This window comes from Methylophilus methylotrophus DSM 46235 = ATCC 53528 (assembly GCF_000378225.1).
Classification (GTDB): Bacteria; Pseudomonadota; Gammaproteobacteria; order Burkholderiales; family Methylophilaceae; genus Methylophilus; species Methylophilus methylotrophus.
The window spans coordinates 506997-622339 of the sequence record NZ_KB905141.1 but is presented as its reverse complement, the minus strand read 5'-3'; the positions used below and the strand labels follow the sequence as shown (position 1 = coordinate 622339).

Here is a 115343-nt window from a genome sequence, read left to right as displayed (position 1 = left end):
GCCGAACGCCGTCGATAAAATCCAGATGCTATCAGAAGCCATCCAGCAATTGATGCAGGCGGGTTATGTGTACATCGGGATGGATCACTTTGCCTTGCCGACTGATGCGCTGGCGATTGCCAAGCAGCAGGGCAGGTTGCACCGCAATTTCCAGGGCTACAGCACCATGGCCGACCAGGATATCCTGGCACTGGGTGTCTCTGCTATCGGCAAAATGGGCGCCACCTACAGCCAGAATGCCAAAACGCTGGAAGAGTATTACGACTTTCTTGATCAAGGGCAGTTGCCCATCGTACGCGGGCTGGCATTGAGCAGGGATGACCTGATCCGCCGTGCCGTGATCATGGCAATTATGTGCCATGGTGAACTCAGCTATGAATCTATTGATCTTTCCTATATGGTGAACTTCAGAGATTACTTTAAGTCAGAAATGCAACAACTTGTTGAAAAAGAAAAACATGGTCTGGTAATTCTGGAAGAAGACGGTCTCAAGGTCACCGAAATGGGTTGGTATTTTGTACGTGCGATAGCCATGGTGTTTGACCGCTATTTGCAGCACGATGCCAATCGTGCAAGGTTCTCCAAAATCCTTTAAACTGCCGGCATGTTAGCCAGCTTACTCCTGACGGCCTTCGTCATGGGGCTGGCAGGCGGCCCGCATTGTATTGCCATGTGTGGCGCCGCTTGCGGCGCCATGCAGTCCTCCTCTCAAACGACCAGCCAGTTTCGTTCCATCCCATTGCGAGTGGTTAAAACCATCCCCTGGAGCTTTTACCTGGGGCGGATGCTCGGTTACGGCCTGTTGGGCGCGTTGGCAGCAGAAACCCTGCGCGGCCTGGCCTGGCTTTCTAACCAGAGTCATGTTTTTCAACCTTTATGGACCTTTTCCCATACCCTGATTTTTGCCTGGGGTGTGTTGTTGCTCATTACCGGGCAACAGCCGCAATGGGCGGTGCAGCGCGCGCAACAGGTCTGGGCATGGATCAGGCAACGTACCGAGCATGCCAGGCTGGGATATTTGCTGACAGGCATGGTCTGGGCCTTGCTCCCTTGTGGCTTGCTGTATTCAGCAGTCATGCTGGCCTCCTTGCAGTCGCAATGGTTGCAGGGTGCCCTGGTGATGATGGCATTTGCCTGTGGCTCAGCACTGATTCTCGCCATCGCTCCCCTTATCTGGCGTGCAAGCCAGCAATCCTTGCCAGCCTGGTTTAAAGAGTCCACCGGTATGCGCTTAAGTGGCGTGGTATTGATTGGGCTCAGTCTGGTCGCATTGTGGATGGATGTCATGCATCACGACAAGTTGTGGTGCCAGTTAATTTAGGGGTTGCGCGCTTTTCAGCATCCTTGCCTTTATTGCCAGCATTCTGTAACTTACGATTGTTAATTTATTTTAATAATTGGAGTTGTGATGCCACGGCTAATCGGTCATTTCCTGCTTCTATGTTGTTTTTTATGGGCTGTGCACGCTGATGCAAAAGTGCCTGCCATTTTGCTGGCGCAGATTTATCACGAGGATATCCCGGTACAAGATTACCTGGTTAGCGAAAAACTGGATGGTATCAGGGCAATTTGGGATGGGCAGCAACTGATCAGCCGGCAGGGACATCCCATCCATGCCCCGGCATGGTTTACCAAAGACTTTCCACCGCGAGTGCTAGATGGCGAACTGTGGATTGCACGCGGCCATTTTGAACAGCTTTCTTCTGCAGTCCGGCAGTCGAATCCCGATGATGCGGCCTGGCGGCAAGTTGCCTATTATGTCTTTGAATTGCCAGAGGCCGAAGGGGATTTCTCCCAGCGCGTGCAGCAGATTGCGGAGATCGCCCGGCATGTGCATAGCCCCTATCTCAAACCTCTGCCACAGTTCCGCGTAAGCGACAGGGCAACACTTAAGCGTACGCTAGACAGCATTGTCGCCAAGCGAGGCGAGGGCCTGATGCTGCACCGAGCCGATGCGCCATACCTCACCGGGCGCAGCCATGTGTTAATCAAGCTCAAACCACAACTGGATGCAGAAGCCAAAGTCATTGCCTATGTCCCCGGCAAAGGCAAATATCAAGGTAAAATGGGTGCATTACTGGTGGAAACGCTAGATGGGATACAGTTCAAGCTAGGCACTGGTTTCACAGATGCCGAACGTGCCCATCCGCCGCCGATAGGCAGCCTGGTCACGTATACTTACCGGGATGTGACTAAAAACGGCAAACCCAAATTTGCAAGTTTTTTGCGGGTACGCCCGCCCGAATAATCAATGACTAAAGGAAGATAAATGAAGTGGTTGGCAGGGTTGTTATTTAGTTTGATGACAGTGAACGCGTATGCACTCGATTTGAGTGGTGTGTATGCCTGTAGCGGTGATGATGCGCATGAAGGCAAATACACAGGCACCGTGACCATGAAGTTGCGCCCAGAGCATAGCAAAGGGGCAGATGCCAGCTATGACTTTCAGCTGGAAGTACCTGACTATGGTGTTTATAAAGGCCACGCTGCGGTACATGGCATGCATGCGGCCATGCACTTTACCTTACCGATGGAAAATGGTGAGTATGGTGGTAAAACACATGATTATGGAACAGGGATTGCTGAGTTCAAGAAAAATGCCAAAGGGCAGTTGAGTTTCAGAAAGTTTTATTTTGAACCAGCGTTTAAGGGTGGGAATACTGGTGTGGAGGAGTGTGTTAGAAAGTAGTTGTTTTGTTTTAAGGCTAAAGTATTTTCTTTAGCGTTGGTTTCGCCTCTAGGCGAGTTACTTTCTGTTGCTTGCCCCACAGAAAGTAACCAAAGAAGAGGGCACCCAGCCATCACGGCCTACGGCTCCCTTGCGTTGCTCAACAAAGTAAGCGGTCACGAAACTCAACCTGGCAGCTCACGTATTTTGTGAGTTGCCAGGTTGAGTTTCGTGACCGCTTACTTTGTTGAGCAACGCAGGGAACAAGCGGAAGCTAGGGTGTCTTGTTCTTTGCCTTCTTTCTTATGGACAAGCATAAGAAAGAATGGTCGCCTAAAGGCGAAAGAAATCAGTCATCCCTCTGCTTCGCTCTCGAAAGACAAAACGAAATATACAAGCAAAAAAGCTGAATGAATTTCTATATCCGTTTCAATCTTAAGTCACATGTAAGCCGCCGTACTGCATGCCATCACACATGCCATGTTAAAATCCCATCCCTATGACTGCCGTCTCTCCCACACAACTCATCACCCAATTAGAAAAACAACTCCCCCAGTGCATGCTGGCCGACCGCTTCCCGTTAAAGCGTCGTTTGAACCAGTTGCGCGATGCGTTAAAACAAAACAAACCTGTCGATAAATCCCTGGTCGATATTGCCCACAAAGTCCAGGCATCGCAGCAGCGTTTGCAGGCCCGATTAAGTGCTTTACCCAAGCCAGAATACCCCCCTGAGTTGCCAGTCAGTGGCAAAAAAGACGAGATCGCCTCAGCCATCCAAAAGCACCAGGTGGTGATTGTCTGCGGTGAAACCGGCTCCGGTAAAACCACGCAGTTGCCCAAGATTTGCCTGGAGCTGGGTCGTGGCGTCAGCGGCCTGATCGGGCATACGCAGCCGCGCAGGATCGCTGCGCGCTCGGTGGCATCCCGTATTGCGCAGGAGCTTAAATCCCCCCTGGGCGAGGCGGTGGGTTACAAGGTGCGGTTTAACGACAAGCTGTCCGAGAGCAGCTATGTCAAGCTCATGACTGACGGCATTTTGCTAGCCGAGACGCAGAGCGATAAATTCCTGAATGGCTATGACACCATCATCATTGATGAGGCGCACGAGCGCAGCCTGAATATTGATTTCCTGCTTGGTTATCTCAAGCAGTTACTACCCAAACGGCCAGATTTGAAAATCATCGTCACCTCAGCGACGATTGATGCCGATCGATTTTCCAACCATTTTGATGGCGCGCCGGTGATTGAGGTTAGTGGCCGGACGTATCCTGTCGAAATCCGTTACCGTCCGTTGGGTAATAAAACCACTATGGTCGCGGTCGAAGTGCCGATTGATGATGGGCTGGACGATATAGACCGTTTTGCGCAGGACCTGATGGGTATCAAGCGCAAGCCACCGCGTACCGAAACGCGCTGGCTGGAAGAAGATGACGAAGAAGAGGTGATGGAAGATGCCATCCTCGATACGGCTGAGGATTTATTGCGGCTAGGGGACGGCGATATCCTGGTGTTTTTACCAGGCGAGCGTGAAATTCGCGATACCGCTGACCATTTGCGTAAATATCAGGGCCGCTCGCCCAAGCTCAAATCGATTGAGATTTTGCCGCTGTTTGCGCGCCTGAGCATAGAAGACCAGCAGAAGATTTTCCGCCCGGGTGGACAGCGCCGTATTGTGCTTGCCACCAATGTCGCCGAGACCTCGCTAACGGTGCCAGGCATCAAGTATGTCATTGATGCCGGCCTGGCACGCGTAAACCGCTATAGTCCGCGGGCCAAGGTTGAGCAGTTGCAGATTGAAAAAATCTCACAGGCCGCGGCCAAGCAGCGGGCAGGGCGTTGCGGCCGGGTATCGAACGGTCTCTGCGTACGCCTGTATTCAGAAGAAGATTTTAACCTGCGTCCAGCCTTTACTGATCCTGAAATCCTGCGCAGCTCATTGGCCAGCGTGATTTTGCGCATGGCCGATTTGCGCCTGGGCGATGTCGCTGAATTCCCGTTTATCGAGGCACCTTCCTCACGCTTGATCAGCGATGGGTACCAGTTGCTGCAAGAGCTGGGCGCCGTGACTGAGCGCCGCGAAATTACCGAGCTGGGCCGCCAGATGGCGCGTTTGCCGTTGGATCCACGCGTGGCGCGCATGATTATTGCCGCCAAAAAAGAAGGCTGTTTACGCGAGATTTTGATTATTGCCAGCGTGCTGAGTATCCAGGATCCGCGTGAGCGGCCTATGGACAAGCGCGAAGCGGCAGATAGCGCACATGCCAAGTTTAAGGCTGATGACTCCGACTTTATGAGTTATCTGAAGCTTTGGGACTGGTATGAACAGGCGCTCAAGACCAAAAAATCCAACCGTGACCTGCTGAACCAGTGCCACCAGAACTTCCTTTCTTTCTTGCGTCTGAAAGAGTGGCGCGAGCTGCATCAGCAATTGCTGGAGATGGTTGAGGAAATGGACTTCAAGCGTAGCGACAAGGAAGCCAGTTACGAGCAGGTGCACCGTGCCTTGCTGTCTGGTCTGCTAGGCAATATCGGCTTCAAGGATGGAGATAGCGAGACTTATGCCGGTGCACGGGGCATCCGCTTTACCATAGCCCCGGGCTCTGCCCTTAAGAAGAACCGTCCCAAATGGGTGATGGCAGCCGAGCTGGTGGATACCACCAAGCTGTACGCGCGCGTGGTCGCGAAAATTGACCCGGACTGGATAGAGCCGATTGCCAATGAAGGCGGCAGCCGTGACCTCACGCAAAGTCATTATAGTGACCCGCGCTGGGATCGTAAAACCGCGCAAGTGGTGGCCTGGGAGCGCGTGAGCCTGTACGGCCTGACCATTGTGCCAAAGCGGCGTGTGCATTATGGGCCGATCAACCCGGCTGAAGCGCGTGAAATTTTTATCCGCGAAGCACTGGCCAATATGGAATTTGACACGCGGGCGCCATTCTTTGAAGCCAACCGCCGCCTGATTACCGAAGTGGAAGCGCTGGAACACAAGGCGCGCCGCCAGGACGTGCTGGTCGATGAGTATCAGTTGTTCGCGTTTTACGACAAAGTGGTGCCGCCGATTGCCGAGCCTGGTCAGCCACAGGCGTATCGCATTTATAACGGTGCCGCCTTTGAAAAATGGCGCCAGGATGCGGAAAAAGCCAATCCAAAAGTGTTGTACCTGACACGTGAATCGCTCATGCGGCACGGCGCCAGTGCTATTACCGAGGTGCAGTTTCCCGAACAGATGACCATAGATGGTGAAACTGTGCCGCTCAAATACCGTTTTGAGCCTGGTCATGTGCTGGATGGCGTCTCGGCGACGATTCCGTTGGCATTACTCAACCAGCTGGATGCGACTGTCACAGAATGGCTGGTGCCCGGCATGATACGTGACAAAGTCACCGCCCTGATCAAGGCCTTGCCCAAGACGTTGCGACGCGTGTGCGTGCCGGTGCCTGACTTTGTGACCGGTTTTTTAGAGGCCAAAAACCTGCAAGAGCCATTATTGCCAGCCCTGGCCGAGTTTATCCAGCACAAAACCGGACTCAAGCTCAAGCCGGAAGAATTTGACTTGGCCGGACTGGAAGCCCACCACCTGATGAATTTTAGTGTGGTGGATGAAAAGGGCCGCGAACTGGGCATGGGCCGTGACTGGAATTTGCTCAAGAAACAGTTAGGTTCTGCCGCGCAGCTGACCTTCAGGACAGGTTCGCCTGGCATTGAAAAGTCTGGCCTTAAGCAATGGGATTTCGGCGATTTGCCGCAAACACTGACTTTTAGCAAGGATGGCCGCCAGCTGACTGGTTATCCCGGCCTCGAAGACAATAATGACAGTGTTGCCATTAAACTGTTTGATACGCCGGAAGCCGCTGCCATTTCACATCGCAAAGGCGTGTGCCGATTGATGCGTTTTGAACTCAAAGAGCAGATGAAACAACTGGAAAAAGGCTTGCCTGGTTTTAACCAGTATGCCTTGTTATTGCGTGCGATCATGAATCCTGACCAGTTGCGCGAAGATATGCTACAAGCCATTGCCGACCGGGCCTTTATTGCCGAGGATGAGTTGCCGCGCACCAATGCCGAGTTTATGCAGCTCAAAACCCGTTCGCGTACACGCTTGCCCGCGGTGACTGAGGCCTTGACCCGTCAGGCACAATTGATTGCGAATGAATACCAGGTACTCACGGCGCAATTGCAAAAGATGACGCCAGTGACGCAGAAAATCAAACGTGAGTGTGAGCAGCAATTGCAAGGCTTGCTTTACTCTGGTTTTTTCAGCCGCACCCCGTGGGAGCAGTTGCCGCATCTGCCGCGCTACCTCAAGGCCATTAAAATGCGCATCGATAAATATCCGACCAGCATAGAGCGTGATAGCCGCCATGCACAAGCCTTAGCTCAGATTGAGCAGCGCTGGCAGCAGAAAGTCGAGCAATTGCGAAAAGCGCACTTGCCTGTAACAACCCAGTTACAAGAGTTTGCGTGGCAGTTGCAGGAGTTACGTGTATCATTATTTGCGCAGGAATTAAGAACCCCTTATCCTGTCTCAATCAAACGTCTTGAAAAACTCTGGCAAGAAATGCAATAGTCATGCGCGACACCCGCTAACATGTGATTAATCCCGTACATGCAGCCATCTCCTTTTGAACCCTTTAGCACGCCTAATTGGCTGAAGCCCAAGCAACGCGACCGTGTATTGCGTATCCCGGCTCGCCTGATGTGGGCACTATTGCTGTCGCTAATTTTTCACGCGATTATATTCTGGGGATTTTTGCTGGATTTGCTTAAGCCAACAGAAGAGCCGACACAGGCGCCACTAAATATTGTGCTGGATTTAGGCTTGCCGGTACCACCGACGCCCAAGGTGACACCGCCACCGCCACAAGAAATGCCCGAGCCGGAGCCTGTCCCGCAGCCTAAACCCAAACCACCGCCAAAAGCGGAGCCCAAGCTACCGAAAAAAATCATTCAGTCGCAACGGCCGGATAGTCCCTTCAAAGTGCCTGAGCCTAAGCCACAACCAAGGCCTGAGCAGCCGCAGCCGATGCCTGCGCCACCGGCTGAAGATTTTTCAAGCTTTATCAAGCGCAAGCAGACAGACCGCAATGCAGATGAAATGGCGGCCAAGCAGATTAATGATGCGGCAGCAGCGGCTGAGCGCGGTCCCTCGGAAGATGAGCGCCGCATGAAAAACATCATGAACAACCTCAAGTTTGGCACCAACGGCTTGTTCCAGATCCGCCGCATGGACCCATACAATGCCACCTTCAGTTTCAAGGGCTGGGTCAATGATTACACCTCAGCCAATACGCAGTATTACGAGGTGGAGGCGCGTAGCGGTGAAGATATCCGCCTGGTGATGATACGCCGCATGATTGCCATTGTTCGCGAGCACTATGATGGCGATTTTGACTGGATATCCAATCGCCTGGGCCGCACGGTCACCTTGTCAGCCCGGCCCGCAGACAACGCGGCGCTTGAAGATTTCCTCATGAAGGAATTCTTTGGCAATAATTACAAAAATCTGGATGTATACGGGCGTTAGCAAACGCAGCCTGAAGGGATGCGTTGGTCTGCAATCTCAATCAATAACTGCTCAGGTTTTTTGCCCGTCCGCTGCATGCTCTTCATGCATGAGTTCGTAAACCTGCTTTACTTGTTTTTGTTCATCTTGGTCTAATACACTATTATTGTTGGCATCTATAATGCTCAAGCATTTTTTCTGATGGCCAGGATCGCCTTGCAAATACTCATTTAGTGTAATCACATGATCGAATTATCATCCAGCTAACTGATGCAGAAGCTCGACGAAAGTTATGGCAGCCTCGCATGTTGTCTTGTTCACTCGTTCTGGTAAACCAAAGGAATGAAAAAACAATCATCGGCAAGGTAGAAAATTTCATCACGCAAAACTCAAAACAATTGTATATATGATTGTTGCGATAGCTAATCGGCTTCCTTCATGGAATTTGAATTTTACTATGTTCAGCATGGCAATTTAAAACGGATGGTGTATTTGCATATGAATGTGAATTTGATTTTGGCAGACACATACTCACTCTTGTAAGTGCAGATTGACTTTAATCTGGCGCTTTTAATAAATGGTTTTCCATAATGTGCTGACATGCTCGAGAGTTTGTTTTCTGCGTGATTTGCCATATAGGTAGGTCACCAAGTATGTATATGGGTTTAATCTGAGACAAGATCACTGATCGCTCCTGCCATTGATGACCAATGATCCATATTTGCCCAACAGCTTGCGTACATATGGCACGATCCAGGTGTTGTGGAAGAATCAGAATGTCACTGGTTGGGAATTGTGCAAATTGACCCGCTTCATGTAATTCCCGGCGCCAGTTGTCATAACGGTCAACATTATTCGCATCCCATGCGTCGACCACTCCAACAGGATTATGCAAGCCAAGTGATGAGCGTAAGTCATACTGGTATTTATCCAGAAGAATTACCTTGTCTTCCGGATTGACCTGCTGTTTCAAATAGTTGGACAGAAGGGCACCTGATTTCTGTGTATCATGAATTTGCGTTATTTTGATTGCACAGAGGCACAATACTGCTGCCAGCAATAACAGTATGTTGAGCACTTTAAAAAGCCTCTCCCCGGGTAATTTTTGCACGATGATCATGGCGATGAGTGCTGCAAATGCAGGTAGTACTGGCAAGATATAACCGGGTGGCTTTGAAAGAGGCCATGAGAAAAACAACAAAATGATGCTGACCCAGGTGATCATGAGTGTCATGATGTCTTTTTGCTTGTCAGACATGCTGCTCATGATAGAGCGACCACTCTTTAATAAGCATAAGCTCCATGGTATTGAAAGGAGCGGAAGCAATACAAAGAAAAACCAGAAGGGTTGTTTGTTGTTGAAGTTAACCTGAGTATATCGTTCAAAGTGATGATGGATGACAAAATACTTGGTAAAGCCTGGATAGTGGAATTCGACCCATAGAACCCACGGCACGGCAATCAATAACAGTCCCGCAAATCCACGCCAGGAAAACAAGGTAACTATTTGTTTGGCTCTGTTTGTTAACAGCATCCAGCTCACAATCACTAATCCGGGAAGTATGATGGCTATCAGCCCTTTGGAAAGGATACCGAGTGCGGCCGAGATATAGGCAAGGATTAGCATTTTCTGGTGAGGTCTATCAGACTCTTTTAGATAAATGGCGTGTGCAGTGGCCAGGATTGTCAAAGTGGTGAATGTAGACACCAACATATCTGGGTTGGAAAACTGTGCCGCGAAATAGAAAAAGGGCAGGGTCACTAAAACCAGAATGGTGACGTAGGCAAGGGTGGTCGAGAAATATCTTCTGATGAAAAAAAACAAGACCAGGCATGTCGCAAAAGCAGCACTAACCGGTACCAAACGGAGACAGAAGGCATTGATGCCGCAGCCGTAAAGGCTTAACTCCGTCAACCAGTAATACAGAGGTGGTTTATGGAAAAAAGGCATACCATTGATAGTTGGTAACCACCACTGGCCAATATTAAGCATTTCCCAAGCCACGCTGACATATCTGGCCTCATCAGGACTTTTAAGTGGTCTCCAGCCGATAGATAATATCAGCCATAACAAAACCGTTGACCACCATAAAAATGTGATAAGCGATCCACTTGCCTGACTGATGAGCGGGAAGGGTAACTTTATTTTTTTGATGAATTTTTCCATGAAATGAACTGAAATTATGCACGCACCAAACGTGCTTCTTTTTTAATCAATACTTTTAAAAGCAAAACTTCATTGTCGATGTCGCTGGTATACCTCGAACGTGATCTGTTTCTATGCTAACCGGCTTAACTGCCAGCACTGGAGGGTCATCCCAAATCAGCTCATAAATAATGGTGAGTGCGCAATAAATGATCACAAGCACATAAATCGAATAGAGCAAATCACGCATTCATTTACCTTTTAATGTAGTAGCCAATGCGCATCAGAAATCAGACACATTCCACCATAGCGCTTGAGAATTGGCCTTAGAGTTTCAATCACACTTTTAAGCTGATTCTCCGCACAAGCGATCACAAACGTGATGTTTTCAAACTTTTCACCAAAGGCACTCCCATCCCTGAGTCCACGTTCACCACTGCCGCCAACATGATGATAAATGGTGTAGCTTCTGATATTGATGCGTTCCAGTTGTTGAATGACTTCATTTTTTTCTATCGATTCCACGACCAGTTCAATTCGTTTTACGCCGATCATTTCTTTATCTTCCATAACTTTTTATTCACAATTGTTGAGCAAAATACAAATAAATAGGAATCCCCAACACCACATTAAAAGGAAAGGTGATACCCAGTGATAATGTGAGGTAGAGCGATGGATTGGCTTCTGGGATAGCGATACGCATGGCAGGTGGTACGGCAATATAAGAGGCACTGGCCGCGAGTACCCCTACAAGAACTGATCCACCGATTGAATAGCCTAATAATTCTCGTCCCAATGTCACCCCGATGGCGCCCAACAATAGTGGTACCAGGATGCCAAAACTGATCAGGAACAAGCCTGTTTTTTTAAAATCAGATAATTTTTTGCCAGCCTCAATACCCATGGCCAATAAAAAGAGTGACAACACACCCATGAACATTTGCTGAAAAAATGGCAGCACGGACTGCAGGTTTTTTTCGGGGACTACATCTCCGATCAGCATGCTCCCTAACAGCAATACAATGCTGCCATTGGTCAGGGACTCATGTAGCATAGACCAGCGTTGTGAGACACTTCCTTTTGTTTCGGCATTGATACTGTTCCTGACATTGTTTGCCAGATAAAGGCCAATCAGAATGGCAGGCGACTCCATCACTGCCAGCATCATCACCGGGTATTTTTCGTAATCAATATTGAGAGACTCAAGAAAAGCAATAGCGGTGAGAAAGGTTCCGGCACTGACGGAACCATAATGTGCCGCAATTGCCACGGCATTCAGCTTATCCAGCTGGCTTAGGCGCCAGATTAATTGATAAGCAATAACAGGAACGATCACACCTAAACCCAATGCCACCATTAATGCAGGCACAGCTTCACCAAAAGAGGCATGAGAGAGCTGTTGGCCACCGTGAATGCCAATGCCGATCAGCAAATAAACAGTCAATGATTTAACCAGCTCTGGCGGCATTTTCAAGTCAGAGCGAACTAATTGTGCCAGCATGCCGAGCAGAAAAAATAATACTGACGGCATAAGTAAGCTTTGCAACTGCATAACGTTTTTCCAAGTTGATATAACGTTATTATGCGTACTTGTAAGTGTTCTGAATAATATAAAAATTAGACAAAAAAATTCTTTTTAATAGAACTATTTGTAAGTTAAATAAAAAAAAACACCCCGCATCGCGGGGTGTGCAGAGCATACATATATCAAAAAGATTCCCACTCCTGATTATCTGTTCCTGTACGCATCGAGCGACTTACAGCACTAGAAACCGGCGAAATGCTACTCTCTGCTCGGCTGGCAGGATAATTCTTTCTTGAGCCTCCAGTGCCAGCTAATCGATAATGGCTCACTTTTTCATTTAGCTGTGCAGCCTGATCCACCAGCGACATGGCTGCAGCTGCGGCTTCCTCAACCAATGCAGCGTTTTGCTGGGTGACTTCATCCAGCTGAGTGACAGCCGTATTCACTTGGTCAATGCCAGTGCTTTGCTCTTGTGATGCGGTCGTGATTTCGCCGATTAAATCCGAAATCTGCTGAATCGCAATGATGATTTCATCCATTGTGCCATTGGCCTGGTCAACATATTGAGAACCATTGGCAACTTTTTCGGAAGAGTCCACAATCAGTTGCTTGATTTCCTTGGCCGCACTGGCTGAGCGTTGCGCCAAGTTACGTACTTCACTGGCCACCACCGCAAAACCACGGCCTTGTTCACCGGCACGGGCAGCTTCTACCGCCGCATTCAGCGCCAGGATATTGGTCTGGAAGGCAATGCTGTCAATCACCGTAATGATTTCTTCAATGCGTGAGGAGCTTTCAGTAATTTCAGACATCGTCGTCACTACCTTGCCAAACACCTCACCGCCACGGGCAGCAATTTCGCTGGCCTTAAAGGTCATGGTATTCGCCTGTTTGGCATTAGACGCATTCTGTTTCACGGTAGAGGAAATTTCCTCCATGCTGGCCGCGGTTTCTTCCAGTGAGCTCGCTTGTTCTTCCGTGCGTTGTGACAGGTTATTGTTGCCCACTGAAATCTCGTTGGCCGCAGTGTTAATCGTTTCGCCAGCCACTTTGATAGAAGCGAGGATATCTGTCATGGTGTCTATAATGCTGTTGACACCTTCACACAGCTCCTTGATCTCACCTTGTTTGTCATTTGTCGTAATGCGCTGGGTTAAGTCGCCATTTTGCACTAATGCCACCACGTCACCGGTTTCATGCACGGCGTTTTTCATGGCATTGGCTTCATTCACTTTAGCCGTAATATCTGTGGCATATTTCACCACCTTAAAGGCATTACCTTCTGCATCCAGAATAGGGTTGTAACTGGCTTGCAACCAGACGACCTTGCCACCTTTACCTACGCGTTGGTACTGGCCATTATCAGGTTCGCCTCGTGCCAATTTCTCCCAGAACTGTTTGTATTCCTGGCTGTTTTTATAGCCCGAATCGACAAACATGCTATGGTGATTGCCGATGATTTCGTGCTGGGTATAACCCGTCACCGCAGCAAAGTTAGGATTAACGTTGGTGATGTTACCTTTGAGGTCAAACTCAATCACACCCATGACTTTGCTAATGGCAGCAATTTGCCCGGCAAAATCTGCGTTCTTTAGTTTCTCGGCGGTGATATCGGTGGCATATTTCACCACTTTGAATGGTTTGCCTGAGGCATCAAAAATAGGGTTGTAGCTAGCCTGCAACCAGATTTCCTTGCCGCCTTTACCAATGCGTTTGTATTGACCGTTATCCGCTTCACCCCGTGCCAGTTTCTCCCAGAACTGTCTGTATTCAGCGCTGTTTTTATAAGTGGCTTCGACAAACATGCTGTGATGATTGCCAATGATTTCCTGTCGGCTATAGCCGGTTACTGCCGCAAAGTTGGGGTTGACGTCAGTAATGTTACCTTTCAAGTCAAATTCAATCACGCCCATGACTTTACCGATGGCATCAATCTGCCCGGAAAAATCTGCATTCTTGAGTTTATCGGCAGTGATGTCGGTGGCATATTTCACCACTTTAAATGGCTTGCCCGAGGCGTCAAAAATAGGGTTGTAACTGGCCTGCAACCAGATTTCCTTACCACCTTTGCCCATGCGTTTATATTGGCCGTTATCGGCTTCACCTCGCGCCAGTTTTTCCCAGAACTGTTTGTATTCTGCGCTGTTCTTGTAAGCGGCTTCAACAAACATACTATGGTGCTGGCCGATGATTTCCTGCTGGCTATAGCCCGTCACCGCAGCAAAATTAGGATTGACGTCGGTAATGTTACCTTTCAGGTCAAATTCAATCACGCCCATCACTTTGCTGATGGCCGCCATCTGCCCGGAAAAGTCTGCACTTTTCAGTTTATCTGCCGTGATGTCAGTGGCATATTTCACCACTTTAAATGGCTTGCCATTAGCGTCCAGAATCGGGTTGTAACTGGCTTGTAGCCAGATATCTTTGCCACCTTTGCCTTTACGCAAATACTGGCCTTCATCAGCCTCACCGCGCGCTAGTTTCTCCCAAAAGGTCTTATATTCTGCACTGGCTTTATAAGCAGCATCAACAAACATGCTATGGTGCTGACCAACAATCTCCTGCTTGCTGTAACCCGTTACAGCGGCAAAATTGTCGTTGACCGCAGTAATATTTCCCTTTAAGTCAAACTCAATCACGCCCATCACTTTATCAATGGCGCGGATTTGCCCATCTTGATCTAGCTGTGTATGTAGTTGTTCTAATGAAGGCTGCTTGACTAATTTTCCCAATATATTTAGACCCATCTGACCACTCCATTTATATAAATTAATTTAAGAATTATTATCGTGACATCATTTCCTCTATTAAACCCCTAAAACTTATAAGGGTATATGTGGATAAAGCATGGATTAATAGTGCAATTAGCGAAATAAGCGGGGAAAAATTCCTTAGTCCTGGCGTTTATTTCAGCAGTGATCTGTGGTGATGAGCCATATGCAATAGGGCACAAAAAAGCCCGCCAAAAGGCGGGCTTTGAAGATATTAGCTGGCTTTAGTGATCGGCACCGTGTCCGGCAATTTTGTCCATCCAGGCAAACAACACGCCGGTGATAATAAAAGTCAGGTGGATGCCGACCAGCCAGGCCATTTGCTCAGTGGTGAAGCTGGCGGTGCCAGAGCTTTGGTGCACAAAGGCTTTCAGCAGGTCGATGGCAGAAATGGCGACGATGGAACCGATCAGCTTGATTTTCAGGCCGGAATAATCCACTTTACCCATCCACTCAGGGCGGTCCTCGCTATCAGCGGTATCAATGCGGGAGACAAAGTTTTCATAGCCGCTAAAAATCACCATAATCAGCAAGTTACCCACCAGTGTGATATCCACCAGCGCCAGCAGCGAGAGAACCGTTTCCTGCTCTGTGAGCGAACCCAGGTGCCCGGCAATATGCGCAAACTCCTGGCCAAACTTCACCAGCAAAATGACCAGCCCGCCAACCAGGCCGAGATACATCGGTGCCATCAGCCAACGGCTGCTAAAAATCAACTGCTCTAAAATTCTTTCCAATAACTTCGCCATGAAAACTCCATTTTTTACTGTTACTACTTATAAGATATCTCGAATAAATATTCGAGCGGGATGAAGTGCAAGGCACCCGGAGCACAGAAACCGCAGTGTACATGCAGTACATGAGGATTTCGAAAACGCAGTTTCAGTGAAGACTTACCTCTAGATTAGTCGAAACTAAAAAACGGCGTAACACCGCAATTCGCCCGCGCAGTTATTTATTCTTAAAACTGAGTGAGCATATCGCGCACAGCGTTTTCATCAATTCCCTTGCCGATAATCACAATACGGCTAATTGGCTCATCCTCATCCCAGCCTTCCAGCAGCGTAGGCGGGTAGGGCGTAAAGTGCACCGCGTGTATCGCCAGTGGGGCAGGCGCATCTTCTACGTGCAAAATGCCTTTCATGCGCAATAGTTTTTCACCATGCGTTTGGCAGAGTTTTAAAATCACACTTTTAAAGTTAGACCACGCCATTGGTTTTGGCAGGTAGACGGTAAACGTATTCACATCATCATGCGCAGGCGCCTTGGGCAAGGTGCTTTTTTTTGCCGCACTAAAGCCACTGGCAGGCGCCCGCAACCAGCGCTGAGGGTTGGCCTGCTTGCTGGCAAAGTCAAACAAGCCTACATCAATAATCTGCATCGGGTCTATCTCGCCATGCAACACAAACTGCTGCGTCGCATTCGGGTTGATCTCGCTCAGCTTGGCCTGCAAGGCTTCAATCTGTTCTGGCGTTGCCGTATCACGCTTGGTAATCAGCAACACATCCGCCACCGCAGCTTGTTTAAGCGCTTCTTTCTGCTCTGTAATCTGCTGCAAACCATAAGCGGCATCAATCGTCACCACCACCGCGTCTAATCGGTAAACCGACTCAATCACCGGCTCATTCATCAGGTTAGCCAAAATCGGGCCAGGGTCAGCCATGCCTGTGGTTTCAATCACCAGGCGGTTAAACTCCGGCACCGCCTGCAAACTGCGTTTGAAGAACAAATCGCGCATGGTGTCCGCCAGCTCGTTCTTAAGTGAGCAGCACAAACAGCCAGAACTCAACAACACCGTGTTATCGGCAATATGTTCGCTCTCAATGGTTTGCGAAATCTGGCTATTGGCAAAAATCTGGTCCAAACCTGCTTCGCCGAGCTCATTGATGATGACTGCGGTGTCTTTCATCGCCGGGTTATGCAGCAGCTTGTTGAGCAGAGTGGTTTTGCCGCTGCCTAAAAAGCCTGTGAGCAGCGTAACGGGGATACGTTTATCCATAACAATTCTAATAAAACGAGTGTGGCAGTATTTTAACGCGGATGATTGTTGTGGTTGCTAAGTGTTTCGACTTATATGGTGGTGTCGAGCCTAAACACAATAGATACTGCAATAAAAAGCCTCAAAAAGTTGAGGCTTTCAAATAATCTACTGCAAGGATTCAATTAGTGGCGATTCACCTTTCAATTGTTTCCCAAAATAATCCTAATTTATGAATGAGTATCATGCCGATGGTCACCTTAAAACATTCGACAAGGTTGATGGATGCGGCGATGGTTCTGATAGCATCAAAATAAATAAAGAAAAGCTTTATTTCTTAAAGCTTTTCTCAAGGTTTTGGACTTCTTAGGCATAGGTTTTATTTACGCATACTAATACCCAATCTATTCAGCGCATTCATAGTAATACTCGCAAACGTCAAGTCTGAGATTTCTTGATCAGTGAAATGCGCTTTTAACGCGTTGAAAACATCATCTGGTGTGCCTGAGGTGATGATGTTGGTCACGGCATCTGTCCCAGGCTAGGGCTGCGCGTTCTTTCTCGGTATATTGGTCACTCACTTGCCAGCCGCCTGATTGATCAATACGCGAGTTGCTTTCGCCAGCAGCGCGCAGTGATTTGGCGTGAATGCCCAAGCAATAAGCACGGCCATTGATATGTGTTTATTCGTTGATCCGTATTAAAAAGAACATGTTGGAGAATTTTCTCGGCATTTATTGTCGTAGCAATATGCAGACAAAACCATTCAAACTAAACCCTAAAAAACTGTTACATTCAAAGTGGACAGCTGTGAAGCCTGTGAATAAAGAAAAACATTTTATGGTGACCAAGCTGATCTTTCGAGACGAGGAAACGCAAGTGATAGAGGCAGTGGAGATTGAGGCCGTGATGACCTGGCGCGTGCAGGTGATTGACTGGCATGCGTTGCAAGACCGCGCAGTGTGGAAGCAGGGGTGGGTGGCGTGAAGAATATTGCGGTAATTGGTGCAGGTATGGCTGGCTTGGCTTGCAGCCAGGCGTTGCAGCAGGCGGGTTTTCTGGTGACGGTGTTTGAGAAGAGCCGTGGGCCCTCTGGACGTGTGTCTACCCGCCAGGGCGAGGGATGGCAGTGTGACCATGGTGCGCAGTATTTTACGGTAAGCCAGCCAGCGTTTGAGGCGCAGGTGCAAAAGTGGTTGCAGCTGGGTTTGGTGGCCGAGTGGCAAGGCCGCTTGTATGAGGCGGATCATTCTGGTATCAACCCCAAGCAATCAGATAAAAAACGCTATGTGGGCGTGCCACGTAATACTTGCCCTGCGCGGCAGATGGCGCAGTCTTTAACCGTAGAGCTGGAGCAGACGGTTCAGGAGATCACTTTTGCCGAAGGTAAATGGCGTGTGAAGACTAAAGAGCACGGCGTGTATCCGCAAGTGTTCGATAAGGTGGTGCTGGCGATTCCGGCACCGCAGGCACAGGCGCTGCTAGGTTTTAATTTGGAGATGCAAACACTGGCAGCCAGTGTGAAAATGCGCGGCTGCTGGGCTTTGATGGGGCGTTATGCGCACACACTGGACTTGCCTTTTGATGGCTTGTTTGTGAACATTGGGCCGCTGAGCTGGGTGGCGAGGGATAGCAGCAAGCCGGGTCGCCTGCATGAGGGCAGTGTGGTTAAAGAGGTCTGGGTGTTGCATGCAAGCGCTGAATGGTCTGAGGCGAATATTGAAGGTGCGCCAGAAGATGTCGCGTTAGAGCTGTTAGCAGCATTTAAGGCCTTGGGCGGTGAGGTGCCCATGGAACATAGCGTGCACCGCTGGCGCTATGCGGATTGCGCCCAATACCTGCATCAAGGCTATGCCTGGGATGCCGCTCAGCAACTGGGGTTGTGTGGTGACTGGCTCAACGGTGGCAAGGTGGAAAGCGCCTGGATGAGTGGTTATCAGTTAGCGCGGGAAATGATACAGGCATGCGAGCCTTGTTATTAATTTGCCATTAGGTGTATTAGGCGGTAACAGCTTAAATCGGGAGCAAACCTCAACTACATGGAGTACATGTTTTTGATAAATGCTTCAAACGCATCCGCAGGCAATGGCTTTGAGAATAAATAGCCTTGTACTTCATCACAGCCTGATTCACGCAAATGCTTGAGCATGGCTTCGTCTTCCACGCCCTCGGCAATTACTTCCAGATTCAGGGTGTGTGCCATTTGCACAATGGCGCGGACAATGGCGGCATCGTTGGGGTCAGTGTTGATGTCTCGCACAAAAGACTGGTCGATTTTAAGTCGGTCGATATTGAATTTTTTGAGGTAGGCCAGGCTGAAGTAGCCTGTACCGAAGTCGTCGATGGCGAGTTTGACCCCCAGTTTTTTGAGTCCATCGAGCTGGGCGAGCAGGTGGTCTATGTCTTCAAGCAAAATGGATTCGGTGAGTTCCAGCTCTAGCAGTTGTGGGTTGAGGCCGGTTTTTTCCAGGGCTTTGATAATCACTTTATCCAGGTTGCCACGGCGGAATTGTACCGCGGAGACGTTGACGGCAACACTTAGCGGTGGCAGGCCATTCTTTTGCCATTGCATGCCCTGGCGGCAGGCTTCTTCGATAATCCATCCCCCCATTTCTACAATGAGGCCGGTTTGTTCGGCAATGCTGATAAATTGTGCCGGTGGCTGCATGCCATTTTGCGGATGGTGCCAGCGGATAAGTGCTTCTGCGCCAATAACCTGTGCATCCTTGAGGCTGATCTGCGGTTGGTAATGCAGCTCAAACTGGTGATGGGCAAGCGCTTCACGCAGGCCATAGGCAATATTGAGGTAGTGCAAGCTATCGGTATTCAGTTTTTCGGTAAAGAAGCGGGCGGTGTTACGGCCTTCTTCCTTGGCTTGAGACATGGCTTTGCATGCGCGGCCAAACAGTTTTTCAAAGTCATGACCATCGGTGGGGTAAACGGCAACGCCTATAGAACATGAGGTGGAAATGTTTCTGCCCGCAAAAGCAAATGGCGAGGACACTTCAGTCAGCAGCATATCCACCATATAGTTGATGGAATCATCATCGTGGATATTGTTGAGCAAGATAATAAACACATCCCCGCCGTGGCGGCTCATGGCGTCTGTTTCGTGCAAACAGCCTTTGAGCCGCTCGGCAAATAGCTTGAGTAGTTTGTCGCCTGAGGCATAGCCCAGTGAGTCATTGAGGAATTTGAAGTTATCAAGGTTGAGTGCCAGCAGGCCGATTTTTGCTATTGCTTGGTGTGGCTATATGGAGATTGCGGTTTCCAGTCTGTCCTTGAATAGCGCAATGTCGGGCAGGCCAGTCAGGGCATCATGCGAGGACAGATACTGGATTTCTTTTTGCGCCGACTTGAGGTCACTGATATCGCTGAAGGTGCCCACGTAGTGGGTAATATCGTCTAGCTCGTTTCTGACCTCGCTGACGGACAACCATTCGGGAAATATTTCGCCATTTTTGCGACGGTTCCAGACTTCGCCGCGCCAATGACCGAAATGCGTGATGCTTTCCCACATGGTGCGGTAAAAATGCTGGTCATGCAGGCCTGAAGAAAGCATTTGGGTGTTTTGCCTTTGACATCGTCAATGCTGTAGCCGAGCATCTTGGTAAAGGCAGGGTTCACCGAAAGAATTTTAAGGTCGGTATCGGTCACTATAATGCCTTGTTCGCTGCCTTCAAAGACTTTTTCAAATTGGCGTAGCGACTCCTGGTAGTGGTTGCGGTTGAGCGCTATCCCAATAATCGAGGAGCCGATTTCCAGCAGCATGCGGTGAAACAGGCTGGGTTCTCGATGTTCAAAACTGGAGAGGGCAAACGTGCCGATGACTTTGTTTTCGGCAGAAAAAATAGGGATGGACCAAGAGGCCCTGATATCAAACTCATGTGCCAGGTGACGGATGTCTTCCCAGCGTTCATCGGTAAAGGTATTGCTGACATATTGTACCGTCTTCTGGTAGATGACATTGCCGCAGGTACCCCCACCTCGGGGCGCAAGCCGTTGATTTCTGGATTTGTTCTGGGGTGAGGCTGGGTGCCACATAGACATTGAGGTGCTGGTAATGGTCGTCCATGAGCATGACTGAGCTGAATGAATTGGCCAGCAGGCTTTCTGCCAGCAGGCAGGTTTGCTTGATGACCTCCAGATGCTCTGCGCCCTGGGCAATTGACTTGAGGATGGCGCGCTGCAAGTTGAGCAGCTGTGTTTGCTCTTCGATAGACAGTGCGCCGCTGTGCGAAACGCTCTGATGTGATACCGATGACGCTGTCGTATGTTGGGCGCTCAAAAGAGTATCCAGTCTTGTAGGAGAGTGGTGTGTTAATCAGTGTTATCCTTTTGTACATTGATGCCAATAGTCCTGGCTGGGTGTGCCAGATGAGGGAGTACCCATTTACGGAACATCAGCGGGGTGATCAAGGTCGTGACTACACCCATCAGTACCAGCACGGAAAACAGGTCCTGGCCGATAAAGCCACGTTCATAAGCAATGCTGGCGATGACCAGTTCCATGACGCCGCGGCCATTGAGGATAAAACCGATCCCCAGCGCATCACTTTTAGAGAGGCCGATCAAGCGTCCGCCCAGCCAGCCTGCCAGGATTTTGGTGGCAATAGACACGGCCAGTACCACAGCCACAAACCAGAACGAGTCTATGATCTGTACCTTGAATTCAAGGCCAAGGTAGGCAAAAAATACGGGGGCCAAAAAACCGCCTGTAATTGAGCTTAAAGTCAGCTCAAGTTCTTTGTAGCGCGAAGGCAGGAAAAACGTACGGTCTATGAGCAGCGCACCAAAAAAAGCGCCGATCACAAAATGGAAACCAAGGGCTGAACTGACGGAGCCAAATACCAGCACCAGCAGCAGTAATAGGCCAAACAAGGCTTCATTGCCAATGAAATGGACCAGTTTTTCTGACAGCAGGTCGATATGGATGCCTTTTTCTATCGCCTTTTTGATCAGCAGGCTGACCGCCAGGATCAATGCCATGAGCAAGATCAGCTTCCAGCTGGCATGGAAAATGGCACTGCCCACTGCCTGGTAAGATTTTTGTTCCGGCAGGTTAAGAATCACCCCCAGGACCAGCAATGCGGCGATATCGTTAAAAATCGCAGTGGCTATTGAGAAACGCGCAATCGTGGAATCCAGCAGCTTGAAGCTTTGCAGGATGCTAATGGTGACCGGCAGTGCCGTGATGGAAACACACAAGCCCAGAAAGATGGTACGGCTGACATCCAGGCCAAAACCAACCCCCACCAGGATGCCGCCTGAAAGTGGTAGCAAAAAACCCAGGAGCGCGATCACGGCGCCTTTGCCGCGCATGGAGTCGATGACTTCCTTGAAGTTCATTTCCAGGCCGGCAGACAGCACGATCAGAAACACTGCAAATTCAGAAATGCCGGACAGTGCTGGTGTAGGCGAAATCAGGTTGAACAGGCTGGGGCCAAGAATCACACCTGCCAGCATTTCGCCTATGATGGCAGGCTGGTTAATGCGGCTGAATAATTGACCCAGCAGGCGCGCGGTGACAATGAGGATAAGCAGGGTAGTCAGAAAAGGCATGCTGTTCTCTTTGTTTTCTTACAAGACACCCTGCCGTGATGGATGGTTCTGCAGGGTGTGTGCGGGTGTTTGAAATACAGCTTCGATCATGCGACTTTGAGTGTAAATCATTTATGCAGGCAGTGGCATGCCTGACTTATAAAATAGCTGCTGATTGAAGAAAGTTGTCAGTCAGGTTTAGTTGGCCAATACCTGCATCATTTCCTTGCGGTTTTTGCGCGTGCGCTTGTTGGCATACATGCGCTTGTCTGCAATACGCATGAGCTCTTCCGTACTATCGGCTTCATGGCTAAACACCACGCCTACACTGGCACCTACACCAATAAAGCCTTCTTTTGCTATTTCCAGGTGCGTGTATTCAAGTTGATGCTGGCACCATTCGATGTCATCTTCATGGCAGATCACAGCAAACTCGTCTCCTCCCAGCCTATACAGCTGGCCACTCGTATCCAGTTTTTTTAACAGGATCTGGGCAAAGCTTTTAAGCAGGTGATCACCCGCTTCATGACCAAAATGATCATTGACGTGTTTGAGGTTATCAATGTCAAGGAACATGAGGCAGCCATGCTCAGGGAATTGCAGCATCTGGTTTTCAAGGGCATGGCGGTTGGGCACGCCTGTCAGCCGGTCTGTCATGGCCAAAGAACGTGTACTCTGTAACTCACCCAGCATATGCTCTTTTTCGTGATGCAGGCGGTTGATCTGGTAGGCCACCACCAGCGAAAGCATGATGGCTTCCACGGCAACTGCGACCAGCCCTAGCTGTTCTATCGTCCACGCATCTGAGCTGAGTCGTTGTGCGGTGATTGAAAGCCCCCCCAGCACACCAAAGACAGCGACAGCAATCAGGTAGAGTTGGGCAACACGGTGTTTTTGCAAACTGAGGCTTAAGCCGCAGATGAGACCAAACACCAGGAAAATCGCCACGCCATACCGGTCCATTTCCAGCATCCAGTTGGGGGAGATCATGGCAATCACAATTAATGCGACCAGTGCAAGACGTACTAACAGCGACAGGTGGTAAAGCTTGGGATGATGGAACTGGTTGATGCCCAGCAAATGGCAGACAAAGCTGATATAAGCAAGGTTGGAAAACAGGATAGGCAAACTGGTCAGGTAAAACCAGTGCCATTCAAATAATTGCTTGAAAACGCCTAGCGCCGCACTTTGAAAAATCAGGTTACCGAGGATAAACAAGGCATACATGCGCTCGGTCGGATGGCCTGGGGTGGCGCCAATGGCAAAATAATAGGTGAATATGCCCAATAAAACGCCTAGCAATAACAGGCTGACCGCCGTGGTGAAGTTGGTTTGTTGCTGGTAGGAAGCCAGGTCGGTCACAAAGAGTTCAGGTTGCGCCAGATAATAAGGGGATTGCAACCAGGTGACCAGGCGGTAAGTACCTGGTACCAGGTGAACAATGTGGCCATGCCTGAGCAGGAAAGAATCTTTTGCCTGGCTACTTAAGCCGCCCTGAATGATTTTGGTCTGCTGATTGCTATCAGTAATTTCGTGCTGATAATGGGCAATGGTTGAAGTGTTTTTGAAATCAATCACATACTGATTGGCTTGCGTGATGGTGAGCACACTCTGGCAGACAAATTTACCGCCTTGCAAGGGAATGCTGGCGATGACAACCCCCTTGCTGTTCATGCAAGTAGTGCCCAGCAGCGTTGGGTCAGCTGAGGCCTGAGGCATCAGCACAACCCATGAGGCCATCAGCATCCAGAAGAGAAAACGTTGCAAGCCTATTGTCCGAAAAGAGTCAATTCACGACGGAGTGTACATGAAAAGTTCCTGCGAGACGGCAGGGCCAAAGTATTAAAAAACGCAAAGAATTACTAACTAACGTGTGATTGTTAGGGGGGGAGAGTAACTGCTATTAGCGTATCAGTTGATTTCTCAGCCGCGGGTTTTAGCATGGTTATGGAGAGGGTTGCCATTGCCTGGCAATCTGGTCACACAGCAAGTCCAGGTTATGCCCCAGGGCGCGCACCAGGGCAGGATAGCCATCCTCAGCCAGCGGGGTCGTGAACCTGAATGATTGGGGCGGCAAGGATGAGCCTCCTGATTGCCATTGTCCACTGAGCACAGCATAGCCCTGCATATGACCGTGGAACTGGTCAATGGTGATATTCAGGCTGTTGGAAGAAGCCGTCAGGCCCGGCTGTGGGTCGACCACGGTGACATGGCCCAGCCGACTGGCCAGGCGTGTACGTAGCCCACGGCGTAATTCCTGCGACAGGTTGTCTATCCACAAGTGATCACGTGCTGGGCGCATGGTAATGTCATCGAGCTGTATCACGATGCGGTCAGTATCCAGGTAGTCGGCCAGCTGGATACGGTTTAATAGCAACGTGTGGGTCGTTGTGCTTACCGAAGGGCTGGCTTGTTGTGGAGCGCTGACTTCCGGCAGGCTGTAGCGCTCGGTTTTAACCGGCGGGTTGGATTGAAAGCACGCGCTGAGACTGAGGGTCAGCATCAGCAGCATGCCAAACCGGAAATGTTTTGTTGAGGTCATTGTAGAGATTGTCATAAGCCATCAATTCCTTACGGTTTGGCAGGGGCCAATGGCACAGGGTCATTGCCGGGTTTACGGTCAAACAGGATGGCATTGGGCTGCTCGTTCAAGGTTCGTGCCAATGGCTGGATATCGCGCAAAGCCTTATCCAGGCGCTGCAAGGTGGTAGTGAGCTCCTGGTAGGCAGTAGACTCAGGCGAAAGGCCTTGCAAGGTGCCGCGTAACTCTTGCATGGTGGCGCGCATATCCTGCATGGTCTGGTTGATATTGGACGGCATTTGTTGCACGTCAGGCTGGTTCAGCAACTGGTTGACCTGTTGGCTCAGGGTGCGGATTTCCTGCATGGTTTTTTCAGATTGCTGCAGGTTTTTATCCAGGCCGGAAAGGACTGGCTCCACATTGAGCCGGTTCAGTTTATCCAGCAGGTCAGACAGTTTCTGCTCAATTTGCGCCAGGTTGGTAGCCGTGGTGGGCATCACTGGGAGACCTTCAAAGCGTTGGGTGCGGTAGGTTTTGTGGACATGCTGGTCCATATTCAGGTCAACAAAGACCGAGCCGGTAATCAGGTTGCCGGATTTAAGGGTGGCATGCAGGCCACGCTGCAACATATGATGCATCCTGTCTTTCCATTCCTGGAGGTCAGCCTTGCCATTCTCTGCCAGACGGCCAGGCTCCAAATGGATGAGGACCGGAATCGCATAACGGAAATCCTTTTTGCGCTCAGGCGAATTGAATTTCCAAGGTACGCTGATAACGGTGCCTATACGCAAGCCCCTGAACTCCACGGGGGCACCTTTGGATAATCCGCGCACGGTATCATTTACCAACAAGACATACTCTATGAACTGGTCGTAGGTTTGCTGGCGTGCAGCGTCTTCATTGGTATACAGCTCAAATGTGGTTTCGGAGACGACTGGTTTGCCCATAGGGCGGTCATCAGCATGACCAAAACTGACCCCGCCTGCGATCAGTGATTCAACCGTAGGAATATTGGCCTTGAAGCCTTCGGAATCCAGTTTGACATCAATACCTACCGTGGTCCAAAAACGTGAGTTTTCGGTGACCAAGACATCATAAGGATGTTCGATAAACACTTCGTGCTTCATCTGGCGCTGCTTGGGGTCGAATACCGCGCTGACGACGCGCCCCACGCGCAAGCCCTGGTAAGTGACCGGGTCGCCCACACGCAACGCATTGCCGACTTTGCCGATAAGGTTGACATGCACGCCCTTGGCGCCGTTAAGTGAAATGGGTGGCTGGTCCAGCACATTAAACTGGTCTGTCTCTTCTTCGCTTTTGCCAGGTTGCAATTCAATATATGCGCCAGAGATGACGGTATTAAGACCACTGATGCCTTCCAGCCCGATACGCGGTTTGACCACCCAGAGCTGGGTATCCTTGACTAGCATGGGTTCAGCTTTTGGCGTAATGCGCGCGATGACTTCTATATGTCCCAGATCTTCTGATAAGGTGACTTGTTCCACCTGTCCGATGTCCACGCTGTGTACCTTGATTTTTGTCTTGCCGGCCTCTATGCCCTCGGCATTGGTCATGGATAAGGTAATTTGCTTGCCGGCCTTGGTGTAGTTGTCATAAATCAGCCACAGCCCGATCAGCAGGGCCACAATAGGCACAATCCAGATCGGTGAAATTCTTGCTTGTTTGCTGACGTTAGCCAGCATATGGTTATTCTCTGTCATGCGTATTTTCCTGGGTATCCCATAGCAGGCGTGGATCAAATGTCATGGCTGCCAGCATGGTGGTGATCACCACCGCGCAAAAGGCAAGGGCAGCCGGGCCTGGAAAAACCGACATCAGGTTGCCCGATTGTATCAAGGCCACCATGATGGCGACGACAAACACATCGACCATGGACCAGCGGCCTATCAATTCGGTCAGGCGGTAAAGCCCGGTTTTCTGCTTTGCGTTCAAGGGGCCGGGGTGTCGTGCCAGCCATGACAATAGTACCAATATCAGTACTTTGAAAATCGGCACCAGCACGCTGGCCACAAAAATGACCACGGCAATCGGTTCTGAGCCATGTTGCCATAATTCCAGCATGCCGCCAATAATCGTTGAGGCATGTGTTTGGCCCAGCGAAGTGGTAATCATCATCGGGTAGGCATTGGCCGGGACATATAAAATGACCGCCGTCAGCAATAAGGCCCAGGTGTATTCCAGGCTATTGGGTTTGCGCATATGCAGGTTGCTGCCGCAGCGGCTGCAAGTATGGCCTCTGTCAGATGCGGTGGCCGGGAGCATGTTAACCAGGCCACAAGTGGTGCAACCGATGGCATGCTGTTCGGCAGCACTCGTGCCGCAACGCAGTCGCGTATCGGGAGGCGGCTCCCCGGCCAGCCTGAACCATAACCAGTCGATATCCACAGAGCGAGTGGTCATCAGTAATAAAAACGCAAACACGCAGTAGGCCCAGAATGAAACGCCCAGTTGAACCTCACCAATCTCGGTGAGTTTCACCAGGCTGACCAGCGCGGCGATCATGAATACATCGGCCATCATCCACGGATGCAGGCGCGAAAAAAGGCGGGCAATCACGTCGCTATAGGCGCGCGGTACGCGCCGTAACCCATTGGCCTGCATGAGAATCACCCCTATCAGGTACAAAGCGGGCAAGAAAATGGCGGTACAACTCACAATCAGCGCAACAATCGGTTGATGCACGTTGACCAGGGTCAGGGCTGTCTGCGGTAGCTCAATCTGCGTATCCAGGCCATTGGTATCCATGCTGATAAACGGGAACGCAATGGCAATCAACAAACTGAGTAATGCACTGATGGCGAGCGCAATGCTGCGTTGCACGGGATGCAAGTGCCGTCTGGCCAACACATGACCACAGCGCGGACAGCAGGCATGTTCGCCGGGGCGCAGAAGGGGGATGGCACTGACCAGGTCGCAGGCGCTACAAGCCCGCAAACGCCGCCATTTTGTTTTTTTCTCGGTCGTCATTCGGATAGGGGTCGGTGGTGAAGTTACCTGCCTTTTCACTGGCATGGTAAATGGGTTGGATTTGAATAAGCAAGAAAAATTCCTTGGGTATTCTTAGCCCGAAAAAATTGCAAGCGGATCTCTTTTGACCTTGTAAAGCAAATCTGACAAAAAGATCAGTTAATCCAGCCTATTGATCTTAATGACTTAAAGGCAAGATTTGCGCTCTACCACATTATTTTAACTACGACGTTAGGAGAGTAGCATGAGAACAGAAGCAAACATAAAGTCCAGCAAACCAGCCACTGGCAAAGAAGCGATCGGCAACAAACAGTCAAGCCCCAAGAATTCAAATTCCGTCAAACACGACGCCATTGTCCTGCTCAAGCAAGATCATGCCGAAGTGAAAAAGATGTTCAAACAGTTTGATAAGTTAGCCGAAAAACAAGACATAGAAGGCAAAACACAGATTGCCAACAAAATCTGTGCGGAGCTGATTGCGCATACGATAGCCGAAGAGGAAATCTTTTATCCAGCTACCCGTGAAGCCATTGACGATGACGACATGCTGAATGAGGCCAAAGTAGAGCATGACAGCGCCAAAGAATTGATTGCACAAATAGTGAGCATGAGTCCTGAGGATCCCATGTACGATGCCAAAGTCACCGTACTGGGCGAATACATTACACATCATGTGGAAGAAGAAGAGACAGAAATGTTTCCTATGGTGCGCGAATCTAAAAAGGTAGACCTTAAGGAAATGGGAGCAATGATCACTTCCCGCAAAGCGGAAATCATGGAAGAGTTCTGTGACGTGGAGGGTGAGATTGATCCGCAGCAATTACAGGTTAAGATCGACATGAGCGCTAAACATTAAGTGTGTTCAGCCACAAAAAAGGAGCGTGAAGCTCCTTTTTTTGCGGACTGGTTTGGAAATGCCTATGTTTGATTGCGTCAGGCTGCAGTCAGACTGTTTTTAATGGGCAGGTTGCGTATGCGCTTGCCGGTCGCGGCAAAAATCGCATTCGTGAGCGCAGGCGCAATGGCCGCGGTGCCTGGTTCACCAATTCCTCCTGGCGCTTCGCTGCTTTGTACAAGGTGTACTTCAATGACAGGAGATTCACGCATACGCATGACGCGGTAGTTGTCATAATTACTTTGTTCCACCTTGCCATTATTGACGGTGATTTCACCCCATAAGGCACCGGAAATACCGAAATTGATGCCGCCTTCCATCTGCGCTTTGACATGGTCAGGGTTCACCACCATGCCGCAGTCCACCACACAGACCACGCGTTTGATGTGTACCTCATCCTCTTTGACCTCCAGCTCTGCCACCTGCGCCACATAGGTGCCGAAAGCATACTGTACTGACAATCCTCGTCCTGAGCCTTTGGATAAAGGTTGGCCCCATCCGGCTTCTTTGGCCGCCACTTCAAGCACATGTTTGGCACGCGGGGAGTTTTTCATGTTGGCCAGGCGATACTGCAAAGGATCCTTGCCAACTTTGTGTGCCAGCTCATCAATAAAGCTTTCCACCATAAACGTATTATGCGTGGCGCCTACGCCCCGCCACCAGCCGGTGAGCATGCCTGGCGGTTCTTGCCGGATATATTCCACAAAAATATTGGCCGGGGCATACAAGGGTTCCCTGGCGACTTCTACGGCATCGGAATCCAGCCCGTTTTTGACAAATTGCGGAATCCAGCGTGACATGATGGAAGAACCCGTGACCTGGTGTTTCCAGGCCGTGATATTGCCGTCTTTATCCAGTCCGGCAGAGAGACGGTCGTAATAATAAGGGCGGTAAATCCCGTGCTGCATGTCTTCCTCGCGCGTCCACATCAGTTTGACCGGGTAATCCACGGTCTTGGCAATCGCCACGGCCTGGTTGATGAAATCCACATCCAGACGGCGGCCAAAGCCGCCACCGATATGGTGGTTATGGATAAAGACTTTTTCCGGTGGCAGTTTGGTAATGCCGACCGCACCTGCCTGTGCCATGGCCGGGACCTGGGTGCCCACCCACACATCGCAACGGTCTTTTTGCACATGTACGGTGGCATTCATGGGTTCAATGGCGGCATGAGACAGGAAAGGCAATTGATACACCGCTTCAAACTTTACATCGGCCTTGGCAAAGGCTGCTTTAAAATCGCCTTCTGACGTGGCAACGGCTCCAGGAGCGGCCCGACCTTTGTCGCTAGAAGCTTGGTCAAGCTGCCCGATAATATCCTTCATCATCAGCGTTTCATTACGGCCGCCATCCCATTTGATGTCGAGCGCGGCCAACCCTTGCTTGGCTGCCCACATATGGTCGGCAATCACGGCGACGGCATCGTCCAGTTTCACGATCTTGCGCACGCCTTTGATATTGCGCGCTTTTGAGTCATCGACGGAGACGACTTTTCCTCCTAATACCGGACTCATGGCCACGGTAGCGATTTTCATGTTGGGCTGCCTCACATCAATGCCATACACGGCTTGACCATTTACTTTCTGTGGGGAATCCAGCCGTTTGATGGGCTTGCCTATGAGGGTGAACTCTTTGGCTTCTTTAAGGGTGACTTCTTGCGGCACGGGGAGGGTTGCCGCTTTTTCAACCAACTCGCCATAGCCTATTTTTTTTTCTGAGCCGCTGTGCAACACATACCCGTTTTCTACACGGCATTCTTTGGCATCTACATTCCAGTCCTGGCAGGCTGCACTGACCAGCATGGTCCTTGCGACGGCACCGGCCTTACGCATCGGTTCCCAGGCGCCACGGATAGAAGTTGACCCGCCAGTGACCTGTCCGCCCAATAGTGGATCAGCGTATTTCTTTTCATCTGCAGGGGCTTGTGCCAACTTGACCTGTGCCGGGTCTACACCCAGCTCTTCGGCAATCAGCATGGTAATGGAGGTAAACGTCCCTTGCCCCATCTCTACCTTGGACATGACGAGGGTGACCAGGCCTTCTTTATCAATGCGGATAAAGGCATTCGGGCTAAATGCCTCCCTGGCCGCCTTCTCACTGTTTGCCGGGGTGGAGTGGCCGCCTTTGTCTTCAAACATTTTGGGTAGCGCAAACCCTATGAGCAGGCCGCCGCCTGCAGCAGCGCCGGCAATGATGAAATTACGACGTTTCATGCCATGCTCAGAAAGGGTTTCAGACTTTGCTGGTGTTTTGTCGGGGGTGCTCATGCGATTTTATCCTTTCTCGGCCTCAGGCCTTGGCGGCATTTTTGATGGCAGCCTTGATCCGCGGATAGGTGCCGCAGCGGCAAATATTACCTGACATCGCATTATCAATATCTTCATCAGAGGGATTGGGTGTTTGCGCCAACAGGGCCGATGCACTCATGATCTGACCAGACTGGCAGTAGCCGCATTGCACCACATCGAGCGCCAGCCAGGCGTCTTGTACACGTTTGCCGACTTCAGTCTCGCCTATGGATTCTATAGTGGTGATTTTCTTGCCACTCGCCAATGAAACCGGCGTGATACAGGAACGCGTAGCCTGGCCATCCAGATGGATAGTACAGGCACCGCACAACGCCTTGCCGCAGCCAAACTTGGTGCCCGTCAGCCCGATGACATCACGCAATGCCCACAATATGGGTGTGTCGTCCGTGACATCAAGTGCGTGCTCTTTTCCATTCACATTCAGCGTGATCATTTCTCAACTCCCTTCCAATTATTTTCAGGTATTTTCTTAATGAAAGGCTTTGCCAAGTCGGCAATTTAACTGTTAAACCCTGCTGCCTTCATTAATAGTTTCATGAGCAGACTCATGGCGGCCAGCGTAGCAATGCTGGCCAACCAGATCAGGATCATCCATCCTAGCCGTTTAGCCAGACTGCTTTTGGTTGTGTCGCGTTTAGGGGCTTGCTGCATTAATGGTAGGCCTCACCTGGTTTGACCTTGCCGCGGAACACATAATAACCCCAGGCGGTATAGATCAGGATAATCGGGATAATGATGACAGCACCTACCAGCGCGAAGGCTTGGCTTTGTGGCGGTGCGGCGGCGGCCTGTATGGTCATTTCTGGCGGGATAATATTGGGCCAGATGCTGATACCTAAACCTGCATACCCAAGCAGAACCAGACACAGCGTATAGATGAATGGGCTGGTTTCGGCCTTGGCCTTGAGGGCGGCTTGTAGCTTGTAAAAAACCAATGCGACCAGCAAGGGCACAGGTGACAGCCAGAGTAGGTTGGGCAGCGTGAACCAGCGCTCCGCAATGCGGCTGTCCATCAGGGGGGTCCAGATGCTAATAATGATGATAATGGCGAACAGCACTATGGAAATACGTTGCGAGAGTTTGTAGCACGTGGCTTGCAGTTCGCCAGTGGTTTTAAAAATCAGCCAGGTACTGCCTAACAGCGCGTAAGTCACCAGCAGGCCTAAGCCGGTAAACAGCGAAAAGGGCGAAATCCAGTCCAGCGGCCCGCCAGCATAGGCCTGATTCGCCATTTTAATGCCTTGCAGGTAAGCACCCAGCGTTATGCCCTGGAAAAAGGTAGCTGCAATCGAGCCGCCCAGAAAAGCCTTGTCCCAGAAGTGCCGCTCCGTATCCGTGGCGCGGAACCTGAACTCAAAGGCCACCCCGCGGAAAATGAGCGCCATGAGCATAAACAGTAAAGGCAGCGAAAGGGCACTTAAAATCACCGAATAAGCCAGCGGAAACGCCGCCAGCAGGCCTGCGCCACCAAGCACCAGCCAGGTTTCGTTACCGTCCCAGATCGGGGCCACAGTATTCATCATTAAGTCCCTGTCATCTTTTTCCTGGAAAAAGGGGTACAGGATGCCGATGCCGAGATCAAAGCCATCCATGATGATGTACATCATGATGCCAAACAATATAATGATTGCCCATACCAGTGATAAGTCCATTTATTGATCCTTTCCGGCAGAAGGTGTCTTGGCATCGGGGTGAAACTCAGGTGCCAGGGCAAACTCATCCACATCACTGGGATTAATGGAGATGGCATCCCCTTGCAAGGCTTCGCCGGTTTTGGGACCGGTATTGATTAACCTTAGCACATACATGGTCCCCATGCCGAATACCGCCAGGTAAATCAAGACAAAAAGTGTTAATGTCACAGCCACTTCACTGGTCGTGTGCGGCGTCACGGCATCGGCGGTGCGCAATACACCATACACCACCCAGGGCTGGCGGCCGATTTCAGTGGTGAACCAGCCTGCCAGGATGGCAATGACGCCCGCCGGTCCCATGGCGACTGCAAACCGCAGGAAGGCTTTATGCTGGTACAACTGATTTTTATAGCGTAACCAGAGTGAAGTCACGGCCAGCAGGATCATGAGCAAGCCCAGGCCTACCATGATACGGAAGGTCCAGAACACAATGGTTGCATTCGGCCTTTCATCGGCAGGAAACTCCTTGAGCGCAGGAATCTGCTCGGTCAACGAGTGACGCAGGATCAGGCTGCCCAGCACGGGGATTTCCAGCGCGAAATGGTTTTTTTCCCGGGCCATGTCTGGCCAGGCCATCAGGATCAAGGGGGTAGGTTCATTGGCCCGGTTTTCCCAGTGTCCTTCTATGGCTGCAATTTTAGCAGGCTGGTGTTGAAGGGTATTGAGCCCGTGCATGTCGCCTATCACCACTTGCAGTGGGGCTATCAATAAAATGAGCCACAAGCCCATGGACATCATTTTGCGTACGGCTGCATTATCTTTTCCCCGCAAGAGTTGCCAGGCAGCTGCCGCAGAAACAAAGAGCGCTGTCGCCAGATAGGCGGCAATCACCATATGCAACAGGCGATAAGGGAAGGAGGGATTGAAGATGATTTTTAACCAATCGACGGGGATGACTTTGCCATTGACCAGCTCAAAGCCTTGCGGCGTTTGCATCCAGCTGTTGGATGCAAGTATCCAGGTGGCCGACACCAGCGTGCCTATAGCTACCATCAACGTGGCAGTAAAGTGCAATCCGGGCCCAACCTTGTTCCAGCCAAACAGCATGACGCCCAGAAACCCGGCTTCGAGGAAAAAAGCTGTCAACACTTCATAAGCCAGCAATGGGCCGGTCACGCTACCTGCGACATTGGAAAAGCCTGACCAGTTGGTGCCAAATTGATAAGCCATGACCAGCCCCGAAACCACGCCCATGCCAAAACACAATGAAAATAATTTGACCCAGAAATGGTATAAATCGAGATAAACCGTTTGTCTGGTTTTTAACCAGCTGGCTTCTAACACCGCAAGATAGCTTGCCAAACCGATGGTGATTGCCGGAAACACGATGTGAAACGAGATGGTGAACCCAAACTGGATTCTTGATAACGTCAATGCCAATTCAGACATGTTTGTCCTTTACATCACTTGCGACCCATTGCGTGCTTCAGCCGGATGGAGGCGACTTCCGCGCAAATACTATCAGCATTGACCATGATTGGTCACATTAAGTTTGCCTGAGATGCCTGCCTGTGTGAATTTGGGCGTTTAATGTCTGGGGGCAGCGGAAACGTCTATGCCTGGCGTCAGGACCACTTTGCGGCAATCTTCCTCTTTATTATTGAAAATTTCATAGCCTTTTGCAGCATCTTCGAGTGACATGCGGTGAGTGATAATATCCGCAGGACGCAATTTATCCTCCTCAATATAGCGCAGTAATTCTGAGAGATAACCATGCACATGAGTTTGCCCCATTTTGAAAGTGAGGCCCTTGTCAAAGGCATCACCTAGCAGGAAAGCATGGATAAAACCGGCATAAACGCCTGGAATGCTGATAATTCCGCCGCGACGGGTGGCGGCAATACACTGGCGCAGGGTCTCGCCACTGCTGGTTTCGAGTTTCAAGGTGGTGAGCGCCGTTTCAACCATGCTCCCCTTGGCTTCAAAACCGACAGCATCAATGCTGGCATCCACGCCGCGATGCTGGGTGTGCTGGAGAATGAACTCCGCCGGGTCTTCCACCTCGTCAAAATTAATGCCGATAGTGTCGTATACCTGTGAGGCATAATCCAGGCGGTATTGATGGTGATCTATCATGAAAATGGTTTCGGCACCCAGCATGCGGGCACAGGCGGCTGCCATCAGGCCTACCGGCCCGGCGCCAAAAATCGCAATGGTGGAGCCTGGCACGACGTCAGCATTTAAAACGGCCTGGTAACCGGTAGGCAAGATATCTGTCAGGAACAATACCTGTTCATCCGCTAGCGATCCTGGCACTTTAAATGGCCCGGCATTGCCACGTGGCACGCGTACCAGCTCAGCCTGTCCCCCTGGCACGCCGCCATATAAATGGCTGTAACCAAACAAGGCCGCTGGCGGTTTGACGGATTTTTTGTTGAGGCTGGCACCACGGCCAGGATTGGTGTTCTCGCAGGCGGCGTACAGGCTTTTTTCGCAAAAAAAGCAGTGTCCACAGGCAATCACAAACGGGATAATGACACGGTCTCCTTTTTGGACTTGATCCACAGCAGAACCGACTTCTTCGATAACACCCATAAATTCATGGCCAAGAATATCGCCATCCTTGACCATTGGAATTTTGCCACGATACAGATGCAGGTCTGAGCCACAGATGGCCGTTGCCGTTACCCTGAGAATCACATCGTCGGCATATTGGATCACTGGGTCAGGCACAGTCTCGACCCGGACATCTTTACTACCATGATAGGTAAGTGCGCGCATAATTTCCCTTCTCAGGACCGATGAGCAAGCGGGATCTCTCGCCAGATCATTGGTATAAATATAAAATTGTATTGTATGCAGGCGGGCAGGCGGCAATAAGGGGGATGGCTCCGATAGATATGTAGGAGGTTGTGGTGTACTACTGAACATTTATGACTGAGCGCGTCTAATCAATCATACGATGGGTTTGATGGAGAAGAGGGATGGTCCGTTTATGGTGGTGCATGTGCCTGATAGGGCTGAGCCTGTTTTCCTCTGTGGCCGAGTGCCACACCAGGTTGATCTCTTCCAACCCTGCGCGTGACCAGGTCTTGGGACATTCTCCCGGTCATCTTACCCTCACATTTTCTGCGCCTGTTGAGTCTGAGTTTAGCAGGATAGAGTTAGTCAAAGAAAAGGACCAGGCTTGGCAGGTTTTGAAAGTCAGGGTGGATGGCAAGACCGTGCATGGTGACTTACCCAAACTGTTGCCAGGCACGTATGTTGTCCGTTGGCGGGTGCTTGCACGCGATGGGCACGCACAGCGCGGTCAATTCCGGTTCGAGTTGCGCTGAGGATGTTGCCGCTTTCTTCACATTTGCTTGATGGCATGCTAGGCCGTGCCTTTGCGCTGGTGGCGGTGGCCATGCTTAGTGGTATTTATCTATGGCGCTATTATTTCCGCTTGAAGATGCCCAAATTGCACAGGATGATAGGCAGTCTGGTGTTGATTGGCCTGGCGGGTGTGGCATTGAGCCTCAATAGCACGTTTTTCCAGTTGGCGGACGCGGATGGCGAAGCCTTGTCGCTTGCCTGGCAAGATATTGTGCCTTTGCTGCTGCAAACCAGTTACGGCCGCTACTGGCTGGTATTTAGCTTATTATTAATACTTGCCATACGTACTATCCATCATGGCCGCTGGATGCTGTTGAATATCCTCGGAATGGTGACCTGCCTCACGATGAATAGCCATGCTGCAGATGCAGGGAATATGGTGACCTGGGTACTGCATATGGTGCATATAAGTTGTGTGCTGCTGTGGTGGGGTGGCCTAGTGATGATTATGCTGGGCAGATTTGCCCACCCAGGCTTGGTTGAACAGCCCACCTTGCAGGCATTCTCTACCTTGATTCTGCCCGTTTTTTTGCTTGGACTGGCAACCGGAGGATTGCGCTTGGCGAGTGCCTTTTTTGAGAATGCTGGCTTAAGCCTGGTTTACGGGGCGCTGGTAGCAGTGAAAGGTGGCCTGCTCCTGGCGGTCATGCTGTGCGCCTGGCGATTGCGGCAATTACTGCCACAAATACAGTTTGACGGTAAACGCTACGATGATGGCTTGAGTCTGGAGTTCTTTTTTGCGGTGCTGCTATTGCTGGCTGCGGCCATGCTTACTCAGCTCCCACCACTTTAAGATGATCTTTTTCCACTAGCACCTGTTCGCCGCCATGTTGTTCCAGTACTTTCTTCACCTCGTCGGCTTCAGGGGCAGGTTGCAGATGCACCAGCACCAGGGCCGCATCTCCCCGGTTTAGCGCACGCTGCATCTGTGGCCGGGTATCCCCAGGTTTTAGCCAGCCATATAATGCGCCAAGTGCAGCACCGATCAGGATGCCAAGGTCTGGCCCCAATAACTGGATGATCGCCATGGGTTTTGATGCCTCATACCCGGCGAACAGCAAAATCACCAATGCCATGGCAGAAGAGATTAACAAACCGGCCAGCGCGCCGCGTCCGGTCCAGGAAAACCAGCCATCACGGTTGGGGCCTGCGGCGCCACCGTAAAATTTCGAAGAGGCTTTACTGGAGACCGCAACATCAATCAGGTCGCGCGGAATACCGCGATGCAGGCACGCCATGATGGCGTGGTTAATCGCTTGCTCGGTAATGAAAAAAGCAGACACGGTAAATGATTCGGTACGAGGTGCAACTGGCGATTGGGCGTTCATGGATAAGCCACCTCGAGTTCATCTGCCTGCCAGGGCTGGGTGCGGCTGGCGGTTTGCTCGCGCACTTTTTGCACGTCTTGCAGCTGGATTTCACTTGCCTGGTTATTGCCCAGTTTGTTGCGGATATGATTAATCACTGCCACCAGCTCCTGGTCACTCATCTGGTCCTCCCAGGCAGGCATGGTGCCATTGAAAGATTGACCTTCCACTTCGAGCGGCCCGGTCAATCCCTTGAGCACAATACTGATCAGCCGCTCAGGATTTCCCAGCACAAATTCCGACTCAGCCAGCGGCGGAAAAGCCCCAGGCAAGCCCTTGCCATCCGCCTGATGGCAACTGGCACATTTGCTGGTAAACAGGGAGGCCCCGGAGGCAGGGGATTGTGCAGCAGTGACTGCCGAGGTGTCCGCCGGTTTGTTTTTTTCAAAAAAACCAATATGGATGCTGGCATCCAACTTGCCCATATGGCGGCCCAGGTAAAATGACCCAATGGCCAGGCTGATTACCATAAATAAATAAAACCATTTTGGGCCAGTGGTTGGGGCTTCATAGGGCTCAGCAATCTCACGCATCTCTTTGTCATGCAAAGCCAGCTCTGATATCTCGTTTTGCACCGGTTGCTGATGGCTATTTTTGAGGTGGGCATCACTCATCTGCGGCCTCCTTTTGAATATTAGGCATGGCATAGTCATGCTTGAGTGCAAGCAGGTAAGCCACGAGCGCTTTGGCATCTTCTGTGGCGATAATAGCGCCAGCCTCTGCCTGTCCGGTTTCAATCACCACATCGTCCGGTGCAGGGGTGTCCTTATGCTCGAATAAAAAAGGAAAAGCAGGCATGATGGACCACGGCACCAGTGATCTGGGTTGGTATAAATGCAATAAATGCCATTTTTTGTCTGGCAATCTGCTACCTACGTTGAATAAATCCGGCCCGGTACGCATGGTGCCTAGCAAATGCGGCTGGTCATACACATAATCTGCCGGGACAGACGGTCGGTTACCCATGCCTTTGGCAACATCCTGCGTGAAATTGGTGTCCCTGACCTGTTGGGTATGACAATAAATGCAGCCGTTTTCGATATACACCTGCCTGCCTCTCAACTCCTGGGCTGTCAGGGGTTTGAGTTCCGCGGGGGGCTGCACCCCTGACAACATGCTTTTAGGCAAAATCACCAGTACCATCAATGCAAAAATCACTGTGGCAAGCGCTCCCATGAGCAGGATATAGACCCGTGTCATGCCTTATCTCCCCGGCACTTTCGTAGGTGATTTCACCAGGATAGGCCGTACATAAAAGAAAGGGGATTGCTCAGGCCCGGTTTTATCCCGCAGTAACCATAACCAGGCGATATGCACCGCAAACAGTACATGCCCTAGTGTAATAATGATGGCTGAAACGCTGCGCATCAGTAGCCAGGGTTTGGTTGCATTGACCGAAGCTTCAAACGAACTGTTGGCATCCAGCAAGTGCAGGCCTTGCAGTACTCCGCCGATGCCCAATGCAACCACGTACAACACCATGCCAAAGCCCACCAGTAAGATATGCGCGCGAATCAGGTTGCGGCTAGGCCATTCCCTGCCCAATAACCGCGGCAAAATGTAATAAATGCCGCCAAACAATGACAGCGTGACAAACATATACAGGCCTAGATGTGAGTGGGCAATGGTCCAATGAGTAAAGTGCGTGATGCGGTTGACACTGACCAGGGCCGTTAAAATCCCCTGCAAAGACACCGCGGTATACGACATGGCTGCCAGCACCAGCAAGGTCAGGGCAGGAGAGTAACGCATGGCGCCAAACCGGCCAACAATTGTCATATGCTGGTTAATCCCCACCGCGACGACCGGGATAATCATCATGATGCTGGCGGTAATGGAGGTGGCAATCATCCACGATGGAATAGGGCCGCCGATTAAATGATGCATGCCGTTCAGCGCATAAAACAGCGCCAGCCCCCAAAAGCCTATGAGGGATAACCAATATGAATACACCGGCCGCCCAATGATCTTGGGCATCAGGTAATAAATTAGTCCCAGGTTGATGGTAGTGAGCCAAAGCCCCAGGGCATTGTGGGCAAAAAACCAGTTCACCGCGGCCGACTCAACACCCTGATACACCGGCAAATTGCCAGCCGTAAAAATAATCAAAAACCAGGGGTAAGAAGAAGCGACATACCAGATGGACACATACAAGTGGCTCACCTGACGGTTAAGCAGTGTTTTCCACACCGAAGCACCCACCAAGGCTGCACCCGCGGCCATGAGCGGGTCTGCCGAACGATGATCAAATTCCAGCCATTCCAATCCATCGCTCACCCCGTCAAGCAAAAGCCAGACACCCACAGCCACGCCTATGGTCCACAACACAATACCCGCCATCGCCACCGCAGGTATTTTGAGCTGTACACGGCACAACCGAGGCATTAGCCATAACGACACGCCAAACATGGCCGTTGAAGCCCAGCCATAGACCATGACATTCAAATGCGCAGGTCTGAGCCTGCCAAAAGTGAAATAGGGTTGTGAGGTAAGCAGGTCAGGGCGGTCAAACTTAAAACTGCTGATATCGCCAAACACGGTACCCACCAGCAACCAGATAATCGACAGGAAAAAACACAAAAGCACAGGCCCGCGTGAAGAGCGGTCAATCGCAGCAGTTTCAGCCACGCTCAGACCGATTCGGCTATGGTCAATTGCGCTGCTGGCCTGGGCCTCTTTGGTAATGGCATGCTCCGCCTGCCTGGGATTTACAGCCATCTTGCCCACTCCCGTCTCGGCGCCAGTGCCGCCCCATGTTGCCGCACACGTTCAAAGCGTTGCGCATCAGATTCCCACGGCCGCAAATACCGCAAGTCCTCCTCATCAAAAGGCATATGTGCAGCTTGATCCAGCTGATCAAAATGACCAGCGCGGATACTCATAAACAGCAATAGCAGAGTAGGTAGGCCGACTAGCAGCCCTAGCAGAATAACAATGTATGAATTAGCGAACATGGTGTTTTTTTGCTTGAGCGCGTAGTGGGAGAGGTATTGAATTGCTACCTTAGCCTATCCCTTTTGGGATGCTTATCAGCAGATACTGAAAGCCTTGTAGGAATTCAAACGCTAGTATCAAATCAAGGAGGAAAATGATGATTTGATGTTATTTATCCTACAACCATATCAGCGCCATCGCACTCGTCGCCGCTTACGCCCTTTCATATACTGAAACTTCTTACATAAGAAACAATTTTTGGAGATGAATATGGCTACAGTAACGGGTTTATTTAGAGATCAAGACAGTGCAGAGCGCGCCTATCTGGCCGCTACCCAAGCGGGTTACAGCGCGAATGATATTAACGTGATCATGTCCGAAGAGACGCGTGAGCGTTATTACGGTAAAAATGCCACATTGGAAACAGAGGTGGGCAATAAAGCGGCCGAAGGCGCGGCTGTGGGTGGCGCGATTGGCGCCACGGCAGGAGCGATTGCAGCGGCCATCGCAGCTGCAGGTACCGTGCTTGCTTTGCCAGGGCTAGGATTGGTTATTGCTGGCCCATTAGCAGCTGGTGTTGCCGGTGCCGGGGCAGGCGGGGTAACCGCTGGCTTGGTGGGTGCCTTGATTGGCTGGGGTATCCCGGAGGATACTTTGAAGGAATACGAAGCGGAGGTGAAAGACGGAGGTATTCTCATTGGCCTTAATCCTAAGAATGATGAGGATGCCCGTCGATTTCAAAATGAATGGAATACGCCAGTGATTGCTGGTGCCTGAGATCGATAGGTTTAAAAATCACTGAATAGGATTTGCAACTGCGTAAAAGCAAAAAGCCTTGCATTTCTGCAAGGCTTTTTTTATTTGGCTCTCCAATTCAGATAAAACTCATAACTGGATGATTAAGACTTTGATATCACATGTACTGTAGGTGTTTGTTTTCAGGAGGCTGTCCTTAATTTTGTGTAAACGGCTGTTCAATACTGCCAATAGTTTGGACTTTTGTCTGGGATATCAACTGATCTTAATTTGAGCCTTTGTCTACACTTAGGGAAATAACGACATCCCCAGAATTCGCGATTAGCACTTTTTCTACGTTGCATTTTCACGCCACAACTTGGACATGTTGGAGTTTTATAATCACCGTGAGCTATTTTGCTATAGAGCTTGTTTTGTGTTTCTTGATTTAGTTTTTGTATCATTTTAAGGATCTTATGACCATTTGCTAGCCTGATTCCATTTTGGTTTGCCACGTATTCTGCTTCAGGTGTGAAGTCACTGGTCGTTAAATAAAAGCCGTGAGATACTCCTTCGTGCTTCATTACACCCAAGAACTCTCTTATAGGCTTCACGCCAACTTTTTGGCTCCACGATTTGCACTGAACAATTGCCAATGGCGTATTTGACACACCCTTAAAGAGCTTTATATCGATTCCACCATCCCCACCTAGAGGCGTAGCTTCAGCTTTAAATCCATTCTCTTTGTAGAGGCTTACACAAAGCTCTTCAAAAAGCTTCCATTCCAACTCTTGAATTAATTTCAGGCTCCATTCTCGATTCTCTCTAAATGAAGAAATCTTCGGATTGAATATGGTCTCCAGAGCGGGCTCTAGATTAATTTCTTTTGAAAGATTTGTCCTTGATTCTTGTCTTAAGTTATTTGATACATAGTTTAGGTTTGACTTTTTAGCTAGTAAAAGTAATGCAATAACTTTGATGACTGATATGCCTAGAAACATAACACCAAGCAGATACCCAAGCTTTTGCAGCAACAAAGCTGTTATGGATAAAACTGTCCCTTGAAACAATAAGGGAATTGAACCTGCTATGATAAATATTAGGCCGCTAGCTACTAATGAAAATTTCCAGTCTTCATTAAGAGCTGTATCTAGAAGAGATCCAGTATGTTTCGATTTTCTTCTGCGTGGCATTTATTACCTACTTTTTAAATGCTTAGTGGTTTAAATCATTATCCCGTTTATGTAACACGGGGGGCTTAAAATACATTCACATACTAATCTATAAAAAAATCTAACACATCAATATTGACTTTCTTTTTTCCTGGGATTAAATTTGTAACTAAATTTAGTTACATGGAGAGTCCCAAATGAGCAATCAGTACGATATTGATGATAATGAATTGCCAACTAAAGCAGAGCATCTAGCATCGGTTATTGAAGGTAGAGGTTTCAGTTCCTATATTGGAGCCTCAATTCAACGAAGCCATCGCTTCCCTTTTCAGCAATTCATTATCATTGAAAACATGTCCAAACTTGCCGACTGTAGTGTGTCAGCAATGATTAATGAAGTTATTCAGGTTGGTATTGAAGCTATGTATAAAGAGCTTTCACCTGAAACGATTAAAAAAATAAATTTTATTTCCGATGAGCAGCTATCAAGAGCTTCGTTAAATCTCAACCAATCCGTTGGTAAAGAGAAGTAATTTTAAATGGCTTTCAAGTTCCTTCTATCCTGCTTCGACACAATTGAGTGTGCCTATTACTTGATCCCGCTCGATCAGGCCAGACTTGATTTTGTGGACTTAGCATCCCAGAAAGAGGCATTAATCAAGGCTAAGATTAACAAGCCCAAGCCAATTAAACTCGGTTGTGAAGATTTCTTGCTTGCCTCACATGGCACATCAAGCGGTTATCCCTTCCTGATTGAAAATGATGTGTTCATCATTCAGTTTGGCGAATTTAACCGTCCTAATTTTTTCGTTAAATTCCGCAGTATTGCTTTATGGCATAACAGCTTGCTCGATTTGCATCAACGTTTCTTGAACTGGGCTGCATCTGTGGGGTTAATGCAAGCCCAGCCAGAGCGATTGTCGCGTGTTGACTATGCTTTGGACTACCATCTGCCAGTGGTCGATTTTGACGAGGACAGTTTTGTATCCCGATCAACCAAGGACAGCCAATTTCGCAAGGATGGCAAAGTCCAGACTTTTAAATTCGGCACTGAAAACGTGGTGCTCAGGGTTTATAACAAAGTCGATGAAATCAATGAGCAAAGTCAAAAAAGCTGGCTTTTCAAACTGTGGGGTATGGATCAGGATGTCTGGCGTATTGAATGGCAAGTCAGAAAAGACCAACTCCGGAAAATAGGCATTTCATCCATGCAATCATTGGATGAACGTCAAGCAGACCTTTTGCGATTGCTTTCAACCAATCACACCACCTTAAGAGTTAAAGCAGATGACAGCAACCGATCACGGTGGGATATGCATCCGCTATGGTTGGATCTGCTAACGCAAATAAACCAGCTTCAAGGTTTAGGTGTCAAGCGTGAGCATAAACCGCTTGATATGTACGATGAGCGATTAACACGTATTGCAATGAGTGTTTATGGTTACGTCAAAAGAGTGGCGGCAATAGACGTTTTATATTCAGGCAATCAAAAGTCATACATGGATGAAGCGTTTCAGCATTTGTTCAATATCGTTTCTGAAATACATGACCCACTGACATGGCAGCAGGAAGTTGACCGCAGAGCCAATGAAATGAGGTTAGGTGAATGGTAGCGGTCATTCATCATAATTTTGTATCTGAAAGTTTGAAAGAAATTGAGATTCAGTTGATTAGCACGTTTTTTCCAGAAATCTTAGCTGAGTTGTTACAACGTATAGAAGAAGATGAGTAGTAAGAGTTTTATATTAGATTGAGGGGTATTTATGAGTTTTTTTATTGTCTTTGCAATCGTATTAATAGTTTTTATTTTATTGCTTAAGTTGAAGAAAAAAGACCAGCCATTAGAGGATCAGCAATTAAATGATAATGATCAGGTATGGCCTTATTATGTAAAAAAACCACTATCGCAGCCTGAGCAAATACTCTATTTTCGACTAATTGAAGCACTTCCTGACAAGATCGTTTTGGCACAAGTGCAGTTGTCACGCTTTTTAGGAGTTAAGAAGGGCTTCGATTATCAGTCTTGGATAAATCGCGTAAATAGAATGAGTGCTGATTTTGTAATTTGTAATAAGGATTCTTCTGTTTTGGCGGTAATTGAACTTGATGATTCAACTCATGAAAGCTCTTCGAGGCAATTGCAAGATCAAAAGAAAAATCAGGTATTAGCTTCTGCAAATATCAAATTAATCAGGTGGCATGTCAAATCAATACCAGACGTTGAGAACATCAAAACAGAATTGATCACACCACCAATAAAACCTGAAAATGAAGTTTGGGCTGCTGAAAGATGAACAGATCGTTGTGGTATCTCTTAAATTCTGTACAGGTAAGACTATTGAATTAAGACTGACTTTTTAAGGAAGGGCGGTAAATAAAATGGCGGTTGCACTTTATGCGAGAGTTTCCACAGTCAGACAAGCTGAAAAGGATTTATCTATCCCTGATCAGATTAATCAAATGCGTGACTGGTGTCAGGCAAATGGCTATGTTGTCGCGATGGAATATATCGAGCCAGGTGCATCCGCTACCGATGACAGGCGTCCAGTCTTTCAACAAATGATTGCAGACGCTACAAGCGATAGCGAACCTTATGAGGCCATCATTGTGCACAGTCGGTCACGCTTTTTTCGCGATATGTTTGAGTTTTTGAACTATGAACGCAGATTGAAGCGGGCGCATTGTAAGCTGGTTTCAATTACTCAGATTACAAGTGACGATCCAGCCGGTGAAATGGCGAGCAAGATTTTCAGCTTGTTTGATGAGTACCAAAGCAAAGAGAACGGCAAGCACACCATCCGCGCCATGAAAGAAAATGCCAAACGCGGATTTATGAACGGATCACGCGCACCATTTGGCTATCGGGCGATTGAAATCGAGATCATGGGCGCCAAGGGCAAAAAGAAAAAGAAAATTGACATTGATCCCGTGGAATCTGAAATCGTCAAAAAGATTTTTCATTTGTACCTGTTTGGCAATGAATACGGTCACATGGGCGCAAAAGAGATTGCTACCTATCTAAATGATAAAAATATCCGCTTACGCACCCAAAAATGGAACCGCGGCCGTGTGCATGAGGTGCTTAGCAATAAAGCCTACATTGGCGAGTATTACTTTAACAAACGGAACAACAAGACAGGCGAGCTTAAACCATCTGAGGAATGGATCAAGGTCGAGATACCTGCCATCATCGAGGCGAGCACGTTTGAGGACGCACGCATCCGCAGAGCGGAGCGCGCGCCCGCAAAAGTGCCGCCGAGGTTGGTCAATTCCCCGACACTGCTCACAGGCATATTGAAATGCGGCATCTGTGGTGCTGGCATGACACTGGCAACGGGTAAAGGAGGGCGCTATCGGTACTATAAATGCAATACACGCATCGGGAAGGGCAATCATTTATGCACCATGCCTGCTGTTCCAATGGAAAAACTGGACAATCTCATACTGACCACCCTTGCAGACAAGGTTTTCACGCCGGAGCGAGTTTCCACAATGATGCAAGAGATGCGGAAACGGGTTGTCCAGCGCAACAAAGAGCAAACCAATCACGCTCAACCGCTACAAAAGGAACTGGAAGAACTAAACCAGCGCAATGAGCGATTGTTTGAAGCGGTGGAAAAGGGCTTTTTGCCGATGGATGAAACCTTGCAAGCCAGATCAAGAAGCATCCAGACCAGACGACAGGATATTTTGCTTGAGATCGCAGCCATGAAGCGGCAGCAGGATATGCCAGTCGATGCACTGAATCAAAAGAACATCAAAGTATTTGCGCAAGTTCTGAAAGAAAAGCTCGCAGACCGAAAATCTAATTTCGGCAAACAATACTTAAAAGGGCTGATCCAGCAAATAATGCTTAAAGATGGAGAGGCGACCATATTAGGAAGTTATGACGCCATGGCAAGTGCGATTGTTGAGACGAAAAAAATGGGCACTGATTTAACAGTGCCCACTTTTGCATCAAGTTGGCTCCTCAACCTGGGCTCGAACCAGGGACCTACGGATTAACAGTCCGGCGCTCTACCGACTGAGCTATTGAGGAATCGGTACGTCGTTTGAAGGCGCTATATTACTGATGCCTCGGCCCTTGGTCAACTACTTTTTGCGAAAAATTTTATATTTTTTTCTGGGTGCGAATGGTCGAAACAAAATGCCTCATTAACAGTCAGTTTGAGGAAAATATTTGTAATTTTGGATGCAATTATTCTTGACATGCGCGGCTTTAGCAGGGTGCTGACTTATAATGCAGGGCAGGAGAAGGATATGAGAACCATGATAGGAACAGTAGCGAGTATAGAAGGTCAAGTGGAGGTGGTTGATGGCCGTGGCCAGCATCGCATGCTCGCCGTTGGCGATCTGTTGCGTGAAGGTGACCAGGTGGTGACAACTGCCGGAAGTGTATTATCGCTGGCAACCATTACAGGTGACGCGATGCAGTTCAGCGGGCAACAAGCCATTACCATGACGACGCAACTGACCAGCCAGTATGCCGCCGATGCCAGTGACGATGCCATACACCCATGGTTGTTGCAGCAGGTGCTGGCTTCAGTGCAGTCTGGTCAGGATGTGCTGGATTTATCTGCCTTGCTCAGTGAAATGCCTGAAGAAAACACCTTTTCTGCTTTTTCGGCAACGGTCTTGCTGGAAGCCGAACAGGGTTCCAGCCTGAACATTGAGGATTTAATCCAGGATCATGCTACGGCTCAGGTACTAGCGACAGAAGTGAGTGGCATGGCCGACCTGATGGCAAGTACTGGCCTGCCGAGTGAAGTGGCTTTGCAGCAAAGCTTGCTGAATGACCTGATTAAAGATTCCTAACCGCAACGAATCCAATAAAAAAGCGCCATACGGCGCTTTTTTATTGGGATGGCACTTTATTTAATCAGCTGTTTAATCAGCTCAGTGCTTTTTCAATGCGGTCCAGCGCTTCGCGCAGGTTTTCCATGCTGGTAGCAAACGAGATGCGGAAGTAACCTTCAGCACCAAACGCAGAGCCAGGCACCACGGCGACATTGTGTTCTTCAAGCAGGTATTCTGCCAGGGCCATATCTGTCATCTCCTTGATTTTGCCCGCTTGATGCAGATTGGTAATGGCTTGGCGTGCATCCGGAAATGCATAAAATGCGCCACCTGCCATTAGGCAACTTAAGCCAGGAATGGCATTAAAGCGGTCAACCACATATTTGTGGCGCTCGCGGAAGGCCGCCACCATAGGCTTGATACAGTCTTGCGAGCCGCTCAAGGCGGCTTCTGCTGCATATTGTGAAATAGAAGCCGGATTACTGGTTGACTGGCTTTGCAGGATTTCCATGGCCTTGATGATATAAGCAGGACCTGCCGCGTAACCAATGCGCCAGCCTGTCATTGAGTAGGCTTTGGAAACGCCATTCAAAACTATGCAGCGGTCTTTAAGGCCCGGGGCAGCATTGAGGATGTTATGGAATTTTTCGCCAGTGAGGTTGACGTGCTCGTACATGTCGTCTGTTGCGACCAGTACGTGCGGGTGTTTTAGCAATACCTCACCTAGCGCTTTTAATTCGTCCAAGGTATATACGGCGCCGGTGGGGTTGGAAGGGGAGTTAAACATCACCAGTTTGGTCTTCGCAGTGATGGCGGATTCCAGCTGGGCTGGCAACAGTTTGAAGCCTTGCTCAATACCGCACTCGATAATCACTGGTTTGGCCTCGGCCACCATGGCGATATCGGCATAGCTGACCCAGTAAGGGGCGGGCACAATCACTTCGTCGCCAGGATTCAACACGGCCAGACAAAGGTTGAAAATGGTCTGCTTGCCGCCGACGCCGACAATCACTTCGTTCACGGCATAGTCAAAACCGTTTTCGTTCTTGAATTTGTTGACGATGGCTTTTTTCAGGGCAGGGATGCCGCTGACCGGTGTGTATTTGGTATAGCCTGCATCAATCGCTGCTTTGGCGGCATCTTTAATATGCTGGGGCGTATCAAAGTCAGGCTCGCCGGCGGCCAAGCCAATAATCGGGCGGCCTTCTGACTTGTATTTAGCCGCTTTGGCAGTAATGGCCAGAGTGGGGGATTCTTTAATCGATAACACGCGCGCAGACAGCACGCTGGCGGCAGCTTGGCTCAAGATTGCTTCCTTGTAGAGGTCGTATTTTGCTCGGGCAGGCGATGCATGAATGCAGCCTGCAAAAAAATGAAAAACGCGATATTCTACGCAAAAACACCCGGCTGTGGAAGCTGCAAAGAGTGTTTTTCAAGACCAACAGTGAAAGCGTTATTTTTAGCAGTCTGGTCCACAACCAAGATACGCCTGGTAAGCCGTGACCAGTAAGGGATCAATTTGTTGCAGCCGCGTTTCTACCGTGTGTACGGTTTGCACGTCGCCCAGCAGTTGTGCCACTTCACCACGCCTGAACCAGGCTTCTACAAATTGGTTGTCTAGTGCAACTGCTTTATCAAAAGAGATGGCGGCGGCTTCAAAGTGTTTTAACGATTGTTGTGACAAGCCCAGGCTAAACCACGCGTCTGCACTGCTGACTTCTTGCTGTGTCCACAGCGTGCTTATTTTTTCCAGCGTTACCCAATCCTGGCGCGATTCGGGTACTGCTGCCCGCATATAAAAAGGTTTCTTGTCCTCATCTTCTTCCCACAGGGCTTTGCCGGTGATAGGAAAATCGCTACTTGCCGGCATTTTTTCCAAGGTTTCCAGCCATTCAACCGGCAGGGCGAAGTGTATGCTGCCACCGCGACCAGCGGTTTTAAAGGTATTAATCCCAACCAGTCTGCCTTGCATGTCGAACAAGCCGCTACCGCTGGCGCCCATCAGGAACTTTGCGCTACTACGTATCATATTGCCGGAAGGGGTGGAATATAGGCCCTGTATTTCCCCTCTGGAAGTGAGTGGGGCGGGAGCACCATTGGAGTGACCAATCGCTGTAATTTCCTGTCCCCGTGTCAGTGACAGACTGTTGCCGCGAGGCACTGGCTTGAATGGCAAATTGTGGGTGGTGACTAGGCAGAGATCATGCCAGGCATCTGCGCGTACTGCAGTAATGGAATAACTGTCTTCACCACGTGAAACCCAGGGTTGTTTGGTGGCACGCATGACATGGCAGTTAGTCACCACGGCATTTTCTGCCACAACGACGCCAGAGCCATAGGCCATGCCACCATCCTGATTGTACCCACGTATCATGACAACGCCAGAGTAAGACTCCATCAATGCCTGTTGGTCGAAAGCGTGTGCAGTAGACGCGGCCACTGCCAGCAATGCTAGTAGAAAATGTCTCACGTGATCCCTTGGGTCGTTTTATTATTGATGAACTGACTGGTTCTTGTGGTAAAAGTTCATGCGCAAATCAAGTAGCAAGAATGTAAATCATACGCCTGAGATGGCAAAAACAGTTAAAATAGAGCTCATACTATTCTTGTTTCCAGATTGTTTTCGTGATCGTCACTTTCCCTGGCAGTAAATATGAATTGCACCAGCCTTTTCCGCCTGCTGGTGACCAGCCGCAAGCGATTGAAAAATTGACGCAGGGCATTCATGACGGCTTGAAGTTTCAGACCCTGCTGGGAGTCACTGGCTCCGGCAAAACCTACACCATGGCTAACGTGATTGCCCGTACAGGTAAACCAGCGATTGTCATGGCACCCAACAAGACACTGGCCGCACAGCTTTACAGCGAGTTCAGGGAGTTTTTCCCCAATAATGCGGTCGAGTATTTTGTGAGCTACTATGACTACTACCAGCCCGAAGCCTATGTGCCTTCGCGCGACCTGTTTATCGAAAAAGATTCCAGCATTAACGACCATATTGAGCAGATGCGTTTGTCTGCGACCAAAGCCTTGCTGGAACGTGAAGATGCCGTGATCGTGGCAACGGTGTCGGCGATTTATGGTATTGGTGACCCTGGGGAATACCATGGCATGGTCCTGCATATCCATCAGGGTAAAAAGATCTCGCAAAAAGACATTGTGGCGCACCTGATTGCCATGCAATACGACCGCAATGATTTTGACTTTGGCCGCGGTTGCTTCCGCGTGCGTGGCGATATTATTGATGTGTTTCCTTCAGAAAACAGTGAAACCGCCGTGCGTATCAGCCTGTTTGATGATGAAATCGACACGATACAGCTGTTTGATCCGCTCACGGGCCAGGTGTTTAACAAGATTCACAACTTCCGTATTTTTCCTTCCAGCCATTATGTGACTGCGCGAGAAGCCACTGTGCGTGCGATGGAGACGATTAAGGAAGAACTGCGCCAACGCGTGAGTTTTTTCCTGAGTGAAAATAAACTGGTAGAAGCGCAGCGCATAGAGCAGCGTACCCGGTTTGACCTCGAAATGCTCAATGAAATCGGCTTTTGCAAGGGCATTGAAAACTATAGCCGTCATCTGACCGGTCGCAACCCGGGTGATCCACCGCCGACGCTGATTGATTACCTGCCAGAACAGGCGCTGATGATCATTGACGAGAGCCATGTCACAGTCCCGCAAATTGGGGGCATGTATCTGGGTGACCGTTCACGCAAGGCAAACCTGGTGGATTATGGCTGGCGCCTGCCGTCGGCCATGGATAACCGGCCACTTAAGTTTGAAGAGTTTGAGCGCATCATGCGGCAATGCGTTTTTGTCTCTGCCACCCCCGCTAATTATGAAAAAGAGCATCAGCAGCAAGTGGTGGAGATGATTGCGCGCCCCACCGGATTGGTGGATCCTGAAATCACCGTGAAACCGGCTGATACCCAGGTAGATGACTTGCTTGGCGAGATCAAGTTGCGTGTAGAAGTCGGCGAACGCGTGCTGGCGACTACGCTCACCAAGCGTATGGCTGAAGACCTGACGGATTACCTAAGCGAACATGGTGTGAAGGTGCGTTACTTACACAGTGATATCGATACGGTAGAACGCGTTGAAATTATCCGTGATTTGCGCTTGGGCGAATTTGATGTGCTAGTGGGGATTAACCTGCTGCGTGAGGGCCTGGATATCCCAGAAGTCTCGCTGGTGGCTGTGCTGGATGCGGATAAAGAAGGTTTTCTCCGCTCCGAGCGCTCATTGATCCAGACAGCAGGGCGGGCGGCTCGTAACTTGAACGGCAAGGTGATTTTTTATGCCAATAGCATCACGCGCAGCATGAAGCTGGCCATGGATGAAGCGGATCGCAGACGTAAAATTCAGCTGGCGTTTAACGCCGAGCATGGCATCACCCCTAAAGGTGTGACCAAGCGCATCAAGGATATTATTGAAGGCGTTTATGATAAAGACGAAGCACAGCGTGAGCGTAAGGCCGCGCAAGAGCAAGCGACCTATGAAAGCATGAGCGAGAAGGCGCTGACCAAAGAACTCAAGCGCATCGAAAAAGCCATGCACGATGCGGCCAAGAACCTGGAGTTCGAGAAGGCAGCCCAATATCGCGACCAGTTGAAAAAACTTAAGTTACAGGCATTTGGTGCCGAAGTAGAAGATTTGAAATGAGTGTGTTGAATACCTGTATTGGCTCAGTGGCAGCCGTTTGCACAACGCTTGCATTCGTGCCACAAGTAATCCAGTCTTGGCGTACCCGGGATTTAAGCGGAATTTCCTTGCCCATGTACCTCATTTTTACCACAGGTGTGGTGCTTTGGTTTATCTACGGCATTTTGATCCAGGATTGGCCAGTGATTATTGCAAATGCAATCACGGCGATTCTCGCCAGCACAGTTCTTTTATTAAAATTGAAATCTATATTTATAATTTAAGTCAGATGACTATCGAATGATATTTTAGTTATATGACTGCCCGCATATTTTTTATAATTACTTTTAATTTTTAGGATACGACCATGAAAAAAATTACAAAAGCAGTCTTCCCTGTAGCTGGACTTGGTACGCGTTTTTTACCGGCGACCAAAGCCAGTCCCAAGGAAATGCTGCCTGTCGTGGATAAACCGCTGATTCAATACGCCGCTGAAGAAGCCATTGCCGCTGGCGCGACTGAGCTGATTTTTATCACTGGACGTAATAAACGCTCGATTGCCGACCATTTTGATAAGGCCTATGAACTGGAAGCCGAGCTCGAAGCGGCAGGCAAACAAAAGCTGCTGGACATCGTGCACAGCATTTTGCCTAAAGGTGTGAGCTGCGTGTTTATCCGCCAGTCGCAAGCCCTGGGTTTGGGGCATGCGGTGTTATGTGCCAAACCAGTGGTGGGTGATGAGCCCTTTGCCGTGTTGCTGGCGGATGACCTGTTGTGTGGTGATGTCTCCATCACCAAGCAAATGGTTGATGTGTATGATCAACATCAGTGCTCCATTCTGGGGATTGAAACAGTGGCTCCTGAAGAAACGAGCAGCTATGGGGTAGTGGATGCAATTGCAGAAACGGATGACCTGCTTGAAGTTAAGGGCATGGTGGAAAAACCAAAACCGGAAGAGGCGCCTTCTAACCTGGCAGTGGTAGGCCGGTATGTGCTGAGTCCACGTATTTTTGATTGCCTGGAACATGTTAAACCAGGCAAGGGCGGCGAGATTCAACTCACTGACGGTATTTCCGCCCTTATGCAATATGAAAAGGTAAAAGCCTATCGTTACAAAGGTAAGCGTTATGATTGCGGCAGCAAGCTGGGCTTTATGCAGGCAAACGTTGAGCTGGCACTGAAACATCCGGAAATTGCAGATAGCTTTAGAGCTTACCTGAAAACACTCAACGTCTAATCCTTATGTCCGCACCCCAGAACCAGGCGCCATCATTCTGGATGGCGCATTCTGATGTCGTGTTTACAGCATCGGAAGTCAATGCCGCCATCAACCGCATGGCTATCCAATTGCAACAGAACGTGAATGCAGAATCTGTTGTGCTGCTATGCGTCATGCGTGGCGGGCTATATCTGGCTGGGCAGCTGATGAGCCGCTTGTCGTTACCAGCCCGGCTTGATTATTTGCAAGCCAACCGTTACCAGGGAACAGCGGGTCATGAAATTGTCTGGAGCAAACAGCCTGAGCTGGACCTTGCCGGGCAAACAGTGATTGTGCTTGATGATATTCTCGACGAAGGGGTCACATTGGCGGCTGTCGTGCAGTATTGCCGTGAAGCGGGTGCCCTCCAAGTTGTGACGGCTGTACTCACAGAAAAAGATAATGGCCTGCAAAAACCCTTACAGGCGGATGTGGTGGGCCTGATAGTGCCAAACCGCTACGTATTTGGTTGTGGCATGGACGTGTATGGCTGGTGGCGGAACTTGCCAGAAATCCGCGCACTCACCTAGCGCTTCTTACTTTATCAACTGCCATGACTGCTCACAGTGGGGTATCTTAGTCATCATGAGCAGCTATTGCTATGTCTGTCTAAATTTAAGTCTTGCGCGACGGAAAAATACTTTTTTCAATATTGCTGCCCGTGTCCCCGATAGCCAGCTATTTCGGGTAATGCCAAAATCAACTCCATCGACATCTGTAAAACGGCAGCATTCCTACTCAATTCCTGTGTGCTATCAAATAGCGCCTTACAACTAGATGGAATGTTCAGTAGATTTATTACAATTGCTTTGCGCAAAACTGCTACTATCCTAAAACATCAAAAAAACTAAAGGCTGCCAATGAAATTTGTTTTGTACACAAGTGTTCTGAACCAGGAGCATTACGACGTGATGGCTGTCCCCGCTATTGTCAGAACGGCCAGAACAGAGAACAGTATTCATGGCATTACAGGGGTATTGTTATTTGATGGGCTCAATTTCACCCAATACTTTGAAGGGGAGGAAGAAACTGTTGATGTGCTATGGCATAACATTCAGCGCGATAAACGCCACAAAAACATCATTGTGGTACTGACGGGTCATCAGGAAGGCAGGTTATATGATGAATGGGGAATGGGCTACATTGATATAAGTGACAATGAAATTGATATTGAAAGCTGCATCTCCGCCGCTGATTTTTCAGTCGATACCTTTAAGCAAACGATCAGCCGACTGGATGTTGAGTAATTGACTACTCTCCATGTACATTGTGTTTAAACAGAAGCTTAATCCAAGATTTAACTACTTTTTGATGTCTGGCGGAGAAGGGGGGATTCGAACCCCCGATACGCTCTCACGTATGCCTGATTTCGAGTCAGGTACATTCAACCAGCTCTGCCACTTCTCCTGATGCTGTCTTGCGCCGGTAAACACAAGCTTCGGCAAGGGCGCTAGTCTACACTGTGGCCCCTATGCCATTCAACAAAAATCTATCTCGATTGGCGTGATTACAGTGGTAGCCTGATTTCAACCACCAGGCCTGTAGCGGGCAGTGGCTTGTTGCTTAATGATAGCTTGCCGCCATGCTTTTCAACAATCATCCGCGCAATTGAAAGACCCAGCCCGGTGCCGCCTGTCTGACGCGAGCGCGAGTCTTCTACCCTGCGGAACGGTTCCAGTACGTTGCTAAGTTCCTGCTCAGGGATGCCAGGGCCATCGTCGGAAATGATGCAAATGACTTGTTTGTCCTCAGCGTAGAGAGAGAGAGCTTTGGTGTTTTCGCATACGCGGTGGCGTTATTCAGTAAATTGGTCAGGCAACGAGTGAGCAAGTGTGCAGAACCCCATATCGTGATTGATTGCGTGGATAATTGGCTCTCGATAGTAACCCCAGCTTCTTCAAAATCATCACATACAGCCGTGGCCAGCGCTGTCAGGTCAATTTTGCTTTTATGGATGTTCTCGCCACATAACCTGGCAAAGTCCAGGCCCTCACGGACCATTTCCTGTGTGGCAGTCAGGTCTTTGATCAGGCCTTGCTTGAGTTCCTGGTCTTTGACTTTTTCCAGCCTTAGCCGTAAACGGGTGAGGGGGGGTTGCAGGTCGTGCGCAATCGCACCGAGAATAAAACCTCGCTCCTGGATATGCTTGAGGATGCTGCGTTGCATTTCGTTAAAGGCTTTAGCAGCATGGCGTACTTCGGTTGAGCCTTCGTTTTCTGCTAAAGGCGGATGCTCAATGTTATGTGCCAGTTGCAGCGCCGCATTTGCCAGTTTGCGCAAGGGCTGGGTCGCAACATAAGCCACCGCCCAGATAATGCTGATCAGCCCAAGCAATGCGAGCAAGATAGCCATTGGGTTGCGTTCGTGTGGCGGTCCGCCTGGCGGACGATGGCTGCCATAATGCACTTCAATCAATATGGGCGTGCTGTCTTCTAAATGCGTATAGATTGCCAGGCACTGACCGTGCGGGCGTGGAGGCGGCGGGCTGCCAAACGCAGAAGGGGGTGGCGGTGGCGGACCTCTGCGTGGTGCGCAATGGCTGGGTTTCGACAGGCTGATCAAATCTGCGACTTCTGGCACCAACAGGTTGTTGAGGTTGGCGAGTTCCGCTGGCAGCACAGGCGCATTTTGTGGTGGTTGTACGCCGATGGTGACATGACTGCCCATGCGCTTGAATACGTCTTGTATCTCGGCACGTTTTTCGGGGACGGTCGCTTCCAGGATGCGGATCATGCTTTCAATTCGGTCAAAGGCAAACTGGTCGCGCATGCGTGTCTCGTTTTCGCGGAAGTCGCGTTGTCCCAACATGCTGACCACGGTAGCTGTCAGCAGGATACCGATGATAGCAATGAGGAAGATGCGGACCGACATTGCGCCCAATAATTTTTTAATCATGGATTGCTCTTATTTAAGGTAGCGGACATCAGCGGTGAGTAAATAACCTTCATTACGCAATGTTTTGATCATGGATGGATTCTTACTATCCACTTCAAGTTTCTGTCTTAACCTACTGATCTGTAAGTCTATTGATCTGTCAAATGGTCCGGCTTCACGTCCATGCATTTCTTCCATAAGTTGATCACGGCTCAAGGTGCGGTTGGCATGTAACAACATGTAGCGCAGGAATTTAAACTCGGCATTGGAGAGCGGAATGCTGGTATTGCTCTGGTCTATCAAGGTGCGGTTTTGGATATCCAGTTTCCACTCGTTAAACTCAATGACACGCAGAATGCCACTGTCAACCGCGTCATCACTGGCTTTTTTGCCGGCGTGATAGTCTGATTGCATGCGAGAGCGGCGAATCACACTACGGATGCGGGACAAGAGTTCCAGGGGCTCAAAAGGTTTGGCTACGTAGTCATCAGCCCCGGTTTCCAGGCCCATGATGGTATCCAGGGAGCTGGTGCGTGCTGTCAACATGATAATGGGCAGCAGGCGATACTTGGGAGATTCACGCAGCTCTCGGCACAGTTCTATGCCGTTGCGTTGCGGCATATTGATATCGAGAATGATCACGTCTGGTGTTTGTTGCTGCAAGGCCAGCCACATTTGTGCATGATTGGCTGCCTGATGGGTGTTCAGCTGATTGTCCTGCAGAAAATCACACAACAGGTCACGAATCGCATCATCGTCGTCTACTACCAGTACATGTGTCTCGGAATGGCCGTCATTCATAAAAATCTCTGGCTTTAAATTGAGTATTTGAGCACAAAAACCGGCCGTTGTGGCCGGTTGTATTTATCAAACCAACGTGGTTTATTCGTGATGTGGTTTGTCATGACGGGGATGCTGGGGAAATGCATTTTCATCAAAGGCTTTTTTCTGTGCATCGTTCAATTGCGCATAGAAAGTACGAATCGCTTTGGCTCGCTCAGCTTGACGCAAATCACGCTCTTTATCCCAAGCTTCCATTTTGTCCAGGCGTTGTAGGGTATTGAGTTTATTCAGCTCTGCGACGTCAGGATGTTCAGCTTTATCCTGAGGTTTGATTTGTGCCTGATAAGTCTTCCAGGCAGCTTCCTGTGCGTTACTTAATTGCAAAATCGTGTGCAATTTGTCCTGGTGTTTTTCAAAATGCTCTAGGCGGTGTTCCTGCCATTTTGCATGATCAAATTTGCCTTTACCGCAACCCGGGCCATGCTCAGCAAAAGCGGTGCCACACACCAATACCAGAAGTCCTGCCAATGCCAGTTTTTTCAGTTTCATGATGTTTCCTTTCAATCATCATTGCAACATTGCAATGGTGACATCAAAACACCCGAATGTATCGGGTGTTTGTCTGATCATACTGGCTGTGTAACGGAATGTATCGCTGATTAGTGAGATTATGCGATGCCTTGGCTGGCGAGGTAGTCCTCGTAATTACCTGTAAAGTCGACAATGCCATCGGCCTTGATTTCAATAATACGCGTGGCGATCGAGCTGACGAATTCACGGTCGTGGCTGACAAAGAACAAGGTCCCTTTGTATTTATCCAACGCGGTGTTTAGCGCTTCGATAGACTCCATATCCATGTGGTTAGTTGGTTCATCCATCAACAATACATTGGTTTTGGCCAACATCAGCTTGCCATACAGCATACGGCCTTTTTCACCACCGGAGAGGACTTTGACGGACTTCTTGGTCGCTTCAGTCGGGAACAGCAAACGGCCCAACATGCTGCGCACAGTGTTGTCATCATCCCCTTGCTGGCGCTGCGCGGTCATCCACTCGAACAGGTCTTCACCTTTTTCAAACTCGTATTCATGGTCTTGCGCAAAATAGCCAAGCTTGGCTTTTTCTGCCCATTTCACTTCGCCATGCTTAGGTTGCAAATCACCAGCTAAGCAGCGCAGGAAGGTTGTTTTACCGATGCCGTTTTCACCAATAATGGCGACTTTTTCCCCGGCTTCGAAAATCATTTCGACATTGTTGAATAGTGGTTTATCAAAACCGTGACCCAGTTTTTTGAGTTCTACGGCATTACGGTGCAGCTTTTCCCTGTCGTCAAATTCAAAGCGGATAAATGGATACTGACGGCTGGAAGGCTTGAATTCTTCAACCTTGATTTTTTCGATCTGCTTGGCACGGCTGGTGGCCTGTTTTGCTTTAGACGCGTTGGCAGAGAAACGGCGTACAAAGTCCTGCAAGTCGGCAATCTGTTGCTTGGCCTTGGCGTTATCCTTGGCTTGCTGGTTACGGGCTGCAATGCTCGCTTCCATATAGTCGTCATAGTTGCCAGGGTAGGAAGTAATTTTGCCGTAATCCATGTCGCAGGTATGCGTACAGACCTGATTCAGGAAGTGGCGGTCATGCGAAATGATGACCATGGTGCAGTCACGATTATTGACTACGTCTTCCAGCCAGCGGATGGTATTGATGTCGAGGTTGTTGGTTGGTTCATCCAGCAATAACACGTCTGGATTGGCAAATAAGGCCTGCACCAGCAATACGCGCAGCTTCCAGCCAGGCGCTACAGCGCTCATGAGACCGTTATGCTGCTCAATAGGAATGCCGACGCCCAGTAACAGCTCGCCTGCACGCGCTTCAGCTGTATAGCCGTCATACTCGGCAAACACGCCTTCAAGCTCTGCTGCACGCATGTAGTCATCTTCAGTGGCTTCGAGGTTGGCATAAATAGCGTCACGCTCTTTCATCGCATTCCACATTTGCTCGTGACCCATCATTACCACATCCAGCACACGCTGGTCTTCGTAAGCAAACTGGTCCTGTTTCAGGAAGGCCATACGCTCGTTAGGGTCCAGGCTGACGTTGCCGCTAGTAGGCTCGAGTACGCCTGCCAGTATCTTCATAAATGTGGATTTGCCACAGCCGTTGGCACCAATCAAGCCATAACGATTACCGTCACCAAACTTGACAGACACGTTTTCAAACAGGGGCTTAGAGCCAAACTGCATGGTGATATTGTTTGCAATTAACATGAACAACCTTCTTAAAAGTTTTGCTGCGCATTAACGCAGGGAAAATATTTCTTAGTAAGCCTGCAAAAGGCCATCATTCATAAGCGGCGATGATTAAAATGTGTTGTAAATCACGACTTCATTCATGGGTAACTGGCCACCGCGAGGTTTGGCTTCTTCCAGGGCTTTGCCCACTACCACAAACATCACTGGTACATGGTCTGCAGGCAGGTTGATGAGTTTTGCCACTGCATCAAAATCAAAACCATCCATAGGGCAAGTGTCGTAGCCCATTTCCTTGGCAGCCAGCATAAGGGCCATAGCCGCCATACCGCATGAACGCATACCCTCGTCGCGCTCAGCTTGTGGGTGATCGGTATAGTAGTCATGTATCGCCTTGACCAGGTAGTCACTTACCTGTTGCGGGGCATTGACCCAATAACGCGCCGGATCTTTTTCCCATGCTTTTAAGTCTGCTGTCAGGATAATCAACAGCGAAGCATCTGTGACTTGTGCCTGGTTCCAGCTGACTGCACGAATCTGGTGACGTAACACCGGATCAGTCACGACCACAAAACGCCAGTGCTGAATGTTGAAAGCGGTGGGTGATAGCATCGCCAATGACAACAGTTGCTGTATTTCAGCTTCTGTCATGCGATGACTGGGATCGTACGCTTTGATCGAACGGCGTTCCTGTATGGCTTGTGATACGTTCATGATGCCTTTAATTCAATATTCAATGGTTAAAATGTCCAGCTGCATTGCCCCAGCCGGTCGTTGCCATAGTGTGCTGTCGCCAACTTTACGGCCTAGCAATGCTTTAGCCAGTGGGGAGACATAACTGACTTTATGTTGCGCGATGTCGGCTTCATCTTCCCCGACAATTTTGAACGACTGTTGTTCGCCTTCTTCGTCCTCGACAGTGACTGTCGCGCCAAAGAGCACGGTATGACGCGGTTGCTGCGAGGGGTCCACCAACTGGGCCGACTCCAGCCTGGCAATCAGGTAACGCAAGTCGCGGTCTATCTCAGCCAGCTTTTGCTGCGCGTTAGGGTCTTCCTTGCGCGCGGTAAATTCGTGACGCTGCGTTTCCAGTGTCTTGACAGATTGTTGTAATTGTTGCAAGCCGTCAGGCGTCACATAGTTTGCATGCGGGCTGATTGGGCGTTCAGGCAGGTCTGTTCCTGCCAGCTCCAGATCATCCTCTTTTACAAATCCGCGACTCATGTTGTGTTTAATTTCGCCTAAAAATAGGTCAGGCCCAAGGCTGCGCGGACCTCACTCATGGTTTGTGCAGCGACTTCGCGGGCTTGCTCTGTACCTTCACGCAGCAATTGCAGGATATAGCCTTTGTCATCAGCCAGTTCGGCTCTACGTGTGCGGATAGGTTCCAGCATTTCCTGCAATACCGCTTCCAGGCGTTTTTTGACAATGCTGTCTGCCAGACCACCGCGGGTGTAGTGTGCTTTCAGTTCGGCCACAGCGTCTTTATCCGTATCAAATGCGTCCAGGTAGGTAAATGCGATATTGCCTTCGACATGGCCAGGATCCTCAATCTTGAGGTGCAACGGGTCGGTATAGACGCGTTTTACCGCCTTGGTCACTTCATCCGCTGTCGCACCGAGATTTATCACGTTACCCAGAGACTTACTCATTTTGGCTTTGCCATCAATGCCTGGCAGACGGCCTAATTCTGGCACCAGGGCCTTGGTTTCGACCAGGATCTCCTGTTTGGTGCTCGCATTTTTATAGGTGCGATTGAAGCGGCGTACAATCTCGTTGGTTTGCTCAATCATCGGAATCTGGTCTTCGCCAACCGGCACCAGTGTCGCTTTAAACGCAGTAATGTCCGCCGCCTGGCTCACAGGATAAGTGAGGAAACCAGCGGGAATATCGCGCTCAAAATCACGCAGGCGGATTTCTTCCTTGACGGTCGGGTTGCGTTCCAGGCGCGCCACGGTCACCAGGTTCAGGTAGTAAAACGCCAGTTCAGTCAGCTCAGGTACTTGTGACTGGATGAAAATTGTCGACAGTTTAGGGTCTATGCCCACCGCCAGGTAATCCAGCGCCACTTCCACCACGTTCCGGTGCACTTTATCAATATCATCCATGTTATCGGTCAGTGCTTGTGCATCGGCCAGCATCACATATTGCTTGTATTCATGCTGGTATTTGACACGGTTGCGCAAACTGCCGACAAAATGCCCAAGATGTAACGGGCCAGTTGGGCGATCGCCGGTGAGGATAATGGATTTTGTGCTCATCGTCTTGTTCTCTTAATTAAATGAGATTGCTAAATGAATTAAAGTTATTCCCACTCAATGGTAGCCGGAGGTTTGCCGGAAATGTCATACACAACCCGGTTGATGCCGCGTACTTCGTTAATAATGCGGTTGGAGACTTTGCCCAGCAGGCTGTAAGGTAATTCTGCCCAGTGAGCGGTCATAAAATCGCTGGTCACGACCGCGCGCAACGCAACCACATAGTCATAGGTACGGCCATCGCCCATCACGCCCACTGATTTCACTGGCAGGAATACGGTAAAAGCCTGACTGGTCAGGTCATACCAGGTTTTACCGGTGGCTGCGTCTACCGTATTACGTAACTCTTCAATAAAGATGGCATCGGCGCGTTGCAGCAATAAGGCATATTCGCGTTTGACTTCGCCGAGGATGCGCACGCCCAGGCCTGGACCGGGGAAGGGGTGACGGTAAACCATCTCGCGCGGCAAACCTAACGCGACGCCAAGCTCGCGTACTTCGTCCTTGAACAGGTCACGCAGCGGCTCGAGCAGCTTCAGACCTAACTGCTCAGGCAGGCCGCCAACGTTGTGGTGGCTCTTGATGGTGACGGCTTTTTTAGACTTGGCACCGCCGGATTCAATCACATCAGGATAAATGGTACCTTGGGCGAGGAAAGTAGCGCCTTTGTGACCTGCGCCACTGGCTTTGAGTTTAGCGGCTTCGGCTTTAAATACTTCAACAAATTCGGCACCGATAATCTTGCGTTTGGCTTCCGGGTCGCTCACTCCCGCCAGTTTACCCATAAACTGTTCTGTGGCATCCACACGGATCACGTTGGCATGTAAGCGGCCGGCGAACATGTCCATGACCATGTCGCCTTCATTGAGGCGCAACAGGCCGTGGTCAACAAACACACAGGTGAGCTGGTCACCAATGGCACGGTGAATCAAAGCGGCAGCCACAGATGAATCCACACCACCAGACAAGCCCAAAATCACTTCTTCGTCGCCAACTTGAGCCTTGATCTTTGCCACGGCTTCGGTGATATAGTCACCCATGATCCAGTCCGCTTTTGCGCCGCAAATTTCCAGTACAAAGCGTTCCAACATGGCCTGGCCTTGTTTAGTATGTGTCACTTCCGGGTGGAACTGTACAGCATAAAAACGGCGATCTTCATCAGCCATTGCCGCAATAGGCGTAGTCTCATTGCTGGCAATCACTTTAAAACCTTGTGGCAACTCGGTGACTTTATCGCCGTGACTCATCCATACATCAATCAGGCCGTGACCTTCAGCATTAGTCGCATCTTGGATATCTCGGAACAGGGCAGAGTGGCCCCGTGCGCGTACCTGGGCATAGCCGAATTCACGTTTGTGACCAGCTTCCACCTTGCCGCCCAGTTGCTGCGCCATGGTTTGCATGCCATAGCAGATGCCTAAGACCGGTACACCAAGTTCAAATACTGCTTGTGGTGCTTTGTCTGTTTCTTCTTCATAAACGCTGGCATGACTGCCGCTTAATACGATGCCATCGGCACCAAAGTTACGTACAAATTCATCTGAAACATCACAAGGATGAATTTCGCAATACACATGCGCTTCGCGCACACGGCGTGCAATCAGTTGGGTGACCTGGGAGCCGAAATCTAGAATCAGGATTTTTGAATGAGACATTTGTTTAGCCACAGAGTGCACAGAGGACACAGAGTCTTAGAGAAGGCTTTTCTCTGTGATCTCGGTGTCCTCTGTGGCTTGGATTAAAATAGATTAAGTTGCGTTTTTCAATACGTGTTAATCAATACGGTAATTCGGTGCTTCTTTGGTAATCTGCACATCATGCACATGAGACTCACGCATGCCAGCACTGGTGATCTGTACAAATTCAGCCTTGTTACGCATCTCTTCAATGGTAGAGCAGCCAACATAACCCATAGAGGCACGCAGGCCACCCATTAACTGGTGAATCACAGCCACGACACTGCCTTTGTAAGGCACGCGGCCTTCAATGCCTTCTGGCACCAGTTTGTCAGCATTGGCGGTATTGTCCTGGAAGTACCGGTCAGAAGAGCCTTTTTGCATGGCGCCAATCGAGCCCATGCCGCGGTAAGACTTATAAGAGCGGCCCTGATACAGTTCAACCTCGCCAGGCGCTTCTTCGGTCCCGGCAAACATGCCGCCAAGCATCACATTATAGGCGCCGGCAGCAATGGCTTTGGAAATGTCGCCTGAGAAGCGGATGCCACCGTCGGCGATAAAGGGTATGCCAGATTTTTCCAGCGCTTTTGCCACATTGCTGATGGCAGTAATTTGCGGTACGCCAACGCCAGCCACAATCCGGGTAGTACAGATAGAGCCAGGGCCAATACCCACCTTAACGCAGTCAGCCCCATGGTCAACCAGCGCGAGTGCAGCTTCAGCCGTAGCGATATTGCCACCAATCACCTGCAGTTTAGGATAACGGGTTTTAGCCCATTTAACGCGGTCAAGCACGCCTTGGGAGTGTCCGTGTGCGGTGTCAACGACAATTGCATCCACGCCCGCTTCAACCAGGGCGGCAATGCGTTCATCGGTACCATCACCCACACCCACGGCAGCACCTACGCGCAAGCGGCCTTTTTCATCTTTACAGGCCAAAGGGTGGTCTGATGATTTCTGTATATCTTTAACGGTAATCAGGCCTTTGAGTTCGTAGTTTTCGCCAACCACCAGCAAACGTTCCAAACGGTGTTTATGCAGCAAGCCCATGATTTCTTCGCGGCTGGCACCTTCGCGCACGGTGACCAAGCGGTCTTGCGGCGTCATCACATTGCTAACTGCTTGATCCAGGTTGGTTTCAAAGCGCAGGTCACGGTTAGTGACGATGCCAACGACTTTGCCATCTTGCAAAACAGGCAGGCCAGAGATTTTTTGTTGTTTGGTGATGTCCATCACTTCACGCACGCTCATGGCAGGGTGGATAGTGACAGGGTCAATGACGACGCCAGACTCAAAACGTTTTACGCGCGAAACGCGGGATGCCTGCATCTCTACCGACATGTTTTTATGAATAATGCCCATGCCGCCCAATTGCGCCAGTGCAATGGCCATGCGTGCTTCGGTGACGGTGTCCATCGCCGCAGATAACAGTGGAATATTTAAAGTGATGCTTTTTGTCAGCTTGGTACTGAGGTTGACCTCACGAGGCATCACATTCGAATGGGCGGGAACGAGTAAAACGTCATCAAAGGTAAGAGCTTGTTGCAACAAACGCATGTGAATTCCTTATCTCCAAAATATAATTATACCGATTTCACTTTGCCTTGACAAAGCGTTTTGCATTTTTTGCTAGGGATGTGAAGATGTTTGGCATGGTTTATGCATGGATGTTTTCGTAAGTGCGGATGGAAAAGATTGATGAAAATGACTTTAAAGCTGCTGTTGGCGTTGGCACTGTGTTGCATTCAGTCAGCAGGGGCTGAAATTTATAAATGGCGTGATGAAAAAGGCGTCATGAATTATTCGGATGTGCCCCCCAAAAACACGGGGACAGGTACGCAAAAAATCAAGGCAGCCACTGTGCCCAATGATATTCCGTTGACACGCTCCGATGCATATCAGCATGAGGACACCGTACCCGCCAACAAGAAGCCTGTGGAAAATCGTGAAGCAGTCACTCCCTCCCCGGAAGCCGAGGCTTTGAAAGCGATGCAGGAACGCCAGAAAGCCCAAAATTGTGCTGCTGCGCGTAGTAATTACCGCAATTATGCGGTAGGTGGCCGTATGCAAAATGTCAATGAAGAAGGGCAGAGGGAATTTTTAACTGATGACCAGATCAGGGAGGGGTTGGCGCGGGCGCAGCAGGAGATTGACGAAAATTGTCCACCTGAGTAACCCAAACGCGTCAATCACTTTAATTGTTTTGTTTTAAGTTTCCCATTTTTGGCAGCAATGCGCTGCCGTCTGGCTTCCTTGGGATTTGCTCGCAGTGGCCGATAAATCTCCACACGATCCATTGCCTGCAAAAGCCTATCGGCTGAGACTTTCGTGCCAAAGATTCCCAAAGTGATTGTTGCTAAGGAAATTTCCTGATGTTTTTCCAGAATCCCTGATTGCAAGATCGCTTGCAGGGCGGTCGTCCCTTGCGCGACCTGCAATGTGATAAGGCTTTGCACATGGGGTAGGGCGTAGGCAACTTCCACTGTGATGGTGTCAGGCTTGACTGGCTGCATGTGCTTATTTCAAGAGCAGTTTGTCGGCCTGCTTCACAAAGCTATCGACAAAGGTGTTGGCGATATGGCTGAATACCGGCGAAATGATGCGTTCTACCAGGCTGTTGGCAAACACATATTCCAGTTTGAACTCAATTTTGCAGGCGTCCTCCCGCAAAGCGGTGAAGTGCCAGTGACCGGTCAGTTGCTTGAAAGGCCCATCTACCAGCGTAATGTCCATACGGTTGGGAAACTGTTTGTGATTGCGCGTCGTAAAATGTTGTTGCAACCCGTGGTAGCGTATGTGGATGGTGGCCTGTGTGATTTCCTCCGTGCGTTCAATCAGCTCACTGCCGCCGCACCACGGCAAAAAACTTGGGTAATCTTCCACCGCGTCTACCAGTTGAAACATGGTTGCGCAGGAATGCATCACTAAAACGGTTTTTTCTACTTGTGCCATGGAGAATCAATCGTACCGGAATGAAGCGGGGTTTTGGGTTAAAATGCTATTTTAAGTGATTTAAGCTTGCACACCAGCGTTATGACCATCGCGCAAAATAAAAAAGCGTTTTTTGACTACTTTATCGAAGAAAAATACGAGGCCGGTATTGTGCTCGAGGGATGGGAAGTCAAAGCCATTCGCGACAACCGCATTAACTTGAAAGAGGCCTATGTGGTCATCATGCGCGGCGAAATTTACCTGATAGGCTGTCACATCACGCCACTAGGTTCGGCGTCTACCCATGTCCGCCCTGATGCGATTCGTACGCGTAAATTGTTGCTGCACAATGAAGAAATTGCCAAGCTGATTGGTAAAGTTGAGCGCTCCGGCTATACAATCGTGCCGCTAGATATGCATTTTACGCGTGGCCGTATCAAGGTGCAGATTGGCCTGGCCAAAGGCAAAAAACAGCATGATAAGCGTGATGTTGAGCGCGAAAAAGACTGGAAGCGCGAGCAAAGCCAGTTGCTCAAAAACAAGGCGCGCGAGCGATAAAAGGCCTTTTAGGCCATCAACTGCGCTAGCACTGCCGGGATATATTCCGGAATATCCTCCGCAATCAGTCCAATCCCGAACATTCTCGCTGCTTCACTATGTATCCAACAGCCAGTTGCGGCGGCCTCCAGCGCTGGCATGCCTTGCGCCAGCAGGCCGGTAATGATGCCGGCCAATACATCTCCTGCCCCAGCAGTTGCCAATGTGGCAGGCGCGTGTTCATTGACAATCACACGGCCATTGGGCGAGGCAATTACCGTTTGTGCGCCTTTTAGTAACACGACTGCGCCCGTTTGTGCTGCTGCCCATAAGGTATGCTGAATACGCTCATGGAGTTGGCTGCCAGGGGAGGTGCCAAACATGCGTTCAAATTCGCCGTCGTGCGGCGTCAGGATGCAGGGCGCTACTATTGAAGTCTTCAGAAGCGTGGCCTGTTTTGCAAATACGGTCAACGCATCTGCATCAATCACGACAGGATTTTCTGTGCGTAACATCGCGATTGTGCTGTGCTGAGTTTCTTCGGTTACACCTGCACCCGGACCAATTAAAAAAGCGCCCACCCTTTTATCAGTGATCAGCGCGTCTAATTGCGCTGCTGTTGAATATGGCTTGGCCATGATGCTCAGTAGATGGCTGGCATAAATCGCTAAGGCGATCTCGGGGACGGCAATCGCAGTCATGCCTGCCCCGGTCCTCGCGGCTGCAAATGCAGCTAGTCTTGCTGCGCCTGTTGTTGGGTAGCCGCCGTATATCAATACGTAACCGCGGCTATACTTATGGCTGGTTGCGTCGGGTTTTGGTAGCAGTGATTGCCATAGTGAAGGGGCATTGGATTCATAAGTAATCATGCCTGAATTGTATGCTTGGCAGGCTGGATTGGCGAGTCTTCCACAGAAATTCTCCATTGCGTTCATTGTGGGCGAGGGGGCTTTACGGTAAAATGTTCTCCCGTCTGTAACAATCTCAAAGTACCTTATCCATGACCAAATATGTATTCGTAACCGGCGGTGTTGTTTCTTCTCTTGGAAAAGGTATCGCAGCCGCCAGTCTTGGCGCTATTCTCGAATCGCGTGGTATTAAAGTGACCATGCTTAAGCTAGACCCTTATATCAACGTTGACCCCGGTACCATGTCCCCGTTTCAGCACGGTGAAGTGTTTGTGACTGATGATGGCGCAGAAACTGATCTGGATCTTGGCCATTATGAGCGTTTTATCAGTAGCAAGATGTCGAAGCGCAATAACTTCACGACCGGTCAGATTTATGAAACCGTGATCAAGAAAGAGCGTCGTGGCGAATATTTGGGTAAAACCGTACAGGTGATTCCACATATTACCGATGAGATTAAAGCACACGTGAAACGTGGTGCCGAAGGCGCCGATGTGGCAATTGTAGAAGTTGGCGGCACAGTGGGCGACATTGAGTCCTTACCGTTCCTTGAAGCCATCCGCCAGATGGGGATTGAAGAAGGCAGAAATAATGCCTGCTATATTCACTTGACCTTGCTGCCCTGGATTCCAACAGCAGGGGAGCTTAAAACCAAGCCCACCCAGCACTCGGTGAAAGAGTTGCGTGAAATTGGTATCCAGCCAGATATCCTGATGTGCCGTGCAGAGCGCGAAATTCCAGAAGATGAAAAGCGCAAGATTGCCTTGTTTACCAATGTGGCTTACGAGGCTGTGATTACCGCAATCGACAGTGATTCCATTTATAAAATCCCCGGTCTGTTGCACGCACAAATGCTGGATGAGATTGTTTGTCATAAGTTGAATATCTTGGCTAAAGCGGCCGATTTGTCTGCCTGGCAAAAAATCACTCATGCCCAGGCTAATCCTAAAGAGATCGTCGATATTGCTTTTGTCGGTAAGTATGTAGACCTGACCGAGTCTTATAAATCACTGACTGAAGCCTTGATCCATGCCGGTATTCATACTGAGTCCAAGGTGAAGATTCACTACATAGACAGTGAAGATATCGAGAAAAAGGGCACAGATGCACTCAAGGACATGGATGCGATCCTGATCCCCGGCGGGTTTGGTGTGCGCGGAACCGAGGGCAAAATTGAAGCGATTCGCTTTGCACGTGAACACAAGGTGCCTTACCTCGGCATCTGCTTAGGCATGCAATTGGCCGTGATTGAGTATGCACGCAATGTGGCGGGCCTCAAGGATGCCAATAGTACCGAATTCAACCCTAAAGCCGAGCATAAATTGATTGGTCTGATTGATGAATGGCAAGATGCTTCTGGCAAGATCGAAAAGCGTGACGAGAACTCGGATCTTGGCGGCACCATGCGCTTGGGCGCACAAAGCTGTCCGATTGTGCCGAACACCTTGGCCGCCAGCATTTACGGCAGCGAAGTGAACGAGCGCCACCGTCACCGCTATGAAGTCAATAACCATTACGTAGACCAGCTGAAAGCGGCTGGCCTGGTGATTTCTGCGCGCACGCCTCGTGAAGAGCTGTGTGAGATGATTGAATTGCCTCAATCCGTGCATCCCTGGTTCGTGGCCTGCCAGTTCCACCCGGAATTCACCTCAAATCCACGTAGTGGCCACCCTTTATTTAAAGCCTATGTGCAAGCAGCACTGGCACAAAAAGCGTCTAAAAATAGCGCCTAATAAATTAAGGAATATTCATGAAATTATGTGGTTTTGACGTAGGTCTGGAGCATCCGTTGTTTTTAATTGCGGGTCCTTGCGTCATTGAGTCCAAACAGATGGCCATTGATACGGCTGGTCAGTTGAAAGAAATGGCGGCACATGTTGGCGTACCGTTTATTTATAAGTCTTCATACGACAAAGCCAACCGTAGCTCGACTAAAACCTTCCGTGGCTTTGGCATGGAAGAGGGTCTGAAAATTCTGGACGAAGTACGTGCGCAAATTGGCGTCCCTATCCTGACCGATGTACACACCGAAGAGCAAGTGCCGCACGTGGCGGCCGTGGTGGATGTGTTACAAACGCCGGCTTTCCTGTGCCGCCAGACTGACTTTATTGTTGCCTGTGCACAATCCGGCAAGCCTGTGAATATCAAAAAGGGCCAATTTTTGGCTCCCGGAGACATGAAGCAGGTGGTCAACAAGGCCAAAGAAGCCAACGGGGGGGCTGACAATATCATGGTGTGCGAGCGTGGTGCTTCTTTTGGTTACAACACGCTGGTCTCTGATATGCGCGGCCTGGCCATTATGCGCGAAACCAACTGCCCGGTGGTGTTTGATGCCACTCACTCGGTACAGCAACCAGGCGGGCAGGGCGAGAAAAGTGGTGGCCAACGTGAGTTCGTACCAGTGTTGGCGCGCGCAGCCGTCGCCAGCGGTATCGCAGGCGTCTTTATGGAAACGCATCCGGATCCAAGCAAAGCCTTGTCGGACGGTCCTAACGCCTGGCCATTAGGCAAAATGGAAGATTTACTGCATCTGCTGGTCGACCTCGACAAACTGGTTAAGCGTGCCGGTTTTGCAGAACAAACATTGTAAAAAACTAAATTCTTTCCACCGCCGTTATACACAGATAAATGCAGACTGTATAAAAACAATTGCGTTGATCGGCGGCTAAAAAACGTTTTTGAATTTGACTTAAAAAGGAAAATAAATGAGCGCTATTGTAGATATTATCGCCCGCGAAATTATGGATTCACGCGGCAACCCGACGGTTGAAGTGGACGTATTGCTGGAAAGCGGTGTGATTGGTCGTGCGGCTGTGCCTTCTGGCGCTTCCACAGGCACTAAAGAAGCGGTTGAACTGCGTGACGGCGATAAAAGCCGTTATTTAGGTAAGGGTGTATTGAATGCGGTTGAAAACGTCAATACTGAAATCACTGAAGCGATCATTGGCCTAGATGCTGAAGAGCAAAGTTTTATTGATAAAACGCTGATTGAGCTGGACGGCACAGAAAACAAGGACCGCCTGGGCGCGAATGCAATACTTGGCGTGTCCATGGCTTGTGCCCGTGCCGCAGCTGAAGAGAGTGGCCTGCCGTTGTATCGCTATCTGGGCGGTTCCGCGTTCATGCAGTTGCCTACGCCGATGATGAACATCATCAACGGTGGTGCACATGCGGACAACTCCGTAGATATTCAAGAGTTCATGATTGTGCCAGCTGGTTTGCCAACTTTTCGTGAGGCCCTGCGCGCAGGTGCAGAAGTGTTCCATGCCTTGAAGAAAACCCTGCATGCCAAGGGCTTGGCTACTACCGTAGGTGATGAAGGCGGTTTTGCGCCTAACCTGCCATCCAATGAATCTGCCCTGCAATTGATCATGGAATCGATTGAAGCTGCGGGTTATGAGCCAGGCAAAGACATCTACCTGGGCCTGGATTGCGCCAGTACCGAGTTTTACAAGGATGGTAAATACCATCTGGAGTCAGAGGGTGCATCGCTGACTTCACAACAGTTTTCAGATTACCTGGCGACATTGGCTGACAAATACCCCATCATTACTATTGAAGACGGGATGAGTGAGTTTGACTGGGAGGGCTGGGATATCCTGACCAAACGCCTGGGTAAAACCACGCAGCTGGTGGGTGACGACCTGTTTGTGACTAACCCTAAAATCCTGCGTGAAGGCATCCAGAAGGGCGCTGCCAACTCAGTGCTGATCAAGGTGAACCAGATTGGTACCTTGACCGAAACCTTCCAGACTATCGAAATGGCTAAACGTGCAAACTACACCGCTGTCGTTTCACATCGTTCTGGTGAGACTGAAGATACAACGATTGCTGATATCTCTGTCGCCACCAACGCGTTGCAGATCAAGACCGGTTCATTGTGCCGTTCCGAGCGCGTAGCCAAGTACAACCAGTTGCTGCGTATTGAAGAAGAACTGGGCGATGCAACCAGCTATGCTGGCTTGTCTGCTTTCTACCAGTTATTCAAGTAAGTCTGGTGCATTGAATTGGCATAGGCGAATGTGCGTAAACTGACGGTCGTATTTGTAGTCCTGATTGCCCTGCTGCAATATCCATTGTGGCTGGGCAAGGGTGGTTGGTTGCGGGTCTGGCAATATTCCCAGCAGATCGAAACGCACGAAAAACGCAATGAGTACTACCGGCAACGCAATGAAACACTACGAGCCGAGGTGCGTGACCTGAAACAGGGGCAATCGGCGATTGAAGAGCGTGCCCGTAGCGAGCTCGGGCTGGTGAAACAGGATGAAGTGTTTTACCAGGTGATACAGAATAAACAGCCAGTCACTAATAAGCCTACTTCACCACTGGAAGCCAAGCCTACAGTCGAAAAACAGCTTGAGGGCAAACCGCTTGATCGCCAACAGATGGATCCAAAATTAGCAACCGGAAAACCGCTGGAGTCAAACCTTGCTGCACCGGTTCCCACTCTGCATGCACAATAAAAAAGGCGCTTCAAGCGCCTTTTTTATTGTGCGCTATTTTTATGGTAAGGCATAAGGTAATTCTTTGAATAGTAATGGCTGGCCTTGCCAGGTAATCGCGCCAGCTTCTTTCGCTTCGAGACGGCATTCAGCCAGTACCCAGTAGCCCTGGTCTGTTGCAGGAGCGACGCGCACCAGTTGTCCGGCTTCCTGTTGGTTGGCATCGTGCATCACGTCACCGGCTTGCGGAGCCTGATCGCCTGCTACGACTTGCGCCAGCAGGGTACGGCGTTTGACTTTGCCTAGGTAATGCGTGCGTGCCACGATTTCCTGGCCGGTGTAGCAGCCTTTTTTAAAGTTGATGCCGTTCAATGCATCCAGGTTGATCATTTGCGGGACAAACTGCTCTTTGGTTGCCGGGTACACTTGTGGAATACCTGCCTGGATATCCAATACTTCCCATGTGCTGCTACTTGCCGGACTGAATGATGCACTCAGTGTTTTCCAGGCCTGTTCTGCTTGCTCTGCAGGCACGATAAGTTGGGCCCTTTGTTTGCCATGGCTATCTGTTAACCGGATCACTGTCCCTAGTGCTGTTTGACTGGTTTCATGCGGATGTAATGGTAAATGCTGGATAGGCGCGGCTGACTCGGTACTTGCCAGACCAAGAATGACGAATTGCTCACTGACGTCTTCCACCACCACTTTGCTGCGCAAGACAAACATACGCAAACGTTTGACCAGGTCTGGAATTAATGTCCTGGGACATTGCAGGTAGATCACATCGTTCATGCTGAATGCATAAAACAATGCCAACAAGCGACCTTTTGCCGTACAGTAGCCTGTGAACTGCGCTGCTTGGCCGACTTGCTTGATATCATTAGTGAATTGGCCTTGCAGAAAGGTGAGGGCGTCTGCGCCACTGATTGCAATCATCCCAAGCGTAGACAGATCAAACAACTGTGCCGGTGCCGGAATATCAGGCGCTGCAAACGAGGCTTCTGCCTGCGCATTAAACTGCGCTCCCTGGGAGATTAAAAATTGTTGCCATGCGATGCTAGACATAAATGCGATTCCTTGAGGATGGCGCATGGCTGAATACTGAGTATGTACTCATCGATGCACAATGAAAAAACCTATTTTACCAACTGAAATTGAAATTTCCTTTCACCCTTCCAATTTTTTATGGGGTTGGTGTGTGGTATTTTCAATGCTTGTGCTGAGTTCAGTTTGGTATTGCTTGCCCTGGCAGTGGAGTGTAGCGCTGACAGCGATCTATCTGCTGGCTTGTCTTTGGAGTTTTAGCCGGCAATTAGCAACAGGCTGGCGATTAAGTGTCCAATCGCTCAGGGTAGATGTTTATGGCGAGATGACGTTGGTAAATACCCTGGGGCAAGTCTGGAAAGTGAACGTGTTACCAGATACAGTGGTACATCCATGGTGTATGGTTTTGCATGTACAGTTCCAGTCACCATTGAATGTAGAGGAGACTGATGTCATCCATTGGCATCGCTGGCTATTGCCATGTCGATTATTGATCTTGCCTGATCATGCGGGCAAACAATCACTCAGCGCTTTGCGTGTATGGTTACGCTGGGGGCTCAAGTTTGAGACTTAGATTCAAGAGCAGTACCGTGGATGAGGATGCTTGAGTGAGTGACACATCAGTCAGGAAAAGTGATTGTCATGCGCTACCGATTCACTGCGCGCAAAAAATCTGGTTCTGACATCATTACGATAAAGTTTGAACCTGTGTCTGAGGTGACGGAGTGAGTCGCGGCTGATGCCTGTGCCCAGAATGCATAGTCCAGCTACAGTAGCGAGTAGCCAGTCTATAGAGTAGGCAACAATTTCGTGTCGAGGGGATTCGCGGCTTTGTATGGTTTTGAGCACGGTATGTGGGTCATCTCCATCCAGGTATTGTGCGCCAATCTCCTCTGACAGTTTTTGCAGGTAGCCTGAGGCACGCTTGGAAATGAAGCGGTCATATTCCGAGACAGCTACGCTGTCATCGCGACCACTGCTTTTGCTGGCCGTTACTTGTGCAATATTTGGTTGAACGGCAAAGCTTTCATTCGACCAGTAACCGATCATCTGGTTATCCTCCGTCAGCTTGGGAATGCCCACGCCTTGATCGCTCCCTATCCCCACAAAAAACCAGCCTTCACCGCCCTGAAAGTCTTTGAGGTTGCGTGTATTGAAGGCGTGTAGCAGGGGCGCTTCATCACCATCGGTAAAATACACGGCTTTGGTTGCTTCAGGCATCTGGCGTAACAGTTTGGCAGTGATCACCAGACTTTCGCGCAACTGGCTATTACCGGTCCAGGCCATGCGCCAGTCCAGGTGCTCTATGGTTTCATGAATGGCAGAAAAATGCTGGCAGACTTGCATTGGGGTATACAGGGCCGCCACTGCATCACCGGCAAAGATGCCGATGCTTATGCGGGTGTGGCAGGGCAGTTGGGCGACAATGTCGTGTATCATGCGTTTGGTATAGTCCAGCCGGCTGACGGTATGGTTGTTGAGGGCCATATCCTTGGCATTCATGCTCTGTGTCACGTCTGCAATGAGGAAGTAGGTGTGAATGTTGCGCTTGACTGGAATACTGGGTCTCAGGACTGCGCCTAGAAGGAAAATTAACGCCAGGACCAATAACAGGGTGTCGCGATGGTGCAGCCAGTACCTAAGCCATTGTTTTTTCATGGTCAACTCTCTTATGGCCCCATCACTGGCCTAGGATGACAGAGGGTGGGCGTTTTTGTTTACTGAAAATGATTGTCGTGTGCGACAGCCTCGTTTTTAGTGAATAGTCTGGACTTGATTTCCTGACGGTAAATCTTGAGATTTTGTTTTATTTGACGCATTGGATGCCTGCTGGCATACATGCCAAGCACGCACAGCCCAGCCAGGGTGGCGAATATCCAGCTTAGTGGTAATGGCGCAATATCACGCCTTGCCGGAGGCTGTGATTTCATGGCCTGTAATACATGGTAGGTGCTGTCGCCTTTAACGTATTTAGCACCAATCTCTTGAGTCAGGCTTTCCATATACTCAGAAGCGAGTTTGGAAATATAGCGGTCATGTTCGCCGGTGGCGACGTTATCATCACGCACCCCCAATGTGCTTTCTGAAATCTGCGCAATGCCCGGCTGCATGGCAAAACTCTCATTTGACCAGTAGCCAATCACCTGGTTATCTTCACTCAGTTTGGGAATAGCCACGCCTTCTTCAGTACCGATGCCGACAAATATCCAGTCGTTACCGCCCTGAAACTCTTCCAGGCTTTTCGTGTTGAAGGCGTGCAGTTTAGGGGCTTCTTCACCATCGGTAAAATACACGACTTGGGCAGGTTCAGACATGCCACGGACCACTTTTGCCGTCACGAACAGGCTTTCACGCAAACGGCTGTTGCCTGACCAGGCCATGCGCCAGTCCAGGTGTTCAATCGTGTCCTGAATCGCCGCAAAGTTCTTGCAGACTTCGATGGGGGCATACATCGCTGCGACAGAGTTACCGGCAAACAGGCCAATGCTGACTTTGGTATCACAGGGGAGCGAAGCCACAATCTCATGCATCATGTTCTGCATGTATTCCAGCCGCGTGACTTTTTTACCGCGTAAAGTCATGTCCGACGCATTCATACTTTGCGAGATATCTGCTACCAGCAGGTAGGTATAAATGTTGTGTTTGAACGGAATGCTCGGACGCAGAATCGCCGCCAGCAAAAAGACCAATGCCAGTGCCAGCAAGGCAGAGTCTCTATGTTTGATAAACCGTCTGAGCCAGATATTCATAAGTGCAAGTTAATGATGTGAATGGACGTTCTAATAAACTTCTGATTAAGGCAGACCGTTTGGAATGTTGCCCATGATCAGGCCTGGGTTCTCTGATTCACCTACGCCTGGTGTGGGTTTCTCCGGTAACAGGCTCATGACACGATCGTAGTTACGACGTGTGCCCCAATGACTATTATCTGCCTTGAGGGCGTTTTTATAAGAGCTGGCAGCCTGTGTCAGCAGGTATTCCACCTCATCGCGTGTGCTGTTGTCATTGCCACCGGTGACCTGAATGGCTTTCAGGAAAAAAATGTTTCCAATATTGTGCAGAATGGCTGCGCGTTGAGTAGGCGTTGAGCCGTCGATCAGCTTGGCGAACAGCAATGTGGCCTCCTTGTAACGTTCATGTTTGGCTAGCCAGTAAGCAACTGCATATTTTGCTTCAAAGCTTTGCAGGTCAGTCTGGGGTGTTTTTGCCGATAGAATGGCCTGGTTAAAAGCGTCTGCCTGCTCAATGCGTTGCCATGTGTAGAGGATAGCGGCGGTAGCAGCCACCGCTATTACTATCAGGCCGATGACCAGTTTTTTTACGCTGAGCGCCATGTGTTGATCTCCAGATATTTAACAGCCAGCAGAATGGCAATCATGATGATTGCAATCCAGTAACACACGTTGGTGTAATCATGGCCGGGGATTTTTTCCATATATTGAATCGGTTTTTTTTCTTTACTGTTAATGTCGGCAATCGCGGCTTCAAGGGACTTCGGGTCAGAGGCCTCATAGGCGTTGAATGGCGTGCGTAATGTCTGGAAGTATTGATAGAGGATGACTTCAGTCGGCATGTTACCGTCATAACCGCTTTCGGTATATTTCGGGTCAAAAATCGTGATGCCGCCCGGCTGGCGCAAGACAATCCAGTACAGGCCGATGTTATAACGCTGCAACCAGTCACGTAATTTCTGTTGCACCATGTCACTGACACGGCCAGCACCATCCGAAATCAGGATAATGGCGCGTGAACCTGAGTCTGGGACATTCTTGAACAGTTCCACCGCACTGGTCAGACCGCCACCAATATTGGTCTGGAACAGCGAATTACCTGCCGTAGCCTGCACAGCAGACAGGACAGCTTCTTTATTCTCGGTAAGTGGTAATACATACATGGCAGAGTTACTGAAGGTAATGACCCCCATCATGTCGTTTTTACGACTTTGAATAAAGTTGGTGATGATACGCGCTGCGGCCACCGACTTGGTTTCACCGATATGGCCATCCTTGTCGCCGACAAACTGGTCATCCATACTGGCGCTGCGGTCCAGTACCAGGCCGATCTGTGCGCCAATCCCGGTCCGCTGCACCTGTTGTTCCAGTGTATGTGGACCTGCCAGGCCAAGAATGACGAACAGAATACTCAGCGCAGCCAGTATTTTTAACAGCAGGCCGATCAGGCTGGAAAGCGGGTCAGGTGGTAGCAGGCCTATCCATGAGTAATGTTTGCTATGTGAGCGCTCCAGCAGCAGTGGCAATAACGCCAGCGGAATGGCCCAGAGTAACCAGGGGTGATTGAATGCCATGATGCTATTTCACCTCTGGTATCAGACCACGTTCGCAATCACGCATGTGGCGGCAGAAGGTGCGCAACCACTGTTTTGCTGGCATTCCCAGTTCTAATGGGGTTTTGGTATCAAAAAAGACCTGGCGTGACAAGCTAAAGAAACGCTCGATTTCTGGCTTGGCAGGCTGGTAGGCAGGTTTTTCCTGTAAAAATTGGTCTATGTTATTGCTGAATACACTGTGTCCGGCCACTTGGTGGATCGCCTGATGTATCACGTTGATAGATTGCTGCAACCCTTCAGCATTCTCTGGCAAATGCCCTACCTTGCGGTAAGCCTTGGCAAATGCACCTCCCATGCGTGGCAGCCAGGTATGGGCTCCCAGGATATACAGCAACCCGAGCAGGCTCAGCACAAGTACACCGGCTGCCACTTTGATGATCTGATACTCTCTGACAGTGCTGATGGTGAACGGTGGAATGAATGGACTCATTTCGTTTTTCAGGTTCACTTCACCGTAAACGGATAAAGGCGATGTTCTGAAATTGAATGATGGAAAGCGCACTTGCCGAATTTCGGTTTTGCCATTATGGCGCAGTTTCACAATCTCGCCCCGCAAGATGGCAGGCTTCGCCACACGGCCAGACTTGAATACCTGATAAGTCAGATGAATTTTATGCACACTGCGATCAGAAAAGCTTTCCTCCTCAGTGCTGATATTGGCCAGTTCTATGCCTGACACCTGTCCACGGTAACGGTGCTCGTAGCCCACAATGGGCAGGGACTCCTCAATCAGCTCATAAGGCTTTTTCACTGTCAGGATAATCGTGCGCTCCAGCTTGTCGCCCACCACATAGCCGGCGTCACGGGTAGGGTTGATTTCCCGGATGGAAACGTATTTGCTGTCTACGCTTGGCAATACCACATCTGCGGTGACTGGCAAGGTGGTAAAGGCCAATGTGATTGCCAACAGGCAAGAGAACAGGGATTTAGGCGCTTTCATCAATCGCTTTCCTCACACAGTCACATATTGATGGAAATAGTCGGACAGTAAATCGGCGTCAAACGTGTCTTCCACAAAAAAGGGCTGCATATCAAATTTCATAAAAATATCTTCAATAGCCTGGCGGCGCGCGGCAAAGGTATCCAGGATACGTTGACGATAGGCGGCGCGCAGGAACAAGGTACGACGTTCCCCGGTTTCCGGGTCATTGATACTGGTGACTCCAAATTCCGGCAGGTCTTTGTATTCGGAACTGTTCCAGAGCACGACGGGCACAATGTGATGGCGCAACATCAGCAACAACGCTTCTTCCAGTTGCTCAAGAGGCATATGAAAATCAGACACCATAAAAATCAATGCACGTTCGCGCGGTAGCAAGCTGGCACTATGGATCAGTGCACCAGCCCCGACTTCATTCGGCAAATGATTTTCCAGCCGAGCTGCCAGATCCAGCATATTATGTGGCCTGGCTGAGAGGGTACTCAGCCATTCGTCACGTAACTCATCATCAAAACCGACAAACGCCACCGGGTCGCCGTTACGCGTGGCTGACTGTGCGACTGAGCGCGTGATCTCCGCTGCGGTGGTCAGTTTGGTATGAGGGACCCCGTATTGCATGGAACCAGAAAGATCGCAAAGCACAAAGACTGGCGTTGCACTTTTCTGGTTGAAAATGCGCACATACACCTGTTCCATGGGGTCGCGTATGGTCTGGCGTATATCAATCCGGCGTGGGTCAGGATAGGACAATAAGGTCGTATGCCCCCGAAACTCCATGCCCATGCCGCGCTGGTTGCTTTTGTGGCGACCAGGGCGGCGTGAGCGTGAACGCCAGCTGATGTGGTAGCTGAATTCCTTGATGTAATCCATAGGGAAACAGTCGATTTACTTAAGGGGCTGCAACAGCATTGACGATGCCAGACAGCATTTCACGTGCGATTTCTGTACGGCGCATTTCGTAGACCGGACTGAATACCAGGCGGTGAGCAATCGTCTCATGGAATACAGCGTGGATATCCTCAGGGACGACGGCATCGCGCTCGTTCAGCCAGGCGTTGACACGCGCAGCGCGTAACAGCATACCCATACCACGCGGGCTGGCACCTGATAATACCAGGCGCTTCATATCGACATTGGAAACCTTGATGCCATAAGCCAGTGGATCTTTGGTTGCCAGCCACAGGTTCAGGGCATATTTGCGCAGGGCAGGGCTGGCGGTAATGTTTTCCTGGATCACTTTGGCAAAGCTGTTGAGCTGATCAAATTTCAGGATGTCTTGTTCTACATTGGTAATCAACTGATCAACATCATGGAAACGGGTATCAAAAATCAATGACTCCATAATATCGTGCGCTGGCGGCACGACAATCGGGATTTCCATCATGAAGCGGTCACGCGCCGCAGATGGAATATCAAAGGTTTCTTCTCTTTCCACCTGGTTGCGGTCAGCAAATACCAGCATGTGCGGGAAATAGTGTTCTTTGTTAAACGCCGTCAGGGTGCGTTCTGCCATCACACGCAACATCAGGGAGTGCACTTGTGGACGCGCGCGGTTAATCTCGTTGAAAAAGAAGATAGACAGGTCCTGGCCGGACATTAACAATGGACCAGGGCTGACATGGGGTTTACCATCTTCGCCCAAATAGGTGTGGTAGACCAGGTCATTTGGCATCAGGTCAATGGTGCCTTCAATACGTTGATAGCCACCACCGATGCCGCGGGTGAAGGCACGCAACAAGGTGGTCTTGCCCACGCCCACATCGCCTTCCAGTAACACATGGCCCCGTGCAAATACGGCAATCGTGATCAGGCGGACAGGATTCTGCTGACCTACCACGACTTTATTCACTTCTGACTCAAGTTTTAGTGCTTGTGCACGCCAATCGGCTAATTGTTGATCATGCATTCCTGATTTCCTGACGTAGTATCATTATTGAAGGTAAGTTGTAACTAAATTGTAATTGCGCAATTGCAAAGTTGTCACAGATTATCATTGAAACCTTGCTTCTGCGATATTTTTCAATATGTAAAATTCCGTAACAATTTGAGGAATTTTACCTATGTTTCCATTAAATGTATACAGGTCAGTATAGTGTTTTCATGACAAAAAGCTTTCACTAAACGTAATTTCCGGCGAAAATATTGTTTTATACTAAAAATCTAAAAATACATGACTAGTAAAAGTAGTTTCAGTAAAGAGGAGTTGTTGGCTTGCGGCCGCGGCGAGATGTTTGGCGAAGGTAACGCGCAATTGCCACTGCCACCGATGCTGATGTTTGATCGTATTGTTAAAATTTCAGACGAAGGTGGTAAATACGGCCAGGGCGAAATTATTGCAGAACTCGATATTCGTCCGGATTTATGGTTTTTTGAATGTCATTTTACCGGTGACCCTGTCATGCCCGGCTGCCTGGGACTGGATGCCATGTGGCAACTTGTTGGTTTCTTTTTGGGCTGGAAGGGTGGTCCCGGACGCGGCCGTGCCTTGGGCTCTGGTGAAGTTAAGTTTACAGGGCAGGTGCTGCCAACGGCCAAGCTTGTGCGCTACCACATTGATTTGAAACGTGTGATTATGCGCAAATTGGTGATGGGTATCGCGGATGCACGTATGGAAGTGGATGGCCGTGAGATTTATAATGCCAGTGATTTACGTGTTGGGTTATTTACCACCACGGACAATTTCTAGTAAGGAGGCGCAATGCGTCGCGTAGTGATTACAGGATTTGGTATCGTATCAAGTCTTGGTAATAACAAACAGGAAGTACTGGACAGCCTCAAGGCAGGCCGCTCCGGTATTACCTATCAACCGGAATATGCCGAGCGCGGTTTGCGTTCGCATGTGGCCGGGTCAATTAAAAATCTAGATGTTGAGGCTCTGATAGATCGCAAACTGTTGCGTTTTATGGCTAAAGGCCATGCTTATGCCTGGCTGGCCATGCAGGAAGCCATTGCTGATGCAGGTCTGCCAGAGGAACTCGTATCCAACGTGCGTACCGGCCTGATTGTCGGTGCAGGTGGAACTTCTACCGAAAGCATGCTCGAAGGTACCAATACGCTGGCAGAAAAAGGGATCCGCCGTGTCGGACCTTATATGGTGACCAAAACCATGAGTAGTGGCATTGCCGCTTGCCTGGCCACTGGCGCCAAGATCAAAGGCGTCAATTACGGAATCAGTTCTGCCTGTTCAACCAGTGCGCATTGCATAGGCGCTGGCGTAGAACAAATCCAACTAAACAAGCAGGACATTGTATTTGCTGGCGGTGGTGAAGAAGAACACTGGACCATGAGCTACTTGTTTGATGCCATGGGAGCATTGTCCAGCAAATATAACGACACGCCAGAAAAGGCTTCACGTACCTACGATGCGGATCGTGATGGTTTTGTCATTTCCGGCGGCGGCGGCATTGTCGTACTTGAAGAGTATGAGCATGCCAAGGCACGTGGTGCCCATATCTATGCTGAAGTAGTGGGCTATGGTGCGACTTCGGATGGCTATGACATGGTGGCTCCGAGCGGGGAGGGGGCTGTTCGCTGTATGCAGCAGGCCTTGCAAGGCATAAACCCGGAAGAAATTGATTATATCAACACACATGGCACCAGTACGCCAGTGGGTGATACCAAGGAGCTCGAAGCGATTCGGACCGTATTCGGCAGCAATAGCAGAACAGCCATTGCTTCCACCAAGTCGTTGTCAGGACATGCTTTGGGCGCGGCTGGCGTGAACGAGGCGATTTATACCTTGCTCATGATGCAACATGGCTTTATTGCAGCCTCTGCCAATATTGATAACCTGGATCCGGCTGCTGAAGGCTTGAATATTGTGCGTACGCCAATCACCTCAACCAAACTGCAAACGGCGCTCTCCAACAGTTTTGGTTTTGGCGGTACCAATGCGACTTTGACCTTGTCGACCAGGCATCTGTAGGCGCCGCATTTTTGGTGCTTTGAAATGAGCAGGCCATGTGTTTACAAGCACATGGCCTTTGTTTTGCCTGGCTAGCTAACAGCCGCTATCATCAATGCTGACGGTCAGGCCTGACGTGCTGGTGGAGATGGTGTATTCGAGTTTGCAACGGCTGGCATCCCTCGCGCCCTGCAGGTAGTAGATGGCGCGGTTGTTATCGGACAGTGAAGGTTGCACAGAAAAATTGCCGACTTCTAGCAGCTGCTGCAAAGTCCCTGTGCCATCTTGATTGCCCCGCCAGCCCATCGGATAGCCGTGACTGAAGTAAATGGTATTGCCTTCAATGGCGGCTGAAGAGGTGGGTTGATTGCCGGCACATTGTGGGTCAGACATGCAGACGCCTTTGGCCATGGTGGCGACAGAAACCACAGTTGCTTTAAATGACTGTAGAGACGCTTGTCTTGCCTGAACGTCAATATGGGCAATACGCGCATAGGCAGTGATTGCCAGCGCTGATAAAATCAATATCACAACGACCATTTCGACCAGGGTAAAGCCGGATTGTGCGTAGGGTTTATTTTTCATTTTTTTGATCTTATCGTAGACGGCACTTGTCATGTCAATTTTTGTCGAACGTTGCAAGTGTTAACCAAGGCTTACAAATGCGTCTTTTAAAAAATTATTTATTGCTGGTTTTGCTGGCTGCATTGCTAGCGCATTGTGCGAGCATGGGTGAACGCAGGCTAAGCATGAATACTGCAGAGTTGCAGCAAAAATTAAACAGCAAACTGGCCAAGCCATTCACGTTCATGAAAGTGTTTCATATTCAGTTATCCAATGCCCTAGTGTCCATAGACCCTGCTTCAGGCAGGATTCATACCTTGATGGATGCCAATGTGCAGAGTGATTTGCTGGCTAATGCTGCAACAGGTAAGCTGGGATTGTCGGGGCTGCTGAAGTTTGACCAGGCGCGAAATGCCGTTGTACTGGATCAGCCGGAAGTGGATTCTTTTCAACTGGATGGAGCCAATAGCCAATGGAACGGCCTAGTGCAGCAGATCACCAAGGATATTGGCAGTAAGTGGCTCAACCAATTGGTATTGTATGAGGTGAAGCCTGAAGATTTAAGTTATGCAGGACGTCACTATCAACCGACAGATTTTCAAGTCACAGCCAATGGCCTGCAGGTCACCCTTAAGCCGCAATAATTATTACTTAACCCAGATGCTTTTCCAGTAACAGCGCTGCGACGACTTTGCGACCTTCAGCCGTCAGGATATTAAACGTACGGCAAGCGGCTGCCGTGGTCATGCATTCCACCGCAATGTTGTCAGACAAAAATGCTTGTATCTGCCTGGGATGGATAAAGCGTTGTTTATCGCCTGTTCCTAGTAACACCACCTCCGGTTTAAACTCGAGGATGGGTGCCAATGATTGCGCGTCCAGCGCTTCCCAAGGCCCCTGGAACCAACCGGAACTGCAAGCCTGTTCACTGACAATCACAGCTTGTTCATAACGCTGGCGATTAATGATGACGGCGTCATGATCCACGCCATTGATTTGATATTGTTGATCACTGGTATGCAGGTGTAATTTCATAAGATATCAAGGGCAGATACGAAGTGTTCATTGCTTGTGATGTCTTTCCAAGCTGACCTGACTCAGGTCCTAAGGTTCATTGATGTAGCAAGGGTTTGCAGGTAGAATGAAAGTTTTACTTTAAGAGCTTAACACACGCAAGATGTGTTTGTTAATGAGCGATGCAGCCAGTCAATAAATCCAGCAAACTCAGTAATGTCTGTTACGACATCCGCGGCCCTGTCCTACAACGTGCGCGCCAGATGGAAGAGGATGGGCAACGCATTATCAAGTTGAATATCGGCAACCCCATGCCGTTCGGTTTTAATGCCCCCGAAGAAATTGTCCAGGACGTGATCCATAATATGGACCAGGCCTCGGGTTATACCGATTCCAAAGGATTGTTCGCGGCGCGCAAAGCGATTATGCATTACACCCAGCAAAAAAACATTGCCGGGGTGACCATAGACGACATCATTATCGGTAATGGTGTGTCTGAACTCATTGTGATGGCCATGCAGGGCTTGCTCAATAATGGTGACCAGATTCTGGTGCCCATGCCGGATTATCCGTTGTGGACCGCTGCAGTGAACCTGGCAGGTGGTACGGCGCGTCATTACGTCTGTGACGAGCAGTCCGGCTGGCTGCCAGACCTCAAGGATATTGAGAACAAGATCACGGCCAATACCAAAGGTATCGTGATTATCAATCCTAACAATCCGACCGGTGCCTTGTATCCCAAAGAAACGCTGGAAGGCATTATCGAGATTGCGCGTCATCATAGCCTGGTGATTTTTGCCGACGAGATTTACGACAAGGTGTTGTATGACGGTAACACGCATACGTCCATCGCGTCGCTGGCTGACGATGTGCTGTTTGTGACCTTTAACGGCTTGTCCAAAAATTACCGCGCCTGTGGCTACCGCTCAGGCTGGATGATTATCTCCGGCGATAAAAAGGATGCCAAGGATTATATCGAAGGCCTCAATATGCTGGCCTCCATGCGTTTGTGTGCCAATGTGCCCGGGCAACTGGCGATTCAGACAGCACTAGGCGGTTACCAGAGTATTAATGACCTGGTCGCGCCCAGTGGCCGCTTGTGCAAGCAGCGTGACCTGGCTTACGACATGCTCACTTCCATGCCGGGCGTGACTTGTGTCAAGCCAGCTGCAGCCATGTATCTGTTTCCAAAGTTGGATCCAGCGATGTATCCGATCGAAGATGATCAGCAGTTTATCCTCGACTTATTGCTGGAAGAAAAAGTACTGCTGGTTCAAGGCACGGGCTTTAACTGGAAAGCGCCTGATCATTTCAGGGTAGTGTTCCTGCCTAATGTGGATGACCTGACCGAGGCGATGACACGCATAGGCCGCTACCTGGATAGCTATCGTAAGAAGCATGCAAAATAAAGCACATTCAAAATAAGGTGAGCTTTAGGGCTGCCATCAACGTAGAGTATGAGTATGAAAGAATTAAAAGTAGGTTTGTTAGGCATAGGCACAGTTGGTGGCGGTACTTATACCGTCATCACGCGTAACCAGGCGGATATCTCGCGCCGGATTGGCGGCAATATACGCATTGTGCAGGTGGCTGACCGTAACCTGGAACTGGCCAGGCAGGTCACCGGTGGTCAGGTGGCGTTGACGGACGATGCATTTGCCGTGGTGGATAATCCGGAGATTGATGTCGTCGTTGAATTGATCGGTGGCTATACCATTGCTAAAGAATTAGTGTTAAAAGCCATTGCCAATGGCAAACATGTGGTTACTGCGAACAAAGCTTTGCTGGCCGTGCATGGCAACGAAATTTTCAAGGCAGCGGCCGAAAAGGGCGTGATTGTTGCGTTTGAAGCGGCAGTGGCAGGTGGCATCCCCATTATCAAGGCTTTGCGTGAAGGCTTGAGCGCCAACAGAATTGAATGGGTGGCTGGCATTATCAACGGTACAACCAACTTTATCTTGACCGAGATGCGCGACAAAGGCCTGGCGTTTGCCGATGTGCTCAAGGAAGCACAACGCCTGGGTTATGCCGAAGCGGATCCCACCTTTGATGTTGAAGGTGTGGATGCTGCGCACAAGCTTACCATCATGGCCAGTATTGCGTTTGGCATGCCCATGCAGTTTGAACATGCGTATACCGAAGGGATTACCAAACTGACGACGCAGGATATCCAATACGCTGAAGAGCTCGGCTACCGCGTCAAGTTACTTGGCATCAGCAAAAAAACAGAGGCGGGCGTTGAATTGCGTGTGCATCCAACCCTGATTCCGGAAAAGCGCCTGATTGCCAATGTGGATGGCGCCATGAATGCCGTGGTTGTGAAGGGGGATGCGGTTGGCCCCACCCTGTATTACGGGGCTGGCGCAGGTGCTGAGCCGACGGCGAGTGCCGTGGTCGCCGACCTGGTGGATATTGCCCGTTTGCAAGGCACGACAGCCGGGCAACGCGTGCCTTACCTCGGTTATCAGTTAGACCAGCAGCAAGTGCTACCCGTCTTGCCGATTGCCGAAGTGCAGTCAGCCTATTACCTGCGGCTGCATGCCTCTGATAAACCAGGGGTGATGGCGGATGTGACCAAGATCCTGGCCGACTTGCAGATTTCGATTGATGCCATGCTGCAAAAAGAGCCTCAGGAAGGTGAGGCTGAGGCAGACATTGTCATTCTGACCCATATCACGCAGGAAAAAACCATGGATGCAGCCATTACCAGGATTGAAGCGTTGCCTGCGATTGCCGGCACCGTCATCAAAATCCGGATGGAAGCGCTGTCACGCTAACATATGACGGGCAGGCTTAATTCAAAGAGTTTAATACAATGAAATATATCAGTACCCGCGGGCAGTCGCCTGCTTTAACATTTAGTGAAATCTTGCTGGGCGGCCTCGCGCCTGACGGCGGCTTGTATCTGCCTGAGCAATATCCGCAATTCAGTGATGCAGATTTGAATGCCATGCGTGGCATGAATTATCGCGAACTGGCTTTTGCAATCTTGTCCAGGCTGGTCGATGACAGTGATATTCCCCACGCAGACCTGAAAGCGATTATTGATAAAACCTACCGCGCAGACGTGTACCAATATGTACGCGCAGGCCAGAATGCCGAAGACATTACGCCTACGCTCAAGCTAGAAGATAACCTCTACCTGCTTAGCCTGTCTAACGGCCCAACATTAGCCTTTAAAGACATGGCGATGCAGTTACTGGGCAATCTGTTTGAATACGTACTGACCAAAACTGGCCAAACCACTAATATCCTGGGTGCTACTTCTGGTGATACCGGCTCTGCGGCTGAGTATGCGATGCGCGGTAAAAAAGGTGTGCGTGTGTTCATGCTGTCGCCATACCAGAAGATGAGCCGTTTCCAGACCGCCCAAATGTTCAGCCTGCAAGACGACAATATTTTCAATATTGCGGTGAAAGGTGTCTTCGATGATGCGCAGGATATGGTCAAGGCCGTTTCTAATGATCATAACTTTAAAGCCCAATACAAAATCGGCGCGGTGAACTCCATTAACTGGGGTCGTATTGCTGCCCAGATTATTTACTATTTCAAAGGTTACTTGGCTGTGACGACTAACAACAGCCAGAAAGTCAGTTTTACTGTGCCTAGTGGCAACTTTGGTAACATCTGTGCCGGGCACATTGCACGCATGATGGGTTTACCGATTGACCAGCTGGTGGTGGCAACCAATGAAAACGATGTGCTGGATGAGTTTTTTAATACTGGCGTTTATGCGCCGCGTGGTTCAGCCAATACTTATCATACCTCCAGCCCGTCCATGGATATCAGCAAAGCCTCCAACTTTGAGCGCTTTGTCTATGACCTCGTCGGTCAGGACAGTGCCCGTGTGCGTGAATTGTGGACCGCGGTGGATCATGGTGGCAAGTTTGACCTGAATGCAGACGGTTATTTTGAAAAAGTGGCTGACTTTGGTTTTGTTTCCGGCCATAGTAACCATGCCAACCGCATGCAAACCATACGCACTACCAAAGAAAAATATGGCGTGACCATTGATACGCATACTGCCGATGGCTTGAAAGTCGCCCTCGAACACCGTCAGCCGAATGTGCCCATGCTGGTATTGGAAACGGCATTGCCGGCCAAATTTGAAGATGCGATTGTGGAAGCGCTGGGTGAAGTGCCTGAGCGTCCGGCCAGCCTGGTTGGCCTGGAGGACCTGCCACAGAAATCCACGGTGATGGATGTGAGCGTCGATGCGATTAAAGCCTTTATTGCTGCTAACACATGAATCTGAGTAACTGATTGAGGAGTGCTACATGCAACAGTATCATGATCTATTGAACCACGTACTTGCGCATGGTCACATCAAAACAGATCGCACAGGCACCGGCACGATGTCGGTATTTGGTTATCAGATGCGCTTTAATCTGGCGGAAGGGTTTCCTTTACTGACCACCAAGAAGGTGCATTTAAAATCCATTATTCATGAACTGTTATGGTTCTTGCAGGGCAGCACCAATATTGCATACCTGAAAGAAAATGGTGTCAGTATCTGGGACGAATGGGCGGATGAGCAAGGCAACCTCGGACCGGTCTACGGCTATCAATGGCGTAACTGGCCCAAGCCGGATGGTTCGCACATTGACCAGATCACACAAGTGATTAACCAGATCAAAAAGACACCGGATTCGCGTCGTTTAATCGTGTCTGCCTGGAATGTGGCGGATGTTGAACGCATGAAGCTGCCACCATGCCATGCTTTTTTTCAGTTTTATGTGGCTGATGGCAAGCTTTCCTGCCAATTGTATCAACGCAGTGCAGATATTTTCCTTGGCGTCCCATTCAACATCGCTTCATATGCCTTGTTAACCATGATGGTGGCACAAGTTTGCGATTTGCAACTGGGCGACTTCGTACACACCCTGGGGGATGCGCATATTTACAGCAACCATATGGAGCAGGTAAAAGAGCAGTTGTCCCGTACACCGCGTGCTTTGCCTGTGATGCGTATTAATCCTGCCGTGAAAGACATTTTTGCCTTTAAGTTTGAGGATTTTACGCTGGAAAATTACGATCCCTATCCCGCCATTAAGGCGCCAGTGGCCGTGTAGTCCAGCTGCTTAGCAGCGACCAGAATGGCTGTTTTTAACCATTTTGTTAACAAAGTGTAATATTTTCAAAAGCATATCGCGTTTTTGATATTCTTCTCAGCGTTGTGGATTTTGGAATATGGCGTCCTAGCGCCTGTTTCATTACTTTCATTCATGACTTTAAACAAGGAGATCATTATGCAAGTTAAAGCGTCAATTCTGGTAGCCGCGGTATGCGGTTTGTTGTCCGGTCAGGCATTCGCTGACCATGAAACCATCAAGCCAAAGGCTTACGACAGCTTGGGTAAGTGCGTGAAAGCAGCCTTGTCCAAACACGACGGCAAAATTGTCAAGGTGGAAGCCAAGTCAGAGCGTAAGCAATTAGTATACGAATTTGATGTGCAATCCAACGATGGCAAAGCATGGGATATCGAGTGCAATGCAAAAACAGGCAAGATTACAGAAGTAGAAGAAGAAGTTTCGGTGGATGACGAAAGATTCAAAGCACTGGCTAAAGTGACTGAAGAAGACGCCAAGGCCACTGCACTTGCAGCGCATCCTGGCAAAGTGGTTGAAGTTGAATATGAGCTCGAGCCAGATGGCAAAGCATCTTACGAATTTGATATTCTGGAAGCCGACAACGAAGAAGTAAAAGTCGAAGTGGATGCTACCAGCGGTAAAATCGTAGAGACCAGCTACGAAGTGTATCAAATCGGTCAGGAGTAAATTGACCGGTGGAGTGATGCGGCTGTCGTTCCCTGCAGTCGGTGATACTCAAAAGCAAAAGGCACCGCAATGCGGTGCCTTTTTTGCATGAGATCAATATGCAAGTGAGGGAGTGTCTACCCCGATACCAGCGGATATGCAGTCAGCTGGTATCGGTCCTAGTGATAGCTCACTCCCAATGATTCAACAGCATTTAACGTGCCATGATGTTTGGTGAGTTTAAGTGATTGACTTGGAAGTGTATTTTTTGTGTAAATAGGAATTTATCCTGAATTTTTGGTGGTTGTTAATAACCAGTATTTTATCTTTTTGGTTGTTTTCAGCCGAAGATGAGATTTATGGCAACAAGCGTTGAATGGTTGACAACAGTTTTTTATATTCGCCTCGTTTGATCAGTTCGCTTTGCGCCAGCATATTAAGCAATGCCGGTTGATGCTCTTCATTTAATTCATTCAGAAAATCCTCGCTGAACCCTAAATTGCTGGCGACATAAGTCAGGTTAAACATATCGCAATGGTTGCCATACAAGCTGCCGAGCAAGTAACTTTTCGCGTATTTGGTTGACAAAGGCATGTCGTCTTGCAGATCAGGGAGGCGATGACGCTGATCGTCAATCAGTAAAAGATGGTAGTCAAACAGTTTTTGCAACAACAGGGCTTGTTCAGTTTCAGCCTGTTGCTGCTGAATGAGGCTGGCGCTATCACACCAGATAGCGGCTACCGGGTAATTGATGCAATATTTTTCAACCTGTTCAATAAAGAGTCTCACTTGTCCGATATTCATTTCCGGTAGGCGCAGGACCGCGACGCCTTGTCTTCTCAGGCGCAACTCCAAAACAGGGCTGACGGTATGATCAATCAGCAAATACCCTTGACCAAGATTGAGGCTATGGACCAGTGCTGTTTGTAGGGCGGGCCAATGGCCACAGGCAATATGTTCTGGCGAGACCAGGTAACGCCGTTCATGCGCCAGCAAGTTCGCCAGCATATGTTTCAGGTCGAATAAGCCAGTGACATCATAATCTTGCGGACGCAGCTTGTGTATATGCAAGGCTACGCGACGGAAGTGGTAAATACAGGCCTTTTGTATTAATTGCTGAATACTGCTGGCCACAGTGTTTGTAACAGAGGAGGCATTCGCCGCACTTTGCGGAGCTAAAAGAATGTGATGCGGATTTTCAGAAACAAACGTGCCTCGTTTGGGCTGCGTATAAATAAGTCCTTGAGCAGCCAGCTCTTCATACACCCGTGAAACGGTTTTTCGGTTGATGCCCAGGCGCTGGGCAATATCGCGGGAACTGGGCAGGGCGCTACCCCCCAGCCAGGATCCACCTTCAATCATGCTGCGGAAATGTTCGGTCAGTTGTTGGTGGATAGAGGAGGGCGAATTCTTATCCAGAACCAGAGAATAATGCCAGGGTCTTAGCACGGCCAGTATCTACCTTGTTAATCAAGTAAGCGGGTAACGCCTCTCGCTGTAGGGCGTTACGGTTACCTGAAGGGCATACTAGGACATGGCCTTCGATGATGGAATGATACAAAAAAAATGCAATTCCATAAAGTTTTAGGAAAAAATCCCTATCTGGCCCATGAATAAAACCGCAATCTGGCTGGGTGTCGTAGGAGGATATTTATATTACAGTTACATTCGCTTAATAGATGTATTAAAAAGTAACATCCGGCTCACTGGGATCCTAGTACCAGCGATAACTTAAGCACAATGCAATTTTCCTTCATGCTCAAGATTGCAATCTTGTGATTTATCTTTGGAGATATACTATGATCAAAACCAAAACAGCTTTCGGCATTGCTGCTAGCGTTGCGCTGGCCCTGCCTGTATTGGCTTTTGCTGCAGCTGACCAAGAAGCTGCGATGAAAGACTCAAATAACTGGGTGCATCCACGCGGTCAGCACAACAACCAAGGCTACAGCGCCCTGGCACAAATCAATAAGGGCAATATTAAAAACCTGAAAATGGCCTGGACATTCGCCACTGGCGTTAACCGTGGTCACGAGGGCTCCCCCATTGTTTTAGGCAACATGATGTATATCGTGACTGCTTTCCCAAACAATGTGTATGCCTTGGATTTAAACGATAACCAGAAAATTGTCTGGTCCTATTTCCCTAAACAAGACCCAAGCGTTCAGGCAGTATTGTGCTGTGACAACGTGACACGTGGCCTTGGTTTTGGCGACGGCAAGATATTCCTGCAACAGAATGACGGCTTGCTGGTTGCTCTGGATGCTAAAGATGGCAAAAAAATCTGGGAAGTTAAAAACACTGATCCAAAAGTCGGTGCAACTAACACCAACGCGCCACATGTGATCAAAGACAAAGTATTGACCGGTTGTTCAGGTGCTGAATTCGGCGTACGTTGCTTTATCGCTGCATACAACCTGAAAGACGGCGCTCTGGCATGGAAAGCGTATTCCACAGGCCCAGATGCTGAAACATTGCACGACGCTAACACAAACAAAGATAACCCACTGTACAACGCGCTTTCTGTTTACCAGGACGTAAACGGTGGCAACAAAGAGGGTGGTTCATTTAAGCGTCTGTCTGCTGACCAGATCAAGGGTGGCGAAAAAGAGCTGGGTACACGTACTTGGTTGAAACCACAAGCAATTAAAGACGGCTGGCAACATGGTGGCGGTTCTGTATGGGGCTGGTGGCCATATGATGCACGTACAAACCTGGTTTACTACGGTGCAGGTAACCCATCCGTATGGAACCCAGATGTACGACCAGGCGACAACAAATGGTCTATGACTGTAACTGCGCGTGATTTGGACACTGGTGTGGCTAAATGGGCGATGCAAATGACGCCACATGATGAGTGGGACTACGACGGCGTCAATGAAGTGATCCTGTTCGACAAAGGTGGCAAAACATACGCATGGCACCATGACCGTAACGGTTTTGCTTACACTTGGAATGCGGTGACTGGTACACTGATCGCTGCTGAAAAAGTGCATCCATTCGTTAACTGGGCAAGTGATGTAGACCTGAAAACAGGCGTGCCTAACAAAGACGGCCGTTATTCTACTCACCAGGATTACAACGCCAAGGGTATCTGCCCAGCGGCTTTGGGTACTAAAGACCAACAGCCAGCTGCTTACTCTCCAAAAACTGGTCTGATGTACTCTCCACTGAACCACGTGTGTATGACATACGAGCCAGTTGAGTCCAAATACGTTGCTGGTCAACCATGGGTTGGTGCGACACTGACCATGTTTGCTGGTCCAGACGGCGTGATGGGTGGTTTCGGTGCTTACGACCCAATGACCAACAAAAAAGTCTGGTACAACAAAGAGAAGTTCTCTGCCTGGAGCGGTGCATTGACGACTGCCTCTGACCTGGTGTTCTACGGTACCCTGGACCGCTGGTTCAAGGCTGTGGATGCGAAATCCGGTAAAGAGCTGTGGAAGTTCCAAGTGGGTTCAGGTGCCATTGGTAACGCATTCACCTATGGTAACAAAGGCAAGCAATACGTAGGTATCTTGTCCGGTATCGGCGGTTGGGCTGGCGTTGCGATGAACCTGGGTATGACGACTGACACCGACGCACTGGGTGCTGCTGGTGGCTACAAAGAGTTGACCAAGTACAACGCTGCTCCTGGCGGCGGTGCATTGAACGTGTTTGCCCTGTAATTTGAGAATCTTTTCAAATTGCGTGTAAACGCACGTTGACTAAAAAACACCCTGCTCCGGCAGGGTGTTTTGTTTTATCAGGCAAGGTTTGGAAGCTTAGGGAAGAAAAGTGCGAAGTTAGCCGTAAAGCTGTACAGAATTTTCAGCACGGATTTGCAGGAATATCTGATGGCGTTCAGGTGCAATCTGACCGTCAGCCAAGGCCTGCAGAATGACACAGCCTGGTTCGTGAGTATGGGTGCAATTGTTGAATTTACAATGACCGATAAACGGCCTAAATTCGACAAACGCATACTCCAGCTCTGCTTCTTCAATATGGTATAACCCGAATTCTTGTAAACCGGGCGAGTCAATAATCGCGCTATCGCTATCCAGGTGATACAAATGCGTCGCTGTCGTTGTATGTTTGCCGCTGTCCAGCGTAGCGCTGATTTCCTGTGTTTTGCTGCGTGCTTCTGGCAGCAGGCTATTAATAATCGTTGATTTACCCATGCCAGACTGGCCGACAAGGACGCTGGTGTGTCCCTCAAGTAAAGGTCTTAAGCAATCAACGGATTCCGTCGCATTCAGTTGCAGGGTAAGGTAACCCAGCGCTGCATATTGCTGCAGTTTTTGCAGCGCTTGCGGATTAGGCAGGTCACATTTGTTGAGGATAATTACTGCCCGAATTCCGGCCGCCTCGGCTGCAATCAGGCAACGATTTAGCAAGTCCTCATAAAAGCTGGGTTGGGTGGCAAGAACGATCAGTATCTGCGTGACATTGGCCGCCAGTATCTTGCTTTTGTAGGCATTGCTGCGATAGAGCAGGGTCTGGCGTTTAGCCGTTTTTTCAATGACGCCCTGGTTATTGGCAGTCAGTGTGACTGTCACGTGGTCACCCGCCGCGTTGTCGACTTTTTTACCGCGAGTCACACAGCTAAGAATGCGGCCATCAGGCAATTCTACGTTATAGCGCTTGCCGTAGGCAGCGACAATGAGACCTTCATGCGGCATGCTAGAAATGATAGTAAGTGTGATTGAGGTACTGTACCACTTGCTGCTCTTCATCATCAAACCATTTAAGGTTGAGCATGGTATTGCAGTTGGTGACTTGTGCTTTTAAGCCATTGAAAGAACGTACTTTGCGGTATTCTCGCGTATAAATACCGCTCCCATCCCCGCCAAAACTACTGGCATGGCAACTGATACAGTGGGTTTCGACCAGTTTTTTACCTGACTGCAGCGTGTTGTCTGCTGCACTTGCCGTGAAGGTGGCAAGTGCGAAAAAACTGGCTGTCAGCAAGCGTTGTTTCATGCGTAAGTCTGCAATTTGGCGATGCGCAGGCTGGCAGGCGGATGCGAATCATAAAATGCTGAATGCAGTGGATCAGGGGTCAGTGTAGAGGCATTATCGCGGTACAGCTTGACCAGAGCATCAATCAGGAACTGCGGTCTAGATTGTTGTGCTGCATAGTGATCTGCTTCAAATTCATTGGTCCGTGAATACGCGGCCAAGAGCGGGCGCAGGATAAACATAAAGACCGGTGACACCAATACAAACAGCAGTAAGGCCATATGGTTGCTGGCTTCGGCAACGCCTAAGCCTGTGAAGAACCATTCCTGCTTGATCAGATAGCCCAGCAGCGCTAATCCGAGCAAACTCAAGCCAAACATCATCACAATGCGTTTGATGACGTGCTGATGCTTGAAGTGTCCCAGCTCGTGTGCCAGGACTGCCTCTATTTCATCTGCACTTAATTTTTCCAGTAGGGTATCAAAAAAGACCACACGTTTGTTTTTACCAAAACCGGTGAAATAGGCATTGCCATGGCCTGAACGTGTAGAACCATCCATGACAAACAGGCCCTGGCTGGTAAAACCGCATTTATGCAACAGTGCTTCAATGCGCGCTTTAAGGGTTTGATCCTGCATGGGCGTGAATTTGTTAAATAATGGCGCAATCCAGATCGGGTACACTGCCAACATAAACAGGTTGAACGCGCTCCAGATCAGCCACAGGTAAAGCCACCACCAGTCGCCCGCCCCTTGCATGAGCAATAACGCAACAAACAGAATCGGGCCACCGAGCAACAAGCCGACAATCGTATGTTTGACCAGATCAGAGAAAAACATGCTGCGAGACATTTTGTTAAACCCGAATTTTTCATCGACATTGAAGGTCTGGATGTAATCAAAGGGCAATGTCGCAACACTGGAAATCAGCATCGCCGAGCAAATGACCAGGGCGCCACGAATAATATCATGGTCAGGTAGCCATTGTTGCCAGGTTTGATCGAGTATTTGCAACACACCGCCCAGCGTCAGTGCCAGTAAAACAACCGTTTCTATCAGGGTTTCACTCAAACGCAGCTTGACCTTTGCCGTGGTGTAATCTGCAGCACGCTGGTGTGCCTCCAGGCTGATGGTGTGGCTAAACGCCACAGGCACTTGTTTGCGGTGCTGCTGAATGTGGCGGATGTGGCGCAACCCGAGCCAAATGCGTACGGCAAGGGTGATGATGACTATCGTCACAAATATTTGAGTAAAAAGTCCGGACATAGGAAGTAGGTGGTTTTTAAATTGATTTCAGGATGCTATTTTGATGGATTTAACTCCACCTTGTTCACTGAACTGCATATAATGTTTCATTTTAATGGAAATCATGACGAGAGGCACACAATTGGCAACTAATCAGGACAATTTAATCTGGCTGGATATGGAAATGAGTGGGTTGCTGCCTGACAGTGATCGCATTCTTGAATTGGCGGCCGTAGTCACCGATGCACAATTAAATGTGATCGCTGAATCTCCTGTGCTGGTTTTGCATCAATCGGATGCGGTCCTGGATGGCATGGATGCCTGGAATAAGGGGACACACGGTCGCAGTGGGCTGATTGACAAAGTGAAGGCCTCTACACTGGATGAAGAGGCTGCCACAGATGCCATGCTGGCCTTTCTCAAAGAACATGTCCCTGCCGGCAAGTCGCCGATGTGTGGTAACTCTATCTGTCAGGACAGGCGTTTTATGGCCCGCTATATGCCCAGGCTGGAGCAGTTCTTCCATTACCGCAATCTGGATGTGAGTGTTTTCAAAGAACTGTCTCGTCGCTGGCGCCCGGATATTTATGCAGGTTTTAAAAAAGCCAGCCGCCATGAGGCCTTGGCAGATATTTACGAATCCATTGATGAATTAAAGTATTACCGCGATCATTTCCTGAACATGACACCACCCGCCAAAACGGAGTGAGAAAAAATCTGCATAAAAAAAAGACGCCTATTTGGCGTCTTGAGGGAGGAGAAGTTAGCTTTGGAGAAGCTTGTTTGGTAATAAGCACCTTCCATGCCAACTTTTCTTCACTTTTTGTTGGTCAATTGTAAGTGTTTGTTTATTAAACATTAAGCAGTTTTTGATACATTTCGAGGTAGTGTTGAGCGCTGGTTTTCCAGCTGACATCGCGTTGCATGGCCTGTTTTTGCAGTTGTTTCCACTGACGAGAATTGGCATAAATTTGCAATGCCTGCCTTAATGTGACCAAAAGTGTCCATGGATTATTTTCCGGCATTACCAGTCCTGTCATGTTGGTTGGTAACAATCCTTTGTCAGGGACGACTCCGCCTTGCACCGAATCTGCCAAGCCGCCAGTGTTGGCGACGACCGGAATAGTGCCGTATCGCAATCCGTACATCTGGTTCAGCCCACATGGTTCGAAACGGGAAGGCATGACAAAGATATCGGTGCCAGCCATGATACGGTGAGACAATGGCTCGTTGTAACCGATGGTGACAGAGACCTGCCCTGGATATTGCTGCATCAGTGCCAGATACTCCTGCTCCAACGCTGGTTCACCGCTACCTAACACCGCCAACTGGCAGCCGGTCGCAAGCAACTCATGCGCAATCTCAACCAGCATATCCAGCCCTTTTTGATGCGTCAGTCGACTGACTACACCAAGCAATGGGGCTGAAGCGAGTGGCTGTAAGCCTAATTCCACTTGTAATGCTTTTTTGACATTCTTTTTGCTGGCGAGCGTCTTTTCATCATAATTGTTAGGCAGGTAAGGATCGGTGGACGGATTCCACACGTCTGTATCTATGCCATTCAGTATGCCAGTCAAATCATGGGCGCGATGTTGTAGTAACCCCTGGAAACCAAATCCAAAGTGTTCAGTCTGGATTTCTCTGGCGTAGGTCGGGCTGACTGTCGACAGTGCATCCGCGTAATACAATCCTGCTTTCATGAATGACAGGTGACCGTAAAACTCGTAACCCGCCGGCTGGAAGTCCTCTTCATTGAGCGTTAGGCGATAACGCCAGTCGGCATGAAAGTTACCCTGAAAAGCCAGGTTGTGGATACTGAAAACGGATTTGGCCATACTACCCATTTGCTTGAGATAGTAGGGTGCAAGTCCGGTTTGCCAGTCATTGCAATGCACGATATCCGGCAGCCAGGATTGCAGCATATTCGGTACGGACAGCATCGCCGCAACTTTGGATAGCAAACCAAAACGCAGTGGATTATCTTGCCAGTCACCATAAATCGGGTGGTTGTAAGGGCCGCCGTAGCGGTCATAGAGTGCCAGGTCGTCAATCAGCAGTAAAGGGATGCGGGTGCCGGGCAGGGTAGTCTGGTAAATGTCACAACGAATATCGTGAAAGGCCTGCAAGGAGCCTAAGTGCTGCGGTGAATCACATTGCGCAAGGATGCCACGGTAGGCGGGCAATAGAATCTGTACATCTACGCCAGTTGCGGTAAGTGCAGCGGGTAATGCACCGCTGACATCTGCCAAGCCTCCTGTTTTGATCAATGGGAAAATTTCTGAAGTGACAAATAGTAAACGCAAGGGAGTCTCTTAAAATCAACAGGAAGGTCGGCACTCAAACTTTTTAAACTTATGATACATCGCCTGCTATTGTTTTAGAAGGACATTAAATTGAAATCTTGGCAGATGGTTGGCTTCAATGAGGCACTTGGGTGCGCTGGAGACTGTCGGGTTGGGTTTAATTCTAAGGGCCTAATTTCATTAGGAACGTTAATAGCCAATACCAGCGGCGGGTTCCTAGTGGCTAATGTGCTGGTTATTGGCCTTTGGGGGTAAGAGGAGACAAAAAAAGAGGACCACAGGGTCCTCTTTTTATTTGCGGCTGCTCGCAGTCAGGATTTAGTCTTTCTGCGTTTCTACCATCACCAGGCCAGTGTCTGCTGTATTACCTGCTTCGTCTTTTTTCCACTTGGGAGCGTTACGTGGTTTTTTGGCCTTGGCTGGTGTTTCCGTACCAGAGGCTGCAGCAGATGGGGCTGCGACAGGTTCAGATTTGGTTTCTACCAATTGAATGCCTGCATCGGCAACGCTTTCTGCTGTTTTTGTTGCAGGTTTACGTTTGCGAGCTGGTTTCTTTTTGGGTGTTTCTGTTTCTGTCGTTGTTTCCACTGTCGAGGCGGTAGAGGTTGTTTCAACCAGTTCTATCGCGGGCGCTTCAGTTTTGCCACGCGCCTTGCTAGCTTTGCTGGTGCGTGAGCGGCTACGCGGCGCTTTTTTCTCAGTTGCACTTTCTTCGCTTGGCGTTGCAGTTGTTTCAGCAGTGCTAGTGTCACTGCTTTCTGTTGCTGGCTCTGCAACAGGCACTTGCGCAACCACTGGCTCAGCGGCTTTAGTCGCAGGTTCCATTTTAGCTGCTGTTTCTGTGTTGACAGGAGCCATTTCAGTTGAGGTAACTGGCGCAGCATCAGCGGTCACTGCTTCCACAGGCGTATGAGTGTTGACCGCGCTTTCGGCTGTAGGTGGCGCGGATTCGTCACGCTGACGGCGGTCACGGCGACCATGACGGTTGCGGCGGTTACCGCGTTCACCACGCTCCTGTTTATTTTCGTTTGCCTGTGAAGTCAATACAGGCTGGTTTGGATCTACTTTTGCAGTTTCTTGCGTTGGCTGACGCTCTTGTCTGTCTTTTTGAACTGCTTTTTCTTGTGCCTGGCGTTCCTGGCGTGGTTTGTTGTGCGCGTTTTCCTCTTTGGCTGGGCGCTCACCACGCTCTTGATTGCGTTCACGCTGGCGGTCACGGTCTCGGCGGTTACGGTTTTTGTTGCGGTCACGGCCAGATTCCCTGGATTCGCGCGCTGGTTTTTCAACTTCTTGCACTACTTCTTTTTCTTCCAGGCCCAACCAGGACTTGATCACACCAAAGAAGGATTTTTTGGCTTCAGTGGCAGGGGCCGCAGCCGGTTTTTCCTCCACAATCGGTGCAGCAGTCGCTGGGGTAATCCCTTTCACCAGAGCCTCAATCTTGCTTGGTGCCGCAGCCTGTTGCAAACGGTGCTGGTAATCGGACTCGCTAGGCAGGTCCACCATTTTATAGCTGGCCTGGGTGGTTTCTTCATTCACATCATCATGACGGATACGCAGGATGTTGTAATTTGGCGTTTCCATATGGATGTTAGGAATCAGGATGACTTCCACACCTGTACGCTGCTCAATCTTATGAATGTCTGCACGTTTTTCGTTAAGCAGGAAAGTGGCCGCTTCCACAGGCAATTGCACCTGGATAATGGCGCTGTTGTCTTTCATCGCTTCTTCTTGTGTAATACGCAAGATATGCAATGCAGTGGATTCAATACCACGGATATGACCGGTACCGTTACAACGTGGGCAGGTCATGTGGTTGGTTTCACCCAGGCTAGGGCGCAAGCGTTGGCGGGACAATTCTAACAAACCAAAACGGGAAATTTTACCCATCTGGACGCGTGCGCGGTCGTGATGCAGGGCATCACGCAAGGCGTTTTCCACTTCACGCTGGTTGCGCTGGTTTTCCATGTCAATAAAGTCAATCACCACCAGGCCACCCAGGTCACGCAGGCGCATCTGGCGCGCCACTTCTTCAGCCGCTTCGAGGTTGGTGTTGAATGCAGTCTGTTCAATATCAGCCCCTTTAATGGAGCGGCCAGAGTTGACGTCGATTGAAACCAGGGCTTCAGTGTGGTCGATCACAATCGCGCCACCGGAAGGCAGTCTTACTTCACGCGCAAACGCTGATTCGATCTGATGCTCGATCTGGAAGCGGGAGAACAGCGGAATTTCGTCTTGATAGAGTTTAACCCGGGTCACATTGCCCGGCATCACGTGGTTCATGAACTGCAAAGCCTGCTCATGTACATCGGCAGTATCAATCAGGATTTCGCCAATATCGGCACTGAAATAATCGCGGATGGCACGGATTACCAGGCTGCTTTCCTGGTAAATCAGGTAAGCACCAGGCTGGAAGTTGGAGGCATCTTCAATGGCTTGCCATAGTTGGGAAAGGTAGTTCAGATCCCATTGCAGTTCTTCTGCGCTCCGGCCAATACCGGCCGTGCGGGCAATAATGCTCATGCCGTTAGGCACTTCCAGTTGCGCCATGGTGTCTCGCAACTCGTTGCGCTCTTCACCTTCCACGCGGCGGGAAACACCGCCGCCACGTGGGTTGTTTGGCATCAGCACCAGATAACGGCCAGCTAGGGAGATAAAGGTGGTCAGCGCGGCGCCTTTGCTGCCACGCTCATCTTTGTCTACCTGGACAATGACTTCCTGACCTTCCTTGATCACATCCTGGATACGGGCGCGACCTTGGTCAGGCTTGTCCTGAAAGTAGCTACGGGCGATTTCCTTAAAAGGCAAAAAGCCGTGTCTGTCAGTACCATAATCGACAAACGCGGCTTCCAGTGAGGGTTCTATGCGTGTGATCACGCCTTTGTAGATATTGCTTTTACGTTGTTCCTTACCAGCGTGTTCAATATCCAGGTCTATGAGTTTTTGTCCATCGACAATCGCAACGCGCAATTCTTCTGATTGCGTTGCGTTAAACAACATTCTTTTCATGCAGGGCTCCTAAGTCGAAGCCACAGAATAGTCATCAGTGCCGGGCGGGCCAGGGTTATAAATCAACCACCAGAATATAACGAAGTGACAGCTTGTCACCATATAATGTGCAATGGCTTTTTTCATGCTGGCGAATAGGGATTCAGCACAACATGGCAGGCATCAATGTGCACTTGAGTGCAGTAGCGCGTTCGCTACTGAATACTCGGATTCTGCAAGGGTGCAGTGCGTACGTGGCAGGGTTGTGTGACCTGTCTTGTCCATCGTCATTGACTGCAAAAATAAAACCCTAAACAGAGGGTAATTTCGTTAAAATTCGGGTTTGGCAAACGCCGAGCTCATTTGTTTGTTTATTCTGCGTGAGCTTCGGGTTAAATCATTTCTAATTAATTATCGCTACTTGATGGCGAGCGGTATTCACCAAAATTTTTGATTCTGAATACAATTGCGAGCCAGAAAAAATCTGGACCCGGAATGTCAGGGGCTGGGATCGATGGTAATCTCGAGTTCGGCACCGCGATGTTGTCGCCATGGCCGGAAAGACCGCTGATTCAGAATCTCGACAGTATATCCATAAGTCCCGATAAAGCAAAGCACGACCTGCAACTATGACTTCACAATTTCAAACAACCTCCTTGCCGCCAGCGCTGACCAGCGCTGCAAGCGACTCTGAAGAGCGGCCAGCCAGTGACCGCGTGACGCATTTGCGGGTGGATGAGGCTTCGGAAACACAACGTATAGATAACTACCTGGCCAAGGTGCTCAAAGGGGTACCCAAAAGCCATATTTACCGTATTTTGCGTAGTGGTGAGGTCCGCGTAAACAAGAAGCGGGTGGACGCCGAATACCGTTTGCAACTTGATGATGAAGTCAGGGTTCCACCTATCCGTATTGCAGAAACTGCGGCCAAGCGATCTGTAAGTAACATTAAAGTGAAGTTGGCTGAGCAGGTGATTTATGAAGATGATGCCATGCTGGCTCTGAACAAGCCTGCCGGAATGGCGGTTCATGGCGGCAGTGGTATCAGCCTTGGCGTCATTGAGCAACTGCGCCTGGAGCGTCCACAAGCCAAGTTCCTGGAGCTGGTGCATCGTTTGGACCGTGAAACCTCAGGGGTGTTGATGATTGCCAAAAAACGTTCAGCACTCACAGCCCTGCATGATGCCATGCGGCATCACCGTATGGATAAACGTTACCTGATGCTGGTACAAGGGCAATGGCAGGAGAGTAAAAGGAAAGTAACCCTGGATCTGCAAAAGTATGTGACAGAAGAGGGGGAGCGCCGCGTACAGGTAGTTGATGAACCTTTGCTGAATACTGAACCAGGGGGACGTAAATCACTCAAAGCAACGGGTATTGTCGCTAAGCGTCATGCTGCCAAAGGCAAGTTTGAGGTCGAAACACAAGTTTCTGAAACCTGGTTTTATCTGCGGGAAAACTTGGGTGCTTACAGTTTTCTGCAAGCGAAGCTGATTACCGGCCGTACGCATCAGTTACGTGTGCAGTTGTCGCATTTGGGATTCCCAATTCTGGGGGATGATAAATATGGGGATTTTGCGCTTAATAAACAATTAAGCAAACAAGGCCTCAAGCGCATGTTCCTGCATTCCAGTGAAACCCGTATTGCGCATCCGTTAACAGGTGAGCCTTTGCATCTTGTCGCGCCGCTGCCCATTGAACTGGAGAGTTTTCTGCAACATCAACGTCAACTTAAGTTGGTAAAGTAGTGATGCGCACAGATTTATTTATAAAAGTAATGTTAGGAAAGTCACTCAGTGAAACAATTTGATTTAGTGGTTTGGGATTGGGATGGCACGATCGCGGACTCTACGGGCCTGATTTCACAGGCATTAATAAAGGCGGCAGAGCAAGCAGGTTTGCCAGGCCTTAGTGAAGCGCGGGCGCGCAGTATTATTGGCTTGGGCTTGCGTGAGTCGATTGAAGTGCTGTATGGAGATCTCCCGGAGTTCCAGGCGCAAGCGCTGGCAACGAATTACAACCGTAATTATTATGCCAATGAAAACAACATATTACTGTTTGCTGGCATTGCTGAACTGATTGCCAGTGTGGATAAAAAAGGATGTAAACAGGCCGTCGCGACAGGAAAGGGGCGGCGTGGACTGAATACCGCCTTACAGCTTTCGGGTTTATCCCGATATTTCAATGCCACCAAAACGGTGGATGAATGTTTTTCCAAACCACATCCGCAAATGCTGGATGAGCTCATGGACGAACTGGTGGTCATGCCTGAACGCACACTGATGATTGGTGACTCGCAATATGATATGCAAATGGGCAAAAATGCCGGGGTCATCACAGCGGGGGTCAGTTATGGCTCGCAAACAGCCGAGCATTTACAGCAGTATTCCCCGGATTATATATTTGATGATGTGGCAACATTAAGTGCCTGGCTACTGGAGCAAACATGAGTGATGCCGTGACCTTTAACAGTGAGGATTTGCTCGAAAAGGGGAATGGCTTGCGTTTTGCTGTGCCTGTGCTTGGGCCGCATGCGACCGGTTTCGTCGTGCGCTTTGAAGGCAAGCCTTATGCGTATGTGAATCGTTGTGCACATGTGCCGGTGGAGCTGGATTGGGAGCATGGCAAGTTTTTTAATATGACCCAGGAATGGATCATCTGTGCCACACATGGTGCGATGTATGCGCCCCAAACCGGACGTTGTGTCATGGGGCCGTGTCAGGGAAAAAGCCTGTCACCGATTCCGGTCACAGAAGAGGCGGGCGTTATCAAAGTCCATCTGGATCAGTTTTAAGTCTGTACTCAGGTTGGAAATAGAGCGTTAACAAGCCGATATAATTGTTAGAATAGCAAAAATTATTGACGAAAGTTGAATTATGCAAGAAGAACATCAGCAGTCATCTGACTCCAAATCCACCACGCAATCTCCCGATTGGGCAATGCGCACCTTAGAGAAAATTGCACTGGCTGGATTGCAGGAACAGAAAGCAGCCAGACGCTGGGCCGTTTTTTTCAAATCCCTGAGCTTTCTTTTCCTATTGCTATTGTTATTAGTGGTGTTGGGCGTGGTTGGGCAAAATAAGACTTCGTCGACTGCACACACCGCCCTCATTGATATTGCCGGTGTGATTGAAGCAGGCGGCCAGGTTAATGCCGATGCAGTCATTAGCAGCCTCAACGATGCTTATGACAACAAAGGGACTAAAGGGATTATTTTGCGTATCAACAGCCCTGGCGGTAGCCCGGTGCAGGCCGGAATCATCAATGATGAAATCCACCGCCAGCGCAAACTGCATCCAGAAATTCCGGTCTATGCCGTGGTTGAAGATATTTGCGCTTCTGGCGGATACTATATTGCCGTTGCTGCCGACAAGATTTTTGTCGATAAAGCCAGTATCGTCGGTTCTATCGGTGTATTGATGGATGGTTATGGCTTCACCGAACTCATGAAAAAGGTGGGGGTTGAGCGTCGTCTACTGACGGCCGGTTCAAACAAAGGCATGCTGGATCCTTTCTCCCCTGTTAATCCTAAACAGCAGGCTTTTGCACAAACTATGCTTGATCAGATTCATCAGCAATTTATCACTGTCGTGCGTGAAGGCCGCGGGAGTCGCCTGAAAGAAAATGAAGAGATCTTTAGCGGATTGTTCTGGAACGGTGAAGAAAGCATCAAATTGGGCTTGGCAGATGCGCAGGGGAGTGCGGAATATGTGGCAAGAGAAGTGATCAAGCAGGCTGAAATCGTTGATTTTACTTATCAGGATACTGTTGTTGACCGTTTCGCCAAGAAATTGGGGGCCAGCATGGCGCAAGAGTTAGGCATAAGTGCTAAAAACCTGCTGCCGTCCCTGAGATAGGCGATAAATTTAGCAATAAAAAAGGGGCGTTAGCCCCTTTTTTATTGCCTGAGATTTATTTCTTGGTTTTATTCTGTTCGTTACGTTGCTTCAGCTTGGCACGCATTTCGTTTTTGCGACGACGCATGGTCACCAGGCCTTCGCCTTTTTTACGTTCATCCTCCTGTTTGTCGAACGGGTTCTCACCTTGGTGGTACTGCACGCGTAATGGTGTCCCTACCAGTTGGAAGGCCTTGCGGAAAACCCCTTCCAGGTAGCGGGTATAGCTGGCCTTGACGCCATCGACATGGTTCCCATGGACCACCACAATCGGCGGGTTGCTGCCGCCCTGGTGTGCATAGCGCAATTTAGGGCGGATGCCTTTACTAATCGGTGGCTGATGCTGTGTGGTGGCTTCACCGAGCACACGCGTCAGTTGTGGAGTGGCCAATTTGGCCATCGCGGCTTTAAACGCTACGTCGACTGAGCCCAGCAATTCATTCAGGCCTTTTTTACGTAGCGCTGAAATGTAGTGGAACTTGGCAAAGTCCAGGAATTGCAGTTTGCGGTCAATCTCACGCTTGATCCATTCCCGTTCATCATCCTGCAGCCCATCCCATTTGTTGATGGCCACCACCAGCGCGCGGCCAGCATCGACAATATAGGCAGCCACATGTGCATCCTGTTCGGTAATGCCTTCTTTAGCATCGACGACTAGGATCGCCACATTGGCATCTTCAATCGCCTGCATGGTTTTAATGACGGAAAATTTTTCTACGGCTTCGAATACCTTGCCGCGCTTGCGTACACCGGCGGTATCGATAATGGTGTATTGCTTGCCATTTTTTTCGAGTGAAATTTCAATCGAGTCACGCGTGGTACCGGGCTGGTCAAATGCAATCACACGGTCTTCACCCAGCAGAGCATTCACCAGCGTAGATTTACCGACATTCGGACGTCCAACGATGGCAATTCTCGGGGTGTCCTGGTTGGCGGGTTCAGGTGACTCAATTTCTTTATCGCTAATGGTTTCCAGTGCGAGCTCAATCAGGTCACGCACGCCTTCACCATGGGCAGATGAGATGGACAAGGGTTCACCCATGCCAAGCTCATGAAAATCGGCACTGACAATCGCCTTACGCATGCCTTCTGTTTTATTGACTGCCAGCAGCACAGGGCGTTGTGCCTTGCGCAGGGTTTGTGCAATGGTGAATTCCTGTGGGGTCAGGCCGGCACGGGCATCCACCAGGAAGATAATCACATCGGCTTCATCAATCGCCAGCAGGGTCTGCTTCGCCATTTCCTTGAGGATGCCTGTGTCTGCCGTTGGCTCGAAGCCACCGGTATCAATGACCAGGTAAGGTTGGCTTGCGCCTAAGCCGCGACCATAGTGACGGTCGCGGGTCAGGCCCGGCAAATCTGCAACCAGCGCATCGCGTGATTTGGTCAGACGATTAAATAATGTAGATTTGCCGACGTTAGGTCGGCCAACAAGGACAATGGTAGGTAACATTATTTATAAGTGACTGCGTAAAGGTGGCCGTCACGCGATTGCGCAAAGAATTGGTTGGCATTGCTGCCGGCAATCAGTGACATGATGGGTTTGGAGCCCAACTGCAAGCGACCAACAAAGCTGCCATCATCCTGGCTGAGTAAATGGATATAACCTTCGAGATCGCCCACGGCAACGATGTTGCTTAAAGGCAATGGCACGGTCAGGTTACGGTAGCCCAGATTACCCTGGCGCCAAAACGTTTTTCCGTTGCTGGCATCGAGTGAGTAAACGGAACCTATGGTATGGCTTAAGTAGATTTTGTTATTGTCCGCAGTCAGACCAACATAACTGGAAATGTCACGGTTCCAAACGATTTGCCCACGTTGGCGGTCAACCGCAGCCACTTTCCCCTGATACGCCACCACATACACCAATGGCCCATCAACGAACGGCAGGCTGGTAATGTCGGCAATCCGCTCGATTTCTGTGACGCCTTTAGGTTGTGCGACTGTGGCTTCCCAGATCAGTTTACCGTTGTCTGCTCTTATGGCAATCAGTTTTCCACCCGGGAACCCAGCATAGACTGCACCACTGTCAACCACAATACCGGCCTGTGTTTTCAGGGAGAGGGAAGGGGTTGCGCGCTCGTAAGACCACTTACGGCGGCCGTCTGCGGCATCTATACCGTAAATATGGTGGTCACTGGTGCGTACGATGACCGTGCCATCATAATAGCGTGGTTGCCCCTGAATTTCACTGCTCAGGATCGCACTCCACAGTTTTTTGCCGTTCAAATTTAAAGCGTACAAATGGCCTTTGCTGGTGCCAGCCAATACCAGGCCGCCACCCAAGCCCACACCACTGCTGATGGGCTCGCCAAGTTGGGTTTCCCAGACTTTTTTACCGGTTTCAGCTGACAGTTGCATCACGCTACCTTCAACATTGACGGCATAAATCAGGTTATCTGCCAGCACAGGTGTATAGCTAAAGCGACCAGCTTCGCCGACATCGGTAGACCATAGTACCCGCGTCTCATAGGACGACTTGATATCCTCCAGTTCAACAGGAGGGTTGGCTGGTTCTGCCCCAAAAATACTTTCGCTGAGGTTTGTTTTCACATCATTGAAAGCCGTGCATGCAGAAAGCCCGCTACCCAACAGGCATAAGGCGGCGAGCGTGACATGTTTGAGTGATTGCGACTGGTAGCGCAGGGCAGGGAAGTCAAACTTCATAGGTGGTTATCCCAGTGCGTCCAGTTTTTGCTGGGTCAGGTAAAAGAGTTTGCCTTCAGGGTCCAGGCCTGACAGTGCTTTGTTGTAAGCCTCTTTGGCTTCTTTTTCCTGCTTGTTGGCCATGTAGATATCGCCCAGTAAAGCATTCTTGATGCCGTCAAAGCCTTTGTCATCAATGGCTGCCAGAGTTTTTTTAGCATCGTCCAGCGCATTGCGTTCAATCTGCAAGCCCGCAATCTCAATCGCGGCCATGTGTTTAATCGCAGGCTCCTTGGCTTCAGCCAGCGCCCAGCGCAATTGTTTCTCGGCGGCTTCTGACTGTTTGGCTTCATGTAGGGCATGTGCTGCAAACAGTGCCGCACGGCCAGCATAAGGGGTCATGCTGTAATCTTTTTCAATAGCTTCAGCCTCTTTGCTGATTTGTTCGGCTTTTTTGCTGTCTACATCCAGCAATGACGTGCTCACCAGCGTTTGGTAAGCTGTTGAAGCTGCTGTGGCCTTGCTGTTCATCCAGGATTGATAACCCTGCCAGCCACCATATACCACCACTGCAGCAATCACCAGTCGCGTGACCAATTTACCATTTTTGTTCCACCAGGCTCTAAACTCGTCCAGTTGTTCCTGTTCTTCCAAATCGTATGCCATTGAATTTTCCTGCGTATTCTTATATGAGTTTTGTCGAGATTAAGCTGCTACTGCACGTAATCCATGGCCTGGAATCGCGCTAAGCAGTTGTTGGGTATATTTTTGTTGGGGAGCATTATAAATGGTTTCTACGCTTCCTTGCTCAATTACTTTGCCTTTTTGCATGACCAGTACCTCGTCCGCAATGTGCCTGACCACGCGTAAATCATGCGTGATAAAGAGGTAACTGAGCCCCATTTCCTGCTGCAATTGCTTGAGCAATAGCAGGATTTGCGCCTGTACAGAAACGTCCAGTGCCGAGACCGGCTCGTCGCATACCACCAGTTTGGGTTGCAATATCAGTGCACGCGCAATGCCTATACGCTGGCGTTGCCCGCCGGAAAACTGGTGCGGGTATTTATGTACATCCTCTGCCTTCAGCCCGACTTTTTCCAGCATTTGCACGACCATGTCCTGTTGCCGTGATTTGTTTCCGATACCGTGTATGACCAGGCCTTCAGCAATAATCTCACCGACCCGCATTCTGGGGTTCAGCGAAGCAAAAGGATCCTGGAATACCATCTGCATATGCCGGCGTGCGGAGCGCAGGGCAGGTTTATCCAGTGCCAGGAAATCCTGCCCATCGAATATCACTTCTCCGCTATCTAGCGGCAGCAGGCGCATAAGACCACGTGCCAGTGTCGACTTGCCGCTGCCAGATTCACCCACCACAGCTAGCGTGGTGCCTTTTTTCAGTGTCAGGCTGACATCGTCCAGCGCATGGATAGTTTGTGTGTTCAGGCCTAGGGTGCCAGTGCGCTGATGATAGGTTTTGTTCAGGTGACGTGCTTGCAGCAGGATATCGGACATGAAAGCTCCATCAGGCAGGCGTGAGCCAGTCATAACGCATGGGTTGCAATACTTTTTTGCCTTCGGCATCAGGCACACAGGCGAGCAGGGCACGCGTGTAAGGGTGCTGTGGTGATTGCAAGACCTGTTCAACACTGCCAGTTTCCACCACTTCACCCCTGAACATGACGATGACTTCATCGGCAATATCAGCCACCACACCGAAATCGTGCGTGATAAACAGCATGGCCATCTGCATTCGACTCTTCAATTCATCCAGCAGGCGTAATACTTGCGCCTGCACCGTCACATCCAGGGCTGTGGTTGGTTCATCCGCAATGAGTAAGGCTGGTTCGCAGGCAATACTCATGGCAATCATGACACGTTGACGCTGGCCGCCAGACAGCTCGTCCGGATAGCTATTTGCCCGCGCGGGATCTATCCCCACTTGCTCTAATAATGCAGCCACCTTTTGCTTGAGCGCCTGGCCTTTAAGCCCAAGGTGTGTTTGTAAAGGCTCGCCAATCTGGAAGCCTATGGTCAGCACCGGATTCAACGAGGTCATGGGCTCCTGGAAAATCATGGCCATTTGCCTGCCACGCAGATGCTGCATGGCAGCATCGTTAAACTGGCTGATATCTTGCCCCTGGAAGAACACGTGTCCTTGCATGCACAATTGTGGTGACAGCAGTTGCATGACACTGAGCGCGGTCAGGCTTTTGCCGCTGCCCGATTCGCCAACGATACAAGTGGTTTTTCCGCGTGCCAGCGTGAATGAGACATTGTTGACCAGTTTACGTTCTGGCGCACGGGCCGGTGTAATGGTCAGTTTTTCTAAACGCAGGATTTCGCTCATTCTATGCTGTACACCACGGTGACCACGACACGGGCAATTTTATCCACGGTGGATTTGTCATAAATGCCCCCATAGCTGTTATCACTGTCTTCGCCGCCGGTGGCAGGCAGGATATAAAACGCGCCCTGGCTGGCAGATTTCATGACGCCCACCTTGACGCCATCCTGTTTGACAAACTCGGTGGCACGCGTACGTGCATTTTTGGTGGCGTCGGCAATCAGCGACATTTTAACGGTTTCGAGATTGCTGACCAGGTATTCAGGTGGTTGCGAGGTCACCGGATGATTATCGGCGCGTAAGGTCAAGATCGCCTGGTTGGCTGCGGCGATTTTTTTGAGATCGGTGGTGCTGATATGCACACTCTGGTAGCCTTCAAAGCCACGCTGGACCTGGCGCGGACTATCATGGATATATTCTTCCTCGTAGTGAGGACCCAGGGTTTGTACGTCTATCGTTCGCATGCTTGAATCCAGGCCTTGCTGGTCAAGAAAATTTGCCAGGACGGCGCGTTCACGGTCTATGGCACGCAGGGTTTCAGCTTGTGTAGGCGCAACCACGCCAATATTAATCGTCCATTGCGCACGGTCAGCCTTGACCGGTTTTTCCGCCAGGCCTTTGACGGTGATGGACTGCTGGCTGGAAACAGCGTGTTTGGCCTGCACACCCAGAATAAAGGCTGCGGATGCCATGCCCACAGCCAGTAACAGGCCCAGGGCCGTCATGGCATTAAAAAAATGATTTTGCTCTGACATCTGGCCTCCTGTCACGGGTAGCAATTAGCTGCAATGAACGATGCCCAATACCTGGTCAAGTTTAACACGTACCTGCTCGCCCTGGCCCAGCATGGGTTTCAGGCTGAGTTCATCAGCAGCGGCTTCATCATCGCCTAGAATAGCGGCAAATCTGGCACCACTGCGATCTGCTTTTTTCATTTGTGACTTGAAGCTGCCACCACCGGCATGCAACACCACATTAAGCCCCATGCTACGCAGGCTTTCGGCCACAGTAAAGGCTTTTTGTTCTGCCAGCTCACCCACGTTCACCAGGTAAAGGTCGGGCTGGTTGCTCGCGGTGACGCCATATTCCTGCATCAGCAGGAACACGCGCTCGAGGCCAATGCCAAAACCACAAGCTGGAGTGGCACTGCCGCCAATGCGCTCTACCAGAGTGTCATAGCGGCCGCCACCGGCAATGGTGCCCTGGGCACCCAGTTTGGTGGTGACCCATTCAAATACGGTACGGTTGTAATAATCCAGGCCGCGCACCAAGCGGTGATTAATTACATAAGTAATCCCAGCCTGGTCGAGCAGGGCACACAAGCGCGCGAAGTGCTGTTTGGAGGCGTCACTGAGGCAATCCATGAGTTTTGGCGCAGCTTCGCATATGGCCTGCATACGTGGGTTTTTTGTATCGAGAATACGCAGGGGATTGCTGTGCAGACGGCGTTTGGCGTCCTCATCCAGCAAGTCTGCATGCTGTTCAAAGTAAGTAATCAAGGTCTGGCGGTATTGCGCACGCTCATCTGCATCACCAATACTGTTTAACTGTAATTCAACATCTTCAATGCCCAGCGATTGCCACAAGCGGGCCAGCATGACGATTTGTTCGGCATCCACGTCCGGCCCATCAAAGCCAAACGCTTCCACGCCAATCTGGTGAAACTGGCGCTGACGGCCTTTCTGCACGTTTTCGTGGCGGAACATGGGGCCCATATACCATAAGCGCTGTGGGCCATTGTAAGTCAGGTTGTGCTCAACCACGGCGCGTACACAACCCGCGGTGCCTTCCGGGCGCAGGGTCAGTTTGTCGCCGTTAAGCTTGTCTTCCCAGGCATACATTTCTTTTTCAACGATATCTGTATGCTCACCCACACTGCGTACAAACAATTCGGTGGGCTCCACCAACGGCATGCGGATATTGTTGTAGCCATACTGGCCCAAGATGCTGCGTGCAGTATCTTCGAGTTTGAACCAGAGTGGGGTGGCTTCGGGCAAGATGTCGTAGAAGCCTTTAATGGATTGGAATTTTTGCGTCATAAACTAAATAGCAAGTATAGGGATTACGCCAGGCTTGGCTGCGTGCAGCTTGCCACCTTCTGCGTAATGCGTACGGACATACTCGTCCACGATCTGTTGAAACTCTTCGGCAATGTGGTCACCTTTAAGCGTGACGGTTTTCTCGCCATCGACAAACACCGGGGCCACGGGGACTTCACCTGTGCCTGGCAGACTGATCCCAATATTGGCCAATTTGGATTCACCTGGCCCGTTGACTACGCAGCCCATGACGGCGACATTGAGCGTTTCCACGCCAGGATATTGGCTGCGCCAGACGGGCATCTGGTTACGTAACCAGGTTTGGATTTGCAAGGCTAGTTCCTGGAAATAGGTGCTGGTGGTGCGACCACAGCCAGGGCAGGCGGTGACCAGCGGGGTGAATGAGCGTATGCCCATGGTTTGCAGAATTTCCTGCGCCACGACCACTTCTTTGGTGCGTGACTCCGTTGGTTCTGGTGTCAGGGAGACACGTATGGTATCGCCTATGCCCTGTTGCAGCAAAATCGCCAACGCGGCGGTAGAGGCCACCACGCCCTTGGAACCCATGCCCGCTTCGGTCAGGCCCAGATGTAACGGGTAGTCACAGCGATTGCCCAGCTCCTGGTAGACCAGCACCAGGTCCTGCACATTGCTGACCTTGCATGAAATAATGATCTGGTTGGGGCTTAAGCCTAAATCCACCGCTTGCTGTGCACTTTCGAGTGCCGACTGAATCAGCGCTTCACGCATGAGTGCATCCGCAGACAGAGGGTTGGCTGACTTACCGTTGTCATCCATCATTTGTGCCATTTTGGCCTGGTCCAGGCTGCCCCAGTTCACGCCTATGCGCACCGCTTTTTGATACTGGATGGCGGCTTCGATCATTGCAGCGAATTGTTCGTCACGCTTGCTGCCTTTGCCAACATTGCCTGGATTAATGCGGTATTTGGCCAGTGCTTGTGCGCACTCAGGGTAGGCTTGCAATAGCTTGTGGCCATTGTAATGAAAGTCACCTACCAATGGCACCGGGCAGCCAAGTGCATCTAGCCCTTTGCGGATAGTACCTACCTGTGCCGCGGCCTCCGGGCTATTCACCGTGATGCGTACTACCTCGGAACCAGCTTGCCACAATTGATAGACTTGCGCGATAGTGGCTTGTGCATCGGCAGTGTCTGTATTGGTCATGCTTTGTACGACCACAGGGGAGACCGTTGTGCCATTCAGTCCGCCACCGACTGCCACGTGGCCAACCATCACTTGAAGGGTGTTTCTACGGGATAGCATGATTGATTATTTCAGTTGAATGCGCGCGACGCGGCCACGGGTGGCTTGCGTTAAATCGTAAGGCTGGTTATCAATGGTTAACTGCGTACCTGCAGCGTGACCAACGGTGATATTCACCGGTTTTTCGGTGAGCACCTGGCGCTCTGAGCCCGCAGGCAGCACTTCACTGAAGACTTTCTTGCCCTGCATGTCTTCGATACGAACCCATGAATCTTCACTCACCTTAAACTGCAGATTGGCTTTTTGCGGGTCGGTCGCTTTAATGGTTGTGCTTTCCGCTGCCTGTGTCGTGGCTGGTGTTGGCGTACTGACGATAGTACTTTCATTAACCATGCTCGCAGGCTGGGCCGGGGTGACTTCACTGCTCGTATTTGGTGTTTGCGTATCTGTATTATTGGTCTGGGCATCAGCACCATTGACACCCACATTTTCTGTGCCGGTGGACGCGGGCTCGGTGACAGGGGGCGGCGGTGTTGGATCTGCAGGCATGGCAATTTCCTGCTGTGTGGCGTCACTGATTTCACCCACATCAAGTGCCAGCGATGCATCTTTCAAGGCTTGTGGCTTGATATGATTCACATAGAAATAGGCAGCAATGCCTGCCAGAATCAGGAAAATAAGCAGGGTAAGCAAGCGTTGTGGACGAAATGCAGGCGTTGGCTGGTCAATGACCGAAGGGCTGGCATTGGAGCGCACGCTCAAGGGCAACGGAGCTTTGTTAGGGACAATGCGTTGATAGGCTTCCAGGATAGGCTGCACATCAATATTGAGTAATCGGGCATAGTTGCGGATAAAACCGCGCACAATACTGGGTTGTGGCAACTTATCAAAGTCATCTTGTTCTATTGCCTGAATTTGTTTAACACCCAACCTCAATTGACTGCAAACCTCATGGATGCTCAAGCCCTGTGCCTCGCGAGCTGCTTTCAAGACATTGCCGCAACCAGACCCTAAGGCAATAGCCGTGGTCGCTGGCTGTGACGCGCTTTCCATGGCCATGGCTGCACCATATTCTTCAGGGTTGTCTATTCGTTCAGGCTGCGTTTCCGGCATATGAGCATCTGCAGACGCAAACATGGTTTCCAGCGGGTGACTGTTATTTTCGGCCATGCTTTCAGGCGTGATCTGATTGCTTGTCGAGGACGTAATGTCCGCCTTGCGCTTACGGCCACGCCTGGGTTTGTCTACCGCTTCTGACGGTGTGGGGTTGACGTTGGTTTTGTCTTCTGACGTCACTCGCATTTACTCCATATTTTGCAATTGTTTGGTTTCAATGGCGTTAGGGAACAATTTATGCAACTGGACACTATAGTAGGTAGCGTCATCAGTCATATGCAATGACCGGCAAATTCGCACGGCCAATAATAATGACTCCGGTGTAGGAGCAATGTTCACGCTGTTTTGCAAGGTGTTCAATGCCAGCGCCGGTTCGCCACGTGAAAACTGCAGGTTAGCCAGCTGGTATGCACTGGCATGTGCCAGCGGGTCTATCTGCAAAGCCTGGAAAAAGTAATTCTCCGCTTGTGTTTTTTGTTGGGCACGCAGTGCACAAACGCCAGCGTTATAAAGCGCTACCTGTGGAGTTTTGTATAGCGGATTCTTCACTGCCAGGGCAAATTCTTTTTGCGAGGCTTCAAATTTACCCTGGTCGCACAAGAATCTGCCATAGTTATTATGCGATTCAGAGTTTGTTGGTTGCAACTGTATGGAGCGTTTAAAAGCCTCTTCGGCACGTGCCTGATCACCGAGGGTGGCATATACCAGGCCCAGGCCATTATAGGCGAGGGCATAGCTTGGGCTGCGTTCAATAGCCGTGTTGAACTCTTCAAGGGCTACCTCGTAACGCTTAAGGCGAAAGTATTCTGCACCAAGCTCGGTGTGTACGCGTGCAGATTCAACGTCACCGGTTTCTCGGCCGATCGGTTGCTGTTCGTATGGCGAATTGTTATTTGCGGAAGGGTTTTGCGCACAACCAGTCATCCACAACGCTGTCGTCAGGGCAAGCATGACTGCGGATGGCTTGAAAAAGGTTGATTTCATGGCTTACTGTTCCGGGTGTATCGCAATGGTTTTTTCTGTACGTCTGGTTTTATCCAAGACCTTGCCGGCCAGCTGACCACACGCGGCATCAATGTCGTCACCACGTGTTTTGCGTACCGTCACGACAAAGCCAGCCTGAATTAACATATCACGAAACGCGCGTACCTGCATGGGTTTGGAGGTGCCGTAACCGCTGTTGGGGAAGGGGTTAAAGGGAATCAGGTTAAATTTGCATGGTACATCGCGCACGATATTGATTAATTGTTTGGCATGTTCCAGCGTGTCATTGACGCCATCCAGCATCACATATTCAAACGTGACAAAATCACGTGGTGCTTTGACCAGGTAGCGCTCACAAGCGGCCATGAGGTCTTTGATTGGGTACTTTTTGTTGATAGGCACGATTTCATCGCGAAGCGCGTCATTGGGCGCGTGCAGGGAAACAGCTAACGCCACTGGGCAGTCTTCCTTCAGTCTGTCCATCGCAGGCACCATGCCGCTAGTCGACAAGGTAACACGGCGGCGGCTCAGGCCATAGGCACTGTCATCCAGCATGATCTGCATGGCGGTTACCACATTGTCATAGTTAGCCAATGGCTCACCCATGCCCATCATGACCACATTGGAAATGA

The 115343-nt window shown here is 49.9% G+C and carries 110 protein-coding genes, 2 tRNA genes and 1 pseudogene (2 of these 113 cut by a window edge); 43 read left to right on the top strand and 70 right to left on the bottom strand.

What is annotated here, in order from left to right; all coding sequences use genetic code 11:
* The 6 genes from hemN to F463_RS0102935 all read left to right on the top strand — a co-directional run.
* Positions 1-595: the final stretch of an oxygen-independent coproporphyrinogen III oxidase gene (gene hemN / locus F463_RS0102960; RefSeq protein ID WP_026295251.1), read on the top strand. The gene continues 791 nt to the left of window position 1, outside the view; only the last 595 of its 1386 coding nucleotides appear in the window; the start codon falls outside the window, past its left edge; its stop codon occupies positions 593-595.
* Between the two features lie 9 nt (positions 596-604).
* A complete protein-coding gene (locus tag F463_RS0102955; protein ID WP_018985559.1) occupies positions 605-1321 on the top strand; it encodes a sulfite exporter TauE/SafE family protein in 717 nt (238 codons plus the stop codon).
* 87 nt (positions 1322-1408) lie between these two features.
* Positions 1409-2248: a DNA ligase gene (locus tag F463_RS0102950; RefSeq protein WP_018985558.1), complete on the top strand. Its 840-nt coding sequence runs from the start codon at positions 1409-1411 to the stop codon at positions 2246-2248.
* Positions 2249-2269: 21 nt separating this feature from the next.
* Positions 2270-2689: a hypothetical protein gene (locus F463_RS0102945; RefSeq protein WP_018985557.1), complete on the top strand. Its 420-nt coding sequence runs from the start codon at positions 2270-2272 to the stop codon at positions 2687-2689.
* Between the two features lie 538 nt (positions 2690-3227).
* Positions 3228-7235, top strand: a complete 4008-nt coding sequence (gene hrpA / locus F463_RS0102940; protein WP_018985556.1) for an ATP-dependent RNA helicase HrpA — start codon at positions 3228-3230, stop codon at positions 7233-7235.
* Positions 7236-7274: 39 nt separating this feature from the next.
* Positions 7275-8192, top strand: a complete 918-nt coding sequence (locus tag F463_RS0102935; protein ID WP_018985555.1) for a hypothetical protein — start codon at positions 7275-7277, stop codon at positions 8190-8192.
* A 535-nt stretch (positions 8193-8727) separates the two neighbouring features.
* Here the strand turns inward: F463_RS0102935 and F463_RS14055 are convergent.
* From F463_RS14055 to F463_RS15305, 7 genes are all read right to left on the bottom strand, one after another.
* Positions 8728-10338, bottom strand: a complete 1611-nt coding sequence (locus F463_RS14055) for an ArnT family glycosyltransferase (protein ID WP_018985552.1) — start codon at positions 10336-10338, stop codon at positions 8728-8730.
* Between the two features lie 240 nt (positions 10339-10578).
* Positions 10579-10887 (bottom strand): P-II family nitrogen regulator, encoded by a 309-nt coding sequence (locus F463_RS0102915; protein WP_018985551.1) that lies wholly within the window; start codon positions 10885-10887, stop codon positions 10579-10581.
* A gap of 10 nt (positions 10888-10897) precedes the next feature.
* Positions 10898-11869 (bottom strand): sodium-dependent bicarbonate transport family permease, encoded by a 972-nt coding sequence (locus F463_RS0102910; protein WP_018985550.1) that lies wholly within the window; start codon positions 11867-11869, stop codon positions 10898-10900.
* Positions 11870-12024: 155 nt separating this feature from the next.
* A complete protein-coding gene (locus F463_RS0102905) occupies positions 12025-14589 on the bottom strand; it encodes a methyl-accepting chemotaxis protein (RefSeq protein ID WP_018985549.1) in 2565 nt (854 codons plus the stop codon).
* A gap of 248 nt (positions 14590-14837) precedes the next feature.
* Complete coding sequence (locus F463_RS0102900; RefSeq protein ID WP_018985548.1) at positions 14838-15362, bottom strand: TIGR00645 family protein; 525 nt, start codon at positions 15360-15362, stop codon at positions 14838-14840.
* A 212-nt stretch (positions 15363-15574) separates the two neighbouring features.
* Complete coding sequence (locus F463_RS0102895) at positions 15575-16612, bottom strand: CobW family GTP-binding protein (protein WP_018985547.1); 1038 nt, start codon at positions 16610-16612, stop codon at positions 15575-15577.
* 470 nt (positions 16613-17082) lie between these two features.
* Entirely contained in the window at positions 17083-17268 is a 186-nt protein-coding gene (locus F463_RS15305) for a carboxymuconolactone decarboxylase family protein (RefSeq protein WP_081620777.1), read from the bottom strand.
* A 142-nt stretch (positions 17269-17410) separates the two neighbouring features.
* Between F463_RS15305 and F463_RS0102880 the strand changes: the two genes are divergently transcribed.
* Together F463_RS0102880 and F463_RS0102875 are read left to right on the top strand one after the other, a co-directional pair.
* The gene (locus F463_RS0102880; protein ID WP_245545118.1) at positions 17411-17578 is read left to right on the top strand and encodes a TIGR02450 family Trp-rich protein; all 168 of its coding nucleotides are present in this window, start codon (positions 17411-17413) and stop codon (positions 17576-17578) included.
* On the top strand, positions 17554-18573 hold the full coding sequence (locus F463_RS0102875; RefSeq protein ID WP_211209176.1) for an NAD(P)/FAD-dependent oxidoreductase: 1020 nt from the start codon (positions 17554-17556) through the stop codon (positions 18571-18573). Before F463_RS0102880 ends, F463_RS0102875 begins: the two co-directional genes overlap by 25 nt.
* A gap of 53 nt (positions 18574-18626) precedes the next feature.
* Here F463_RS0102875 and F463_RS15100 read toward each other — a convergent pair whose 3' ends face one another.
* The 7 genes and pseudogenes from F463_RS15100 to F463_RS0102845 all read right to left on the bottom strand — a co-directional run bounded on the left by F463_RS15100 (position 18627) and on the right by F463_RS0102845 (position 27608).
* Positions 18627-19811, bottom strand: a complete 1185-nt coding sequence (locus F463_RS15100; protein WP_281163708.1) for a putative bifunctional diguanylate cyclase/phosphodiesterase — start codon at positions 19809-19811, stop codon at positions 18627-18629.
* Positions 19812-19841: 30 nt separating this feature from the next.
* Positions 19842-20635, bottom strand: a pseudogene (locus F463_RS15095) (PAS domain S-box protein).
* Between the two features lie 276 nt (positions 20636-20911).
* Positions 20912-22153: a cation:proton antiporter gene (locus F463_RS0102865; RefSeq protein WP_018985541.1), complete on the bottom strand. Its 1242-nt coding sequence runs from the start codon at positions 22151-22153 to the stop codon at positions 20912-20914.
* A 177-nt stretch (positions 22154-22330) separates the two neighbouring features.
* Positions 22331-23899 (bottom strand): GGDEF domain-containing protein, encoded by a 1569-nt coding sequence (locus F463_RS0102860; protein ID WP_245545116.1) that lies wholly within the window; start codon positions 23897-23899, stop codon positions 22331-22333.
* Between the two features lie 178 nt (positions 23900-24077).
* A complete protein-coding gene (locus F463_RS0102855; protein ID WP_245545114.1) occupies positions 24078-24689 on the bottom strand; it encodes a PqiC family protein in 612 nt (203 codons plus the stop codon).
* A 14-nt stretch (positions 24690-24703) separates the two neighbouring features.
* Entirely contained in the window at positions 24704-26374 is a 1671-nt protein-coding gene (gene pqiB, locus F463_RS0102850; RefSeq protein WP_018985538.1) for an intermembrane transport protein PqiB, read from the bottom strand.
* The gene (locus F463_RS0102845) at positions 26361-27608 is read right to left on the bottom strand and encodes a paraquat-inducible protein A (protein ID WP_245545113.1); all 1248 of its coding nucleotides are present in this window, start codon (positions 27606-27608) and stop codon (positions 26361-26363) included. Before F463_RS0102845 ends, pqiB begins: the two co-directional genes overlap by 14 nt.
* A 277-nt stretch (positions 27609-27885) precedes the next feature.
* Here F463_RS0102845 and F463_RS0102840 point away from each other — a divergent pair, with 277 nt between their 5' ends.
* The gene (locus F463_RS0102840) at positions 27886-28497 is read left to right on the top strand and encodes a hemerythrin domain-containing protein (RefSeq protein WP_018985536.1); all 612 of its coding nucleotides are present in this window, start codon (positions 27886-27888) and stop codon (positions 28495-28497) included.
* Between the two features lie 77 nt (positions 28498-28574).
* On the opposite strand, the gene F463_RS0102835 is transcribed toward F463_RS0102840, so the two are convergent.
* From F463_RS0102835 to F463_RS0102810, 6 genes are all read right to left on the bottom strand, one after another.
* A complete protein-coding gene (locus F463_RS0102835) occupies positions 28575-30803 on the bottom strand; it encodes a xanthine dehydrogenase family protein molybdopterin-binding subunit (protein ID WP_018985535.1) in 2229 nt (742 codons plus the stop codon).
* A 22-nt stretch (positions 30804-30825) separates the two neighbouring features.
* Entirely contained in the window at positions 30826-31278 is a 453-nt protein-coding gene (locus F463_RS0102830; RefSeq protein ID WP_018985534.1) for a (2Fe-2S)-binding protein, read from the bottom strand.
* Positions 31279-31343: 65 nt separating this feature from the next.
* Positions 31344-31496 (bottom strand): DUF2474 domain-containing protein, encoded by a 153-nt coding sequence (locus F463_RS14715; protein WP_018985533.1) that lies wholly within the window; start codon positions 31494-31496, stop codon positions 31344-31346.
* Positions 31496-32497: a cytochrome d ubiquinol oxidase subunit II gene (cydB, locus tag F463_RS0102820; protein WP_018985532.1), complete on the bottom strand. Its 1002-nt coding sequence runs from the start codon at positions 32495-32497 to the stop codon at positions 31496-31498. Before cydB ends, F463_RS14715 begins: the two co-directional genes overlap by 1 nt.
* Positions 32498-33928, bottom strand: coding sequence for a cytochrome ubiquinol oxidase subunit I (locus tag F463_RS0102815; RefSeq protein WP_018985531.1), 1431 nt, complete (start codon positions 33926-33928; stop codon positions 32498-32500).
* A 138-nt stretch (positions 33929-34066) separates the two neighbouring features.
* Complete coding sequence (locus tag F463_RS0102810) at positions 34067-35260, bottom strand: zinc-dependent alcohol dehydrogenase (RefSeq protein WP_018985530.1); 1194 nt, start codon at positions 35258-35260, stop codon at positions 34067-34069.
* A gap of 203 nt (positions 35261-35463) precedes the next feature.
* Here F463_RS0102810 and F463_RS0102805 point away from each other — a divergent pair, with 203 nt between their 5' ends.
* Together F463_RS0102805 and F463_RS0102800 are read left to right on the top strand one after the other, a co-directional pair.
* A complete protein-coding gene (locus F463_RS0102805) occupies positions 35464-35814 on the top strand; it encodes a copper resistance CopC family protein (protein WP_081620776.1) in 351 nt (116 codons plus the stop codon).
* A 2-nt stretch (positions 35815-35816) separates the two neighbouring features.
* A complete protein-coding gene (locus F463_RS0102800) occupies positions 35817-36647 on the top strand; it encodes a hypothetical protein (protein ID WP_018985528.1) in 831 nt (276 codons plus the stop codon).
* Here the strand turns inward: F463_RS0102800 and F463_RS0102795 are convergent.
* From F463_RS0102795 to ccoS, 5 genes are read right to left on the bottom strand one after another with little or no spacing between them, the layout of a single operon-like run.
* Entirely contained in the window at positions 36625-37182 is a 558-nt protein-coding gene (locus F463_RS0102795; protein WP_018985527.1) for a hypothetical protein, read from the bottom strand. The genes F463_RS0102800 and F463_RS0102795 overlap by 23 nt on opposite strands.
* Positions 37179-37835 carry a c-type cytochrome gene (locus tag F463_RS0102790; protein ID WP_018985526.1) on the bottom strand — a complete coding sequence of 219 codons (657 nt, stop codon included), beginning with the start codon at positions 37833-37835 and terminating at the stop codon, positions 37179-37181. Before F463_RS0102790 ends, F463_RS0102795 begins: the two co-directional genes overlap by 4 nt.
* Entirely contained in the window at positions 37828-38421 is a 594-nt protein-coding gene (locus F463_RS0102785; RefSeq protein WP_026295245.1) for a cbb3-type cytochrome c oxidase subunit II, read from the bottom strand. Before F463_RS0102785 ends, F463_RS0102790 begins: the two co-directional genes overlap by 8 nt.
* Before the next feature lie 3 nt (positions 38422-38424).
* A complete protein-coding gene (locus F463_RS0102780; protein ID WP_018985524.1) occupies positions 38425-39939 on the bottom strand; it encodes a cbb3-type cytochrome c oxidase subunit I in 1515 nt (504 codons plus the stop codon).
* Entirely contained in the window at positions 39930-40175 is a 246-nt protein-coding gene (ccoS, locus tag F463_RS0102775; protein WP_018985523.1) for a cbb3-type cytochrome oxidase assembly protein CcoS, read from the bottom strand. The genes F463_RS0102780 and ccoS overlap by 10 nt, the downstream gene beginning before the upstream one ends.
* 250 nt (positions 40176-40425) lie before the next feature.
* Between ccoS and F463_RS0102770 the strand changes: the two genes are divergently transcribed.
* Positions 40426-40932 carry a hypothetical protein gene (locus tag F463_RS0102770; RefSeq protein WP_018985522.1) on the top strand — a complete coding sequence of 169 codons (507 nt, stop codon included), beginning with the start codon at positions 40426-40428 and terminating at the stop codon, positions 40930-40932.
* A 197-nt stretch (positions 40933-41129) separates the two neighbouring features.
* Here F463_RS0102770 and F463_RS14580 read toward each other — a convergent pair whose 3' ends face one another.
* Positions 41130-42083 (bottom strand): restriction endonuclease, encoded by a 954-nt coding sequence (locus F463_RS14580; protein ID WP_018985521.1) that lies wholly within the window; start codon positions 42081-42083, stop codon positions 41130-41132.
* Between the two features lie 176 nt (positions 42084-42259).
* On the opposite strand from F463_RS14580, the gene F463_RS0102760 reads away from it, so the two are divergent.
* From F463_RS0102760 to F463_RS15300, 4 genes are all read left to right on the top strand, one after another.
* Entirely contained in the window at positions 42260-42595 is a 336-nt protein-coding gene (locus F463_RS0102760; RefSeq protein WP_018985520.1) for a hypothetical protein, read from the top strand.
* A gap of 6 nt (positions 42596-42601) precedes the next feature.
* The gene (locus tag F463_RS0102755; protein WP_018985519.1) at positions 42602-43675 is read left to right on the top strand and encodes a hypothetical protein; all 1074 of its coding nucleotides are present in this window, start codon (positions 42602-42604) and stop codon (positions 43673-43675) included.
* Between the two features lie 150 nt (positions 43676-43825).
* Entirely contained in the window at positions 43826-44356 is a 531-nt protein-coding gene (locus tag F463_RS14035) for a DUF2726 domain-containing protein (RefSeq protein WP_018985517.1), read from the top strand.
* Positions 44357-44441: 85 nt separating this feature from the next.
* Entirely contained in the window at positions 44442-46067 is a 1626-nt protein-coding gene (locus F463_RS15300) for a recombinase family protein (protein WP_425411189.1), read from the top strand.
* On the opposite strand, the gene F463_RS0102735 is transcribed toward F463_RS15300, so the two are convergent.
* Positions 46026-46101, bottom strand: a tRNA-Asn gene (locus F463_RS0102735). The two genes, F463_RS15300 and F463_RS0102735, sit on opposite strands and share 42 nt — an antisense overlap.
* Positions 46102-46322: 221 nt before the next feature.
* Here F463_RS0102735 and F463_RS0102730 point away from each other — a divergent pair.
* Entirely contained in the window at positions 46323-46877 is a 555-nt protein-coding gene (locus tag F463_RS0102730; protein WP_245545111.1) for a retention module-containing protein, read from the top strand.
* 76 nt (positions 46878-46953) lie between these two features.
* On the opposite strand, the gene F463_RS0102725 is transcribed toward F463_RS0102730, so the two are convergent.
* Both F463_RS0102725 and F463_RS0102720 read right to left on the bottom strand, forming a co-directional pair.
* Positions 46954-48165 (bottom strand): pyridoxal phosphate-dependent aminotransferase, encoded by a 1212-nt coding sequence (locus tag F463_RS0102725; protein WP_018985515.1) that lies wholly within the window; start codon positions 48163-48165, stop codon positions 46954-46956.
* A gap of 153 nt (positions 48166-48318) precedes the next feature.
* Positions 48319-49329, bottom strand: a complete 1011-nt coding sequence (locus F463_RS0102720; RefSeq protein WP_026295242.1) for a tetratricopeptide repeat-containing S1 family peptidase — start codon at positions 49327-49329, stop codon at positions 48319-48321.
* A gap of 155 nt (positions 49330-49484) precedes the next feature.
* Here F463_RS0102720 and uvrB point away from each other — a divergent pair, with 155 nt between their 5' ends.
* The 5 genes from uvrB (at position 49485) to F463_RS14030 (ending at position 54002) form a co-directional block, all read left to right on the top strand.
* On the top strand, positions 49485-51518 hold the full coding sequence (gene uvrB / locus F463_RS0102715; RefSeq protein WP_018985513.1) for an excinuclease ABC subunit UvrB: 2034 nt from the start codon (positions 49485-49487) through the stop codon (positions 51516-51518).
* Positions 51515-51781, top strand: coding sequence for a SemiSWEET transporter (locus tag F463_RS0102710; protein ID WP_018985512.1), 267 nt, complete (start codon positions 51515-51517; stop codon positions 51779-51781). The genes uvrB and F463_RS0102710 overlap by 4 nt, the downstream gene beginning before the upstream one ends.
* 83 nt (positions 51782-51864) lie before the next feature.
* Positions 51865-52734 carry a UTP--glucose-1-phosphate uridylyltransferase GalU gene (gene galU / locus F463_RS0102705; protein ID WP_018985511.1) on the top strand — a complete coding sequence of 290 codons (870 nt, stop codon included), beginning with the start codon at positions 51865-51867 and terminating at the stop codon, positions 52732-52734.
* A gap of 5 nt (positions 52735-52739) precedes the next feature.
* On the top strand, positions 52740-53285 hold the full coding sequence (locus F463_RS0102700) for a hypoxanthine-guanine phosphoribosyltransferase (RefSeq protein ID WP_026295241.1): 546 nt from the start codon (positions 52740-52742) through the stop codon (positions 53283-53285).
* 342 nt (positions 53286-53627) lie between these two features.
* On the top strand, positions 53628-54002 hold the full coding sequence (locus tag F463_RS14030) for a BLUF domain-containing protein (protein ID WP_169623154.1): 375 nt from the start codon (positions 53628-53630) through the stop codon (positions 54000-54002).
* Positions 54003-54071: 69 nt separating this feature from the next.
* Here F463_RS14030 and F463_RS0102690 read toward each other — a convergent pair.
* From F463_RS0102690 to guaB, 11 genes are all read right to left on the bottom strand, one after another.
* Positions 54072-54162 (bottom strand) — tRNA-Ser (locus F463_RS0102690).
* A 100-nt stretch (positions 54163-54262) separates the two neighbouring features.
* Positions 54263-54460 (bottom strand): ATP-binding protein, encoded by a 198-nt coding sequence (locus F463_RS15090; RefSeq protein ID WP_245545145.1) that lies wholly within the window; start codon positions 54458-54460, stop codon positions 54263-54265.
* Entirely contained in the window at positions 54412-55650 is a 1239-nt protein-coding gene (locus tag F463_RS14460; protein ID WP_245545110.1) for a HAMP domain-containing protein, read from the bottom strand. The genes F463_RS15090 and F463_RS14460 overlap by 49 nt, the downstream gene beginning before the upstream one ends.
* 9 nt (positions 55651-55659) lie before the next feature.
* Positions 55660-56430, bottom strand: a complete 771-nt coding sequence (locus F463_RS0102680; protein WP_018985507.1) for a response regulator — start codon at positions 56428-56430, stop codon at positions 55660-55662.
* Between the two features lie 81 nt (positions 56431-56511).
* Entirely contained in the window at positions 56512-56961 is a 450-nt protein-coding gene (locus F463_RS0102675) for a Spy/CpxP family protein refolding chaperone (protein ID WP_018985506.1), read from the bottom strand.
* Positions 56962-57080: 119 nt separating this feature from the next.
* Positions 57081-58676 carry an ABC-F family ATPase gene (locus F463_RS0102670; protein ID WP_018985505.1) on the bottom strand — a complete coding sequence of 532 codons (1596 nt, stop codon included), beginning with the start codon at positions 58674-58676 and terminating at the stop codon, positions 57081-57083.
* 93 nt (positions 58677-58769) lie between these two features.
* The gene (locus tag F463_RS0102665) at positions 58770-59372 is read right to left on the bottom strand and encodes a nitroreductase family protein (RefSeq protein WP_018985504.1); all 603 of its coding nucleotides are present in this window, start codon (positions 59370-59372) and stop codon (positions 58770-58772) included.
* A gap of 12 nt (positions 59373-59384) precedes the next feature.
* Entirely contained in the window at positions 59385-59882 is a 498-nt protein-coding gene (locus tag F463_RS0102660; protein WP_018985503.1) for a GreA/GreB family elongation factor, read from the bottom strand.
* A gap of 17 nt (positions 59883-59899) precedes the next feature.
* On the bottom strand, positions 59900-60919 hold the full coding sequence (gene trpS, locus F463_RS0102655; RefSeq protein ID WP_018985502.1) for a tryptophan--tRNA ligase: 1020 nt from the start codon (positions 60917-60919) through the stop codon (positions 59900-59902).
* Positions 60920-60963: 44 nt separating this feature from the next.
* Positions 60964-62571 carry a glutamine-hydrolyzing GMP synthase gene (gene guaA / locus F463_RS0102650; RefSeq protein ID WP_018985501.1) on the bottom strand — a complete coding sequence of 536 codons (1608 nt, stop codon included), beginning with the start codon at positions 62569-62571 and terminating at the stop codon, positions 60964-60966.
* 117 nt (positions 62572-62688) lie between these two features.
* Positions 62689-64149 carry an IMP dehydrogenase gene (guaB, locus tag F463_RS0102645; protein ID WP_018985500.1) on the bottom strand — a complete coding sequence of 487 codons (1461 nt, stop codon included), beginning with the start codon at positions 64147-64149 and terminating at the stop codon, positions 62689-62691.
* Between the two features lie 141 nt (positions 64150-64290).
* On the opposite strand from guaB, the gene F463_RS0102640 reads away from it, so the two are divergent.
* Entirely contained in the window at positions 64291-64767 is a 477-nt protein-coding gene (locus F463_RS0102640; protein ID WP_018985499.1) for a DUF4124 domain-containing protein, read from the top strand.
* Between the two features lie 14 nt (positions 64768-64781).
* Here the strand turns inward: F463_RS0102640 and F463_RS0102635 are convergent, their stop codons facing one another.
* The gene (locus F463_RS0102635; protein ID WP_018985498.1) at positions 64782-65105 is read right to left on the bottom strand and encodes an RnfH family protein; all 324 of its coding nucleotides are present in this window, start codon (positions 65103-65105) and stop codon (positions 64782-64784) included.
* 4 nt (positions 65106-65109) lie between these two features.
* Positions 65110-65544, bottom strand: a complete 435-nt coding sequence (locus F463_RS0102630; RefSeq protein WP_018985497.1) for a type II toxin-antitoxin system RatA family toxin — start codon at positions 65542-65544, stop codon at positions 65110-65112.
* 81 nt (positions 65545-65625) lie between these two features.
* Here F463_RS0102630 and smpB point away from each other — a divergent pair, with 81 nt between their 5' ends.
* A complete protein-coding gene (smpB, locus tag F463_RS0102625; RefSeq protein WP_018985496.1) occupies positions 65626-66081 on the top strand; it encodes an SsrA-binding protein SmpB in 456 nt (151 codons plus the stop codon).
* A gap of 8 nt (positions 66082-66089) precedes the next feature.
* Here the strand turns inward: smpB and F463_RS0102620 are convergent, their stop codons facing one another.
* Positions 66090-66929, bottom strand: coding sequence for an NAD(P)H-hydrate dehydratase (locus F463_RS0102620; protein ID WP_026295240.1), 840 nt, complete (start codon positions 66927-66929; stop codon positions 66090-66092).
* A gap of 131 nt (positions 66930-67060) precedes the next feature.
* Here F463_RS0102620 and F463_RS0102615 point away from each other — a divergent pair, with 131 nt between their 5' ends.
* From F463_RS0102615 to ftsB, 4 genes are all read left to right on the top strand, one after another.
* Positions 67061-68701: a CTP synthase gene (locus F463_RS0102615; protein ID WP_018985494.1), complete on the top strand. Its 1641-nt coding sequence runs from the start codon at positions 67061-67063 to the stop codon at positions 68699-68701.
* Between the two features lie 17 nt (positions 68702-68718).
* Positions 68719-69558, top strand: a complete 840-nt coding sequence (gene kdsA / locus F463_RS0102610; RefSeq protein WP_018985493.1) for a 3-deoxy-8-phosphooctulonate synthase — start codon at positions 68719-68721, stop codon at positions 69556-69558.
* Positions 69559-69673: 115 nt separating this feature from the next.
* Positions 69674-70960 (top strand): phosphopyruvate hydratase, encoded by a 1287-nt coding sequence (gene eno / locus F463_RS0102605; protein ID WP_018985492.1) that lies wholly within the window; start codon positions 69674-69676, stop codon positions 70958-70960.
* A gap of 30 nt (positions 70961-70990) precedes the next feature.
* A complete protein-coding gene (ftsB, locus tag F463_RS0102600; RefSeq protein WP_018985491.1) occupies positions 70991-71431 on the top strand; it encodes a cell division protein FtsB in 441 nt (146 codons plus the stop codon).
* 39 nt (positions 71432-71470) lie between these two features.
* Here the strand turns inward: ftsB and ygfZ are convergent, their stop codons facing one another.
* The gene (gene ygfZ / locus F463_RS0102595; RefSeq protein WP_018985490.1) at positions 71471-72475 is read right to left on the bottom strand and encodes a CAF17-like 4Fe-4S cluster assembly/insertion protein YgfZ; all 1005 of its coding nucleotides are present in this window, start codon (positions 72473-72475) and stop codon (positions 71471-71473) included.
* Positions 72476-72536: 61 nt separating this feature from the next.
* Here ygfZ and F463_RS14700 point away from each other — a divergent pair, with 61 nt between their 5' ends.
* Entirely contained in the window at positions 72537-73028 is a 492-nt protein-coding gene (locus F463_RS14700; protein WP_245545108.1) for a hypothetical protein, read from the top strand.
* Positions 73029-73078: 50 nt separating this feature from the next.
* Here F463_RS14700 and F463_RS0102585 read toward each other — a convergent pair whose 3' ends face one another.
* The 7 genes from F463_RS0102585 to F463_RS0102555 are packed head-to-tail and all read right to left on the bottom strand — an operon-like array spanning position 73079 to position 79648.
* Entirely contained in the window at positions 73079-74113 is a 1035-nt protein-coding gene (locus tag F463_RS0102585) for a VWA domain-containing protein (RefSeq protein WP_018985487.1), read from the bottom strand.
* A 59-nt stretch (positions 74114-74172) separates the two neighbouring features.
* Positions 74173-75204 (bottom strand): vWA domain-containing protein, encoded by a 1032-nt coding sequence (locus F463_RS0102580; RefSeq protein ID WP_018985486.1) that lies wholly within the window; start codon positions 75202-75204, stop codon positions 74173-74175.
* Positions 75205-75249: 45 nt separating this feature from the next.
* Complete coding sequence (locus tag F463_RS0102575; protein WP_018985485.1) at positions 75250-75789, bottom strand: hypothetical protein; 540 nt, start codon at positions 75787-75789, stop codon at positions 75250-75252.
* A complete protein-coding gene (locus F463_RS0102570; RefSeq protein ID WP_018985484.1) occupies positions 75774-76760 on the bottom strand; it encodes a vWA domain-containing protein in 987 nt (328 codons plus the stop codon). The genes F463_RS0102575 and F463_RS0102570 overlap by 16 nt, the downstream gene beginning before the upstream one ends.
* 4 nt (positions 76761-76764) lie before the next feature.
* Positions 76765-77742, bottom strand: a complete 978-nt coding sequence (locus F463_RS0102565; protein WP_018985483.1) for a hypothetical protein — start codon at positions 77740-77742, stop codon at positions 76765-76767.
* 12 nt (positions 77743-77754) lie between these two features.
* Complete coding sequence (locus F463_RS0102560) at positions 77755-78612, bottom strand: DUF58 domain-containing protein (protein WP_018985482.1); 858 nt, start codon at positions 78610-78612, stop codon at positions 77755-77757.
* Between the two features lie 19 nt (positions 78613-78631).
* Positions 78632-79648, bottom strand: a complete 1017-nt coding sequence (locus tag F463_RS0102555; RefSeq protein WP_018985481.1) for an AAA family ATPase — start codon at positions 79646-79648, stop codon at positions 78632-78634.
* Positions 79649-79912: 264 nt separating this feature from the next.
* Between F463_RS0102555 and fabA the strand changes: the two genes are divergently transcribed.
* Positions 79913-80428 carry a 3-hydroxyacyl-[acyl-carrier-protein] dehydratase FabA gene (gene fabA / locus F463_RS0102550; RefSeq protein WP_018985480.1) on the top strand — a complete coding sequence of 172 codons (516 nt, stop codon included), beginning with the start codon at positions 79913-79915 and terminating at the stop codon, positions 80426-80428.
* Between the two features lie 12 nt (positions 80429-80440).
* Positions 80441-81667, top strand: a complete 1227-nt coding sequence (gene fabB, locus F463_RS0102545; RefSeq protein WP_018985479.1) for a beta-ketoacyl-ACP synthase I — start codon at positions 80441-80443, stop codon at positions 81665-81667.
* 75 nt (positions 81668-81742) lie between these two features.
* Here fabB and F463_RS0102540 read toward each other — a convergent pair whose 3' ends face one another.
* A complete protein-coding gene (locus F463_RS0102540) occupies positions 81743-82231 on the bottom strand; it encodes a prepilin-type N-terminal cleavage/methylation domain-containing protein (RefSeq protein WP_026295238.1) in 489 nt (162 codons plus the stop codon).
* 77 nt (positions 82232-82308) lie between these two features.
* Here F463_RS0102540 and F463_RS0102535 point away from each other — a divergent pair, with 77 nt between their 5' ends.
* Positions 82309-82854, top strand: coding sequence for a DUF1439 domain-containing protein (locus tag F463_RS0102535; RefSeq protein ID WP_018985477.1), 546 nt, complete (start codon positions 82309-82311; stop codon positions 82852-82854).
* A gap of 7 nt (positions 82855-82861) precedes the next feature.
* Here F463_RS0102535 and F463_RS0102530 read toward each other — a convergent pair whose 3' ends face one another.
* Entirely contained in the window at positions 82862-83245 is a 384-nt protein-coding gene (locus F463_RS0102530) for an Mth938-like domain-containing protein (protein ID WP_018985476.1), read from the bottom strand.
* 161 nt (positions 83246-83406) lie between these two features.
* On the opposite strand from F463_RS0102530, the gene F463_RS0102525 reads away from it, so the two are divergent.
* The 5 genes from F463_RS0102525 (at position 83407) to F463_RS0102505 (ending at position 89001) form a co-directional block, all read left to right on the top strand.
* Positions 83407-84633 carry a pyridoxal phosphate-dependent aminotransferase gene (locus tag F463_RS0102525; protein ID WP_018985475.1) on the top strand — a complete coding sequence of 409 codons (1227 nt, stop codon included), beginning with the start codon at positions 83407-83409 and terminating at the stop codon, positions 84631-84633.
* A gap of 54 nt (positions 84634-84687) precedes the next feature.
* Positions 84688-86001, top strand: coding sequence for a homoserine dehydrogenase (locus F463_RS0102520; RefSeq protein WP_018985474.1), 1314 nt, complete (start codon positions 84688-84690; stop codon positions 85999-86001).
* A gap of 38 nt (positions 86002-86039) precedes the next feature.
* Positions 86040-87473, top strand: a complete 1434-nt coding sequence (thrC, locus tag F463_RS0102515) for a threonine synthase (RefSeq protein WP_018985473.1) — start codon at positions 86040-86042, stop codon at positions 87471-87473.
* A 28-nt stretch (positions 87474-87501) separates the two neighbouring features.
* Positions 87502-88296, top strand: coding sequence for a thymidylate synthase (locus tag F463_RS0102510; protein ID WP_018985472.1), 795 nt, complete (start codon positions 87502-87504; stop codon positions 88294-88296).
* Between the two features lie 177 nt (positions 88297-88473).
* Positions 88474-89001 (top strand): PepSY domain-containing protein, encoded by a 528-nt coding sequence (locus F463_RS0102505; protein ID WP_018985471.1) that lies wholly within the window; start codon positions 88474-88476, stop codon positions 88999-89001.
* Positions 89002-89337: 336 nt separating this feature from the next.
* Here F463_RS0102505 and F463_RS0102500 read toward each other — a convergent pair whose 3' ends face one another.
* Positions 89338-90429 carry a GntR family transcriptional regulator gene (locus F463_RS0102500; RefSeq protein WP_245545107.1) on the bottom strand — a complete coding sequence of 364 codons (1092 nt, stop codon included), beginning with the start codon at positions 90427-90429 and terminating at the stop codon, positions 89338-89340.
* A 350-nt stretch (positions 90430-90779) separates the two neighbouring features.
* On the opposite strand from F463_RS0102500, the gene F463_RS0102495 reads away from it, so the two are divergent.
* The gene (locus tag F463_RS0102495; RefSeq protein ID WP_018985469.1) at positions 90780-92651 is read left to right on the top strand and encodes an outer membrane protein assembly factor BamB family protein; all 1872 of its coding nucleotides are present in this window, start codon (positions 90780-90782) and stop codon (positions 92649-92651) included.
* A 117-nt stretch (positions 92652-92768) separates the two neighbouring features.
* Here the strand turns inward: F463_RS0102495 and rsgA are convergent, their stop codons facing one another.
* The 3 genes from rsgA to F463_RS0102480 are packed head-to-tail and all read right to left on the bottom strand — an operon-like array spanning position 92769 to position 95189.
* On the bottom strand, positions 92769-93644 hold the full coding sequence (gene rsgA / locus F463_RS0102490; protein ID WP_018985468.1) for a ribosome small subunit-dependent GTPase A: 876 nt from the start codon (positions 93642-93644) through the stop codon (positions 92769-92771).
* A gap of 1 nt (position 93645) precedes the next feature.
* On the bottom strand, positions 93646-93945 hold the full coding sequence (locus tag F463_RS0102485; protein ID WP_018985467.1) for a cytochrome c: 300 nt from the start codon (positions 93943-93945) through the stop codon (positions 93646-93648).
* Entirely contained in the window at positions 93942-95189 is a 1248-nt protein-coding gene (locus F463_RS0102480; RefSeq protein ID WP_018985466.1) for a M48 family metallopeptidase, read from the bottom strand. Before F463_RS0102480 ends, F463_RS0102485 begins: the two co-directional genes overlap by 4 nt.
* Positions 95190-95292: 103 nt before the next feature.
* On the opposite strand from F463_RS0102480, the gene orn reads away from it, so the two are divergent.
* A complete protein-coding gene (gene orn, locus F463_RS0102475; RefSeq protein ID WP_018985465.1) occupies positions 95293-95877 on the top strand; it encodes an oligoribonuclease in 585 nt (194 codons plus the stop codon).
* Between the two features lie 142 nt (positions 95878-96019).
* On the opposite strand, the gene glgA is transcribed toward orn, so the two are convergent.
* On the bottom strand, positions 96020-97471 hold the full coding sequence (gene glgA / locus F463_RS0102470) for a glycogen synthase GlgA (protein WP_018985464.1): 1452 nt from the start codon (positions 97469-97471) through the stop codon (positions 96020-96022).
* Between the two features lie 318 nt (positions 97472-97789).
* Positions 97790-100480 (bottom strand): Rne/Rng family ribonuclease, encoded by a 2691-nt coding sequence (locus F463_RS0102465; protein WP_018985463.1) that lies wholly within the window; start codon positions 100478-100480, stop codon positions 97790-97792.
* Between the two features lie 608 nt (positions 100481-101088).
* Between F463_RS0102465 and F463_RS0102455 the strand changes: the two genes are divergently transcribed.
* The 4 genes from F463_RS0102455 (at position 101089) to F463_RS0102440 (ending at position 104316) form a co-directional block, all read left to right on the top strand.
* Positions 101089-102207 (top strand): pseudouridine synthase, encoded by a 1119-nt coding sequence (locus F463_RS0102455; protein ID WP_018985461.1) that lies wholly within the window; start codon positions 101089-101091, stop codon positions 102205-102207.
* Positions 102208-102255: 48 nt separating this feature from the next.
* On the top strand, positions 102256-102909 hold the full coding sequence (locus tag F463_RS0102450) for an HAD family hydrolase (RefSeq protein WP_018985460.1): 654 nt from the start codon (positions 102256-102258) through the stop codon (positions 102907-102909).
* Positions 102906-103253, top strand: a complete 348-nt coding sequence (locus tag F463_RS0102445; protein WP_018985459.1) for a Rieske (2Fe-2S) protein — start codon at positions 102906-102908, stop codon at positions 103251-103253. The genes F463_RS0102450 and F463_RS0102445 overlap by 4 nt, the downstream gene beginning before the upstream one ends.
* Positions 103254-103335: 82 nt before the next feature.
* Positions 103336-104316: a S49 family peptidase gene (locus tag F463_RS0102440; RefSeq protein WP_018985458.1), complete on the top strand. Its 981-nt coding sequence runs from the start codon at positions 103336-103338 to the stop codon at positions 104314-104316.
* Between the two features lie 55 nt (positions 104317-104371).
* On the opposite strand, the gene der is transcribed toward F463_RS0102440, so the two are convergent.
* The 11 genes in view from der to rlmN are tightly spaced (at most 39 nt apart) and all read right to left on the bottom strand, a layout consistent with a single transcriptional unit that may run on beyond the window.
* Positions 104372-105808 (bottom strand): ribosome biogenesis GTPase Der, encoded by a 1437-nt coding sequence (der, locus tag F463_RS0102435; RefSeq protein ID WP_018985457.1) that lies wholly within the window; start codon positions 105806-105808, stop codon positions 104372-104374.
* Positions 105808-107022 carry an outer membrane protein assembly factor BamB gene (gene bamB, locus F463_RS0102430; protein WP_018985456.1) on the bottom strand — a complete coding sequence of 405 codons (1215 nt, stop codon included), beginning with the start codon at positions 107020-107022 and terminating at the stop codon, positions 105808-105810. The genes der and bamB overlap by 1 nt, the downstream gene beginning before the upstream one ends.
* Positions 107023-107028: 6 nt before the next feature.
* Positions 107029-107667, bottom strand: a complete 639-nt coding sequence (locus tag F463_RS0102425; RefSeq protein ID WP_018985455.1) for a YfgM family protein — start codon at positions 107665-107667, stop codon at positions 107029-107031.
* Between the two features lie 39 nt (positions 107668-107706).
* Positions 107707-108516 (bottom strand): ATP-binding cassette domain-containing protein, encoded by an 810-nt coding sequence (locus tag F463_RS14695; protein ID WP_081620794.1) that lies wholly within the window; start codon positions 108514-108516, stop codon positions 107707-107709.
* A gap of 10 nt (positions 108517-108526) precedes the next feature.
* Positions 108527-109351 (bottom strand): ABC transporter ATP-binding protein, encoded by an 825-nt coding sequence (locus F463_RS14690; protein ID WP_018985453.1) that lies wholly within the window; start codon positions 109349-109351, stop codon positions 108527-108529.
* Complete coding sequence (locus tag F463_RS0102410; protein WP_018985452.1) at positions 109348-110103, bottom strand: SIMPL domain-containing protein; 756 nt, start codon at positions 110101-110103, stop codon at positions 109348-109350. The genes F463_RS14690 and F463_RS0102410 overlap by 4 nt, the downstream gene beginning before the upstream one ends.
* A gap of 24 nt (positions 110104-110127) precedes the next feature.
* On the bottom strand, positions 110128-111387 hold the full coding sequence (gene hisS / locus F463_RS0102405; RefSeq protein ID WP_018985451.1) for a histidine--tRNA ligase: 1260 nt from the start codon (positions 111385-111387) through the stop codon (positions 110128-110130).
* A 3-nt stretch (positions 111388-111390) separates the two neighbouring features.
* The gene (gene ispG, locus F463_RS0102400; protein ID WP_026295235.1) at positions 111391-112671 is read right to left on the bottom strand and encodes a flavodoxin-dependent (E)-4-hydroxy-3-methylbut-2-enyl-diphosphate synthase; all 1281 of its coding nucleotides are present in this window, start codon (positions 112669-112671) and stop codon (positions 111391-111393) included.
* Between the two features lie 6 nt (positions 112672-112677).
* Positions 112678-113913, bottom strand: coding sequence for a helix-turn-helix domain-containing protein (locus F463_RS0102395; RefSeq protein ID WP_018985449.1), 1236 nt, complete (start codon positions 113911-113913; stop codon positions 112678-112680).
* Positions 113914-114711 carry a type IV pilus biogenesis/stability protein PilW gene (gene pilW / locus F463_RS0102390; protein ID WP_018985448.1) on the bottom strand — a complete coding sequence of 266 codons (798 nt, stop codon included), beginning with the start codon at positions 114709-114711 and terminating at the stop codon, positions 113914-113916.
* A gap of 3 nt (positions 114712-114714) precedes the next feature.
* On the bottom strand, positions 114715-115343 hold the 3' portion of the coding sequence (rlmN, locus tag F463_RS0102385; RefSeq protein ID WP_018985447.1) for a dual-specificity RNA methyltransferase RlmN. 490 nt of this gene lie beyond the right edge of the window; only the last 629 of its 1119 coding nucleotides appear in the window; its start codon lies beyond the right edge, outside the window; its stop codon occupies positions 114715-114717.

Excerpts from the sequence above, each read along its gene's own strand:
- F463_RS0102585 (WP_018985487.1), bottom strand. The coding sequence starts at position 74,113 with ATGAAAAAACAATGGCTTAGGTACTGGCTGCACCATCGCGACACCCTG.
- F463_RS0102830 (WP_018985534.1), bottom strand. The coding sequence starts at position 31,278 with ATGATCACGCTGAATGTGAATGGAAAAGAGCACGCACTTGATGTCACG.
- F463_RS0102710 (WP_018985512.1), top strand. The coding sequence starts at position 51,515 with ATGAGTGTGTTGAATACCTGTATTGGCTCAGTGGCAGCCGTTTGCACA.
- F463_RS0102815 (WP_018985531.1), bottom strand. The coding sequence starts at position 33,928 with ATGTCTGAATTGGCATTGACGTTATCAAGAATCCAGTTTGGGTTCACC.
- kdsA (WP_018985493.1), top strand. The coding sequence starts at position 68,719 with ATGAAATTATGTGGTTTTGACGTAGGTCTGGAGCATCCGTTGTTTTTA.
- F463_RS0102570 (WP_018985484.1), bottom strand. The coding sequence starts at position 76,760 with ATGGCATTCAATCACCCCTGGTTACTCTGGGCCATTCCGCTGGCGTTA.
- F463_RS0102640 (WP_018985499.1), top strand. The coding sequence starts at position 64,291 with ATGAAAATGACTTTAAAGCTGCTGTTGGCGTTGGCACTGTGTTGCATT.
- eno (WP_018985492.1), top strand. The coding sequence starts at position 69,674 with ATGAGCGCTATTGTAGATATTATCGCCCGCGAAATTATGGATTCACGC.
- F463_RS0102580 (WP_018985486.1), bottom strand. The coding sequence starts at position 75,204 with ATGAATATCTGGCTCAGACGGTTTATCAAACATAGAGACTCTGCCTTG.
- F463_RS0102445 (WP_018985459.1), top strand. The coding sequence starts at position 102,906 with ATGAGTGATGCCGTGACCTTTAACAGTGAGGATTTGCTCGAAAAGGGG.
- F463_RS14035 (WP_018985517.1), top strand. The coding sequence starts at position 43,826 with ATGAGTTTTTTTATTGTCTTTGCAATCGTATTAATAGTTTTTATTTTA.
- F463_RS0102955 (WP_018985559.1), top strand. The coding sequence starts at position 605 with ATGTTAGCCAGCTTACTCCTGACGGCCTTCGTCATGGGGCTGGCAGGC.
- trpS (WP_018985502.1), bottom strand. The coding sequence starts at position 60,919 with ATGAGCACAAAATCCATTATCCTCACCGGCGATCGCCCAACTGGCCCG.
- hrpA (WP_018985556.1), top strand. The coding sequence starts at position 3,228 with ATGCTGGCCGACCGCTTCCCGTTAAAGCGTCGTTTGAACCAGTTGCGC.
- F463_RS0102785 (WP_026295245.1), bottom strand. The coding sequence starts at position 38,421 with ATGACACGGGTCTATATCCTGCTCATGGGAGCGCTTGCCACAGTGATT.
- F463_RS0102945 (WP_018985557.1), top strand. The coding sequence starts at position 2,270 with ATGAAGTGGTTGGCAGGGTTGTTATTTAGTTTGATGACAGTGAACGCG.
- cydB (WP_018985532.1), bottom strand. The coding sequence starts at position 32,497 with ATGGACTTATCACTGGTATGGGCAATCATTATATTGTTTGGCATCATG.
- F463_RS0102935 (WP_018985555.1), top strand. The coding sequence starts at position 7,275 with ATGCAGCCATCTCCTTTTGAACCCTTTAGCACGCCTAATTGGCTGAAG.
- F463_RS0102810 (WP_018985530.1), bottom strand. The coding sequence starts at position 35,260 with ATGCGCGCACTTACCTATCATGGTAGTAAAGATGTCCGGGTCGAGACT.
- F463_RS0102635 (WP_018985498.1), bottom strand. The coding sequence starts at position 65,105 with ATGCAGCCAGTCAAGCCTGACACCATCACAGTGGAAGTTGCCTACGCC.
- F463_RS0102760 (WP_018985520.1), top strand. The coding sequence starts at position 42,260 with ATGAGCAATCAGTACGATATTGATGATAATGAATTGCCAACTAAAGCA.
- F463_RS14055 (WP_018985552.1), bottom strand. The coding sequence starts at position 10,338 with ATGGAAAAATTCATCAAAAAAATAAAGTTACCCTTCCCGCTCATCAGT.
- F463_RS14580 (WP_018985521.1), bottom strand. The coding sequence starts at position 42,083 with ATGCCACGCAGAAGAAAATCGAAACATACTGGATCTCTTCTAGATACA.
- F463_RS0102680 (WP_018985507.1), bottom strand. The coding sequence starts at position 56,430 with ATGAATGACGGCCATTCCGAGACACATGTACTGGTAGTAGACGACGAT.
- bamB (WP_018985456.1), bottom strand. The coding sequence starts at position 107,022 with ATGAAGTTTGACTTCCCTGCCCTGCGCTACCAGTCGCAATCACTCAAA.
- F463_RS0102900 (WP_018985548.1), bottom strand. The coding sequence starts at position 15,362 with ATGGCGAAGTTATTGGAAAGAATTTTAGAGCAGTTGATTTTTAGCAGC.
- F463_RS0102770 (WP_018985522.1), top strand. The coding sequence starts at position 40,426 with ATGGCTACAGTAACGGGTTTATTTAGAGATCAAGACAGTGCAGAGCGC.
- hisS (WP_018985451.1), bottom strand. The coding sequence starts at position 111,387 with ATGACGCAAAAATTCCAATCCATTAAAGGCTTCTACGACATCTTGCCC.
- F463_RS0102555 (WP_018985481.1), bottom strand. The coding sequence starts at position 79,648 with ATGCATGATCAACAATTAGCCGATTGGCGTGCACAAGCACTAAAACTT.
- F463_RS0102520 (WP_018985474.1), top strand. The coding sequence starts at position 84,688 with ATGAAAGAATTAAAAGTAGGTTTGTTAGGCATAGGCACAGTTGGTGGC.
- F463_RS0102560 (WP_018985482.1), bottom strand. The coding sequence starts at position 78,612 with ATGGATTACATCAAGGAATTCAGCTACCACATCAGCTGGCGTTCACGC.
- guaA (WP_018985501.1), bottom strand. The coding sequence starts at position 62,571 with ATGTCTCATTCAAAAATCCTGATTCTAGATTTCGGCTCCCAGGTCACC.
- F463_RS0102480 (WP_018985466.1), bottom strand. The coding sequence starts at position 95,189 with ATGTCCGGACTTTTTACTCAAATATTTGTGACGATAGTCATCATCACC.
- F463_RS0102840 (WP_018985536.1), top strand. The coding sequence starts at position 27,886 with ATGAGAACAGAAGCAAACATAAAGTCCAGCAAACCAGCCACTGGCAAA.
- F463_RS0102795 (WP_018985527.1), bottom strand. The coding sequence starts at position 37,182 with ATGAACGCCCAATCGCCAGTTGCACCTCGTACCGAATCATTTACCGTG.
- guaB (WP_018985500.1), bottom strand. The coding sequence starts at position 64,149 with ATGCGTTTGTTGCAACAAGCTCTTACCTTTGATGACGTTTTACTCGTT.
- F463_RS0102700 (WP_026295241.1), top strand. The coding sequence starts at position 52,740 with ATGTCCGCACCCCAGAACCAGGCGCCATCATTCTGGATGGCGCATTCT.
- F463_RS0102505 (WP_018985471.1), top strand. The coding sequence starts at position 88,474 with ATGCAAGTTAAAGCGTCAATTCTGGTAGCCGCGGTATGCGGTTTGTTG.
- F463_RS0102950 (WP_018985558.1), top strand. The coding sequence starts at position 1,409 with ATGCCACGGCTAATCGGTCATTTCCTGCTTCTATGTTGTTTTTTATGG.
- F463_RS0102905 (WP_018985549.1), bottom strand. The coding sequence starts at position 14,589 with ATGGGTCTAAATATATTGGGAAAATTAGTCAAGCAGCCTTCATTAGAA.
- F463_RS0102665 (WP_018985504.1), bottom strand. The coding sequence starts at position 59,372 with ATGAACGTATCACAAGCCATACAGGAACGCCGTTCGATCAAAGCGTAC.
- F463_RS0102670 (WP_018985505.1), bottom strand. The coding sequence starts at position 58,676 with ATGTTAATTGCAAACAATATCACCATGCAGTTTGGCTCTAAGCCCCTG.
- F463_RS0102915 (WP_018985551.1), bottom strand. The coding sequence starts at position 10,887 with ATGGAAGATAAAGAAATGATCGGCGTAAAACGAATTGAACTGGTCGTG.
- F463_RS0102660 (WP_018985503.1), bottom strand. The coding sequence starts at position 59,882 with ATGAGTCGCGGATTTGTAAAAGAGGATGATCTGGAGCTGGCAGGAACA.
- F463_RS0102620 (WP_026295240.1), bottom strand. The coding sequence starts at position 66,929 with ATGATTACTTATGAATCCAATGCCCCTTCACTATGGCAATCACTGCTA.
- galU (WP_018985511.1), top strand. The coding sequence starts at position 51,865 with ATGAAAAAAATTACAAAAGCAGTCTTCCCTGTAGCTGGACTTGGTACG.
- F463_RS0102495 (WP_018985469.1), top strand. The coding sequence starts at position 90,780 with ATGATCAAAACCAAAACAGCTTTCGGCATTGCTGCTAGCGTTGCGCTG.
- der (WP_018985457.1), bottom strand. The coding sequence starts at position 105,808 with ATGTTACCTACCATTGTCCTTGTTGGCCGACCTAACGTCGGCAAATCT.
- F463_RS0102805 (WP_081620776.1), top strand. The coding sequence starts at position 35,464 with ATGGTCCGTTTATGGTGGTGCATGTGCCTGATAGGGCTGAGCCTGTTT.
- F463_RS0102485 (WP_018985467.1), bottom strand. The coding sequence starts at position 93,945 with ATGAAACAACGCTTGCTGACAGCCAGTTTTTTCGCACTTGCCACCTTC.
- F463_RS0102630 (WP_018985497.1), bottom strand. The coding sequence starts at position 65,544 with ATGGCACAAGTAGAAAAAACCGTTTTAGTGATGCATTCCTGCGCAACC.
- F463_RS15300 (WP_425411189.1), top strand. The coding sequence starts at position 44,442 with ATGGCGGTTGCACTTTATGCGAGAGTTTCCACAGTCAGACAAGCTGAA.
- fabB (WP_018985479.1), top strand. The coding sequence starts at position 80,441 with ATGCGTCGCGTAGTGATTACAGGATTTGGTATCGTATCAAGTCTTGGT.
- ccoS (WP_018985523.1), bottom strand. The coding sequence starts at position 40,175 with ATGTTCGCTAATTCATACATTGTTATTCTGCTAGGGCTGCTAGTCGGC.
- F463_RS0102575 (WP_018985485.1), bottom strand. The coding sequence starts at position 75,789 with ATGGCGCTCAGCGTAAAAAAACTGGTCATCGGCCTGATAGTAATAGCG.
- F463_RS0102780 (WP_018985524.1), bottom strand. The coding sequence starts at position 39,939 with ATGGCTGTAAATCCCAGGCAGGCGGAGCATGCCATTACCAAAGAGGCC.
- F463_RS14695 (WP_081620794.1), bottom strand. The coding sequence starts at position 108,516 with ATGTCCGATATCCTGCTGCAAGCACGTCACCTGAACAAAACCTATCAT.
- F463_RS0102535 (WP_018985477.1), top strand. The coding sequence starts at position 82,309 with ATGCGTCTTTTAAAAAATTATTTATTGCTGGTTTTGCTGGCTGCATTG.
- F463_RS0102675 (WP_018985506.1), bottom strand. The coding sequence starts at position 56,961 with ATGAAACTGAAAAAACTGGCATTGGCAGGACTTCTGGTATTGGTGTGT.
- rsgA (WP_018985468.1), bottom strand. The coding sequence starts at position 93,644 with ATGCCGCATGAAGGTCTCATTGTCGCTGCCTACGGCAAGCGCTATAAC.
- F463_RS0102425 (WP_018985455.1), bottom strand. The coding sequence starts at position 107,667 with ATGGCATACGATTTGGAAGAACAGGAACAACTGGACGAGTTTAGAGCC.
- ygfZ (WP_018985490.1), bottom strand. The coding sequence starts at position 72,475 with ATGTCTAGCATCGCATGGCAACAATTTTTAATCTCCCAGGGAGCGCAG.
- F463_RS0102565 (WP_018985483.1), bottom strand. The coding sequence starts at position 77,742 with ATGAAAGCGCCTAAATCCCTGTTCTCTTGCCTGTTGGCAATCACATTG.
- F463_RS0102540 (WP_026295238.1), bottom strand. The coding sequence starts at position 82,231 with ATGAAAAATAAACCCTACGCACAATCCGGCTTTACCCTGGTCGAAATG.
- F463_RS14715 (WP_018985533.1), bottom strand. The coding sequence starts at position 31,496 with ATGCAGCAAGCCCCTAAACGCGACACAACCAAAAGCAGTCTGGCTAAA.
- F463_RS0102410 (WP_018985452.1), bottom strand. The coding sequence starts at position 110,103 with ATGTCAGAGCAAAATCATTTTTTTAATGCCATGACGGCCCTGGGCCTG.
- ispG (WP_026295235.1), bottom strand. The coding sequence starts at position 112,671 with ATGCTATCCCGTAGAAACACCCTTCAAGTGATGGTTGGCCACGTGGCA.
- F463_RS0102865 (WP_018985541.1), bottom strand. The coding sequence starts at position 22,153 with ATGCCTTTTCTGACTACCCTGCTTATCCTCATTGTCACCGCGCGCCTG.
- F463_RS0102910 (WP_018985550.1), bottom strand. The coding sequence starts at position 11,869 with ATGCAGTTGCAAAGCTTACTTATGCCGTCAGTATTATTTTTTCTGCTC.
- smpB (WP_018985496.1), top strand. The coding sequence starts at position 65,626 with ATGACCATCGCGCAAAATAAAAAAGCGTTTTTTGACTACTTTATCGAA.
- F463_RS0102395 (WP_018985449.1), bottom strand. The coding sequence starts at position 113,913 with ATGCGAGTGACGTCAGAAGACAAAACCAACGTCAACCCCACACCGTCA.
- F463_RS0102530 (WP_018985476.1), bottom strand. The coding sequence starts at position 83,245 with ATGAAATTACACCTGCATACCAGTGATCAACAATATCAAATCAATGGC.
- thrC (WP_018985473.1), top strand. The coding sequence starts at position 86,040 with ATGAAATATATCAGTACCCGCGGGCAGTCGCCTGCTTTAACATTTAGT.
- F463_RS0102440 (WP_018985458.1), top strand. The coding sequence starts at position 103,336 with ATGCAAGAAGAACATCAGCAGTCATCTGACTCCAAATCCACCACGCAA.
- F463_RS0102465 (WP_018985463.1), bottom strand. The coding sequence starts at position 100,480 with ATGAAAAGAATGTTGTTTAACGCAACGCAATCAGAAGAATTGCGCGTT.
- F463_RS0102895 (WP_018985547.1), bottom strand. The coding sequence starts at position 16,612 with ATGGATAAACGTATCCCCGTTACGCTGCTCACAGGCTTTTTAGGCAGC.
- F463_RS14700 (WP_245545108.1), top strand. The coding sequence starts at position 72,537 with ATGAAAAAACCTATTTTACCAACTGAAATTGAAATTTCCTTTCACCCT.
- F463_RS0102800 (WP_018985528.1), top strand. The coding sequence starts at position 35,817 with ATGTTGCCGCTTTCTTCACATTTGCTTGATGGCATGCTAGGCCGTGCC.
- F463_RS14690 (WP_018985453.1), bottom strand. The coding sequence starts at position 109,351 with ATGAGCGAAATCCTGCGTTTAGAAAAACTGACCATTACACCGGCCCGT.
- F463_RS14460 (WP_245545110.1), bottom strand. The coding sequence starts at position 55,650 with ATGATTAAAAAATTATTGGGCGCAATGTCGGTCCGCATCTTCCTCATT.
- pilW (WP_018985448.1), bottom strand. The coding sequence starts at position 114,711 with ATGAAATCAACCTTTTTCAAGCCATCCGCAGTCATGCTTGCCCTGACG.
- fabA (WP_018985480.1), top strand. The coding sequence starts at position 79,913 with ATGACTAGTAAAAGTAGTTTCAGTAAAGAGGAGTTGTTGGCTTGCGGC.
- F463_RS0102615 (WP_018985494.1), top strand. The coding sequence starts at position 67,061 with ATGACCAAATATGTATTCGTAACCGGCGGTGTTGTTTCTTCTCTTGGA.
- F463_RS0102525 (WP_018985475.1), top strand. The coding sequence starts at position 83,407 with ATGCAGCCAGTCAATAAATCCAGCAAACTCAGTAATGTCTGTTACGAC.
- F463_RS0102790 (WP_018985526.1), bottom strand. The coding sequence starts at position 37,835 with ATGAGTGATGCCCACCTCAAAAATAGCCATCAGCAACCGGTGCAAAAC.
- pqiB (WP_018985538.1), bottom strand. The coding sequence starts at position 26,374 with ATGACAGAGAATAACCATATGCTGGCTAACGTCAGCAAACAAGCAAGA.
- orn (WP_018985465.1), top strand. The coding sequence starts at position 95,293 with ATGACGAGAGGCACACAATTGGCAACTAATCAGGACAATTTAATCTGG.
- F463_RS0102835 (WP_018985535.1), bottom strand. The coding sequence starts at position 30,803 with ATGAGCACCCCCGACAAAACACCAGCAAAGTCTGAAACCCTTTCTGAG.
- F463_RS0102755 (WP_018985519.1), top strand. The coding sequence starts at position 42,602 with ATGGCTTTCAAGTTCCTTCTATCCTGCTTCGACACAATTGAGTGTGCC.
- F463_RS0102455 (WP_018985461.1), top strand. The coding sequence starts at position 101,089 with ATGACTTCACAATTTCAAACAACCTCCTTGCCGCCAGCGCTGACCAGC.
- F463_RS0102855 (WP_245545114.1), bottom strand. The coding sequence starts at position 24,689 with ATGACAATCTCTACAATGACCTCAACAAAACATTTCCGGTTTGGCATG.
- F463_RS0102730 (WP_245545111.1), top strand. The coding sequence starts at position 46,323 with ATGAGAACCATGATAGGAACAGTAGCGAGTATAGAAGGTCAAGTGGAG.
- F463_RS0102510 (WP_018985472.1), top strand. The coding sequence starts at position 87,502 with ATGCAACAGTATCATGATCTATTGAACCACGTACTTGCGCATGGTCAC.